We start from the raw sequence: 98,191 nt of genomic DNA, 5'->3' as shown, positions 1-98,191 counted from the left end.
CCCACACGAATTGCTTGATTCAGTTGTTAAAGAGCGGTGGGCTGAGCCTTTCGTCTCAACCGAGGCGCGCATTCTACAGCGCCCGGTGTAACTGTCAAGCGGTTATTTTAAGAAGTTTTCAAAGTTTCGCTTAAGAAACATCAACAACTTCAACCACTTGCGCTTCCGATCTCTCGTTAGCGGGAGGCGAATTCTACAGCGTTACTCGCTGCTGTCAACACCTCTTTTTGACCGCTTTCGATCGAGAAGATCGAATCGTTAACGGAGCCAGAAAAACCGCCCCACCAACTACTTCCCGAGCTTCGATAACCTGAAGCCCCGCACCTTCGAAACCTACTTAACTCATTGAAACTCAAAGAGTTTTCCGTTTCGACTGCGCCGGAAGTGGGGCGAATTATAGACGCCCATAATTTGCCGTCAAGTATTAATTTCAGCTTTTATTCCGGCTTCAGCACGATACGCGCAAAAGCCTTCTTGCCAGCCTGACAGACATGGGTAGCGCCCAGCTTATATATGTAGGCGCGATCCACCACCTCACCATCAATGCGCACGCCACCCGAACCAAGAAGATCTCGCGCGGCCGCAGCATTCTTGACCAGGCCTGCCTTATTAAGGACGGCCGCAATCGGCATATCTTCGGCCGCAGTCAATTCGATCTCAGGCAGATCATCCGGCAATTCGCCATCCTTCATGCGATTGCCCGCCGCACGATGGGCATTGGCCGCAGCCTCCTCACCATGGAAACGCGCGACAATCTCCTCAGCCAGTTTGATCTTGATGTCCCGCGGGTTTGCCCCAGCCTCAACATCCGCACGGAATGCGTTGATCTCATCCATGGAACGGAAGCTGAGCAATTCGAAGTAACGCCACATAAGCACGTCAGGAATGGAAACCAGCTTGCCGTACATAACACCCGGCGCTTCCTGGATACCCACATAGTTACCCAACGACTTGGACATCTTCTTCACACCATCCAACCCCTCCAGCAAAGGCATGGTCAGAATGCACTGGGCTTCCTGACCATAACCACGCTGAAGCTCGCGCCCCATCAGCAGGTTGAACTTCTGATCCGTACCGCCGAGTTCGACGTCAGCACGCAATGCGACCGAGTCATAGCCCTGAACCAGCGGATAGAGGAATTCATGAATGGCGATCGGCTGACTGGTTTTATAGCGCTTGTCAAAATCATCGCGCTCGAGCATACGAGCCACGGTGTATTGGGAGGTCAGGCGAATGAAATCCGCCGGCCCCATCTGATCCATCCAGGTGGAGTTGAAAGCGACTTCGGTCTTGGCCGGATCAAGGATCTTGAAGACCTGAGTCTTGTAAGTCTCGGCATTATCAAGAACCTGCTCGCGAGTCAGCGGTGGGCGCGTCGCGCTCTTGCCACTCGGATCACCGATCATCCCAGTGAAGTCACCTATCAGGAAGATGACCTGATGCCCCAGGTCCTGGAACTGACGCAGCTTATTAATAAGCACGGTATGACCCAGGTGCAGATCGGGTGCCGTCGGGTCGAAACCAGCCTTGATACGCAGCGGTTGCCCACGCTTGAGCTTTTCAATCAGCTCGGACTCGACCAACAACTCTTCTGCACCACGCTTGATCAGCGCTAGCTGCTCTTCAACCGACTTCATAACAGACCCGCAAGGCTCAGATTCAAAGGGACCCAACCATACAAGATCGCGCACCAAATACAAGGTTTGCCGGGCGCGCGGACACCAATCCACGGACAGAATGTCCGCGGGCTTGCTTCGCAGGTGATTTGGTTATATTTTATACAGTTATTTCATCTTCATCATGTCATTCATCTTTTCCAATTCATCTCTTCAAAAGTCAAATTACCTATGACCACAGAACCATCCAAAGCGCCGCCGCTTTACCCCAAGACCCACCTGCTCGCTGCAAGTGGTATTGCCGCCCTTCTTAGCCTGGCGCTCCTGGTATTTCCTTCCAGCGATGTTGAAGCCAAAAAGACGACGCTGAGTCTCGAACTGGAAAGTCCTGCTGAACAACTGACACAAGATCAAGACGCTGCCGAAGCCGTCCAAGCCACAAACGAGGCCGCGGCCTCCCCCTTCGCGCAGATCGAAAACAACGCTGAAGACACTCCCGCGTCCGCCCAAGCGGAGCCCGCAGTCGAAGAAAAGAAGGACCCGGGCCACCATGAGGTCATAGTTGCCAAAGGCGACACGCTCTCCACTCTCTTCGAAAAGGTTGGCCTGCCGTCGACCCTGGTCCACGAAGTTTTGGCCAGCGACAAGAAAGCCAAACAGTTCGCTCGGCTACAGAGGGGGCAGAAACTCGAGTTCGAACTCAGTCCTGACGGCCAACTGACCAGCTTGCACACCAAGCTGAGCGACCTGGAAAGCATCACCCTGAGCAAAAACGACAAGGGTTATGCGTTCAACCGCGTCATCACTAAACCAACCGTGCACTCAGCCTACGCCCATGGCGTCATCAACAGCTCATTGTCGCAATCGGCCGCACGCGCCGGCCTTTCCCATAGCCTGACAATGGACATGGCCAGTGTGTTTGGCTACGACATCGACTTCGCTCAGGACATTCGCCAGGGCGACGAGTTCGACGTTATTTACGAACAGAAAATGGTCAACGGAAAAAGCGTCGGCAACGGCCCTATTCTTTCTGCGCGCTTTACCAATCGCGGCAAGACCTACACGGCGGTGCGCTACACCAACAAACAGGGCAACAGCAGCTATTACACTGCCGACGGCAACAGCATGCGCAAGGCATTCATCCGCACCCCGGTTGATTTCGCCCGTATCAGTTCAAGATTCTCCGTAGGCCGCAAACATCCAATCCTGAACAAGATCCGCGCCCACAAAGGCGTCGACTACGCAGCTCCCCGCGGCACGCCAATCAAGGCCGCCGGAGACGGCAAAGTGCTGCTGGCCGGACGTCGGGGTGGTTATGGCAACACCGTGATCATCCAGCACGGCAACACTTACCGTACGCTGTATGGTCATATGCAGGGCTTCGCCAAAGGCGTGAAGACCGGCGGCAGCGTCAAGCAAGGCCAAGTGATTGGCTACATTGGCACTACCGGCCTGTCCACCGGGCCGCATTTGCATTATGAATTCCAGGTCAACGGCGTTCACGTTGATCCGCTGGGACAGAAGCTCCCCATGGCCGATCCGATCGCCAAGTCCGAGCGTTCCCGCTTCCTGGCTCAGAGCCAACCCTTGATGGCTCGCATGGACCAGGAAAAAGCCACCATGCTCGCCTCGAGCAAGCGCTAAGCCATGGCGCACTATATCGGCGTGATGTCTGGCACCAGCCTGGATGGACTGGATATCGCGCTGATCGAACTGAATCCGGCGATCCAGTTGGTCGCCACGCACTACATCCCCATGCCCGCCTCCCTGCGCACCGAAATGCTCGAGTTGTGCAGCAGCGGGCCCGATGAGATCGCTCGCTCAGCCATTGCCCAACAAAACTGGGTAAGGCTGGCTGCGCAGGGCGTCCACACGTTGCTCGACGAACAGAAGCTCAAACCTGAAGCTATCCGGGCAATCGGTAGCCATGGCCAGACCATACGGCACGAACCGGCCCGCGGCTTTACCGTGCAGATCGGCAACCCCGCACTATTGAGCGAATTGACCGGCATTGCCGTCGTCAGCGATTTTCGCAGTCGCGATGTTGCTGCTGGCGGACAAGGCGCCCCGCTGGTTCCTGCGTTTCATGAAGCATTGTTTGAAGAACGGGTCGGCAATCGCGCCGTACTGAATATCGGCGGCTTCAGCAATCTCAGCCTGATAGAACCCGAAAAGCCCGTAGCCGGTTTCGATTGCGGCCCTGGCAACGTATTGCTGGACGCCTGGATACATCAGCAACGGGGCGAGCACTTTGATCGCGATGGTCTGTGGGCTGCGAGCGGAAAAGTCGAACCGGCTCTGCTAAAGGCCCTGCTTGGCGACCCTTTCTTTGTCACTCAAGGCCCTAAAAGCACAGGACGCGAAGTGTTCAACCTGTCCTGGCTGACCCAGCACCTGTCGCACTTACCGGTCTTCGCCCCTGAAGACGTGCAGGCAACACTACTCGAACTGACTGCCCTGACCATCGTCCAATCGCTGCAAAATGCCCAGACCAACACTCAAGAGCTGCTGGTTTGCGGCGGCGGCGCGCACAACCGCACACTCATGAAGCGGCTGGCCGATTTACTGCCAAACACCCAAGTTAGCAGCACGGCCACTTACGGTGTAGACCCGGATTGGGTCGAAGCCATGGCCTTTGCCTGGTTGGCCCATTGCTGCCTTGAAGGCATTGCAGCGAATCGCCCAAGTGTCACCGGTGCACGGGGTTTGCGCATACTCGGCGCCATCTATCCCGCCTGAATCCATTTTTTCGCCGTACAGCAAAACGCCGCAGAGCCGTAAGGCGCTGCGGCGTTCTTATTTAAAGCCTCAGATCGAAAACGAAGAACCGCATCCACAGGTTGTGGTGGCGTTAGGGTTCTTGATGACGAACCGCGATCCTTCCAGTCCTTCCTGATAATCCACCTCAGCACCCGCCAGGTACTGGAAGCTCATCGGATCGACCACAAGACTGACACCTTCTCGCTCGACGATGGTGTCGTCATCGGCCACTTCCTCATCGAAAGTGAAGCCGTATTGAAAACCCGAACAACCGCCGCCCGTCACAAAAACGCGCAGCTTTAAACGATCATTCCCCTCCTCATCGACCAGGCTCTTCACCTTGTGCGCGGCACCGTGGGTGAATTGCAAAGCCGTGGGGGTGAAGGTTTCGACGCTCATGCTGAATATCTCCCGGCGCTTACGCCGCCATAATGCGTGATGACGCGCATTATCCGCTTCTCCTAGAAAATCGGTCAACTATTTGAAGGACAGCGGCAAGCTACAAGCTCTGAGCTGCAAGCGGGTCGTCCCAAGCTTGCCGCCGCAGAGTAGCCTTAGGGCAACATCCCGGCATGGGACAGACCCAGACGCTCATCCAGCCCGAACAGAATGTTCAAGTTCTGCACAGCCTGACCGGACGCGCCTTTGACCAGGTTATCGATGACCGACAACACCACTACCAGATCGCCATCCTGCGGGCGATGCACCGCGATCCGGCAAACGTTCGCGCCGCGCACGCTGCGAGTTTCAGGGTGGCTGCCGGCCGGCATCACGTCGACGAACGGTTCGTTGGCATAACGCTTCTCGAACAACGCTTGCAGGTCCACGGAACGGTCGACGACGGTTGCGTACAGCGTGGAGTGAATGCCGCGAATCATCGGCGTCAGGTGCGGCACGAAAGTCAGGCCGACATCCTTGCCTGCAGCGCGACGCAGCCCCTGGCGGATTTCCGGCAGATGACGGTGACCTTTGACTGCATACGCCTTCATGCTTTCCGACGTTTCAGAGTACAACGAGCCGACACTGGCACCCCGGCCGGCACCGCTGACACCGGACTTGCAGTCGGCGATCAGACGCGACGCATCAGCAAGCCCCGCCTCGAGCAGCGGCAGGAAACCCAGTTGCGTTGCCGTTGGATAGCAGCCCGGGACAGCGATCAACCGTGCCTGCCTGATTTTCTCGCGATTGACTTCCGGCAGGCCGTAGACCGCCTCGTCCAGCAGATCCGGCGCACCGTGTGGCTGGCCGTACCATTTGGCCCACTCTTCAGCGTCCTGCAGACGGAAATCTGCCGACAGGTCGATGACCTTGGTCCCGGCGGCCAGCAGCTCGCCTGCCAGAGCATGGGCAACACCGTGAGGCGTGGCGAAGAACACCACATCACAGGCCCCGAGGGTCTTGATGTCCGGAACGCTGAACGCCAGGCCATCGTAATGGCCACGCAGGTTCGGATACATGTCAGCGACGGCCAGTCCAGCCTCGGATCGGGAGGTAATGACCACCACCTCAGCCTGCGGATGCTGTGCCAACAGACGCAGCAGTTCGACACCGGTGTAACCCGTGCCGCCGACGATACCGACCTTGACCATATACCTGCCCTCAACGAACCCACTGGAAAGCTGTCGATGATAGGGGCCGCGCGGCCCGGCGACAACCGCCAAGGTGACGTGTGGCCGCTCTAGCCTCTACTATCGGGCTACCGTGAATCTGGGAATACACCAAAATGCTCTATCTATGGCTCAAAGCACTTCATATCGTCAGCATGGTCTGCTGGTTCGCCGGCCTGTTCTACCTGCCGCGCCTGTTCGTCTATCACGCCCAAAGCGAAGACAGCGTCAGTAAAGAACGCTTCATCGTCATGGAGCGCAAGTTGTATCGCGGCATCATGGGGCCGTCGATGATCGCCACCCTGGTATTCGGCATCTGGCTGCTCAGCCTCAACGCAGCAGCCTACTTCACTCAAGGCGGCTGGATGCACGCCAAGCTGACCCTGGTGGTGCTGCTGATCGGTTATCACCATATGTGCGGCGCACAATTGAAGCGCTTCGCCCGTGGCGAAAACACCCGCAGCCATGTCTTTTATCGCTGGTTCAATGAAGTGCCGGTTCTGATATTGCTGGCTATCGTAATTCTGGTCGTGGTTCGGCCGTTCTAACTTTCAATCAGCACCACCTATCCGGGGTACTTCCGATGTCGCTGCCCGCTCTGCTTGAACAACGTTTGCGCCTGCCCGTCGTGGCAGCGCCGATGTTTCTGATTTCCAATCCACAGTTGGTACTGGCCTGCTGCCGCAACGGAATCGTCGGCAGCTTTCCGGCACTCAATCAGCGCGAAAGCAGTGGTTTCAAAGCCTGGCTGGAAGAAATCGAAGCGGGCCTGGCAACCATGGAAAACCCGGCGCCCTATGCCGTGAACCTGATCGTCCATCACAGCAACCCGAGGCTTCAAGCCGACCTGGCCATCTGCATCGAGCATAAAGTTCCGATTGTCATCACCAGCCTGGGCGCCGTGAAAGAACTGGTGGATGCGGTTCACAGCTATGGTGGACTGGTATTCCACGATGTCACCACGCGCCGTCATGCCGAGAAAGCCGCCCAAGCCGGTGTCGACGGCTTGATCGCGGTCGCCGCCGGCGCAGGTGGCCACGCCGGCACCTGGAGCCCTTTCTCACTGGTCGCCGAGATCCGACAATTCTTCGACAAAACCCTGCTGCTTGCGGGATGCCTGAACCACGGCCATCAGATTCTGGCCGCCCAACTGCTTGGCGCGGATTTGGCCTACTTCGGCACACGCTTTATCGGCACGACCGAAAGCCATGCGCCTGACGCTTATAAAGAGATGTTGCTCACATCCAGAGCCGCAGACATCGTGCATACTCCTGCGGTGTCCGGGGTGCCGGCCAGCTTCATGCGCCAGAGCCTGGAAAACGCCGGTTTCGACCTGGCCGCCCTGCAGGGCAAGGGTGAGGTGGATTTCGGTTCAAAACTCAAGCCGCTGAACGATGAAGCCAAGGCCTGGAAAACCGTATGGTCCGCAGGCCAGGGTGTGGGTGAAATCCATGATCTGCCAAGTGTCGATCAGCTAGTGGCACGCCTGGATGAAGAATACCGGCAGGCGCAGGCCCGCGCGACACAACTGGGCGGCCAATGGCCCCGCTGAAATCAACCGGATCAAAACCATTGCTTAACCTTATGAGACAAGGATGCCTGGCATGAGCGAAACCCGTTTCAATATCGTATTCGATGGAGCCCTGCTGCCGGGTGTCGATACCACCACAGCCAAGCTTAACCTGGCTGAACTGTTCAAAAGCGATGTCAGTGCCATTGAGCGGTTGTTCAGCGGGCGCAAGGTAGCGCTTAAAAGCAACCTGTCCCAGGCCGAAGCGCAGAAGTACCTGGAGGCTCTCAACAAGAGCGGGATCGATGCTCGAATCGAAGCCGAGCCTTCCCTCGAACTGAACCTGGACGAGGTACAGCATTCGCCGCTGCCGTCGAACGGACGCCACCCGGACTCAATCATCGACCCGGTATCGCCCTACGCGCCACCCCGAGCCGAGGTGGGTGAAGCAATGGCCGAGTACAGCACGCTCAAGCCCTTCAGCTTCGAAGGGCGCATTGGACGACTACGCTTCCTGGGCTGGACCATGGTCTTGACTCTGGTCATGCTGTTTGTGGTGGGCACAGCCTTTTCATTGGGCTTGACCTGGTTCCTCGCCTCCAGCTCCACGGCGGCAATGATCGTCGGCGGCCTGCTGGGACTGATCATCGCACTGGGCTTTGCTTATGTAAGCATCCAGTTCAGCGTCCAGCGCCTGCACGACCTGGGTTGGTCCGGGTGGTTGTGGTTGCTCAACCTGGTACCGTTCGTGGGCAGTGTCTTCCCCTTCGTACTCATGGCCTTGCCCGGCAACACCGGCGCCAATCGCTATGGCCCCCCGCCGCCGCCCAACAGCACCGCGGTCAAGGTACTTTCGTCGCTGTGGATTGTCATGATCGTGGTGGCTTTCCTTGCCGCAATGGCCGGGGCATTCAGCGGCATCACAGAGGAATACGACAGCAGTTCCTTGAGCAGCTATGAGAGCAGCGAGCTCATTGATGAAGACACAGCAGAACCAGCCGTCGAAGCAGCCGAGCCTGCTGCGCCTTCTGTAGACTATGAAGAGGAACAATAAGCGCGCTTCGTGCCGGTGACAGCTCAGTCCACTGGCGACGGGCCGTTGCGATGGAGAACTGCATGACCCGTTACGCTCTGATCACTGGCGCCTCCAGTGGCATTGGCCTGGCAATGGCCGAAGCACTCGCCCGCCGCGGTCGCGACCTGATATTGGTGGCTCGACAGCGTGATCGGCTGGAAAGTATTGCAATCGAACTGACTCAGCGTTTTGGCGTGGAGGTGTTGTTCCGGGCTTGTGACCTGGGAGAACCGCTGAGGCTTTCAGGCTTTCTGCTTGAACTGGAAGAAGGCGAGCGACAGATCGACTTGCTGGTCAATTGTGCCGGTATCGGCACCAGCGGGCCGTTCCTGGGCCAGGACTGGATGACCGAGCAGGATCTGATCGAAGTCAACATTCTCGCCCTGACGAGGCTCTGTCACTCGGTGGGCAACAGCATGGCGCTGCAGGGCGGTGGCCAGATCCTGAACGTTGCATCGATCGCCGCGTTCCAGCCTGGCCCTTGGATGAGCACCTATCACGCCAGCAAGGCTTATGTGCTGCATTTCTCCGAAGCCCTGCGGGTCGAGCTGAAAAAAAGTGCAATAAAGGTATCGGTGCTTTGCCCCGGCCCGACACGAACCAGCTTTTTCGCCAGGGCGCAGCTCAATGAACAGAAACTCAACGACAGCCAAACCCTGATGAGCCCGGAGGAAGTCGCGCTGTATGCCGTGCGCGCACTGGAAAAAAACCGCGCGATCATCATTCCTGGACGCCGCAATCGCTGGCTGGCGGCGTTGCCGCGACTGGGCCCGCGATGGCTGGTTCGCACGATTGCCGGCATGACCAACAAGGCCTGCTGCCCCCGCTGAATGCCTTTTCCCGTGAAAAACCGGGCTCGCCAATCGCGCCTTAAGTACACTCAAGCTCGACTAACCCAATGGAGAAACAGCTGTGGATACTCTGTTTACCAAGATCATCAACCGGGAGATTCCGGCCAAGATCATTTACGAAGATGATCAAGTTCTGGCGTTCCACGACATCGCCCCGCAAGCACCTGTGCATTTCCTGGTCATCCCAAAGAAACCGATTCGCACGCTCAATGATCTGACCGAAGAAGACAAAGGCTTGGCCGGGCATATCCTGTTCACTGCCCAGCGCCTGGCGCTTGAACTGGGTTGCGAAGAAGGTTTTCGTGTGGTGATGAACTGCAATGAACTTGGGGGACAGACCGTCTATCACATTCATATGCATGTGCTTGGGCAGCGCCAGATGAATTGGCCGCCGGGTTGATACCCTGACCCAACGCAAATCCTGAGCGGCCGATTGAGTTAAACTGGCCGCCGTGATTTTTCCCGGAGGTAAGCATGACTACCCAACGTCACTACTCACCGATTGACCGCCTACTGCTGCAAGCTGATACCGCGATGCGTACGCTGCTGCCCTTCAGTGGTCAGCCCTACCGTCCATCGCCGGCTATCGTGCAGCCGGACGCGCAAATGAGTGATGAGCAAACCCGCCATGTCGCTGGGCTGATGCGCATCAACCACACCGGTGAAGTCTGCGCCCAGGCGCTGTATCAGGGCCAGGCGCTGACGGCGAAGCTGCCCCAAGTACGTGAGGCGATGGAGCATGCCGCCGAGGAAGAAATCGACCATCTGGTCTGGTGTGAACAACGCATTCACCAACTGGGCAGCCATACCAGCGTCCTGAACCCGTTGTTTTACGGGATGTCATTTGGAATCGGCGCAGTGGCCGGGCTGATCAGCGACAAAGTCAGCCTCGGCTTTGTGGCGGCCACTGAACATCAGGTGTGCAAACACCTGAATGAGCACCTGGAGCAATTGCCGGCCGAGGACGAAAAGTCCCGGGCGATTCTGAAGCAGATGCGCGAGGATGAAGAGCACCACGCCGAAAGTGCGCTTGAGGCCGGCGGGTTTCGTTTTCCAGCGCCGGTGAAGTTTGGCATGAGCCTGTTGGCCAAGGTCATGACCAAGAGCACCTATCGAATCTGATCGTGCAAGGGTGGCGAGGGGCTATTCCCATACCATAGCGTTGCATGCCTGAGCGTGCATTCACGTTCTACAGACACTAAAAAAGGCGGCTCCCCTGGGGAGCCGCCTTTTTTGTAGCTGAAACCTTCAGCGCGGCATGTTGCGCGCGTAGAAAATTTCCAGCATCTCGTGTTTGACACGGTCTTCCACCTGATCCCGCTGTTCAGCAGAGAGGTTGCTGGTGGCGTCCCCGAACAGGTAGTTATCAAGCTCGAAGTTCTTGAGCAGCATTTTGGTGTGGAACAGGTTTTCCTGGTACACGTTCACGTCGGTCATCTGGTACGCGTCGCGAGTGTCTTCGGAGAGATAGTTCTGAATCGAGTTGATCTCGTGATCAATAAAGTGCTTATGGCCTTCAACGTCGCGAGTAAACCCACGCACGCGGTAGTCCACCGTCACGATGTCCGAGTCGAACTGATGAATCAGGAAATTGAGTGCCTTGAGCGGTGAAATGACGCCACAGGTCGACACGTCAATGTCCACACGGAACGTCGCAATACCATCCACCGGGTGTATTTCCGGGTAGGTATGTACCGTAATGTGGCTCTTGTCGAGGTGGGCCAGGATGATTTCCGGCAATGGGCCCGGGGACTCTTCGATCTGACTGTCGGTCGGTGTCACCGGTTCTTCCGAGATCAGAATGGTCACGCTGGCGCCTTGGGGTTCATAGTCCTGACTGGCGATGTTCAGGATGTTGGCACCAATGATATCGACAACTTCCGTGAGGATCTGCGTGAGGCGCTTGGCGTTGTACTCTTTATTGATGTACTCGACGTAGGCCTGCTGGTCCTGCGGGGTTTCCGCATAGCAGATGTCATAGATGTTGAAGCTCAAGGTCTTTGTCAGGTTATTGAACCCATGGAGCTTGAGTTTGCTTTTCACCGTTTGAAAACTCTCTATGTATTGCGGCCTGGCCGCGTGATCAAGCATGCCCGTCAGATGCGAACGACGCACCTGCGTAGGACGGTTAACACCTCTTCGCGATGGCGATTTTGGTTGTCTGTCCAGACAAGGGACCGGTCGGTGGACCGATCACTGCCCTGAAAAAAGTGGCGCATTATGCAGAGGTCGGCTTCTGATCGCCAGAGCTTGCACTGCTTTTATGATGGTTGGATGTCGATTCAACCCAATTCGATGATTTCATAATCGTGGGTGATTTCAACTCCGGCGGCGCCGAGCATGATGGAAGCCGAGCAATATTTCTCGGCTGACAGCTCAATGGCGCGCTTGACCTGGGCTTCCTTCAAGGCACGTCCCTTCACCACGAAATGCATGTGAATCTTGGTGAACACTTTCGGGTCTTCGGTGGCGCGTTCCGCTTCCAGGAAGGCTTCGCAACTTTCGACGGCCTGGCGCGATTTTTTAAGAATGCTGACCACGTCGAAGTTACTGCAGCCGCCCACGCCCAGCAGGAGCATTTCCATCGGCCTTACACCCAGGTTCCGACCTCCGGCTTCTGGCGGGCCATCCATGACGACCACATGACCGCTACCTGACTCACCGAGGAACATGGCTTCGCCAGCCCATTGGATGCGTGCCTTCATCGCCAAGACTCCACTGTCTGAAAAAAGGGTCGCCAGCTTAGCACAGCCCCCCGCCACGGCGGCTTCTGCCTTAGGACGCATGACAAATACACGTAGGTAAATTCTCAAATCAATTAGGGGCGCCTCTGTTAAGCTGGCGCCAATTAGCTGGCGTATGGCCAGCTATCGCGATTGCCATTCGCGCCCCACAAAAAATCCAAATCAATACATCGCGCAGTCTTTCGGGATACAACCATGGTTGCCATTACTCCCACACCCAAGATCAAGAATCTCGACAAACTCTTGATGCATTGTCAGCGTCGCCGCTACCCGGCCAAGCACAACATCATCTGCGCTGGCGATCGCTCCGACACCCTGTCTTTCATCATCAAAGGGTCGGTCACGATCCTGATCGAGGATGATGACGGTCGCGAAATGATCATCGCCTATCTCAACGCCGGGGACTTCTTCGGCGAACTTGGATTGTTTGAACAGGCAGGCAAAGAACAGGAACGTAGCGCCTGGGTACGGGCCAAGGTCGAATGTGAGGTCGCGGAGATCAGCTATAGCAAGTTCCGGGAACTGTCGGTGCAGGATCCCGACATTCTTTACGTCCTCAGCGGACAAATCGCACAGCGCCTGCGCAACACGACCCGCAAGGTGGGCGACCTCGCCTTCTTCGACGTGACCGGTCGCGTCGCCCGCTGCTTGCTGGAACTGTGCAAGCAACCCGATGCCATGACCCACCCGGACGGCATGCAGATCAAGGTGACCCGCCAGGAAATCGGCCGGATTGTTGGTTGCTCGCGGGAGATGGTCGGTCGTGTGCTCAAGGATCTGGAAGAGCGCAACCTGGTCAGCGTCAAAGGCAAGACCATGGTGGTGTTTGGGACGCGTTAGGCGAGCAGCCTGGTCAGCAGTTCCCGGTACAGTACCTCAAGCCGCTGCAACGCGTGCGGCGCTGGGAATTTTTCATGCAAGGCAATATGACTCTCGGCGCGCACTCGCTGCGCCAGGCCACAGGCCTCATTGAAACGATTGACCGCGGCAACCATCGATTCGCGTTCGTTCTCCAGCAACAGGGCTCCATGCACCAGACCCACCGGGCGTTGACCACCCTTGCTCTGACGCCAGCGCTGAGCGGTGCCGACCATTTTCCGGCCGTCGAGATTGACGTTGAATCGACCGTCGCAGAACGCGCCCTCGACTTCACCTAACGAAGCCACCCCACCCAGTTCATCCAACAACTGGCAGATCGGATCACACAACCGGCGATAACCGGTTTCGATGCGGCCATGGTCGCCTTCACTACGCGGCGGTGCGTAAACCAGGGCGATATTGACGGTGGCGGCAGACTGCGGCACCGGCTCACCGCCGGTTTCGCGCAGCAGCACTGGCCAGCCGTGGGCCGCCGAGATCTGGCAGGCGTGTTCGAACCCCGGTAAACGACTCAAACGACGAGGCATGACCAGCGCGCGATCGTTGGGCTGCCAGAACAACACGCCGAACTCAGCGTCGCCTGCACAGATGCTGGCCAGCAAATCCTGTTCGGCTTGCAGACCGGCTTCGACGGTCAGGGAAATCACGGGCGACATTGAATCAATCCAGTGTCGAACCGCTTATCGGAACGCCGCGTTCAGGGAAGAACAGACGTTGCAACTCGGTACCCGGATTTTCCGCGCGCATGAACGCTTCGCCCACCAGGAACGAATACACATCGCTGACTTCCATCAGCTCGACATCGGCCCGGTTCAGGATCCCGCTCTCGGTGATCACCAAGCGATCACGCGGGATACGCGGCAACAAATCCAGAGTCGTTTCCAGGCTGACTTCAAAAGTATGCAGGTTGCGGTTGTTCACGCCGACCAGCGGAGTATCGAGGGTCTTCAAGGCCCGCTCCAACTCCTCGCCATCGTGGACCTCCACCAGGACATCCAGGCCCACGCCTTTGGCGACCGCCGCCAGCTCGGCCATTTTCACATCGTCCAGGGCGGAAACGATCAACAACACGCAGTCTGCGCCCAGCGCGCGGGCTTCAACGATTTGGTAAGGATCGATCATGAAATCCTTGCGAATCACCGGTAGCTTGCACGCCGCCCGCGCCTGCTTGAGGTATTCATCGGCGCCCTGGAAAAAATCGATATCGGTCAGCACCGAGAGGCAAGTCGCACCGCCCTTCTCATAGCTCTTGGCGATATCGGCGGGGACAAAGTGTTCACGAATCACGCCTTTGCTGGGGGACGCCTTTTTAATTTCGGCAATCACCGCTGGCTGCTTTTGCTTGGCCTGATCGATCAGCGCCTTGGCAAAGCCACGCGGCGCATCCGCTGCCCGCGCCAAGGTTTCCAGCTCTGCCAGACTGACCCGAGCACTACGTTCGGCCACCTCTTGAGCCTTGCGAGCCAGAATGTTTTCCAGAACCGTTGGCACACTCATCCTTCGTTCTCCACTTTGAATACGGCGGTAAATGCACCCAACTCTTCGAGTTTTTCCCTGGCAAGGCCGGTGTGCAACGCATCATGGGCCAGTTCCACGCCCTGCTTGAGGCTGCTGGCGTGATCCGCCGCATACAACGCGGCGCCCGCATTGAGTACGATCATCTCGGCGGCCTTCTGGCCATTTTCGGTCTTGCGGCGCCCCAAGGCATCGCGAATCAGTTCCAGCGACTGGGCCGGCCCATCCACCGCCAGTCCATGCAGGCTCTGGCTCTTCATGCCCAGGTCTTCAGGTTCGACCCAATACTCGCTGATCTGATCATTTTTTAATTCCGCCACGTACGTCGGTGCAGCCAGGCTGAATTCGTCCAGGCCATCCTTCGAATGGACCACCAGCACATGCTTGCTACCCAGACGCTGCAAGACCTCGGCCAGAGGCCGGCACAATGCCTGGCTGAACACACCTACCACTTGATGCTTCACGCCGGCCGGATTCGTAAGCGGGCCGAGCATGTTGAACATCGTCCGCAGGCCCAGATCACGACGCGGCGCGGCAGCGTACTTCATGGCACGGTGGTGGGTCTGGGCGAACATGAAACCGATACCCACGTTATCGATGCAACGCGCCACCTGTACTGGCGTCAGGTTCAGGTAGATCCCCGCCGCCTCCAGCAGGTCGGCGCTGCCGCTCTTGCCGGAGACCGCACGATTGCCATGCTTGGCGACGGTGCAACCGGCCGCGGCGACGACAAAGGCCGAGGCAGTGGAAACGTTGAAGATATTGGCGCCGTCCCCGCCGGTGCCTACCACATCCACCACGCCATCCAGGGTCTTGAGTTCGACCTGGTCCGCCAGCTCGCGCATGACCGAAACGGCACCGACGATCTCATCGATGCTCTCGCTCTTCATGCGCATGGCCATCATGAACGCGCCGATCTGCGCATCCGAACATTGGCCGGTCATGATTTCGCGCATCACATCACGCATCTCGTCGGTGCTCAGGTCGAGATGGCCGACGATACGGCTCAGGGCTGTCTTGATATCCATGAAAAGTCCTTAGCGCGTGCCGCCGGTTTGTTTGAGGAAGTTGGCGAACAGCTCGTGACCCTGTTCGGTGAGAATAGACTCGGGGTGAAATTGCACGCCCTCGATATTCAACGTTTTGTGACGAAGCCCCATGATTTCATCCACAGAGCCGTCCTCGAGCTGAGTCCAGGCGGTCAGCTCCAGACAATCTGGCAGGGTTTGGCGCTTGACGATCAGGGAGTGGTAGCGGGTGACAGTCAGCGGAAGATTCAGACCTTCGAATACGCCCTTGTTCTCGTGAAATACCGGGCTAGTCTTACCGTGCATGACTTGCCGGGCGCGCACCACCTCGCCGCCAAAGGCCTGGCCGATCGACTGGTGCCCCAGGCAGACACCCAGGATCGGCAGCTTGCCGGCGAAATACTTGATGGCTTCGATGGAAATGCCCGCTTCGGTCGGCGTGCAAGGGCCGGGAGAGACCACGATGCGCTCGGGCTTGAGGGCTTCGATTTCGGCGATGGTCAGTTCGTCGTTGCGCACGACCTTGACCTCGGAGCCCAGCTCGCCAAGGTACTGCACAACGTTGTAGGTAAAAGAGTCGTAGTTATCGATCATCAGCAACATGGCGTAAGCAACCTATTGAATTCACTGACTTGAAATACAGCCTTCGGAGAGTGACCCGCGCGGTGCTGCGCTTGGCGAGGCGTGTGATGGGCCAGCGAAGCGACGTTCAAGCGGGTAAAGAAGGCAAATCGGTACAGGTCCGGCCAGGCCGGCAGAGAACGTTCAGGCGCGCCAACGCCAACGGGCGTGTGCCTTGATCAGTTGATCCGGAAATTTGCTGATAATCGACACGGGGAAAGTCTCGTTCATACGTTCCGGCACAGTAGCTTAGCTGGGCGGAGCACGCAATATGACGATCCCCGAAGGGCTTGGAAACAATCGCGATGTACCTGATGGATGGCAAAACGCCGGAAGTTTTTGGTACTGTCGTTTCGTTTTCTAACAACAATAAGATAAAAACGGACTTTCTCATGCTAAGAAAAACGTTGTTCGTACCAATGGCCGGCTGTCTGCTGGCGATGGCCTGCGCCCAAGCGAGCGCCGCGCCCAATCCCTACTCCAGCTTCATCGTGTTTGGCGACAGCCTCAACGATGCCGGCCAGTTTGCCGACCCGGACGGTCCGTCAGGGGCCACGCAACGCTTTACCAACCGCACAGGCCCGCTCTATCTCGACGGAAGCGGCGAATCCTATTCCCTCAATTCCACCCAACTGCTGGGCGGACGGTTGGGCTTTTCCGCCGATGAAACCGCGGCATCCACCTCGGCGGTTCGTGCTAGCGAAGGCCAGGCCGATGGCAACAACTGGGCCGTGGGCGGGTATCGTACCGACCAGATCCTCGAGTCGATTACCGGCGTTTCCGACACGGGTGAGCGCAGCCGTGACGGATACCTGCTGTCCAACGGCCTGCGTGCCGACCCGAACGCGCTGTACTACCTTTCCGGGGGCGGTAACGACTTCCTCCAGGGCTTGGTACTGACCCCCGCCCAGGCGAGCGCCGCCGCGGACCGCCTGGCCGACAGTGTCCAGGTACTGCAAACCGCCGGTGCCCGTTATGTGATGGTCTGGCTGCTGCCCGATCTGGGCCTCACCCCTGCGCTCAATGGCACGCCTTTGCAAGACGCCGTTTCGCAGCTCAGCAACCAGTTCAACCAGCAACTGGTCACGCGGCTGCAAGGCATTGATGCCGAAATCATTCCACTGAACGTTCCGCTATTGCTGCAGGAAAGTTTCGCCGATCCAGCACGATTCGGCCTCGCCACTGGCGAGAACCTCACCGCCACCTGCTTCAGCGGCAACGGCTGTACGGAAAACCCCACCTATGGCATCAACAGTGCGACGCCAGACCCCACCAAGCTGATCTATAACGACTCGGTCCACCCCACCGAGTCTGGCCAGCAACTGATCGCCGATTACGCCTTTTCCCTACTTGCGGCGCCATGGGAGCTGACATTGCTGCCGGAAATGGCTCACTCGACCCTGCGCGCCCATCAGGATGAGTTGCGCAGCCAGTGGCAATCGGATTGGGAGGACTGGCAGGCCGTCGGCCAATGGCGGGCAATTGTCGCCGGCGGCGGCCAGCATCTGGACATGGACAGTCAAAGCAGTGGCGCCAGCGCCGACGGCAGCGGCTACAGCCTGAATGTCGGGGGCAGCTATCGTCTCAACGAGGCTTGGCGCGTGGGTGTAGCCGCCGGTTTCTACCGCCAGGACATGGAGGCAGGCAGCAACGATTCGGACTACAAGCTCAACAGCTACCTGGCTACCGCTTTCGCCCAGTTCCAGCAAAACCGCTGGTGGGCCGATGCGGCGTTGACCGGCGGCAAGCTCGACTACGACAACCTGGAGAGAAAATTCGACCTGGGCGTCAACGAGGCGCAGGAAAAGGGCGACACCGACGGTCATCTGTGGGCATTCAGCACGCGGTTGGGCTACGACATCGCCCAACCGGGCAGCCAGTGGCACCTGTCACCGTTTATCAGCGCCGATTATGCGAAGGTGGAAGTCGACGGCTATTCAGAAAAGAGTAGCCGCTCCACCGCCCTGACCTTCAATGATCAGACCCGCGACTCGAAACGCCTGGGTATTGGCTTGCAAGGCAAATACAACTTCACCCGTCAGACCCAGGTGTATGGCGAATATGCCCACGAACGCGAGTACGAAGACGACACCCAAAAAGTGAACATCGCCCTCAACAGTCTGCCGGCCAATGATTTCACGCTTGAAGGCTATACGCCGCAGAGTCATTTGAATCGCCTGAGCCTGGGGGTCAGCCACAAGTTGACCAACGATCTGGCCCTGCGCGGCGGTTATACGCTGCGCAAGGACGATGACTTTACTCAGCAGGGGGTGAGTGTCGGGGTCAGTCTGGATTTCTAAAGAAGACGGCTTGCTTCTGTAGGAGCTGCCGGAGGCTGCGATCTTTTGATCTTTTGATCTTTCGCTTGAGACTCAAGTGTCTGGGGAAAGATCGCAGCCTCGTTGCACTCGACAGCTCCTACACAGCTCCTACACAGCTCCGGAACGGTTCAGTCGCTTGGGGTCTGCTCGGCCAGCGCTACGGCACGGAACATTGCCCGGCGCTTGTTCAGGGTTTCTTCCCACTCCAGCACCGGCACCGAGTCGGCCACGATCCCGCCGCCGGCCTGCACGTGCAGCTCACCGTCCTTGATGACGGCGGTGCGGATGGCAATGGCAGTGTCCATGTTGCCGTTCCAGGCAAAGTAGCCCACGGCCCCGCCATATACCCCACGCTTGACCGGTTCCAGTTCGTCGATGATTTCCATGGCGCGGATTTTCGGTGCGCCAGACAACGTTCCTGCCGGCAGGATGGCCCGCAGGGCATCCATCGCCGTCAGCCCGGCCTTCAACTGGCCCGTGACGTTGGAGACAATGTGCATCACGTTGGAATAACGCTCGATGACCATCTTTTCGGTGAGCTTCACCGAACCGACTTCCGAGACGCGCCCGGTGTCATTGCGGCCCAGGTCGATCAGCATCAGGTGCTCAGCGATTTCCTTGTCATCCGACAGCAGGTCCTCTTCCAGCGCCCGGTCGGCTTCCTCCGTGGCGCCACGGGGACGAGTGCCAGCGATAGGTCGCACAGTGATCAGGTTGTCTTCGACCCGCACCAGCACTTCGGGTGAACTGCCCACAACGTGGAAGTCACCGAAGTTGAAGAAGTACATGTAAGGCGTCGGATTGAAACAGCGCAGCGCCCGGTACAGATCGATGGGCGCAGCCTTGAAGTCAATGGACATGCGTTGCGACGGCACCACTTGCATGCAGTCGCCGGCCAGGATGTATTCCTTGATGGTATCGACGGCCCTTTCGTAATCGTCCTGCGTGAAGCTGGAACGGAACACCGGGTCGGCCGCCGACTGTTTGCTGAAATCCAGGCCAGGACGCGGCGTGATCGGCTGCCGGAGTTTTTCCAGCAACGCCTGAAGACTTTTCTGACCTTGCTCGTAGGCGTCTTCCCGGGACGGATCGGCCAGGACAATGGCGTGCATCTTGCCAGCGAGGTTATCGAAGACGACCACTGCGTCAGAGACCATCAGCAGAATGTCCGGCACGCCCAGCGGGTCCGGGTTCGGGCAGGTGCCCAGACGCTTTTCCACGTAGCGTACGCAGTCATAGCCGAAGTAGCCCACCAGACCACCGTTGAATCGCGGCAGCCCGGGGATGGTGGGCACGTTGTAGCGGGCCTTGAAGGTTTCAACGAAGGCCAGCGGGTCTTCGACCTCCAGGCTTTCGATCTCGACGCCGTCATGGGTCACGCTGACACGATGGTCATGGACCCGCAGCACCGTGCGGCACGGCAGGCCGATGATGGAATAACGCCCCCACTTCTCACCGCCCTGCACCGATTCGAGCAGGTAGGAGTTGGGCTCATCGGCCAGCTTGAGGTAGATCGACAGCGGTGTGTCGAAGTCGGCCAGGGTTTCGCAGGCAAGCGGAATACGGTTGTAGCCGGCAGCGGCTAGACGCAGGAATTCTTCACGGATCATGGTGTGCCTCGTGGCAGGAGGAGCTGACAGTCAGGTATGCAAACGCGCCGGATAACCGGCCAGGATCAGGTCAGGCGCGCCAACGCCAGCGGGCCAGGGCCTTCATGACTTTCATCCAGAGTTTGCGAGTGACCACCACGATGGCGTTTCCAGAAGAGGATTGAACAGCGTCGGGCAACGTTATCTCAGCGGCCGGGTCCAGGCAACCGGGAATTAACAGACGCAAATCGTCAATCACCAGCGTGGGAAACTCTTCGGCGATCGGCCGGCCATGGTTGTAGCCGTAGCTCAGCGCCACACATTTGACCCCGGCCGCTTTCGCCGCCAACACATCGCTGCGCGAGTCGCCGACGAACAGCGATTGAGAGGCCGGGATGTTGGCCATTTTCATCACGAAAAACAGCGCGGCCGGGTCAGGTTTTTTCTGTGGCAGGGTATCGCCACCGATGATCCAGCGAAAATAACGACCGATTTTCATCTGATCCAGCAGGGGCGCGACAAAGCGCTCCGGCTTGTTGGTGATCAGGGCCATCTCCACACCTTGCTTGTGCAGCCACTTGAGGGTGGAACGCACACCGGGGTAGACAACGGTCAGCTCGTGATTACCTTCATAGGCTTCGTTGAACAACTCCAGCGCCCGCTCGGCCTCGGCGTCATCGACGCCCTGGGCATCGATGTGGTTGGCCAAGGCCCGCCGCACCAGCATGGGCGCGCCGTTGCCGACCCATTGGCGCACGGCGTCAATTCCGGCGGCCGGACGACCGAGCTTGAGCAGCATGTTGTCCACGGCCGCCGCCAGGTCCGGCACCGAGTCGACCAGAGTGCCGTCGAGGTCGAACATCACCAGACGCGGCAAACTGCCGGGAAACAGCTGCTCGAACCCGCTCATGGACGGGCCAGGGCCAGTTCGGCGCGCATCTTTTCAATGACCTCTTTGTAGTCCGGCGCATTGAAAATGGCCGAGCCTGCGACAAAGGTGTCGGCACCGGCCTCGGCGATTTCGCGGATGTTGTTGACGTTCACGCCACCGTCGATCTCCAGGCGGATATCACGGCCCGATGCCTTGATCAGTGCGCGGGCTTCACGCAGCTTGTCGAGCGTGCCAGGAATGAACTTCTGCCCGCCGAAGCCGGGGTTGACGCTCATCAGCAGGATCATGTCGACCTTGTCCATCACGTACTTGAGCACGTCCAAAGGCGTCGCCGGGTTGAACACCAGGCCGGCCTTGCATCCGCCTTCGCGGATCAACTGCAGGGAGCGGTCGATGTGCTGGGTGGCTTCGGGGTGGAAGGTGATGTAGGTGGCACCGGCCTCGATGAAGTCGCCGACGATGCGATCCACCGGGCTGACCATCAGGTGCGCGTCGATCGGCGCCGTGACGCCGTACTTGCGCAGCGCTGCGCAGACCATCGGGCCGATGGTCAGGTTGGGGACGTAATGGTTGTCCATGACATCGAAGTGCACGATGTCGGCGCCGGCGGCCAGAACGTTGTCCACTTCCTCGCCCAGGCGGGCAAAGTCGGCGGAGAGAATCGACGGAGCAATAGCGAAGGGCTGCATGACGCACCTGTTTTGAGCGAAATCACGATGGCGCGCATTGTATACCTCAAGATTTGGCGCGCCCACCGTGGCAGACGATCAATACGCCGCGCGGTAGATCTTCTCGATATCGCTGGCGCTCAGTTTGCGTGGATTGTTGCGCATCAGTCGCTCGATTCCGGCCGCCTCCACCGCCATGGACGGGATCACCTCGTCCGTCACCCCCAGGCTGCTCAGGCCCTGGGGGATTTCCACGGCAGCACACAGCGCAACCATGGCCTCCACGGCTTCGTCCGCGGCTTCAAGGTCGCTCAGATGCGCGGTCTTAATGCCCATGGCTTCGGCGATGTCGCGCATGCGTTCGACGCAAGCCATCTTGTTCCACGCCATGACATACGGCAGCAACAAGGCATTAGCCACACCATGGGACACGTGAAAACGCCCGCCCAGCGGATACGCCAGCGCATGCACCGCCCCGACCCCGGCATTGCCGAACGCCATGCCGGCCATCAGGCTTGCCGTGGCCATGTCTTCGCGAGCCTGCAAATGAGCGGGGTTGGCGTAGGCCTTGGGCAAGGCGCGGGTGATCAGTTTTATTGCGCCGATAGCCAAGGCATCGGTGATCGGCGAGGCATTGAGCGACAGGTAGGACTCGATGGCATGCACCAGTGCATCGACGCCACTGGCGGCGGTCACGCTCCGGGGGCAGGTGAGGGTCATCTGCGGGCTGACCAGCGCTACGTCCGGCAGCAGATAATCGCTGACGATACCTTTCTTAAGCTGCGCGGCCTTGTCGGAGAGGATGGCCACGTTGGTGACTTCCGAGCCGGTCCCGGCCGTGGTGGGAATGGCGATCATGGGCGCGCCTTTGCGCGGGACCTGATCGACTCCGAACATATCCTGCAGCTCGCCGTGGTAACCGGCGTAGACCCCCACGCATTTGGCGATGTCGATGGCACTGCCGCCGCCCAGGCCGATCAAGCCATCATGGCCGCCGTCGCGGTAGGCCTGCATGCAATCTTCGACGATGGCTATTTCCGGATCGGGCATGACCCGGTCGAAAACCTCGTAGTCGCGCCCACCCAAATGCTGCAACGCCAGCTCCACGGTGCCGGACTTGACCAGCGCAGCGTCGGTGACGATCAATGGGTTGTCGACATCCAGCCGCGTCAGCTCGGCCGCCAGTTGCTCAATGGCAGCGGCACCGGTGATCAGTTTGTGGGCGATCTTGAATGAGGAAAGACTCATGTGCGCGGCCTCTTGTTCGAGTATGGGCTGGCACAAGGATAGCTCGGTATTTAAGGTTGTCTTGCATTCAGCCCATGAATACCCCGCAAACCTGTGGGAGCGGGCTTGCTCGCGAATGCGGTCAAACATTCAACCTATTTGCTGAATGACACACCGCTTTCGCGAGCAAGCCCGCTCCCACATTGGTTTTGCGTTGGCCCTCAGACTTGGGTGGTGCGCAGTTTCTCGCTACGCCCACGCAACCACTCCAGAGTCAGCAACAGGATCACCGAAAAGGCGATCAGCAGCGTCGCGGCGGCGGCGATGGTGGGACTGAGGTTCTCGCGGATACCGCTGAACATCTGCCTTGGCAACGTTGCCTGCTCGGGACCGGCCAGGAACAGCGTCACCACCACCTCATCGAATGACGTCGCGAAGGCGAACAGTGCGCCGGAGATCACGCCCGGGGCGATCAACGGCAGGGTCACTCGACGAAACGCCGTCAAGGGTGAAGCTCCAAGGCTGGCGGCGGCCCGAACCAGGTTGTAGTTAAAGCCCTGCAGAGTCGCCGACACCGTGATGATGACGAACGGCACGCCCAGCACGGCATGGACCACGATCAGCGAGAAGAAACTGTTGCCCATCCCCAGCGGCGCGAAAAACAGGTAGCTGGCCACCCCGATGATCACCACCGGCACCACCATCGGCGAGATCACCAGGGCCATCACCAGCGCCTTGCCCGGAAAGTCGCCACGGGTCAGGCCAATAGCCGCCAGGGTGCCGAAGACCATCGCCAGTACCGTCGCCGCCGGGGCGACGATGACGCTGTTCCTCAGCGCCCGCATCCACTCCGCCGAGGCGAAGAAATCGTGGTACCACTGCAACGAAAAGCCTTGCAACGGGTACACCAGGAAGCTGCCGGAGTTGAACGACAATGGAATGATCACCAGCACCGGCAGGATCAGGAACAACAGGATCAGCCCGCAGAATATGCGCAAGCTGTAGAACCACACCCGCTCGACGGGGGACATGTAAGGACTCAGCATTTCGATCTCCCCTCAGCTCAGGCGCAGGCGACTGGCGCCCACCAACCAGTTGTAAATCAGATAAAGCACGACGGTTGCCAGCAACAACAACCCGCCAAGCGCCGTGGCCATACCCCAGTTGATGCTGGTGTTGGTGTAGAACGCGACGAAGTAGCTGACCATCTGATCGCTCGGGCTGCCCAGCAGTGCCGGCGTGATGTAGTAGCCGATGGCGAGGATGAACACCAACAGGCAACCGGCGCCGACACCGGCATAGGTCTGCGGGAAATACACGCGCCAGAAACTGGCGAATGGATGGCAACCCAGGGAAATCGCCGCACGCATGTAAGTCGGAGAGATGCCTTTCATCACGCTGTAAATCGGCAGGATCATGAACGGCAGCAGGATATGGACCATGGAGATGTAGACACCGGCGCGGTTGAACACCAACTCCAGCGGCTTATCGATAATACCCATGGCCATCAGGCCACTGTTGATCAGCCCGCCCGATTGCAGCAGCACGATCCACGCCGCCACCCGCACCAGGATCGACGTCCAGAACGGCAACAGCACCAGAATCATCAGCAGGTTGCTTTGGCGCGATGGCAGGTTCGCCAGCAGGTAGGCCAACGGATAGGCCAGCACCAGGCAGATCGCGGTGATCACCAGACCCATCCAGAACGTACGGGCAAAAATATCCAGGTAGATCGCCTGGTCGGGGGTGGCCGGGGCCAGTTCACCCAGATCATCGATGCGATGATCGACGGCCGCCAGCAGGTAATACGGGGTGACATCACTGGTGTTGCGGCGGATCACCTGCCAATACGCCGGATCGCCCCAGCGTTCGTCAAGGTTCTCCATCGCCTCTTTATAGGAGACCGGCTCAGTGGCGAACGGCAGCGCACGGGCGGTCTTGGTCAGCAGGCTGCGATAGCCGGCCAGTTCCATGTTCAGGCGCTTGGACAAATCGCCCAAGGTCTGATTCTTGCGGGCTTCGGCGAGGTCTTCGCTGGCGGCCTTGTACACCGGCTCGCCGGGCAACCCACGTCCGTCCCAGGCAGCGACCGCGGCGACGGTGCGCGGCATGCCGTTGACCACTTCCGGGTTGCTGACGCTTTTGAACAGCAGCGCCACGATCGGCACCAGGAACACCAGCAACAGAAACAGTACCAGCGGCGCGATCAAGGCCTGGGCCTTCCAGCGGTTGACCCGCTCGGCGCGCTTGAGCCGCTGCTTCAGGGTGGGGCTGGTGCCCGCGTTCAGTGGAACGGCGATGGCCATGGCGAACTCCGCAAATCTTTTTGATCGTTACAGAAGCGGCGTGCCGCTTCTGTTTAAGGTGAAACGCAAATCCTGTAGGAGCTGGCGCAGCCTGCGATCCTTTGAGGCCTCATGAACACTGAAGATCAAAAGATCGCAGCCTTCGGCAGCTCCTACTTGGCCGCCCAGGAGTTGAAGCGCTGTTCCAGTTGCTCACCGTTGTCAGCCCAGAAGCTGACGTCGATCTGTACCTGGTTGGCGATGTTTTCCGGGGTGGTCGGCATGTCTTTCAAGACATCCTTGGACAACAGCGGTACAGCCTGGGTATTGGCCGGGCCGTAGGCGATGTTTTCCGAGTAGGTCTTTTGCTGCTGCGGTGCCACCGAGAAAGCGATGAATTTCTTCGCAGCTTCGGCGCGGGTCTTGTCCAGACCACGTGGAATTGCCCACGCGTCGAAGTCGTAGATGCCGCCGTTCCACACCACTTTCAGGTTGCTTTCCTTCTGCACCGCAGCGATCCGACCGTTGTAGGCCGAGCTCATGACCACGTCACCGGAAGCCAGGTACTGCGGCGGCTGGGCGCCAGCCTCCCACCACTGGATGTTCGGCTTGAGTTCGTCGAGCTTCTTGAAGGCACGATCCTGGCCATCTTTGCCGGCCAGCACTTTGTAGACGTCTTTCGGCGCAACGCCGTCGGCCATCAAGGCAAATTCCAGGGTGTACTTGGCGCCTTTGCGCAGGCCACGCTTGCCTGGGAATTGCTTGGTGTCCCAGAAATCCGCCCAACTGGTCGGCGCGGTTTTCAGTTTGTCGGCGTTGTAGGCCAGCACGGTCGACCACACGAAGAAGCCCACGCCGCAAGGCTGGATGGCGCCCTTGACGTAGTCTTCGGCCTTGCCGAACAGAGCCGGGTCCAGTTGCTCGAACATGTCTTCGTCACAACCACGGGACAGCTCCGGAGACTCGACTTCCACCAGGTCCCACGAAACGCTCTTGGTGTCGACCATGGCCTTGACCTTGGCCATTTCACCGTTGTATTCGCCAGCGATGATCTTGCCGTTACCGGCCGCTTCCCACGGTGCGTAAAAGGCTTTGGCCTGAGCCGCCTTGTTCGCCCCACCAAAAGACACCACAGTCAGGTCCGGGCCCGCCGCCATCGCGCTTGCCGCACCCATCATGCCCAGGGTCAGGGCTGTGAACTTCAGGGATCTCAACATTTATTGTTCTCTCCACGTGCAGGGTTGGTGTTGGTACAGCAGGGGGCGATCAATTCGCCTCTAGAAGGGGATCGAGCGCACGCACATGCTCGACTTGCCAGCCAAGCGGAACCACGTCCCCAACAGCGAGCCCGGGATCGAGTTCGGCAATCGGTTGTTTCACGAAGAAGTCGTTCTTGCCACAGACCTCCAGGCGAACCCGGACGTGGTCGCCCAGATAGATGAATTCCGCCACCCTCCCTGAGAAGCGGTTGACACATTGTTCGCTTGCGCCGTTGAGGCTCACCCGTTCCGGGCGGATCGACAGGGTCACCGGCTCGCCGGGTTTGCCGACGTTCACCGCCAGGGCCTCGACCTTTTCACCACGCCCCAGCTCTACCAGGCAACGATCACCGGTGTGGCTGTGCAAGCGGCCGTTGAGGCGATTGTTCTCGCCGATGAAGTTGGCGACGAAGGTGTTCTTTGGCTCTTCATAGAGAGTGCGTGGCGGGGCAATCTGCTGGATTTCGCCCTGATGGAACACCGCTACGCGGTCGGACATGGTCAAGGCCTCGCCCTGGTCGTGAGTCACATAGACCACGGTGACACCGAGGCGCTGATGCAGATGCTTGATCTCCATCTGCATGTGCTCACGCAGTTGTTTGTCCAGGGCGCCAAGGGGTTCGTCCATCAGCACCAGTTGCGGTTCGAACACCAATGCCCGGGCCAGGGCGACGCGCTGTTGCTGGCCGCCGGACAACTGCGCCGGGTAGCGTTGGGCAAACGTGTCCAGCTGGACCATGCTCAAGACGCGCTTGACCCGATCACTCACGTCGCTTTTGTTCAAACCGCGCACGGTCAGCGGGAATGCCAGGTTCTCGGCAACGGTCATGTGCGGGAACAAAGCATAGTTCTGGAACACCATGCCGATGTCACGCTTGTGGGGCGGCACGTTGTTGATGGAGCGTCCGGCCAGTTGAATCTCCCCAGCGGTGGGGGTTTCAAAACCGGCGAGCATCATCAGGCTGGTGGTTTTGCCGGAACCGGACGGCCCGAGCAGCGTCAGGAATTCACCTTTGCGAATGTCCAGGTTGAGGTCCTTGACGATCAGGTTCTCGCCGTCGTAGCTCTTTTGCACACCACGAAAGCTGACCAGCACATCACTGGCCCCCGCGCTTGAATCGACCTGGCTCATACCCGCACCTTTTGTATTGATGACTGCTTGTGAATCAAGCCTAGTGGAGCCTGGGGGCCGCGCAAATCGGGACGCAGGAGAGAATGGCCTCAGCCGGATGGAAGAGTCGGTGTAGGGATTTCCCTACAAGGATGGCGGGATTGGGTAAGAGCAGCGGCAAGTTATGAGCTGCAAGCCGCAAGCAGGGGTAAAAGCGGTGTTGGGGCGTGTCGTAAATGGATATGCCGGCGCACTGCCCCTGTGGGAGCGAGCCTGCTCGCGATGGCAGTGTGTCAGTCAACTACGATGCTGAATGGTCCAACTCTATCGCGAGCAGGCTCGCTCCCACAGGGGATTGTGGTGGGCTTAGAGCAATTTGTGCTCCATCGCGTACTTCACCAGTTCCGCCAAGGAAGTGATGTTGAGTTTCTGCATCAGTCGTGCTTTGTGAGTGCTGATGGTTTTGCTGCTCAGGGCCAATTGCTGGGCGATGTCATTGACGTTGGCCCCTTGGGCCAGGCGCTCGAAGACCGAAAATTCACGTTCGGACAGCAGCGAGTGCAACGGTCGGCTGTCGGTCAGGCCTACTTCGAAAACCATGCGGTCGGCCAGTTCCGGGTCGATGTAACGTCCGCCGGCCGCGACCTTGCGAATCGCCATGAGCAGCAATGCCGGGTCGCTGTCCTTGGTCGCGTAACCCGCGGCACCGACCTTCAGCGCCCGCGCCGCCATTTGCGCCTCGTCGTGCATCGACAACACCAGGATGGCCGGCGGATTGTTCAACGCACGGATCCGCGGGATCGCCTCCAGGCCATTGACGCCCGGCATGGAGATATCCAGCAGCACCACCTCGCAGGGCACATGCCGCAAGGTCTCCAGCAATTGCTCGCCATTGCTCGCCTCCCCCACGACCACCAGATCCTTGGCCAGGCCAATCAACTGTTTAATACCTTCACGGACGATGGTGTGGTCTTCGGCTACCAGTACACGGATCACGTTTTTCTCCAGATTCAGAATCTCATCGCGAGCCTGCTCGCGATAGCCTCAGGCAAGCCTAGCGAAAGCCATCAGGCCTCGGTCAACGGTACCCGCACCGCCAGGGTCGTACCCTCCCCCGGTTCACTTTCCAACGATAACTGCCCGCCCATGATCAATACCCGCTCCCGCATGCCGACCAGACCAAAGGAGGTCGGTCGCCCCGTGGCGGGAACGAATCCTACACCGTCGTCACTCACCGTCAGACAGAGTTGGTCGTCTTCCTGCACCAGCGTCAGTTCTACAGTATGCGCCTGAGCATGGCGCATCACATTGGTCAGCGCTTCCTGAAGAATTCGAAACAGACCGATGGCCTTGGCGTCACTCAAGGGCGGCAGATTGTCCGGCACCTGCACCAGACAGGGGATCTGTGTGCGCGCCTCGAAACGCCGCGCCTGCCATTCAATGGCGGAGGCGATGCCGGCATCAAGGATCGGAGGTCGCAGCGCCGTCGCCACATCCCGCACCAACTGGAACAGTTGGGCAATCAGGCGCTTCATACTGTTGAGCCGTTCTTGCAGACCCGGGTCGAGTTGCGCATAGGCCAGTTCGCACATGGACGTTTCCAGCTTCAAGACGGTCAACATCTGACCCAACTCGTCGTGGACCTCCCGAGCTATACGCGCCTTTTCCTCTTCCCGCACGCTCTCCAGGTGCGCCGACAATTCGCGCAGTTGTTCCCGGGAGCTGGCCAGTTCAAGTTCGATACGCTTGCTTTCGGTGATGTCCCAGACGATGCCGTCCCAAACGTAGGCGCCATCCTCGAGACGACGGGTAATGGCCTTGATCTCGGCCCAGCGTTCCCGGCCCTCGCGGGTCAGGATGCGGCCCTGCCACGACCAGTCACTATCGCTGTCCAGCGCCTGATCCTGAGTGCGGTGGTAGCTGGCCTTGTCCTGTGGGTGGACGAGGCTGCGCAGGCCGGTGTCACTGCGGGCCAGGGTCGCGGGTGAATAGCCCACGAGGCTTTCGCTGCCTTCACTGATGTAGGCAAAGTCGATCTGCCCGGTCACCGGGGCGCGCTCCAGGCGAAAGACCAGGCCCGGGACGTTGGCGGCGATTCCCTGCAAGCGCGCCTCGCTTTCGCGCAGCGCCGCCAGAGCACGACGGCGCTCGGTGACGTCGTTTATGTAGACCACCAGGTATTCGGCATCGCGAAAACGCAGGAAGCTCAAGGAAACATCGGCCGGAAGAATACTTCCATCGGCCCGCACGCATTCGGTTTCGAAACTCTGTGGCCCCTCTTCGCTGGCCCGGGCGCGTTTCCACAGATTCAGCCAGCGATCCATGTGCAGGCCCGGTTCGAAGTCGATCAAGGGACGTTCAATAATGCCGCCTGGCGCATAGCCCAACATGATTTCGGCGGCGCGGTTGGCATAACGTACATGGCTATCCCAATTGACCCAGAGAATGCCGACAGTGCTTTGATCAATGGAAAATTGCGTCAAGCGCAGGGCTTCCTCGCTGGCGGCCCGCTGGGCGATGTCATTTCGCGCATTGCGCAGGCGCCGCTCCAGCGCCCTTTGCTCGCGGCGCTGCCAGAACACGATGGCCACGCAGCTCAAGAACAGGGCCAGTAGCAACAGAGTCAGGTTTTGCCAGAAACCCGGAGTGTCGGTCAGCCGCGGATATTTGGGCTTGAGCCAGCGACTGTGCAGCTGCTCAAGTTCCTTGGCCGGGATCGCCTGCAAACCGCTCTCGATGATGTCGGCCAACTCCGGCCAATCCCGGCGAGTGGCGACGCGCAACAGTTGCGGCAGGCCGATATCGCCTACAACCACCAGCCCGGCGAATTCAGGCTCGACCATCAGTCGCCCCAGCTGCGCCTCATCGACCACCGCGTACCCGGCCTGTTGGCTCAACAGCAGTTGCAGGGCCTGGCGTTCCAACGGCACGCCTTGAAGATTCAAGGTCGGGTAATTGCTGCGCAAATAATCGGCCGTGGTACTGGGCATGCGCACCGCCACCCGCACTTGAGCATCGAGCTTTTCCAGTTCGACTCCTTCGGCGCCCTTCTTCTGGCCCACGATCAATTGCGGCACGCGCATGTAGGGGTCGGAAAACCGCCAGAGTCGCAACCCGGCCGGGGTCTGGGTCAGCCCTGGGGCAACATCCACCTCCCCGGAGCGCAACGCGGCTTCCAGTTGCGCCACGTCCTGGAAATTGCGCCAGGTCAGTTCGACATTCAACGCCTTGCCCAACCATTGCATCAGCTCGACATTGGTGCCGGACAGGCGCTGCAAGCGCCGGTCATATTGCGCGTACGGCGCCTGCAACACGAGGCCGACGCGCAGTTGCGGATGCTGGAGCAGCCATTGTCGCTGGCCCGCGTCCAGTTGCACCCCAGTTAACGACGGTGCGGGCGCGGCCCACGCCATCAAGGGAAGCCATAAACAGCCGATAACCCACAGGCAGCAAAAACGCATCATTGAAGTCTCATGCACTGACAAATACTGACCAACCCATTAGGCTGCCGGAAATACTTCTGGTCATGGAATATCCGATGCCCTTTGTTTATCGCCTGGCACTGCCAGCATTGTGCCTGTCGCTGATGCTGCCGAGTGCCTTTTCTGTACAGGCTGAAGAACCGGCGCCCGCAGCGGCGGATCAAGCCACCGAGGAAAAACCGGTCGAACGTCCGCCTTTGCTCGAACGCAGCGAAGAAGAAGCGACAGCACTTGAACGGGAGATCCCGGCCCAGGAGCAACAACAGCTGCAAACCGGCAGCGACACCTTCCTGGCACTCTGGAAACCAGCCAACACCAGCGAACCCAAGGGCACGGTCATCATAGTCCCCGGCGCTGGCGAAACTGCTGACTGGCCTCAAGTGATTGGCCCGATGCGCAAAAAGTTACCGGATATCGAGTGGAGCAGCCTGAGTATCACCCTGCCGGACCTGCAAAGCGACGTCATCGCACCGCGCGTGGTAGAAACACCGCCCGAGACCAAACCGGCCGACGTGGCTGGCGCGGCACCGGATGCCACGACCGCAGCGCCGATTGAACAGGTGGCGGGCGGCGAGGCCGACGCGGTGGATCCGGTCGTTGCCCAAACCAGCGAGGATCACCTCCTGGCCGATGCCGACCGTATCTATACCCGCATCGATGCAGCGCTGGCCTACGCCGAACAGCAGGGCGCCCGCAGCATCGTTCTGCTGGGTCACGGCACCGGCGCCTATTGGGCGGCACGTTACCTGAATGAAAAACAGCCCTCGCAGATCGAGCGTTTCGTGATGGTCGCCGCCCAGACCCCGCTCGCAGTCAAGCCCGCTCTGGCCGAACTGACCCCCACCTTGAAACTGGCCACCGCCGACCTCTTCTACATGGACAAACCGCAGGATCGCAATGCAGCGCTGGAGCGCCTGCAGGCGAGCAAACGGCTTAAAAGTTCGAGCTTCAGTCAGGTGTCGCTCAAAGCAGTGCCCAACCCATCAGCGCAGCAGGAACAGCTGTTTCGTCGGATTCGGGGTTGGCTCAACCCGCAGAAGCCGGGGGAGTGAGGCTTAGACAAGCCCTAACCCAGCCAGCGTTGTGATCCCTTCTAGCGAAAATCCCGGCGCTCGCGGATCAACCGATAGGCGTTGTGCAACTCCCGGGTTTTGTCGGTGGCGTCACGCACTTGCAAAGGCGTCGCCCCGCTGCCGGCAATCTTGTCCGGGTGGTGACGGCTGAGCAGGCGGCGGTAAGCCCGCTTGATCTGCGACGGCTCGCTGGTGGCCGACACCCCCAGCAAGCGCAACGCCTCCTGATAGGTCGCGCCGCTGTTGGGCAACGACGGTTTGTGTGGCTCGTAATCCACCGCCAGTGCCTGGACCTGTTGCGGCGTCCACCCCAGCCATTTGCCCCACTGGGCGAGCAACTCACGCTCGCTTGTGCCCGCGCGACCGTCCGCCCAAACCATCCGCCAACAGGCCCGCAGCACGCCTTCAGCTGCATGGGGCTGGGTCGCAAGGCGACGCAAATAACCGCGCAGATGATCGTTTCCGGATTTGCCCCGGTTGAATGCGGCAACGGCCCGGCGTTGTGCCGGTTCGCTCAGGTCCAGCGCACGCATCTCCTGACGAGCCTGCTGGATGTGCCCATCGACCACTCGTCCGTCGCTCTTGGCCAGCCGGCCAAGCAATACAAACAGCAACTCATCGTTGCGTAATGCCGGACGACCACCCAAACGCTCGCGCACTTGCGCCCAGCCTTGCAGATTAAGTCGCCGATCCAGCGCCTGTCCTAATAACGCTCCCAGCATGGCCCCCGGAATGCTGGCTATGGCAAAGCCCGCCCCGGCTCCAATCAGAGTCCCTGGCCACCACATATCAACGGCTCGCTTCTATCAAGGTTTCAACCTGCGCCAAACGTTCATGAGTCCCCACATCCACCCAGTGTCCCTTCAGGTGCTCGCCGCTGACCTGACCCTCGGCCATGGCCTTGCGTAGCAGCGGTGCGAGTTTGAACGCGCCGTCCAGGCAGCCCTCGAACAACCGTGGATGCAAGACGGCAATGCCGCTGTAGGTCAGTTTGTCGGCAGCCGCCCCGCCATCATGAATCTGCCCGTCGGCCAGAATGAAATCGCCGCCCGGATGATGTTCGGGATTATCCACCAGCACCAGGTGCGCCAAGCCGTCAAGAGGTCGGCGCAAGGCGCTGAAATCGTAATCGGTCCAGATGTCGCCGTTGACCACCAGAAACGCTTCCTCGCCCAGTAACGGCAGGGCGCGGAAAATGCCACCGCCGGTTTCCAGCGGCTCACCTTCGGGCGAGAAATGAATGCTCACGCCAAAACGTGAACCGTCCCCTAGATAATCTTCGATTTGCTGACCGAGCCAGGCGTGATTGATCACAATGTCCTTGAACCCGGCCCGAACCAAGGCACGCAGATGGTATTCGATCAAGGGAACGCCGCCGGCACGAACCAGCGGCTTGGGCGTGGTGAGGGTCAAGGGCCGCATGCGCTCCCCTTTACCCGCCGCCAGGATCATCGCTTTCATGCCGTCGCTCCGGCCGACTGACGCAGGCTGGAGAGCAACTGATCCAGTTCCGCCAGTTCAGGGCGACGGGCAATGACCGCTTCTATATAGGCAAAGAAGCGCGGCACATCACCCAGGTAGCGCGGCTTGCCGTCGCGGTGACAAATACGCGCGAAAATCCCGATGACCTTGAGATGGCGCTGCACGCCCATCAGGTCGCTGGCCCGCAGGAAATCCTCGAAGTCCGGCTGGACCGGGATGCCGAGCGCACCGGCCTGCTGCCAGTAATCCTCGAGCCAGCCACGCACGCGCTCCTCGGGCCAACTGAGAAAGGCATCCTTGAACAGACACGTGACGTCATAAGTCACCGGGCCATAAACCGCATCCTGAAAGTCCAGTACGCCGGGGTTCGGTTCGCTGAGCATCAGGTTGCGCGGCATGTAGTCGCGATGGACCAGCACTTTCGGCTGAGCCAGCGCGCTGTTGATCAGCAGGTCGCTGGCCTGTTGCCAGAGCGCTTGTTGAGCAGCATCCAATTCGATACCCAGCTCATGCTTGACGTACCACTCAGGAAACAGCTCCAGCTCCCGGCGCAGCAAAGCGACGTCGTAGCTGGGCAGTGGCGCGACCATCGGCAGTTGTTGGAAAGCCAACAGGGCCTGCAGGGCGTCACGGAATAATGCGTCGGCATTGTCGCCGTTGATCACGTCCAGATACGTCTGATTGCCCAGGTCATTGAGCAAGAGAAAACCGCGCTCGAGGTCTTCGGCATAAATTTTCGGCACGTTGATGCCGGATTTCGTCAACAAAAAAGCAATGTCCACGAAGGGTTTGCAGTTTTCCTGGGGCGGTGGCGCATCCATCACGATCAAACTGCGGCCCTCGCCTTCCCAGCGGAAATAACGACGGAAACTCGCGTCGCTGCTGGCCGCGGTCAACGTAGCCGGGGGTACGGCGCCCCAGCCCTGCTGAACAAAAAGGATCGGCAGCTGCTCATCGAGCCAAACTTTCAGGTGTTGCAGGCGTACATCTTGGTCAGGCATTGCAAGGGTCTCCGACGGCGCTAGCCGTCAAGCGGGTCATGCTTTATTATCCAGCATCTTTTTCAGACCATCGAGAGGCGTGCGGCCCACACCGCGGGCAGATGGCACGCAGGAAGCCCGGACTAATAAGATGGCATTGAAATCCCCCGCGTTTCGTAAAAAATTTCCGTTGCTGGTCACCGGCAGTCTGCTGGCCCTGCAACCCTTGGCCTCTTCATTCGTCGTTGCGGCGCAGCAGTATGACTGCTCCGTCTCCGCTTCGGGTGCCTGGGACTGTTCGCCCAAGACGCCGGCTGCTGCATTGCCGCCACGTCCGGTGCATGACGGCAGTGCGGTTTCCGCCAGCGGCGAGGCTCCGGCCGACAGCGGCTCGGGCGAAGAAGCCGGCGACAAGCCCGTGCTCGTCACCGAAGCCAAAGGCCGCGGCCTGAAGTCTCGCAGTGCGGACTACAGTCACCTGGACTGGGTTCCACGGGAGAACCTCACCCCTGCCCAATTGGCCGAAACCGGTCCTTATTGCGCCGGTGCCTATATCGAGCCCGTTCGTCCTGGCATGAATGACAAGACGGACAAAAGCGACGCTCCGACCTTCCTCGGCGCCAAGGCGTCGCGCTACCAGCAGGAAGAACAGGTGGCAACGCTGGCCGGCGACGTGGTCATGCGTCAAGGCAGCATGCAGGTCGAGGCTGACGAGGCCAACCTGTACCAGGCTGAAAACCGCGGCGAGCTGAGCGGCAACGTGCGCGTTCGCGACAACGGTGCGCTGATCGTCGGCGACCACGCCGATGTGCAGTTGGACACTGGCGAAGCCAAGGTCGACAACGCCGAATACGTGATGCACAAGTCGCGCATCCGCGGTAACGCGCTGTACGCCAAGCGTGCTGAAAACGCGATCATCCGCCTAAAGGATGGTACGTACACCACGTGTGAGCCAGGCAGCAACGCCTGGACACTCAAAGGCAACAACATCACCCTGAACCCGGCTACCGGCTTCGGCACCGCCACCAACGTGACGCTGCGGGTCAAGGACTTCCCGGTCCTGTATACCCCGTACATCTATTTCCCGATCGATGACCGTCGCCAGTCCGGCTTCCTGCCGCCGACCATCGGCACCGGCAGCGATACCGGCTTTTTGCTGGTCACTCCGTATTACTTCAACCTGGCACCCAACTACGATGCCACGTTGTACCCGCGCTACATGAGCAAGCGCGGTCTGTTGATGGAAGGCGAATTCCGCTACCTGACCAAATCCAGCGAAGGTCAGTTCGGTGCGGCGTACCTCAACGATGAAGACGATGAACGCAGCGGGCAGTCCGACTACGACAAGACCCGCTACATGTACAACTGGCAGCATAAAGGCGGGCTCGATTCGCGTGTGCTGACAGAAGTCGACTACACCAAGATCAGCGATCCTTATTACTTCCAGGATCTGGCAAGCGATCAGATTGGTGTCGAGTCCAATGATTACGTAAACCAGCAGGGTGCAGTCAGCTATCGGGGTGACAACTACGTTGCGCGACTGAATGCCCAGGCTTACCAGATGGCGACGATTTCGAAGATTACGCCGTATAACCGCCTGCCGCAGATCACCTTTAATGGCACCCTTCCCCAACAGCCGTATGGTCTGGATTTCGCCTACAAGACGGAACTGGTGCGGTTTGATCGGGATTTGCGGACCGGTAACTATACCGATGAGGACGGGAACACCGAGCCGTGGCTGGACAACAACGTTCGCGGCCTGGCACGGGCTAACGGCAATCGCCTGAACCTGGCACCGGTCATGAGCCTGCCGATGGAAGCTTCTTACGGCTTTATCAAGCCTTCGCTTAAATACCAGTACACCCAATACGATCTGGACCTGGATGGCAGGGGCAAGTCGCAGATCGCCGCACAATCGGCCGAGGCTGACCGCCTGCGGGGCACTTACAGTGGCAGCCAGAGCCGCGGCGTTCCAATCGCCAGCATCGACAGCGGCCTGTACTTCGACCGGGACACCCAGTGGTTTGGCAGCAACTACCGTCAAACGCTGGAACCGCGACTGTTCTACCTCTATGTTCCTGAGAAAGATCAGAGCGACATCCCGGTTTTCGACACCGGCGAATCCACTTTCAGCTACTCCTCGCTGTTCCGGGACAACCGCTTCTCCGGCTCCGACCGTGTCGGCGACGAGAACAAACTCTCCCTGGGCGTGACCAGCCGCTGGATCCAGGAAAACGGTTTCGAGCGCCAGCGCGTCAGCGTCGGCCAGGCCTTTTACTTCAAGGACCGCGAAGTCCAACTGCCAGGCATCGACTTCAACACGCGTGAAGATGCCAAGTCGGACGTATCGCCATACGCACTGGAATACGAATTCCGCTGGAACCGCGATTGGCGCACCACGGCCACCTACAACTGGGACCCGGACACCCGCAGCCCCCGCTCGGGCAGCGCGATGTTCCACTACCAACCTGAAGACAACCCGAACAAGGTCGTCAACGCCGGTTACCGCTACCGCAACGACCAGGTGCGCTACGACCAGACTACTGGCCAATGGTCCGTGGGTGGTGGCGACTATGGCACTCCGGGCACTCCGGGCTACGTAAAGGACTACTACAAGATCCAGCAGCACGACTTCTCGGTCATCTGGCCAGTCGTGCCGCAGTGGAATCTCATCAGCCGCTGGCAGTATGACTACAACCGCAACCGTACCCTGGAAGCCTTCGGTGGTTTCGAATACGACAACTGCTGCTGGAAACTGCGCCTGATCAACCGTTACTGGGTCGACTATGAAGAGTTCAGTCAAGCCGCCCCGGAAAACGAGAAGGGCGACCACGGCATCTTCCTCCAAATTGTCCTGAAGGGACTCGGCGGCCTCACCGGCGCCAAGGTAGAGAGCTTCCTCGACAAAGGCATCCAAGGTTATCGTGAACGTGAAGACCAAGCTTTCTGATTGTCTGCGCCCGCTGATGCTGGGCGCGCTGTTCCTGGGTACTGCGGCCAACGCCGCGGTACAGCCCATCGACAAAGTGGTGGCTATCGTCGACAACGACGTGGTCATGCAGAGCCAGCTGGACCAGCGCGTCCATGAAGTGCAGCAGACCATCGCCAAGCGCGGTGGTGGCCTGCCGCCTCCGGGCGTATTGGATCAACAAGTGCTCGAACGCCTGATCGTCGAAAACCTGCAATTGCAGATTGGCGAACGCTCGGGCATCCGCATCACTGATGAAGAATTGAACCAGGCCGTCGGCACCATTGCCCAGCGCAACAACATGACCGTCGACCAGTTCCGCGCTGCCCTGGCTCGCGACGGCCTCTCTTACGAGGACGCTCGCGATCAGATCCGCCGCGAGATGATCATCAGCCGTGTGCGCCAGCGTCGTGTAGCCGAGCGCATCCAGGTGTCCGAGCAGGAAGTGAAAAACTTTCTCGCCTCCGATCTGGGCAAGATGCAGCTTTCCGAGGAACTGCACCTGGCGAACATCCTGGTTCCTACCCCGGAAAGCGCCAACTCCGAAGCCATCCAGAATGCTTACCGTCAGGCGATGGACATCTACCAGCAACTCAAGCAAGGCGCCGACTTCGGTCAGATGGCCATTGCCAGGTCTGGCAGTGACAACGCCCTGGAAGGTGGTGACATGGGCTGGCGCAAGGCCGCCCAATTGCCCCCGCCGTTCGATCGCGAACTGAGCAGCATGGCCGTGGGTGACATCACCCAACCAGCCCGCACGCCCGGCGGCTTTATCATTCTCAAGCTGTTGGAAAAGCGCGGTGGCGGCGCTCAGGTGCGTGACGAAGTGCATGTTCGTCATATCCTGATCAAGCCAAGCGAGATCCGCAGCGAAGCCGAGACCAAGCGTCTGGCGGAAAAGCTTTATGAGCGCATCGAGGCGGGTGAAGATTTCGCCGAGCTGGCGAAGAGCTTCTCGGAAGACCCAGGTTCTGCCCTCAACGGCGGCGACCTGAACTGGGTTGACCCGAACGCACTGGTACCCGAGTTCCGCCAGGTGATGGCCGAAACGCCACAAGGCCAACTGTCCAAGCCGTTCAAGAGCCCGTACGGCTGGCACGTACTGGAAGTCCTTGGCCGCCGCGCCACCGACAGCACCACCCAGGCTCGCGAACAACAGGCGATGACCGTGCTGCGCAACCGCAAGTACGACGAAGAGCTGCAAACCTGGCTGCGTCAGATCCGCGACGAAGCCTACGTCGAAATCAAACTCCCTGGTGCAGACCAGGCAGCGCAGTGAAACCCAAGCGTTTCGCGCTGACACCCGGCGAGCCTGCCGGCATCGGTCCCGACCTGTGCCTGCTGCTCGCCTCGCAACCCCAGCCACATCCCTTGATAGCCATCACCAGCCGCGACCTGCTCCTTGAGCGGGCTGCGCAGCTGGGGGTGGTCGTCGACCTGCTGCCAGTGATACCGGGGGCCTGGCCGGATGTCCCGGCACCCGCCAATAGCCTGTATGTCTGGGATACGCCACTGGGCGCCCCGGTGGTTACCGGGCAACTGGACAAGACCAACGCGGCATTCGTCCTGCAAACCCTGACCCGCGCTGGCCAGGGCTGCCTGGACGGGAGTTTCGCCGGCATGATCACCGCTCCGGTGCACAAGGGCGTGATCAACGAATCCGGGATTGCCTTTTCCGGGCATACCGAATTCCTGGCGGACCTGACCCACACCACGCAGGTGGTCATGATGCTCGCCACCCGTGGCCTGCGCGTGGCATTGGTGACCACGCACCTGCCTTTGCGGGACGTTGCCGACGCCATCACCCCACAACGCCTGGAGCGGGTCACGCGGATATTGCACGCCGACCTGCAGGAAAAGTTCGGCATCGCCCGGCCCCGTATCCTGGTGTGCGGGCTCAACCCCCATGCCGGTGAAGGCGGACATCTGGGCCATGAAGAAATCGACACCATAGAACCCACCTTGGAGCGCTTGCGCAGCGAGGGCATGGACCTGCGTGGCCCGCTGCCTGCCGACACTCTGTTTACCCCCAAATATCTGGAGCACTGCGACGCGGTGCTGGCGATGTACCACGATCAGGGCCTGCCCGTACTGAAGTACAAAGGCTTTGGCGCGGCAGTCAACGTAACCCTGGGCCTGCCGATCATCCGCACATCGGTGGACCATGGCACCGCCCTGGACCTGGCCGGCAGTGGCAGGATCGATACCGGTAGCCTGCAAGTCGCCTTGGAAACCGCCTACCAGATGGCCGAGACCCATTTATGACCGAGCAATACCAACACCGCGCGCGCAAGCGCTTCGGCCAGAACTTCCTGCATGACGCTGGCGTAATCGATCGCATCCTGCGCTCCATCAATGCCAAACCCGATGATCGCCTGCTGGAGATTGGCCCGGGCCAGGGCGCCCTGACCGAAGGCCTGCTCGGCAGCGGTGCGCAACTGGACGTGGTGGAACTGGACAAGGACCTGATTCCGATCCTCAACCAGCAGTTCGCTGGCATGAGCAACTTCAACCTGCACCAGGGCGACGCGCTGAAGTTCGACTTCAATAGCCTGGAGGCTGCGCCCAATAGTCTGCGGGTGGTGGGGAATCTGCCGTACAACATCTCCACGCCACTGATCTTTCATTTGCTGAGCAACGCTGGCCTGATCCGCGACATGCACTTCATGTTGCAAAAAGAGGTGGTCGAACGGCTGGCTGCCGGCCCTGGCGGCGGTGACTGGGGTCGCCTGTCGATCATGGTTCAGTACCATTGCCGGGTCGAACATCTGTTCAATGTAGGCCCTGGGGCATTCAACCCGCCACCGAAAGTCGACTCGGCCATCGTCCGCCTGGTACCCCATGCCGTCCTGCCGCACCCGGCCAAGGATCATCGCCTGCTGGAGCGCGTCGTACGCGAAGCTTTCAATCAGCGTCGCAAAACCCTGCGCAACACCCTGAAATTATTGCTCAGCAGCGCCGAAATCGAAGCCGCCGGCGTTGACGGCAGCCTGCGTCCCGAGCAATTGGACCTGGCGGCGTTCGTGCGCCTGGCCGACAAGCTCAGCGAACAGGCAGCGCCCAAAGCCGACGCCATCTGACAAGCTCATCGCTATCGGGTAGGACGTCTGGTCTACTACCCGACACATGGCCTAGACTGATCTTCTCAGCTACGCCCGCGTCCCGCTTCGCTTTTAAGGCCTTTTTGCATGTCCGATCTTCGTTATCAGGTCGACGTCAGCGTCGCCACCCGCTTTCTGGCAGAACAGTCGCAACCCGAGCACAACCGTTTCGCCTTCGCCTATACCATTACCGTGAGCAACAACGGCTCATTGCCAGCCCGGCTGCTATCACGCCACTGGGTCATCACCGACGGTGATGGTCATGTTGAACATGTGCGGGGCGAGGGGGTGGTCGGTCAGCAACCGCTGATCGACGCTGGAAAAAGCCATAGCTACAGCAGTGGGACGGTGATGACGACCAAGGTCGGCACCATGCAGGGCACGTACCAGATGCTGGCGGAGGACGGCACGCGTTTCGACGCGATCATCAAGCCGTTTCGCCTGGCGGTACCCGGAGCCTTGCACTGATGGCGACGTATGCGGTCGGCGATCTGCAAGGTTGCCTGGACCCGCTCAAATGCCTGCTGGAACGGGTCGCCTTCGACCCACACAAAGACACGCTGTGGCTGGTGGGCGATCTGGTCAATCGGGGCCCACAATCGCTTGAGACCTTGCGCTTTCTCTACAACATCCGCGATTCGCTGGTCTGCGTGCTCGGCAATCACGACCTGCACCTGCTGGCCGCCTGGCAGAACATCGAGCGCCTGAAAAAATCCGATACCTTGAGCGAGATCCTCGATGCTCCCGATTGCGTCGAGCTGCTGGAATGGCTGCGCCTGCAAAAGCTGATGCACTACGACGAGCAGCGTAACCTGGCGCTGGTGCACGCCGGCATCCCCCCTCAGTGGTCCTTGCGCAAGGCGCTCAAGTGCGCCGGCGAAGTCGAACAAGCGCTGCGCGACGACAACCTGTTCGGCCCCTACCTGGATGGCATGTACGGCAATGAACCGGTCAAATGGGACAACGATCTCACCGGCACCGCCCGTCTGCGAGTCATCACCAATTATTTCACCCGCATGCGCTTCTGCACCCGCGACGGTAAGCTGGACCTCAAGGGCAAGGAAGGCATCGAGACCGCGCCACCTGGTTACGCCCCCTGGTTCAAACACAAAGAGCGCAAGACCCGTAATCTGAAGATCATTTTCGGGCACTGGGCGGCACTGGAAGGCCAATCCGACGAACCTGGGGTTTTCGCCCTCGACACCGGATGCGTATGGGGTAGCGCGATGACCCTGATGAACGTCGACTCGGGCGAGCAACTGCGTTGCGAGTGTGACGAACAGGGTCACGCCAAATCCCTTCATCATCCGACCATTGCATCAGTAACGGCCGCTACCATCGTTTGATCGGTGCCGCGCGTCAGGCTACAGGAGTCCCTAATGACCGCTTTTAAACGCATCCCCCCAGAGCAGGCCCAGGCCCTGCGTGAAACAGGCGCGGTTGTCGTCGACGTTCGAGATCCGGCCACATTCGCTGCCCTGCACATCAGCGGCTCGACCCATCTGGATAACCACTCTCTCTCCGATTTCATCCGCAATGCGGACCTCGATGCCCCCGTGGTGGTGGTCTGTTATCACGGCAACTCCAGCCAGAGCGCGGCCGCTTACCTGGTCAGCCAAGGCTTCTCCGATGTCTATAGCCTGGATGGCGGTTTTGAGCGGTGGCGCACGATTTATCCTGAAGAAACAGCCCCAGGTAACCCGGAATAATTTTTATGACGCCCAAGCCCACGTGAACCGCGGGTTTGGGTGATGGCGGACGAACGGTCTGCCACAACTAATTACGCATTCAACCTTTACCTCTCCGATTCCGAACTATCCTTAGCCTCAGGCCATCCAAAACAGGGGAGAGCCGGTACACCGGCGCGCGGGTTCATCGGGAGACAGCTTTCAGGAGACGGCATTTCTGAAAGCATTCTGGGGGGTAAACGGCAGCTGGGTTCCCAGCGGCCGACCAGCATCGACTGATTGATCCGACACCGGCTCCACGTATCGAGCGAGGTGACGTCATGAGCATTTTTAGCCACTTCCAGCAACGTTTCGAGTCCACGCGGCAGGAGGAATACTCGCTGCAGGAATACCTCGATCTCTGCAAGCAGGACCGCAGCGCCTACGCATCGGCTGCGGAACGCCTGTTGCTGGCAATCGGAGAACCGGAACTGCTGGATACCTCGGCCAATTCGAGGCTTTCGCGGATCTTTTCCAACAAGGTGATTCGCCGCTATCCGACCTTCCAGGACTTCCATGGCATGGAAGAGTGCATCGACCAGATCGTGTCCTATTTCCGCCACGCCGCTCAGGGTCTGGAAGAAAAGAAACAGATCCTGTACCTGCTGGGTCCCGTCGGCGGCGGTAAATCGTCCCTGGCCGAGAAGCTCAAGGAACTGATCGAAAAGGTGCCCTTCTACGCCATCAAGGGTTCTCCAGTGTTCGAATCCCCCCTGGGGCTGTTCAACGCTACCGAAGATGGCGCGATTCTGGAGGAAGACTTCGGTATTCCGCGCCGCTACCTCAATACCATCATGTCGCCATGGGCCACCAAGCGTCTGGCCGAGTTCGGCGGTGACATCAGCCAGTTCCGGGTGGTCAAGCTCTACCCTTCGATCCTCAACCAGATCGCGGTGGCCAAGACCGAACCGGGGGATGAAAACAACCAGGACATTTCCGCCCTCGTGGGTAAGGTCGATATCCGCAAGCTGGAGGAGTTTCCTCAAAACGACGCCGACGCCTACAGCTATTCGGGTGCGCTGTGCCGGGCCAACCAAGGCCTGATGGAATTCGTCGAAATGTTCAAGGCGCCCATCAAAGTGCTGCACCCCCTGCTGACCGCAACTCAGGAAGGCAACTACAACAGCACTGAAGGGCTGGGGGCGATTCCGTTCAGCGGCATTCTGCTGGCGCACTCCAACGAATCGGAATGGCACACCTTCCGCAACAACAAGAACAACGAAGCCTTCATCGACCGGATCTACATCGTCAAGGTGCCCTACTGCCTGCGAGTCACCGACGAGGTCAAGATCTACGACAAGCTGCTGTTCAACAGCTCCTTGTCCAAGGCCCACTGCGCCCCCGACACACTGAAGATGCTTGCCCAATTCACTGTGCTGTCGCGCCTGAAGGAGCCGGAAAACTCCAACATCTATTCGAAGATGCGCGTCTATGACGGTGAGAACCTCAAGGACACTGATCCGAAGGCCAAGTCGATCCAGGAATACCGCGACAACGCGGGGGTCGATGAAGGGATGAATGGTCTGTCCACACGTTTTGCCTTCAAGATCCTGTCCAAGGTTTTCAACTTCGATCCACACGAAATCGCAGCCAACCCGGTTCACCTGCTGTATGTATTGGAACAGCAGATCGAGCAGGAACAGTTCCAGGCGGAAACCCGCGAGCGTTACCTGCGTTTCCTGAAGGAGTATCTGGCTCCGCGTTATATCGAGTTCATCGGCAAGGAAATCCAGACCGCGTACCTGGAGTCCTACAGCGAATATGGGCAGAACATCTTCGATCGCTACGTGCTTTACGCGGACTTCTGGATCCAGGATCAGGAATACCGCGATCCGGAAACCGGCGAAATCCTCAACCGCGTGGCGCTGAACGAGGAACTGGAAAAAATCGAGAAACCGGCCGGGATCAGCAATCCCAAGGATTTCCGCAACGAAATCGTCAACTTTGTCTTGCGGGCCCGGGCCAACAACAACGGCAAGAACCCAACCTGGCTCAGCTACGAAAAGCTGCGGGTGGTCATCGAGAAGAAAATGTTCTCCAACACCGAAGACCTGTTGCCGGTCATCAGCTTCAACGCCAAGGCCAGCAAGGAGGACCAGCAAAAACACAACGACTTCGTCACACGCATGGTCGAACGTGGCTACACCGACAAACAGGTACGCCTGCTCTCCGAGTGGTACCTGCGGGTCCGGAAATCGCAGTGAGGCAGTAGCAAGCTACAAGCTACAAGCTGCAAGAAAAAAAGCGCGTAAGCCTGATATCCGGGTCAGCGCGCCGACTTGCAGCTTGTAGCTCACAACTTGAAGCTGCCCAGAGGGCCACCCATGAGCTATGTGATCGACCGACGCCTTAATGGCAAGAACAAAAGCACGGTGAACCGCCAGCGATTTCTGCGGCGTTACCGTGACCACATCAAGAAGGCCGTCGAAGAGGCGGTCAGCCGCCGTTCCATTACCGACATGGAACATGGCGAGCAAATCAGTATCCCCGGACGCGACATCGACGAGCCGGTGCTTCACCACGGGCGTGGCGGCAAACAGACTGTCGTGCACCCCGGCAACAAGGAATTCACCAGCGGCGAACACATTCCGCGCCCACAAGGCGGAGGTGGCGGGAGAGGTCCGGGCAAGGCCGGTAACTCCGGCGAGGGCATGGACGAATTCGTGTTCCAGATTACCCAGGAGGAATTCCTGGAGTTCATGTTCGAGGACCTCGAGCTGCCGAATCTGGTCAAGCGCAATCTAACCGGCACCGATACGTTCAAGACGGTGCGCGCCGGCATCAGCAATGAAGGCAATCCTTCGCGTATCAACATTATCCGTACGCTTCGCTCAGCCCATGCCCGGCGCATCGCGCTGTCAGGCAGCAGCCGGGCAAAATTGCGCGAGACAAAGGAGGAACTCGCCCGCCTGAAGCGCGAAGAACCCGACAATTTTGGCGATATTCAGGAGCTGGAAGCGGAGATCGAAAAACTTAGCGCGCGGATTCACCGTGTGCCATTTCTCGATACCTTCGACCTCAAGTACAACCTGCTGGTGAAACAACCCAACCCCAGTTCCAAGGCCGTGATGTTCTGCCTGATGGACGTGTCAGGGTCCATGACCCAGGCCACCAAGGATATTGCCAAGCGGTTCTTCATCCTGTTGTACCTGTTCCTCAAACGGAACTACGACAAGATCGATGTGGTGTTCATCCGCCACCACACCAGCGCCAGGGAAGTGGACGAAGAGGAGTTCTTCTATTCCCGGGAAACCGGCGGCACGATTGTCTCCAGTGCCCTGAAGTTGATGCAGGAAATCATGGCCGAACGCTATCCGGCCAATGAATGGAACATCTACGCCGCCCAGGCGTCCGACGGCGACAACTGGAACGATGATTCACCCATTTGCCGCGACATCCTGATCAATCAGATCATGCCGTTCGTCCAGTACTACACCTATGTGGAAATCACTCCACGGGAACATCAGGCCTTGTGGTACGAATATGAACGCATTGCCGAAGCGTTTTCCGACACATTTGCCCAACAGCAACTGGTTTCGGCCGGGGATATATACCCGGTCTTCCGTGAACTCTTCCAGCGCAGGTTAGTGACATGACCGCCAAAAAAGAGCAGAAGCGTCAACCCATCTCCACCGGTTCCGAATGGACGTTCGAGCTGATCCAGGCCTACGACCGGGAAATCAGCCGTATCGCGGACCGTTATGCCCTGGACACTTACCCGAACCAGATCGAGGTGATCACCGCCGAACAGATGATGGACGCCTACGCCTCGGTCGGCATGCCACTGGGCTATCACCACTGGTCCTACGGCAAGCACTTCCTCAGTACCGAGAAATCCTACAGCCGCGGCCAGATGGGGTTGGCCTATGAGATCGTGATCAACTCCGACCCTTGCATCGCCTACCTGATGGAAGAAAATACCATCTGCATGCAGGCCTTGGTGGTGGCCCATGCGTGCTACGGCCACAACAGCTTCTTCAAGGGTAATTACCTGTTTCGCACCTGGACCGATGCCAGCTCGATCATCGATTACCTGGTATTTGCCAAGCAATACATCATGCAATGCGAGGAGCGTCACGGCATCGATGCCGTGGAGGACCTGCTGGACTCCTGCCATGCGCTGATGAACTACGGCGTGGACCGCTACAAACGACCGTATCCGATTTCCGCCGAAGAAGAACGCCGGCGTCAAAAGGATCGCGAAGAACATCTGCAAAAGCAGATCAACGATCTGTGGCGCACCATTCCCAAAGGTGCCGACAAGTACAGCGAGAAAGACAACGCGCGCTTCCCTGCCGAGCCTCAGGAAAACATCCTCTATTTCATTGAAAAACACGCGCCGCTGCTGGAGCCGTGGCAGCGGGAGATCGTGCGCATCGTGCGCAAGATCGCCCAATACTTTTATCCACAGCGCCAGACCCAGGTCATGAACGAAGGCTGGGCCACGTTCTGGCATTACACGCTGATGAACGACCTGTACGACGAAGGCCTGGTCACCGACGGCTTTATGATGGAGTTCCTCACGTCCCACACCAGCGTGGTGTTCCAGCCCGGTTTCGACAGCCCGTATTACAGCGGCATCAACCCTTATGCGCTGGGCTTTGCCATGTACCGCGATATCCGGCGCATGTGCGAAAACCCCACCGAGGAGGATCGGCGCTGGTTCCCGGACATCGCCGGCTCGGATTGGTTGTCCGCCATTAAATTCGCTATGAGCAGCTTCAAGGACGAGAGCTTCATCCTCCAGTACCTCTCGCCCAAGGTCATCCGCGACCTGAAACTGTTCAGCATCCTCGATGATGACCAGAAAGATGACCTGCTGGTGCCTGCCATCCACGATGAAAGCGGTTATCGCGTCATCCGCGAGACGCTGGCGGCGCAATACAACCTGGGCAACCGCGAACCCAACGTTCAGATCTACAGTATCGATCGCCGGGGCGATCGCTCGCTGACGCTGCGCCATCAGGCACACGATCGCAAACCGCTGGGCGATTCAACCGATGAAGTCCTCAAGCACCTGCACCGCCTTTGGGGGTTCGACATTCATCTCGAAACCTTGCAGGGCGACCAAGTGATGAAAACCCATCACGTGCCACCCAGAACCGAACAAACCGAAGGAGATTATGGCCGGCTGGACCTGGCCGTCATTCATCTTTGAACCCGTTTTCACCTCCGAACGCCTGGCGCAAAGGTTATCCTGTCAGACCAACGGAGGTTTTTTATGCAGATCTATAAAGTCGGCGGCGCCGTTCGCGATCGCCTGCTGGGCATTCCTGTCACCGACATCGATCGGGTCGTGGTGGGGGCTACTGCCGAGGACATGCTCGCCAAGGGCTTTCGCCCAGTGGGAGCTGATTTTCCGGTATTCCTTGATCCCAAGACCGGGGAGGAATACGCCCTAGCCCGCACCGAACGCAAAAGTGGCCGCGGTTATGGCGGCTTCGTGTTCCATGCCAGCCCTGAAGTCACCCTCGAAGAAGACCTGATCCGCAGGGACCTGACGATCAACGCCATGGCCGAAGATGACCATGGCAATCTTACCGACCCGTACCACGGCCAACGCGATCTCAAAGCCCGCCTGCTGCGTCATGTTTCCCCCGCGTTCGCCGAAGATCCCCTCAGGGTCCTGCGGGTTGCCCGCTTTGCCGCGCGCTATGCTGCGCTGGGTTTCAAAGTGGCTGACGAAACCCTGGAACTGATGCGCCAGCTCAGCGACTCTGGCGAATTGCAAGCCTTGACCGCCGAGCGCAGTTGGAAAGAAATTTCCCGCGCCCTCATGGAAAAACAACCACAGGTGTTTTTCCAGGTCCTGCGCGATTGCACAGCCCTCAAAGTCTTGATGCCCGAGGTGGATGCGCTGTTCGGCGTGCCGCAACCCGAGGCCCATCATCCGGAAATCGACACCGGCGTCCACACTCTGAGCGTGCTGGAGCAGGCAGCCCTGCATGAACAGCCACTGACGGTCCGTTGGGCGTGCCTGCTGCATGATCTGGGCAAAGGGCTGACGCCCGCGCACGAATGGCCGCGACACATCGCCCATGAGCACAAGGGGCTGAAGCTGATCAAAGCGGTCAATGAACGTTTCAAGGCGCCTCGCGACTGCCAGGAACTGGCGTTACTCGTCGGTCAATACCACACCCATGGTCATCGCGCCCTTGAGTTGAAGGCTTCTACCTTGCTTGAGCTGTTGCACAGCTTTGACGTGTATCGCCGCCCCCAGCGCTTCGAGGAGTTCATCGCGGCCTGTGAGATGGATGCGCGCGGTCGTAAGGGCCTGGAGAGTCGAAGTTATCCACAGGCGGATTACCTGCGGGGAGCGGCAACGGCCGCACGCGGAGTAGCGGTGCAGCCCTTGCTGGAAAAAGGCTTCAAGGGTCCTGAACTGGGCGAGGCGATCAAGCGTGAACGCCTCAAGGCGTTGAAGGCATACAAGGAAGCGACGAACTGACAGAGCTTGTGTCGGCTTGCATCTGGGGAGCATAGGCCGCCGCCATCGCGAGCGGGCTCGCTCCCACAGGATATCGCGGACCGCTCAGAGGCAATGTGGAAGCGAGCCAGCTCGCGCGATGACGTCAGAGGCCTGACAGCAGCTCAAAAGGCGTGAGCGGTACACCCCGCCACTCAAAAGCCACCGGCGCCAGCACCTGATCAATCTGCGCCTCATCCCACAAAGTCGCGAAGCTTTTTCCCACGCCAGGATGAATCCGGTCGGGCGCAATCAACGACAACGGCCAAAGGACAAAGGCGTTCTTGAGGATTTCGGCGCGGGGCAGGATCAAGCCGTCGAAATTGCCGACCTGCTCGCCATACAACAACACGTCGATATCCAGCGGGAGCCCTTTGCGGTCCGGCGCATAACGACCATTGTCTGCCTCGATGAACTTGAGGCGACGGTCCAGCTCCATCAGCGGCAGATCCGTGTAGGCAGCTACGACGAAATTGAAAAAAGGCCCGCTCTTGATGCCCACCGGCTGGCTCTCGAACACCGCCGAACAGCGTATGTCCACCAGGAACCCGGCAAGGGCTTCAAGACCTGCGCACAAGTGGGCTTCGCGCTCGATATTGCTGCCGAGCCCGAGAAAAACCTGAGTCAGCGACATCCGCGCTCGATCTCCACGCCCACGCCCCTGGCGGCCGGCACAGCGCCGGGCTTGGTCAGTTTCAGACGCAGCCAGGTAATCTTGAACTCGTCCATCAACGCTTGGGCCAGTCGTTCGGCAAAGGTCTCAACCAACTGGTACTGGGCTTGCTCGGCAAATGCCTGGATGCGCGACGATACGCTGGCGTAATCGAGCGCCAGGGTCAGGTCATCGTCGGCGGCGGCCGGACGGTTATCCCAGGCGAAACTCAGATCCAGCCGCAGACACTGGCGGATGCCGCGCTCCCAGTCGTAGGCACCAATGACCGTGTCGACTTCCAGGCCTTCGATAAACACTCTGTCCAAGCACTCTTCTCCGCAGCACGACAAGGGCGCAATGCGCCGTTAGAATCAGGGCGTCCTCGCCCGGAATAGTTAGCATGTTTTGGTTACTGGCGACTTTCGCCTACCTGCTCGGCTCGCTGTCCTTCGCCATTTTGCTCAGCCGCCTGACCGGTCGCCCGGATCCGCGAATGAGTGGCTCGGGCAATGCCGGCGCCACCAACATGCTGCGCCTGGCCGGACGCAAACTTGCCATCCTGACCTTGCTTGGCGACCTCTGCAAAGGCCTTGTCCCGGTTCTGCTCGCCAATCTTGCAGGACTTTCGTTGCAGCAACAGGCCTGGATCGGTGTCTGCGCCGTCATCGGTCACTTGTTCCCGCTGTACTTTCGCTTTCGCGGCGGCAAGGGCGTCGCCACCGCCGCCGGCATGTTGCTGGGTCTGTATCCACCCGCCGCCCTGCTGGCCGTCGCTGCCTGGCTGCTGACGTTCTACCTGACCCGCACCAGCTCCCTGGCCGCCCTGATCGCCACGCCGCTGATCCTGCCATTGCTGGCCTGGCAGGAACCGACGGCCTTGCTGCCGGTGACCGCACTCGTTGCACTGATCGTCTGGCGCCACCGGGGCAATCTACGCGACCTGTTTGCCGGGCGCGAACGGCATTTTTAAACCGCACGCCCTACAGCGGTGACAACTGCTCCATGGGCCAGCGCGCCTGCACGCTGATTGCCAGGCTTTCGTGCTGGCCAGCTTGCAAACGTTGGCATCCGGCGAAGGCAATCATCGCCCCGTTATCTGTACAGAACTCCGGCCTGGCGTAGTAAACGTCGCCGTTCATGCTGCCAAGCATGCTCTCCAGTGACACGCGCAAAGCCTTATTCGCACTGACTCCGCCAGCGATCACCAAACGCTTGAGTCCGGCCTGTTTCAGGGCGCGCTTGCACTTGATGGTCAAAGTCTCCACCACCGCTTGCTGGAACGCCAGCGAGATGTCGCAACGGGCTTGCTCGCCGTCGTCTCCGGCGCTGACGCATTGCTGCCAGGTGTTCAGGGCGAAGGTTTTCAGGCCGCTGAAGCTGAAATCCAGGCCGGGGCGGTCACACATCGGCCGCGGAAAGACGAACCGCCCTTCAATCCCTTGGGCCGCCAACCGCGCGATTTCCGGTCCGCCCGGGTAATTGAGGCCCATCATCTTCGCAGTCTTGTCGAAAGCTTCACCGGCAGCGTCGTCCAGGGTTTCTCCCAACAGTTCGTATTGGCCGATGCCATCGACCCGGACCAACTGGGTATGACCGCCCGAGACCAACAAAGCGACGAACGGAAACTCCGGTGGTTGCGGCTCCAGCATCGGCGCCAGCAAATGACCTTCCATGTGATGCACACCCAAGGCCGGGATACCCCAGGCGAAGGCGAGCGCCTGGGCACAGGAAGCACCCACCAGCAGCGCGCCCACCAGGCCCGGCCCGGCGGTGTAGGCAATGGCGTCGATCTCGGTCGGCACACAGCCGGCCTCAGCCAGGACCTGGCGAATCAAAGGCAGCATGCGCTTGACGTGATCGCGGGACGCAAGCTCGGGTACCACGCCGCCATAGGCGCGGTGCAGGTCGATCTGGCTGAACAGTGCATCGGCCAACAGGCCGCGTTCACTGTCGTATAATGCGACACCTGTTTCGTCGCAGGAGGTTTCTAATCCCAGTACTAGCATGGGTTTGCGCCTTGTAGAGGCTGAATTCGAAGGCGCGCATAATAGTCGTCACGTTGTGCCCCGACCAGCGGTTTTCGATCAGAGGCTTTGCATTCCGAGCGATGAGGGGTTAACATCCGCAACCCTTAAAAACCGACGTCTTCAAGTGCTCTTTTGCCGCGAGGATGTTGACCCCGGTAATGAATGAAGGTAGCTCTGGATGCCAGCCGTCAAAGTAAAAGAGAACGAACCCTTCGACGTAGCTCTGCGTCGTTTCAAGCGCTCCTGCGAAAAAGCCGGTGTTCTGGCTGAAGTTCGTAGCCGCGAATTCTACGAGAAGCCGACTTCCGAGCGTAAGCGCAAAGCAGCAGCCGCTGTTAAGCGTCACGCCAAGAAAGTTCAGCGCGAACAGCGCCGCGCCGTACGTCTGTACTAATACACAGACGTCCGTAGCAAGCTTCTGCCAAGCCCGGCCCTCAAGCCGGGCTTATGGCATTTGCGGAAAACGCTTGATGCTTCACCGTCAAAGTCGCACATGCGACCGAGACAACCTGCTTTACCACGTCAGACCTGGCTCTTTTGCCAGCGGTGCACGTCTCTTCTGACGAGCCTTCCAAGGCTACTGACGAGCACACCCCTGATTCCTCTAACGACGATCAGCCCAAGGCACCTGCTTGCGTGCCCACCTGATGATCCGAGGCCTGAACGGCCGTTACCGGACTCAGCGCAACATATTCAAACAGTCGAATACTGATTAGTGATTAACGTCAGTGGACTATCGGCAGATACACTTCCCGACAGCGATGATGCAGACGACCCGGTCGAGCCACCGTTTTACGTGCCTCAAGACCAAGAGTCGGTTACGCCTGCTGATTTCGGGTCCATATTTCGCGCAGTGATGATGAGAACGCCATGGCCGGGCTGATTCCCCAGAGCTTTATTGACGACCTCCTGAACCGCACCGACATCGTCGATGTGGTCAGCTCTCGCCTGCAAATGAAAAAAGCCGGCAAGAACTACACGGCCTGCTGCCCGTTCCACAAGGAAAAGACCCCCTCCTTCAGCGTCAGCCCCGACAAACAGTTTTATTACTGCTTCGGCTGTGGCGCTGGCGGCAATGCCCTCGGTTTCATCATGGACCACGACAACCTGGATTTCCCCCAGGCTGTCGAAGAACTGGCCAAAGCCGCGGGCATGGAAATTCCCCGCGAGGAAAGTGGCCGAGCGCACAAACCGCGCCAACCAACCGACTCGCCGCTCTACCCCCTGCTGACCGCGGCGGCCGATTTTTATCGTCAGGCCCTCAAAAGCCATCCCGCCCGCAAGGCAGCAGTGGATTATCTCAAGGGTCGCGGCCTGACCGGCGAGATCGCCCGGGACTTCGGCCTCGGCTTTGCTCCGCCCGGCTGGGACAATCTGTACAAGCACTTAAGCAGCGACACCTTGCAGCAGCGCGCGATGATCGACGCCGGCCTGCTGATCGAGAATGCCGAAACCGGCAAGCGCTATGATCGCTTTCGCGACCGGGTAATGTTCCCGATCCGTGACACGCGCGGACGGATCATCGCGTTTGGCGGCAGGGTCCTGGGCGACGACAAGCCCAAGTATCTGAACTCCCCGGAGACCCCGGTATTCCATAAAGGACAGGAACTCTACGGGCTATACGAAGCGCGCAAGAACAACCGCAACCTCGACGAAATCATCGTCGTCGAAGGCTACATGGACGTGATCGCCCTGGCCCAGCAAGGTTTGCGCAATGCCGTTGCAACCCTGGGCACCGCCACCAGCGAAGAGCACATGAAGCGCCTGTTTCGCGTCGTGCCCAGCGTGCTGTTCTGCTTCGACGGCGATCAAGCCGGCCGCAATGCCGCCTGGCGAGCACTGGAAGCGACGTTGCCATGCCTGCAGGATGGCCGGCGAGCGCGCTTTCTGTTTTTACCCGAGGGCGAGGATCCGGATACCCTGGTGCGCTCCGAAGGCACCGATGCGTTCCGCGCGCGGATCAACCAGCACGCGCAACCGCTGGCCGATTATTTTTTCCAGCAGTTGACCGAAGAAGCCGATCCACGCTCCCTCGAAGGCAAGGCTCATATGGCCACCCTCGCGGCACCGCTGATCGACAAGGTACCCGGCGCCAACTTGCGCACACTGATGCGCCAGCGCCTGACCGAAATCACCGGCCTGAACAGCGAAGCGGTCAATCAACTGGTCCACAGCGCCCCACAGGAAGCACCGCCGGCTTACGACCCAGGTATTGATTACGACGCGATGCCGGATTTCGCCGACTATCATCAACCTCAGCAGGACTACGCGCCTGCGCAGGAATGGCCCCCCAAGAAACCGGGCAGCGGCGGCAAGAAATGGGACAAAAAACCCTGGGACAAGAACGGTAAGCGCGGCGATCGCGACCAGCCACGTGCCCCGCGCGTGCCGGCTGCCGTCGAACCACCAACACTGGCCGCCCTGCGGACTTTGCTGCACCACCCGCAACTGGCTGAAAAGGTCGAGGACGCCGGGCACTTCGCCGCCGAGGACCACAGCAATACGCAATTGCTGATCGCACTCCTTGAAGCCGTGCAGAAGAACCCCAAACTTAACTCTTTCCAGTTGATCGCCCGGTGGCACGGCACCGAACAAGGGCGCCTGTTGAAGGCCCTGGCCGAGAAGGAATGGCTGATTGATGGAGACAACCTTGAACAACAGTTTTTCGACACCATTACTAGCTTGTCCGCCCGCCAACGCGAGCGAAATCTGGAACAACTTCTGCGAAAAGCTCGCCAGAGCGAGTTGACCAGCGAAGAGAAAAACCAATTGCGCGACTTACTCAGCCGCAATGTTTGCGCATCAAACCCGACCTCAACTGGCGCGTGAGGTCACAGCTCAGGTATAATCCTCGGCTTGTTTTTTGCCCGCCAAGACCTTCAGTGGATAGGGTGTTATGTCCGGAAAAGCGCAACAGCAGTCTCGTATCAAAGAGTTGATCCTATTGGGTCGTGAGCAGGGCTACCTGACTTACGCGGAGGTCAACGACCACCTGCCGGAGGATATTTCAGATCCGGAACAGGTGGAAGACATCATCCGCATGATCAACGACATGGGGATCAACGTATTCGAGGTTGCTCCAGATAAGGATGCCCTTATGCTGGCCGACGCCGATACCGACGAGGCGGCCGCTGAAGAAGCGGCCGCAGCGTTGGCAGCGGTCGAGACCGACATTGGTCGCACCACCGATCCCGTGCGCATGTACATGCGTGAAATGGGTACGGTAGAGCTCCTCACGCGTGAAGGCGAAATCGAAATCGCCAAGCGCATTGAAGAAGGCATCCGCGAAGTGATGGGCGCAATCGCGCACTTCCCTGGCACGGTTGACCATATTCTCTCCGAGTACACCCGCGTCACCACCGAAGGTGGCCGCCTGTCCGACGTCCTGAGCGGTTACATCGACCCGGACGACGGTATCGCGCCGCCTGCAGCCGAAGTGCCGCCGCCGATCGACGCGAAAGCCGCCAAGGCCGACGACGACACCGATGACGACGACGCCGACGCCAGCGACGACGAAGAAGAAGCCGAAAGCGGTCCGGATCCGGTCATCGCTGCCCAGCGTTTCGGCGCTGTGGCCGACCAGATGGAAATCACCCGCAAGGCGCTGAAGAAGCATGGCCGCAACAACAAGCAGGCAATTGCCGAGCTGTTGGCACTGGCCGAGCTGTTCATGCCGATCAAACTGGTGCCAAAGCAATTCGAAGGCCTGGTCGAGCGTGTCCGCGGCGCCCTGGATCGTCTGCGTCAGCAAGAGCGCGCGATCATGCAACTGTGCGTGCGTGATGCCCGCATGCCACGTGCTGATTTCCTGCGTCAGTTCCCTGGTCACGAAGTCGACGAAAGCTGGACCGATGCACTGGCCAAAGGCAAAAGCAAATACGCTGAAGCCATTGCCCGCCTGCAACCGGACATCGTTCGTTGCCAGCAGAAACTGACCGCGCTGGAGGCCGAAACCGGCCTGACCGTCGCTGAGATCAAGGACATCAACCGTCGCATGTCGATCGGTGAGGCCAAGGCCCGCCGCGCGAAGAAAGAGATGGTCGAAGCGAACTTGCGTCTGGTGATCTCCATCGCCAAGAAGTACACCAACCGCGGTCTGCAATTCCTCGATCTGATCCAGGAAGGCAACATCGGCCTGATGAAAGCGGTGGACAAGTTCGAATACCGTCGCGGCTACAAGTTCTCGACTTATGCCACCTGGTGGATCCGTCAGGCGATCACTCGCTCGATCGCCGACCAGGCCCGCACCATCCGTATTCCGGTGCACATGATCGAGACCATCAACAAGCTCAACCGCATTTCCCGGCAGATGTTGCAGGAGATGGGTCGTGAACCGACCCCGGAAGAGCTGGGCGAACGCATGGAAATGCCCGAGGACAAAATCCGCAAGGTATTGAAGATCGCCAAAGAGCCGATCTCCATGGAAACCCCGATCGGTGATGACGAAGACTCCCATCTGGGTGACTTCATCGAAGACTCCACCATGCAGTCGCCGATCGATGTCGCCACCGTTGAGAGCCTCAAGGAAGCGACTCGCGAAGTACTCTCCGGTCTCACTGCCCGTGAAGCCAAGGTACTGCGCATGCGTTTCGGCATCGACATGAATACCGACCACACCCTTGAGGAAGTCGGTAAGCAGTTTGACGTAACCCGCGAGCGGATTCGTCAGATCGAGGCCAAAGCCTTGCGCAAATTGCGCCACCCGACGCGAAGCGAGCACCTGCGCTCCTTCCTCGACGAGTGACGTTAAAAACCCCCGGCCCTGCCGGGGGTTTTGTTATGTGCAGATAAAATGCCCCCGTTGCGCCCCCCCGCCCCATTGCCCGTCTACACTCGAAACATCCTCCCCAAGCCATGACGAGACCGTGATGCCCAGACTGACGGCCGTGATTTTGCTGTCATTGATGACCTGGACCGCAACGGCTGGCGCGCTGACGCTCACCGAAGAAGAGCGCCGCTGGCTCAAGGACCACCCCGACCTGCGCCTGGGTGTCGACGCCTCCTGGCCACCGTTCGAGTTTCGCGACGATCAGGGGCGATATCAGGGCCTGGCCGCCGACTACGTGGATGTTATCCGCGAGCGGCTGGCTGTCACGCTCACGCCTATCGAGCCCGTCAGTTGGACGATGGTGCTGGAGCAGGTCGCACAGGGCAAAATCGATCTTTTACCCGGCATCATGTCCACGCCCGAACGTCAGAACTACCTTGCCTTCACCCGCCCCTATCTGGACTTTCCCATCGTCATCCTGGCCCATCATGGCGGTGCAGAACCTCATAATCTTGAGGATTTGTACGGGCTGAAAATCGCCGTGGTGGAAAACTATGCGCCCCACGAACTGTTGCGCAACCACCATCCAGACCTGAATCTGGTGGCGCTGCCCAATGTCAGCTCAGCCTTGCAAGCCTTGGCCACCGATAAAGTGGATGCGGTGGTGGGCGACCTGGCTTCCAGTGTCTGGAGCCTGCGCCAACTCAAGCTTGACGGGCTCTATGTCAGCGGAGAAACACCCTATCGCTATCAACTGGCCATGGGCGTCCCCCGGGAGAACAAGATACTGGTGGGCATCCTGGACAAGGTGATAGCGGACATGACCCCGGCCCAAATCAGCGAAATACAGGAGAAATGGGTCGGCAATGTTCGAGATTACCGAAGGTTCTGGTCAGACCTGCTGGTTTACGGCTTGCCTGCACTGCTCCTCTTGAGCGGCATACTCGCGGCGGTGATCCGCATCAATCGCCGCCTCAGCTCAGAGATCGCGCGGCGAGTCGATCTGGAACAAGAACTGCGCAGCAGCGAATACCACTATCGCGGGCTGGTGGAGAGCCTTTCAGCAATTGCCTGGGAGGCAAGGGTCAGTGACTTCACCTACAGCTACGTGTCCCCTCACGCTGAAGAACTGCTCGGCTATCCCCTCTCCCACTGGTTGATTCCAGGGTTCTGGCGCAACATTATTCATCCCGCCGATCTGATCCGCGCCCAGACCTATTGCGACCATGAAGTGCTGGCGGGCCGCGACCATTGCATCGATTACCGCGTGATCACTGCTGACGGCCGCTGCCTGTGGGTGCGCGATATTGTCAGCCTGATCCAACACGGGCACGAACCGGTGATGCGCGGGTTGATGATCGACATCAGCGAAGCCAAACGTACCGAGGAAGCACTGCGCCTTTCCGAGCAAAAATTCGCCTCGGTATTCCGCCAGTGCCCGGACATCCTGGTGATCGCGCGCCTGCTGGACGGTTGCCTGCTGGAGGTCAACAAGGCCTTCGAGGAGCAGATTGGCCTGGGCGCCGCGGAGGTGGTGGGCCGGACCGCGACCGAACTGAACATCTGGGGCATCCAGGACGTCGGCCCGAGCCTGCTGCAACGATTACAGGCCGGCAGCATCCGCAATCTGGAGATGCCTTTTCGCCGCAGCAATGGCCAGGTGTTCACCGGGCTGATCTCGGCCGAACCCTTTGACCTCGACACCACCCCAGCGCTGGTCGTGGTCGTCCGTGACATCAGCCAGCTCAAGGAAACCCAGCAGCAGCTGCAGACCTCCGAAGAGAAGTTCGCCAAGGCTTTTCATGCCTCGCCCGACGGCCTGCTACTGTCCCGGCAAAGCGACGGCCTGCTGATTGAGGTCAACGAAGGCTTCAGTCGCATTACCGGCTTCAACAGCGCCTTGTCGGTGGACCGCTCCACCCTGGACCTGGGCATCTGGGTCAACCTCAATGAGCGCAAACAGATGCTCGACCTATTGCAACGAGACGGTTATGTCAGGGACTTCAGGTGTCATATCCGCCGTAACGATGGACAGATACGGCTCTGCGAAGTGTCCAGCCGTCCTCTGCCCATCGGCGACGAAGACTGCATGCTGACCATCGCCCGGGACATCACCGAACGCCACCTCATGCAGGAAAAACTGCAACAGGCCGCCACCGTGTTCGAGAGCACCGCCGAAGGCGTGCTGATCACCGATACGCAACAGCACATCAGCGCGGTAAACCGCGCCTTCAGCGAAATCACCGGCTATAGCGAAACCGAAGCCTTGGGTCACACTCCGCGGCTGTTGGCTTCCGGCCTGCACGACAGCGCGTTCTATGCCGCGATGTGGCACCAGTTGACGGCCGAGGGACACTGGCAGGGGGAGATATCCAACCGGCGTAAAAACGGCGAGCTGTATCCCAGTTGGCTGACCATCAGCGCGGTGCGTAACCGGGATCGGGAAATCACCCATTTCGTTGCGGTCTTTGCCGATATTTCCAGCCTCAAGCACGCCCAGGCCCGACTCGATTACCAGGCGCACCACGACCCGCTCACCGGCCTGCCAAATCGCACATTATTCGAAAGCCGATTATTGATGGCGCTCAACAGCCAGCAGGAAGATGGCGGTCAGGGTGCGGTGCTGTTCCTGGACCTGGACCGCTTCAAGCACATCAATGACAGCCTGGGGCACCCGGTAGGGGATCTGCTGCTCAAGGGTATCGCCGTGCGCCTGCGTGAGCAGTTGCGCGATATCGATACCGTGGCGCGCTTGGGTGGCGACGAATTCATCATCCTGCTGCCAGGCCTGCAACAACCCAGCGATGCCGAACACATTGCCCAAAAACTCTTGAATTGCTTTGCGGCACCGTTCCAGGCCGGCGAACATGAATTTTTCATCAGCGCCAGCATCGGCACCAGTCTGTACCCCCAGGATGGCTGCGACGTTGCCACGCTGGTCAAAAATGCCGATGCGGCGATGTACCGCTCCAAAGCCAAGGGTCGCAACCGGGTTGAAAGCTACACCCGCGACCTCACCGCCCAGGCCAGTGAGCGGGTGGCACTGGAACACGAGTTGCGACGCGCCATCGAGCGCAACGAATTATCGTTGTCCTTCCAACCCAAATTCAGCCTTGCCGACAATCGCCTGGTGGGTGCCGAGGCGCTGATTCGCTGGACTCATCCCACGTTTGGCGACGTACCGCCGGAACATTTCATCCCGCTGGCTGAAGAAAACGGCATGATCCTGCAGATTGGCGACTGGGTACTGGAACGTGCCTGTCGGCAACTGTCCGAATGGAACGCCGCCTACGAAAGCCTCGGCCCGCTGTCAGTCAACCTGGCCGGAGCCCAATTGCGCCAACCCAACCTGCTGGGGCGTATCGAGCAACTGCTGCGTGAGCACCATCTCAAGCCCGGCTTATTACAACTGGAAATTACCGAAAACTTCATCATGAGCCAGGCCGAAGAAGCCCTCGCAGTGCTGCACCAGCTGAAAAAACTCGGCGTGCAACTGGCGATAGACGACTTTGGCACCGGCTACTCATCTCTGAGCTACCTCAAGCGATTGCCGCTGGACTTCCTCAAGATCGACCAGTCCTTCGTCCGTGGCCTACCCGATGACCCGCACGACGTGGCCATCGTGCGGGCAATTATCGCCCTGGGCCGCAGTATGCAATTCACCATCATCGCCGAAGGCGTCGAGACCCTGGCCCAACAACAATTTCTGGCTGAAGAAGGGTGCGAACAGATCCAGGGCTACATCGTCAGCCTGCCCCTGTGCGCCGAAGAGTTCGCCGCAACGTTTCTTCGTATGACCGTATCGGATTTTTCGGATAGCACAGCCGAGAAACCGTCGCTATAATCCGCGGCCTACTGAGGGCCTATAGCTCAGTTGGTTAGAGCAGAGGACTCATAATCCTTTGGTCCACGGTTCGAGTCCGTGTGGGCCCACCATACAAAAAGCCGCGCATTGCGCGGCTTTTGCGTTTCTGGCTGTCCATCACAGATACAGTCCTAGGGTTAAGTCATGAACATAACCGTTTGCCTACCCCTTATCGTAAGGGGAAACGGTGTCATGGCTTTCATGGGCTCGTTCATCCGGTAATTATTGATCACTCCACGTAGCCGCCATTTCACTTTTATTAAATTCTTTGGAACCCTTCTTCCGGCACGGTCACTCAGGGGTAAGGATGTCGCCGCTCATAGCGTCCAGGTTGAGATGTGTCGGAGCGGGGGAGTGATTGGCCGGGGGGCGCGTAGGCCACCGGAGTCATTTGCATTCTTCTATCTGCCGATCACTCAGAGGAAAATGCCATGGATACGATTAATGTAGGTGCAAGCGGCTCGCTCAGTCGTGTACCTGATGGGATACAGCAGGAAGCAGCGCAACAGGCCTCTCATTCTCCTAACCTCGGCTCTATCGGGTTAGCGATGAGCATGCGCCTTGAAAAACATTTCGAGGCTCACCTCGAAACAGACGCTGACTCCGGCCAACCCGCCCCCCCGGCCTCAAGCGCCCGCAACGCGGAGCTGAACGCCATTCGTGATGACCGGGCTCAACGGTTAGAGGCGGGGAGCTATAACGTCCACGACATGGAGAAGGCGGAAAAAAACGCAGCCAGAGCCGACAGACTATTTGCGTCAATAAAGTCCGGGATGGGGGGGACGCCCTTTGCGGCGCTTACCGAGGCAGGTAATTTCAAGCCGTCCATCCTTCAGGTAGCGGGCAAGCATGCCAATACCGTACGCGAAGCGGCTATAGAGAACGCTATGGCGTGCTTGTATGCCGGTATGGCGGATGCTGCCGGCAACAAGACAATTGCAGGCTTTAAGCCGGGTTATTACCTTAAACCTGATAGCAAGACACTACACCCGGCGCTTCAAGCATCAGTGGCGCAAAAACTGCTGGCCTTGGACAAAGGTCCATTGCGCAATGCCTTCGACGAAGCCAATAAATGGCTTACCGGGTTTGCCGTACGTAATACGGCAATGTACGCGTCAACGCTGGCCATGACGGCTGCAGGCAAAGAGAACCTGGATGCAATCCTGCAACCCGCCCTACGACCGGTCACGGCTATCATCGTGGGCATGGCAATTGAGCATTACAACGTAAGCCGCGATCGCACGAACCATTTAGCTGACCCTGCAATGCTCTATGGCCGTCGAGATGCTGTACCGGAGGGGCAGGCTCACAAGCCTATTGATCAAGACACCGAGTGGCTGGATGACTTCAAGACTTTAAAGGATCTCGATGCCACTGCCCTGGTTAAGATGGTCTCCGCACGGCTTGGTGAAGGCGCGGCTACGGCTCTGAATGCGGTCATCAGCGGCGATGCCTTGAAAGAGATAGTAGACCCGGTCAGTGTGGTAGGAAACGGTCTCCTGATTGGCGGTTTTTCTGCAATGGGCGCGGGTACAGCCGCCACAGCTAACTTGGCCAAGTCCAAGGAACTGGGAAAAATGGCGGCTACCGCAGCCTCGGAGGGTGTAAAAAACGTATTGGGCACCGTGGCGTTCGGGTTGTGGGCAGCTGGCGCCTCGCTAGGTGGGTCGTTGCCGAAAAAAGCCACCGCTGCAGTCGATGCCCATGTACCAAAAGCAGTAGAAGGGGGCGCAGATGCAGCTGGCAGGGTGGCGGTCAAGGGCGGTGAACTTGCACTCAAGACATCGCTAGCCAGCGCCAGATTTGTCAAAGAAACAGCTGTTTCAGGGGCCGACCACACCAAAAGTGCAGTTCAAGCGGCAGGGGATGGGGTCATCAGCGCCGCCAGCGCCATCGGCACCACCTCCCAATTGGCCTGGGACAAAAGCATTGGAGCTCTGAGGCAACGCGCGGTGGGCAGCTCTCAAGGCCAAGCCGTTGATGGTCAGAACATACCCATGCAGCCGCTCGCGGCTACGCAGGCCCCAGCGTCGTCCTCAGCACCCGCGCGTCCCCCAGCTCAGGATGATAGCGATATCGTGTAGCGGCCTTCTGCGTCGCTCACTGTAATCTTAGCGTTATGAGGTGGTTCCAAGGACTCGCGCACAGGCAACCATGCCGACCGGCAGCTCATCCTTTTCGATGGCGATGACCTTCTGTCGAGTAAGCGAGATTGGCCTGGGTCAGACAGTCATGGGCTGGATAGGTCTCGGGATCCCCGGGCTGCCGCTATCCTACAGCCCGCTTCTGCAAGACACATGACCACAGTTGCCATGCACAGAACCGTCCCCTGAGGCTGATTAAGCACAACTCTCAGGGCGCGAAACTACCGCTCTGTAGTACAGTTGCGCCCGCCAGGGCCCGGCCACTGCCAGTGATAAAGGCCGGTGCTGCCCTCGAACGACTCGACGGTGCCATATTGCGGGTTTTCGGATCGGGAACGGTCGGCGGCATCGAAACGTCCGAAGACGAGAAATCGGATGTAAAACCAGGCATAAACTGATCGCGGGACGCTCAAGAGGGCGGCTCCGCCGATAATAAGAAATATAGGAGAAACAGATGGAATTCCTGCAAACGCTGTTCGGGTATGTCGACAGCCTCACGTGGGGGTGGTCGCTCATACCCATTCTCGTGGTCTTCGGCGTGTTCATCACGATTATGTCGGGTTTCGTCCAGTTCGAATTCTTCGGCCGGATGTTCCGCGTGCTCTCAGGTAAGAACCAGAATAGCGACCCCAACAACCTCAGTGCGCGACAGGCGCTGCTGGTATCTGTGGGCGGTCGTGTGGGCGGCGGAAACATTGCCGGTGTAGCCGTCGCGATTACGCTCGGTGGGCCCGGCGCGGTTTTCTGGATGTGGTGTATCGCGCTCGTCGGCATGGCGACCAGTCTCGTCGAATGTACGCTTGCCCAGGTTTATAAGCGCACTGACGGGGAGCACTCCTTCCGTGGCGGCCCAGCCGACTACATCCGGCACGGCCTCGGTTCGAACTACAACTGGCTTGCGATCGTTTATGCAGTCTGCCTGCTGGCGGCCTTCGGCCTTGGCTTCAACGCCTTTCAAGGCAACACTGTGGCCGGCGCGATGCAGGATTCGTTCGGGATCAGCCGCTTTGTGACCGGAGCGCTCCTGGTGCTTGTCACCGGGTTTGTGATCTTTGGTGGAATCAAGCGCATTGCCAAGGCGGCCGATGTCGTGGTTCCCGTCATGGCGTTGGGTTACCTGGCGCTTGCCCTGATCGTCATCGTGATGAACATCGGTGAAATTCCGGCGCTCTTCGTACGCATCGTCTCCAGTGCCTTCGGCTATGAAGAAGCCATTGCCGGCGGCATGGGAGCGGCGATTGCACAAGGCTTGCGCCGCGGCCTGTTCTCAAACGAGGCGGGGCTTGGTTCCGCACCGAACGTCGCAGCGACTGCGCTGGTACATCACCCGGTCAGCCAGGGCATCACCCAATCGTTCTCAGTCTTCATCGACACGATCGTGATTTGCTCGTGCACGGCTTTCATCATCCTGCTGGGTGACGTCTATGTTGCCGGTGCCACAGGTATTGACGGTGTCGTGCTGACACAGCAGTCACTGGCCAACCATTTTGGTGAGTGGTCGCGCTACGCGTTGAGCCTGGCGATCCTGCTCTTCGCTTTCTCGTCCATCATTTACAACGTGTATCTGGGTGAGAACGCACTTGCGGCAATCACCAAATCGAAACCAGCCCTGCTGGTGCTGCGCGTGTTTATTCTGGGCTTGATTTTCCTCGGCGCCGCGGCCCCGAACGCCACCTCGGTGTTCTTCTTCTCAGACCCGATGATGGGCATTCTGGCACTTGTGAACCTGATTGCGATTCTGATGCTGTTCCCTACTGCAATACGGGTGATCAACGACTTCCGCGCGCAGTTGAAAGCCGGTGTGGCAAGGCCGGTATTTGATCCGGCAAAATTCCCCGATCTCGATCTCGACCGCAAGGCATGGGATATCAATCGCTGGAAATGACCCTGGCCCGGTCGCAGCCTGGATTGGGCTGCGGCCACATCTGAAACGAGTTGATACCCGCATCGTCAACTCTGCGGATACTGTCGCCATGACCAACATCATGGCGGCAGGCATTTCCCGACCGCATCCCAATGGATTAGGTGGCAAAGGCATGCGAGCCTGTAACATGCCAGCCACCGATATCCACGCCGGAGCCCACCTTGTCTGACGCCCGCCCTCCCGTCCTCGACGAAATCGACCGCCAACTGATTGCCGCCCTGCAAATCAATGCCCGGGAAAGCGTCGCCATGCTCGCCCGACAATTGGGCATCGCCCGCACAACCGTGACGTCGCGGCTGGCGCGGCTGGAAAAAACCAGGGTCATTACCGGATACGGCGTGCGTCTGGGGCAGCGGGTGATTGACGGCGGGTTGCAGGCTTATGTCGGCATCAAGGTTCAACCGCGCTCCGGCAAGGACGTGCTGCGGCGCTTGAGTGCGATGGCCCAGGTCCAGCAACTGTGTGCGGTCAGTGGCGAATTCGACTATGTGGCCTGGCTGCGCACGGATTCACCGGAGCAGCTGGATCAGTTACTGGATCAGATTGGCAGTGTGGATGGGGTGGAGAAAACCACCACTTCGATCATCCTCAGCAGCAAGATCGATCGGGGACAGCCGGTCTAGCGCGTGCGACTTAATATGCACGCGGTGCCGTCGGGCCGGCTACGTCTCCCTGACCAGCATGCCGCTATCACGCACGAGCTCGCTCCTACCGGGACTATGTTTCGTCATTAGGATCAATGGATACATCAAAATGACTACAAATCATTCATAACGACGACACATTGCGTCTTATTAACGTGTTTCACCCTCTCTAGAATGGCTGGCATCTTTCCTATACTCAGACGCGCAAGCCGCGTCGAGTCGCCCAATCAAGGTCAGCCATGAACAAGAACAATCGCCACCCAGCAGACGGCAAGAAGCCCATCACCATTTTCGGGCCGGACTTTCCTTTCGCTTTTGACGACTGGATCGAGCATCCCGCCGGCCTGGGCAGTATTCCCGCCCACAACCACGGGGCGGAAGTCGCGATTGTCGGCGCCGGGATCGCCGGCCTGGTGGCGGCCTACGAGTTGATGAAGCTGGGCCTCAAGCCGGTGGTCTACGAAGCGTCGAAGATGGGTGGGCGCCTGCGCTCACAGGCGTTCAACGGCGCCGAGGGTGTCATTGCCGAGCTGGGGGGCATGCGGTTTCCGGTGTCGTCCACGGCGTTCTATCACTACGTCGACAAACTGGGCCTGGAGACCAAACCGTTTCCCAACCCATTGACCCCGGCCTCGGGCAGTACCGTCATCGATCTGGAAGGCCAGACCTACTACGCACAAAAGTTGGCCGACCTGCCGGCATTGTTCCAGGAAGTGGCCGACGCCTGGGCGGATGCGCTGGAGGACGGTTCGCGCTTCGGCGATATCCAGCAGGCGATTCGCGACCGCGACGTGCCACGCCTCAAGGAACTGTGGAACACCCTGGTCCCCCTGTGGGACGACCGCACTTTCTACGACTTCGTCGCCACCTCCAAGGCGTTTGCCAAACTCTCGTTCCAGCACCGTGAAGTATTCGGCCAGGTTGGTTTCGGCACCGGCGGCTGGGATTCGGACTTTCCCAATTCGATGCTGGAAATCTTCCGCGTGGTGATGACCAATTGCGACGATCATCAGCACCTGGTGGTTGGCGGTGTCGAGCAGGTGCCCCATGGCATCTGGAAACATGTGCCGGAGCGCTGCGCGCATTGGCCAGAAGGTACCAGCCTCAACTCGTTGCACCTGGGCGCCCCGCGCAGCGGTGTCAAGCGCATCGCGCGCGCCGACGATGGCCGGTTCAGCGTGACCGACGTGTGGGACAACACCCGCGAATATGCTGCGGTGCTGGTCACCTGCCAAAGCTGGCTGCTGACCACTCAGATCGAATGCGAAGAGGCGCTGTTCTCGCAAAAAATGTGGATGGCCCTGGACCGCACCCGCTACATGCAATCGTCGAAGACTTTCGTGATGGTCGACCGACCGTTCTGGAAGGACAAGGATCCGGAAACCGGCCGCGACCTGATGAGCATGACCCTCACCGATCGCCTCACCCGTGGCACCTATCTGTTCGACAATGGCGATGACAAGCCAGGGGTCATTTGCCTGTCGTACTCGTGGATGAGCGATGCGCTGAAAATGCTCCCCCATCCGGTGGAAAAGCGCGTGAAGCTGGCGCTCGATGCCTTGAAGAAGATTTATCCCAAGGTGGACATCGCCGCACGGATCATCGGCGATCCGATCACCGTGTCCTGGGAAGCCGACCCGCATTTCCTCGGCGCATTCAAAGGTGCTCTGCCCGGCCACTATCGCTACAACCAGCGCATGTACGCACATTTCATGCAGGACGACATGCCGGCCGAACAGCGAGGGATCTTTATCGCCGGCGATGACGTCTCATGGACACCGGCCTGGGTTGAGGGCGCGGTACAAACCTCACTCAATGCCGTGTGGGGAATCATGAAGCACTTCGGCGGTGAAACTCACCCCGAGAACCCGGGGCCAGGTGACGTGTTCGACGAAATCGGTCCGATCGCCCTGCCCGAATAAAAGGAGTTTTTGATGCGTGTAGCCCTTTACCAATGCTCACCGCTGCCGCTGGACCCGGCCGCCAACCTGCAACGCCTGCATCAGGTGGCGCTGGAGGCCAGGGGTGCCGATGTGTTGGTGTTACCGGAAATGTTCCTGACCGGCTACAACATTGGTGTCGACGCGGTGAATGTATTGGCCGAGGTCTACAACGGCGAATGGGCGCAGCAGATCGCTCGCATCGCCAAGGCAGCCGGTCTGGCGATCGCCTATGGCTACCCGGAACGTAGCGAAGATGGGCAGATTTACAACGCGGTGCAACTGATCGACGCCCACGGCGAACGCCTGGCAAATTATCGAAAAAGTCACCTGTTTGGCGATCTGGATCACGCGATGTTCAGCGCTGGCGATAGCGAGCTGCCCATCGTCGAGCTTAACGGCTGGAAGCTCGGCTTTCTGATCTGTTATGACCTGGAGTTTCCGGAAAACGCCCGGCGCCTGGCCCTGGCCGGCGCCGAACTGATCCTGGTGCCCACCGCCAACATGCAGCCCTACGAGTTCATCGCCGATGTCACCGTGCGCGCCCGGGCCATCGAGAACCAGTGTTTTGTGGCTTACGCCAACTATTGCGGTCATGAAGGTGAATTGCAGTACTGCGGCCAAAGCAGCATCGCCGCCCCGGATGGCAGCCGCCCTGCCCTTGCCGGGCTGGACGAGGCCTTGATCGTAGGTGACCTGGATCGGCAACTGATGGAGGATTGCCGTGCGGCCTACAACTACCTGCATGACCGCCGCCCTGAGCTTTACGACGACTTGAACAAACACTGATTGAGAACGCCCCCTAATCCGCTAGCATGAGCGCTTCTCTGTTCTGGAAACGCTCATGTCGGCCGTCGATTCCTTTCGCCCCCACACTGAAACCCTGGCCAACGGCTTGCGAGTGACATTGCGCCATGTCCCCGGCCTCAAGCGCAGCGCTGCGGTGTTGCGGGTGGCGGTCGGCAGCCATGATGCGCCGCTCGCCTGGCCGGGACTGGCGCACTTGCTCGAGCATCTTTTCTTCCTCGGCACTGAGCGGTTTCCCACAGAGCAGAACCTGATGGCCTACGTGCAACGGCATGGTGGCCAGGTCAATGCCCGCACCAGCGAACGCACCACCGATTTCTTCTTCGAATTACCGCCGGCGGCCTTTGCCGGCGGTCTGGAACGACTGGGGGACATGCTCTCCCATCCGCGCCTGGATGAAGCCGACCAATTGCGCGAACGGGAAGTGCTGCACGCGGAATTCATCGCCTGGTCCCAGGACCCCACGGCCCAGCGACAAGTGGCCCTGCACGAAGGACTGTCCGCAGCTCATCCACTGCGGGGTTTCCATGCGGGCAATCGCGACAGTCTTGCGGTGCAGCAGGCCGAATTCCAAAGGGCACTGCAGGACTTTTATCGAAGGTTCTACCAGAGCGGCCAAATGACGCTGAGTCTGGCGGGCCCGCAAAGCATCGACGCCTTGAAGGCACTGGCCGAGCAGTTCAGCGGCGATGTGCCTGCGGGTGAAGCGGTCACCCGGCAGCCAGCGCCGGAGCTGATGGCATCGCACCAGGCCGGTTATCAACAGGTCAGTACAGGACGACTCGACCTGCTGTGCGCCTTCGAAGGTTTACCGGTCGCCTCGCCGCAAGCCATGGACTTTCTCTGCACCTGGCTGAACAACAGTAAACCGGGCGGCCTGCTCGCCACCTTGCGTCAGCGCGGTCTGGCTGACAGCCTCAAGGCTTCGACGCTGTACGAGTTTGCCGAGCAAGCGCTGTTGCACATCGAGTTCAAACTCGACAACGACCAAACGCCGAACGACATTCGGCCATTGCTGCACGATTGGTTGGGTTTTTTCGCTGCCCAGGACGACTGGGCGTCCTTGCGCAATGAGTTCACCGCACGGCTGCAACGTTGGCAGGAGACGGCGACGGCCTTGCAACTGGCCCGTTGGGACAATGAAGATCGCGATGTTCGACTGTCGGAAAACGATCTGTCACGGCTCAGGGAAATCCTCAAGCAATTGCACGCGGCGCAGAGCGTCACCGGGCAATGGCAACTGCCCGCGCCCAACCCGTTCCTGCAAATGGCCAGCGAAGCCCCCCGTACCGGTTTGATACGCGGCCAGACCAGCGCCCATCGCGGTCTGCGCACCTTCGCCCAGGACCGCTCCCGCGGCCGACGGGAACGCTCCCCCATGCAGTTCAGCCAAGGGCTGGCGGACAACACCCCGCAAGGCGCGGTGTATCTGCGCTGGCGACTGACGACGCTGCCCCCGCTCGACCTCTCGACCAAACTTGATCGGCATCTGCAGGATCTGCGTGAAGATGCGCGTCAGGCCGGCGTGGAAGTCACCTTTGAGTCCTGCGCCAACCAGTGGCTGCTGAAGCTGGTTGGCTTGCAGGCACCGATGCCCTTGGTGCTTGAGCACATTCTGACGAAGCTGGAACAACCGCTGCCGCCGACGCCAGCGAGGAACGAAACGCCGCTGATGCCGATTCGGCACCTGTTGAAGGAGCTACCGAATCATTGCCAGCAAAACGCCCAATCATCAGCCTTGGCGCTGACCGAGAGCGCCCCTAACGTGTGGACGACGGCGCAGTGGGACGGATTGGCCATGGGCCTGTCGGCCGCCACTCAGGGAGCAATCGGCCCGGCGCTGGCCCGGGTGCCCGGCATTGCCGCCCAGCAAGCCCAACCGACCTCCCCTTGCGGGCAGCCGATCTGGCACACCCTTCAGACCCACGGCGACGAACAGGCCGTGTTGTTGTTTTGTCCCACGCCTACCCGAACCCTGCCCGACGAAGCCGCATGGCGGTTGCTGGCACAGCTGTGTCAAACACCGTTTTACCAGCGCCTGCGGGTCGAGTTGCAGTTGGGTTATGCGGTGTTCAGCGGTGTGAAGCAGATCGATGGGCAAACCGCTTTGTTGTTTGGTGTCCAATCACCCAACACCTCGGCGGCCCAGTTGATCGCCCATATCGACCAGTTCCTGAGCGGCCTGCCGGACCTGCTCCGGCAGCTCGACGATTCGACGCTAGCCAGTCAGCAGCAGGCCCTCGCCGCCCAGTTCCAGAGCGCCACCCTGCCCTGCGCCCAAGCGGCCGAACTGCTCTGGCAGGGCAAACTCGCTGGCCACCCGTCGGATTATCTTGAGCAATTGTCCGATGCCATCATGCGTGTGGATCGAAAACAGCTGATGGACGCCGTGCGGCATCTGCTTAGCGCTGAAAGTGCACGCTACTGCCTGACTAATGGAGCCTGCCCTGGAGAGCCCTGGAACGCGGTGCCGTGATCATTACCGTCTGTGCAATGAGCTTTCTCAGAGAATTGCGGCCAACGAATATGTCAGATTTAGTAACATAGCCGCCTAAGCATCTGAACATCTCCCTTCGGAGGTGGACTATATGTATAGGTCTCAACCGACCCATCCTGATGACAACATCCCACCTAAAGGAGTATTTCCATGTCTTGGTCCAAACCCGCATATATCGACCTGCGTATCGGTTTCGAAGTCACCATGTACTTCGCCAGCCGTTGATTGCTGCAGGCGGTTGAACGCGCAGCACAACGCCTCGGTCAGCCGGGGCGTTTTTTATTTCGGTTTGCAAATGGAGCGGCCATGTTTGTCCAGATTCTAGGTTCCGCCGCCGGCGGCGGTTTCCCTCAGTGGAATTGCAACTGCGCCAATTGCGCAGGTTTTCGCAACGGCAGCCTGCGAGCCCAGGCACGCACCCAGTCGTCCATCGCCATTTCCGATGATGGCGTGAACTGGGTGCTGTGCAATGCCTCCCCGGACATTCGCGCCCAGCTCCAAGGGTTCGCCCCGATGCAACCGGGTCGGGCACTGCGGGACACCGGTATCGGCGCCATTATTCTGATGGACAGCCAGATCGACCACACCACCGGCCTGCTCAGCCTGCGCGAAGGCTGCCCGCATCAAGTCTGGTGCACCGACATGGTTCATGAAGACCTGAGCACGGGTTTTCCGCTGTTCAACATGCTGACCCACTGGAACGGCGGGCTGAGCTGGAACCGCATCGAACTCGACCAGCCGTTCACCATCCCGGCCTGCCCGAACCTGCGCTTCACTCCCCTGCCGCTGCGCAGCGCCGCGCCGCCCTATTCACCGCATCGCTTCGATCCGCATCCGGGCGACAACATCGGCCTGATCGTCGAAGACCTGCGCACCGGCGGCAAACTGTTCTACGCCCCGGGCCTGGGCAAGGTCGACGGGCCGTTGCTGGAGATCATGGCCGCCAGCGATTGCCTGCTGGTGGACGGCACGATGTGGGACGACGATGAAATGCAGCGTCGGGGCGTCGGCACCCGCACCGGTCGGGAAATGGGCCACCTGGCACAGAACGGGCCTGGCGGGATGATCGAAGTGCTGGAGCAACTGCCCAATCAGCGCAAGGTCCTTATTCATATCAACAATACCAACCCGATTCTCGACGAAGACTCGCCCGAGCGAGCTGAGCTTGTACGTCGAAAGATCGAAGTGGCTTACGACGGAATGAGTATTGAGTTGTAGGACGGGCGCGACGATTGTGGGAGTGGGTGCGCTGTGTCAGCCAATCGCTGCTGGCTGATGAGACGCCATCGCGAGCAGGCTCGCTCCCACAGTAGTTTGAGTCGTACCGGATATTTCATGCGCTACAGATCGAGTGTGGGAGCGAGCCTGCTCGCGATGGGACCAACCCTGACGCCACAGAATCCACGGGAATTACCCGGAGAACCGAAATGACTGACACCCCCCTGTCCCCCGCCGAGTTCGAAGCGGCCCTGCGTGCCAAGGGCGCGTATTACCACATTCATCACCCGTATCACGTGGCGATGTATGAAGGCCGCGCCACTCGCGAGCAGATCCAGGGCTGGGTCGCGAACCGTTTTTACTACCAGGTGAACATCCCGCTCAAGGATGCCGCGATCCTGGCCAACTGCCCGGACCGGGAGATCCGCCGCGAGTGGATCCAGCGCCTGCTCGACCATGATGGCGCGCCCGGCGAAGACGGCGGCATCGAAGCCTGGTTGCGGCTGGGTCAGGCGGTTGGCCTGGATCCCGATCAACTACGCTCCCAGGAACTGGTGCTGCCAGGCGTGCGCTTCGCGGTGGATGCCTACGTCAACTTCGCCCGCCGCGCCTCTTGGCAGGAAGCCGCCAGCAGCTCCCTGACCGAAATGTTCGCACCGCAGATCCATCAGTCGCGCCTGGACAGCTGGCCGCAGCATTACCCCTGGATCGACCCCGCCGGCTACGAATACTTCCGCACCCGCCTGGGCCAGGCCCGGCGAGACGTGGAGCATGGCCTGGCGATTACCTTGCAGCATTACACCACCCGCGAAGGCCAGGAGCGCATGCTGGAGATTCTCCAGTTCAAACTGGACATCCTCTGGAGCATGCTCGATGCCATGAGCATGGCCTACGAATTGAACCGCCCGCCCTATCACAGCGTGACCGGGCAACGGGTGTGGCACAAAGGAATTACCTTATGAGTTTCGACCGCAGCAAGACCCCACGCTGGCGCCCCGGCTATCGTTTCCAGTACGAGCCGGCACAGAAGGGCCACGTGCTGCTCTATCCTGAAGGCATGATCAAGCTCAACGACAGCGCTTCGCTGATTGGCGGCCTGATCGACGGTGAACGGGATGTGGCCGCCATCATTGGCGAGTTGGCCAAACAGTTCCCCGACGTGCCGGAACTCGGTGACGACATCGAGCAATTCATGGAGGTCGCCCGTGCAGAGCATTGGATCGAACTTGTCTGACGCCACAAGCCTGCCACCCAAGCCTGAAGTCGGCCTGCCGCTGTGGCTGCTGGCCGAGCTGACCTACCGTTGCCCGTTGCAATGCCCGTACTGCTCCAATCCGCTGGACTTCGCCGAGCAGGGCAAGGAGCTGAGTACTGAGCAGTGGTTCAAGGTGTTTCGCGAGGCTCGTGAGATGGGCGCCGCTCAATTGGGCTTTTCCGGCGGCGAGCCGCTGGTGCGCCAGGACCTGGCCGAACTGATCGCCGAGGCGCGCAGCCTGGGTTTCTACACCAACCTGATCACCTCCGGCATCGGTTTGACCGAACAGAAAATCAGCGATTTCAAAAAGGCCGGCCTCGACCACATCCAGATCAGTTTCCAGGCCAGCGACGAACAGGTGAACAACCTGCTGGCCGGTTCAAAGAAAGCCTTCGCGCAAAAACTGGAAATGGCCCGGGCGGTCAAGGCCCACGGCTATCCGATGGTGCTGAACTTCGTCACCCATCGGCACAACATCGACAAGATCGACCGCATTATCGAGCTGTGCATCGCCCTGGAAGCCGACTTCGTCGAGCTCGCCACCTGCCAGTTCTACGGCTGGGCGCAGCTCAACCGCGTCGGCCTGTTGCCAACCCGGGAGCAACTGGTGCGCGCCGAGCGTGTCACCAACGAGTATCGCGCCAAGCTGGAAGCGCAAGGCAATCCGTGCAAGCTGATCTTTGTCACCCCGGACTATTACGAAGAACGCCCCAAGGGCTGCATGAACGGCTGGGGCAGCATTTTCCTGACCGTCACCCCGGACGGCACCGCATTACCCTGCCACGGCGCCCGCCAACTGCCGGTGCAATTTCCCAACGTGCGCGACCACAGCATGCAGCACATCTGGTACGACTCGTTCGGCTTCAATCGTTTCCGCGGCTATGATTGGATGCCCGAGCCATGCCGCTCGTGTGATGAAAAAGAAAAGGACTTCGGCGGCTGTCGCTGCCAGGCCTTCATGCTCACGGGCGACGCGAGCAATGCCGACCCGGTGTGCAGCAAATCCGCACATCACGGTGTGATTCTTCAGGCTCGGGAAGATGCCGAGCATGCCACGCAAACCATTGAGCAACTGGCCTTTCGCAATGAACGAAACTCACGCCTCATCGTTAAAGGCTGATTCTTTCAGCGCCACCCAGGCCGTTGCGGCAGGTATCGACTTCGCTGAACTGCAGGCCGGGCCCCTTGGACTGTTCTGGAATGAATACCGTCCCGAAGACGGTGCCTGCCGGATCTGGCACTGGCAGGAGGCCAAGGCACGATGCCTGACCCCGGACGGGTTCAGTGCGCGTAGCCGGGTTTATGAATACGGCGGCGGATCGTTCTGCCTGAGCGACGACGGTGTGCTGTTCGTCAATGAAGCCGACCAACAGGTGTACTACCAATCGCTGGCCGGCGAACAGCCCGTGGCGCTGACCTCAGGGGAGTGTCGATATGGTGATCTTCACTTCGCTTGCGGCCAGGTGCTGGCGGTGGAGGAGCAGGCCAATCAGCATCGCCTGATCGCGATCGGCCTGGCAGATCGTCAGCGCCATCTGCTGGCCGAAGGTGCGGACTTCTACGCTGCGCCGACCTTGAGTCCGGATGGTCGACGGCTGGCCTGGATTGAGTGGAGCCGCCCCCATCAACCGTGGACGTCAACGAGACTGATGCTGGCCGAGCGCAACGCGGGTGCCTGGGGCGAACCGCGTTGCGTAGCGGGCAGCGCTAACGAGGAGTCCATTCAGCAACCGCGTTTTGATGATTGCAGTCGCCTCTATTGCCTGAATGATCGTGACGGTTATTGGCAACCCTGGATTGAATCCGCCGACGGCCTGGAGCCGCTGCCCGCCGCCGAAGCCGATCACGCCCCTGCGCCCTGGCAACTGGGCGGCTGTACGTGGCTGCCGCTGGGCGAACGAGATTACCTGGCGAGCTGGACCGAGGCGGGGTTCGGACGACTGGGCCTCTGCCGCAGCGACGGCGTATACGAGGATTTCACCGGCCCCTATTCGCGTTTCCGCAGCCTGGCACTCGATGAGCGGTTCATTTATGCCATCGCCGCTTCGCCAGTCAGCCCGTCGGCGGTGATTGCCATTGACCGGCAAAGCCATGCAGTGGTGACGCTTGCCGGTGGCGTCGCACCGCTGCCCGCCGAACACATCAGTCGCCCCCGAACCCTGCGCTATCCCTCGGCTTCCAGCCTAGCCCACGGGTTCTTTTACCCGGCCATGAACGCCGAAGAAAAGCCGCCGCTGGTGGTGTTCATCCATGGCGGACCGACCTCGGCGTGTTATCCCATCTTTGATCCGCGCATCCAGTACTGGACCCAGCGCGGCTTTGCCGTCGCCGACCTCAATTATCGCGGCAGCAGCGGTTACGGCCGAGCCTATCGACAGGCGCTGTATTTGAACTGGGGCGTGGTGGATGTCGAGGATGCCTGTGCCGTGGTTGCATACCTGGAGGAGCAAGGCCTGATCAATGGCCGTTGCGCGTTCATTCGTGGCGGCAGTGCCGGGGGCTATACCACTCTTTGCGCCCTGGCGTTCCATGACGTGTTCCGTGCCGGCGCCAGTCTCTATGGCGTCAGCGACCCCATCGCCCTTAGCCGCGCCACGCACAAATTCGAAGGCGATTATCTGGACTGGCTGATCGGCGACCCGCAACAGGACGCCGCACGCTACCGGGACCGCACACCACTGCTGCACGCTGATCAGATCCGCGCCCCAGTGATATTTTTCCAGGGTGAACTGGATGCCGTGGTCGTGCCACAGCAGACACGCGATATGGTCGAGGCACTGGAGGACAACGGTATCGCGGTAGAAGCACATTACTACGCCGATGAGCGCCATGGCTTTCGCAAGGCGATCAACCAGGCTCATGCGCTGGAGCATGAATGGTTGTTCTATCGCAGGGTGATGGATGGGCCCCTATAGGGCAAATGCAAAACCAAATGTGGGAGCGAGCCTGCTCGCGATAGCGGTGGATCAGTCCATGGAGATGTTGACTGGATCTACCGCTATCGCGAGCAGGCTCGCTCCCACAGGTTATCTACAGCTATGAATTCTCAACGCTTGGCGATGATGTACACCGCGTGCACGATGCCCGGGATGTAACCCAACAGAGTCAGCAGAATATTCAGCCAGAACGCCCCGGCGAAACCGACTTGCAGAAACACACCCAACGGCGGCAGCAGAATGGCGATGATGATTCGAATGATATCCATGGATGACTCCTGAGGGGCGATGGCCACATTGCCATATAGCTCATGGACACCCGACCGCTCGTCAGGGTTCAGTGAGAAGCCATCCAGAAGGGATAAAGCGCGGAAAAATAAAAACGCGGACAAAAGAAAACCCCGCCGAAGCGGGGCTTTGCAGACTGTTTCCCTGACATCCATTTCGCTCCGCCATCCTGGCAGAATCCTACGTGTCCGTGTTGTTGCTTTGCGCATCCTGCGCGACGTCCATGTGAAGTAGATTAGCCCTGGATCCAATTGGCCGATAGAGGGAAAACGCCAGCACGCGATGTAAGCATTTGCTTACATCGCGGTGAATTTCAGAATTGCCCAGCGTCCAGCAGGAACAGCGACTCGCTACCCGCCTTCACTGAAGCACTCAACGAATGAATACGCGGCAGCAAGCGGGCGAAGTAGAACCGCGCCGTACCCAATTTGCTCGCATAGAAATCATCCTGCGCTTCTTTGCCCAAGGCGGCCTTGGCCATCAGTGCCCACATATAGGCATAGGCGGTGTAGCCGAACGCCTGGAGGTATTCCACTGAAGCCGCGCCGATTTCGTTCGGGTTGCTTTTGGCCCGGTCCAGCAGCCATTCGGTCAGTTCATCCAGCGTACCGACAGCGTCGTTCAACGGCTTGGTGAACTCGGCCAGATCACTGCTCGCGGTAGCCGTGAAGTGGCGGATTTCGTCAGCGAACAGCTTGTAGAACACCCCGCCACTGCCGACGATCTTGCGCCCTACCAAATCCAGCGCCTGGATACCGTTGGTGCCTTCGTAGATCTGGGTGATGCGCACGTCACGCACCAGTTGCTCCTGACCCCATTCGCGAATGTAACCGTGACCGCCGAAAATCTGCTGGCCATGGACAGTGGTTTCCAGTCCCAGATCCGTCAGGAACGCCTTCGCCACCGGGGTCAGCAAGGCCACCAGATCTTCGGCGCGCTTGCGGGTGGCCGGGTCTTCGCTGAACTTGGCGGTGTCCAGTTGCATCGCCACGTATGTGGAAAATGCCCGGCCACCTTCGTTCGAGGCTTTCATGGTCAGCAACATCCGGCGCACGTCCGGGTGGACGATGATCGGGTCAGCGACTTTGTCTTTGTTCTGCGCACCGGTTGGCGAACGACTTTGCAGGCGGTCACGCGCGTATTCGATGGCGTTCTGGTAGGAACGTTCACCGGTGGCCAGGCCTTGGATACCCACACCCAAACGCTCGTAGTTCATCATGGTGAACATCGCCGCCAGGCCTTTGTTCGGCTCGCCCACCAGATAACCCACGGCGTCGTCAAAGTTCATCACACAGGTGGCGGACGCCTGGATGCCCATCTTGTGTTCGATCGACCCGCAATTGGCCGCGTTACGCGCACCCAGACTGCCGTCGGCATTGACCATGAACTTGGGCACCAGGAACAGCGAGATGCCTTTCGGGCCTGCCGGTGCGTCCGGCAACTTTGCCAGCACCAGGTGGATGATGTTTTCGGTGAGGTCGTGTTCGCCACCCGTAATAAAGATCTTGGTGCCGCTGACCTTGTAGGAACCATCGGCCTGAGGTTCGGCCTTGGTGCGAATGATGCCCAGGTCTGTACCAGCATGCGGCTCGGTCAGGCACATGGAACCGGCCCAGACACCGGCGTACATGTTCGGCAGGTAGGCTGCTTTGAGCTCTTCACTGGCGTGGGCATTGATCGACAGGCAAGCCCCGGCGGTCAGCATGGGATACAGGCCGAAGGACAGGCTGGCGGAGTTGACCATTTCTTCGACCTGAGCCGAAACAGCCTTGGGCATGCCCATGCCGCCGTAGGTCGGATCACCACCGACGCCGACCCAGCCGCCTTCGGCGTAAGTCTTATAGGCCTGTGGGAAACCGGCGGGCGTGGTGACGGCACCGTCAGCCCAGTGGCAACCTTCTTCGTCCGCCGCACGGCTGAGGGGGGCGACGCTTTTGCTGGTGACTTTGCCGGCTTCCTCGAGAATCGCCTCGACGGTTTCAGCATCTACGGTCTCGGCCAGCGCCGGCAGTTGAGCCCAGAGTTTCGCGACCTCGAACACTTCATTGAGGACGAAGCGCATATCGCGCAGGGGCGCTTTGTAGTCAGCCATGGCAAACCTCGCAGGATCTAAACAATTGGTTCGTAAGAAAACGGTTTTTGCAGTGGTCCGAGTGTACCCCAACAACTTTTGCGACACATAGGGTCAGCCAGTGACTGTTTTGTTATTTTTAGTCATTACGGAAAAGATCGCAGGCTTCGCCAGCTCCTACAGAAGAGCGCGTACTCCCTGTAGGAGCTGGCGAAGCCTGCGATCCTTGTCCCCTCATATCAGAGGGCAAACAACTCCGCTGGCAGCTTCATCAAGCAATCGCTCCCCGCCTCAACCGCGGCCCGATGAGCGGCGGTCCTGGGCAGCAGGCGCTTGAAGTAAAACTCACAGGTCGCCAGTTTGCCCCGACAGAAATCCGCGTCACCTTCGCCCGCGTCAAGTTGCGCCTGGGCCACCAACGCCATGCGCAACCACAGATAGGCCAGGATGATGTAGCCGCTGTACATCAGATAGTCCACGGAGGCGGCACCCACTTCATCCGGATTCTTCATGGCCGCCATGCCAACCCGGGTGGTCAGTTCGCCCCATTGCTGGTTGAGCCCGTTGAGTTGCGCGACGTAATCCTTGAGCTGCGAATGTTCAGCGTTGGCGGCGCAGAACTTATGGACGATTTTGGTGAACCCTCGCAGCAACTTGCCCTGGCTGCCCAACACTTTGCGCCCCAGCAAATCGAGCGCCTGGATACCATTGGTGCCTTCGTAGATCGGCGCAATGCGACAGTCTCGCACCAGTTGCTCCATGCCCCATTCGCGTATGAAGCCATGACCGCCAAACACTTGCATGCCGTGGTTGGTCACCTCCAACCCCGTGTCGGTCATGAAGGCCTTGCAGATCGGGGTGAGGAACGCCAGCAGGTCTTCGGCCTCCTGGCGGGCGGTTTCGTCGCTGCTCAGGTGGGCGATGTCCAACAGTTGCGCAGTGAAGTAAGTCAGTGCCCGGTTGCCTTCGTTGAAGGCTTTCATGGTCAGCAACATCCGGCGCACATCGGGGTGGACGATGATCGGATCGGCGGCTTTTTCCGGCGCCTTGGGACCGGTCAGCGAGCGCATCTGCAAACGGTCGTTGGCATATTTGATTGCGCCCTGGAAGCTCGCTTCCCCGAGGCACAGGCCCTGCATGCCGGTGCCCAGCCGGGCATGGTTCATCATGGTGAACATGCAGTTCAGCCCCTTGTTCGGCTCGCCGATCAAGAATCCCTTGGCCCCGTCGAAATTAAGCACGCAGGTGGCGGAAGCCTTGATGCCCATTTTGTGTTCGATCGACCCGCAGGAAACGCCATTGCGCGGTCCCGCTTCGCCATTGGCGTCAGGCAGGAACTTGGGCACGATGAACAGCGAGATGCCCTTGGTCCCGGCAGGTGCATCCGGCAGTTTGGCGAGCACCAGATGAATGATGTTGTCGCTCATGTCGTGTTCGCCGGCGGAAATGAAAATCTTGCTGCCGGTAATCGCGTAGCTGCCGTCGGCCTGAGGCAAGGCGCGGGTTTTGATGATGCCCAGGTCCGTGCCGCAATGAGCTTCGGTGAGGCACATCGTGCCGGTCCATTGACCGGCCGTGAGCTTGGTGAGGTAGGCCTGTTTCTGTTCTTCGGTGCCGTGGGCATGAATGGCCGACATGGCACCGTGGGTCAGGCCTGGGTACATGCCCCAGGACGTGTTGCTGGAGCCGACCATTTCGCTGATGACCAGGCCCAGGGAACTGGGCAATCCTTGGCCGCCGTAAGCCGGGTCCGCCGCCAGCCCGTGCCAGCCGCCCTCCACGTACTGTGCAAACGCCTGCTTGAAGCCGGTAGGCGTGGTGACCACGCCATTGTCGAAATGGCAGCCTTCTTCGTCACCGGAGCGATTGAGCGGCGCCAGCACGTTCTCACAGAACCTGGCGCCCTCTTCGAGAATGGCGCTGACCATGTCCGGGCTGGCATCGCCGGCTCCCAGTTCAGCATAGCGGCCATGGAAATCGAAGACGTGATCGATCAGAAAGCGCATGTCGCGCAGCGGGGCTTTGTACTCGGGCATGGTGGTCTTCTCCGGTAACAGGTCGTTCAAACCTACTGCCGGCCACCGAGGCTCACAATCACAGTCCAGACGCTGAATGCGCCGTCATCACTCAACCCGCGGCAGCTTCCATGCGTACCGCACCGCGACGGTTCTGCCCATAGGCCATCACACAGTTACGCCCGGCCCCCTTGGCGTTGTAGAGCGCCTGGTCGGCGGACTTGAGCACTTCTTCGGGGGTGCGCTGTTCGATGCGTTCGGCCACGCCGATGCTGACCGTCACCGATACACTGGATGCCCCGGCACCGGCACGACGCTGGCGACCTTGTTGATCATCCTGGGGACGACTGTCGGGATTGCGTAGTTGGATGCTGTAGTTCGCGATGGATTCGCGAATGACCTCCAGATGAGGCATGCACTCCTCGATGGTCTTGCCTGCAAATACCAGCGCAAATTCCTCTCCACCGTAGCGATAAGCCCTACCGCCGCCGCTGATTTTCGACAGTTTGCTGGCGACCAGCCGCAGCACCTGATCACCCACGTCATGGCCGTGGGTGTCGTTGAATTTCTTGAAATGGTCCACGTCGCTCATCGCCAAAACATAATTGCGACCCAGGCGCTGCATGCGCTCATTCAGCGCCCGACGCCCCGGCAGGCCGGTCAGTTCGTCACGGAACGCCATCTGATAAGCCTCGTGGGCGACCGCCGCCGCGATCATCAGCATCACCTGGCTGCACATGATGTTCAGGGTAAATGGCAGGATGAAGGTCTTGGGCAACATCCAGAACACCCCGAGCAAACCCACCAATTGCGCGGCATGCAACGGTCGCGGATGGCGCCAGTATTGCCAGGCCAGCAACACAAAGGCTGCGATGAACACCGGGTAGGACAACTGGATCAGGCTCATCCAGGCACCGTGCAACGCCGGCCAGCGGATCTCGGAAAGCCACAACAGCAGAGCCTGGGGATAACTTTGTTCCAGGGCCAGCGCCACGCTGCCAAAGATCAGCAGCACCGCGAACCGCGCCACCATGTCCTGGAACAAATGAGTCCGCTCCTGCCACGCGGCGAACAGGCCAAACAACAGCGGCAACAACAGGCAGACGAGGTGAAACACCACCGCTGCGTCTTCGCGCACCTTGCCGTTGTCGCGGTAGAAGTCGGTCTGGGTGTCCAGCAGGAAGTAGGCGATGTACACCGTGATCATCAGAAACAGCTCACGCTGACGTCGGTAAACGGCGCAATACGCACCTCCTAGCAACAACACCAATGTAGGAAGGACGTTGAACAGGGAGGTGAAAAAGACATTGAGATCCTTGACGTAGGCAGCCGCAAGCCCCGCCAGCAACAGCACCAATGACGGTAGGAAATGACTGAGACGTACAGCGGAAGAACGCGGCAAGGGTAAAGCTCCGACCCGGCTGATCAAAGATGGCATTGTGCCTGCTACTGGAGCATTAAGGCACGCGAGATGTGACAGATATCACACTGCCATCCTTGTAACGGCAGGAAGGAGTGATTTCTTAGGGTTCAGTTTGATGAATGTTTTCCCATGGCTGCGCAGATTCTCTGTGGGAGCGAGCCTGCTCGCGATAGCTATAGGTCAGTTGATACTAATGTGTCTGACCCACCGCTATCGCGAGCAGGCTCGCTCCCACAGGAGGACGGAGGCGGACATAAAAAAAGCCGCTGCTCCCGAAGAAACAGCGGCCTGTGAAGAATCGCTTAAGGCTTAGTAGCCCAGTGCGAAGTCTTCTTCTTTCATGTCCATCAGGTTGTTGGCGCCCGACAACATGGTTGCCACGTGAGTGCGGGTACGTGGCAGGATGCGCTGGAAGTAGAAGCGCGCGGTCTGCAGCTTGGCGGTGTAGAAAGCTTCTTCGGTGGTGCCGGCGGCGAGTTTTTCCGCCGCCAGGCGCGCCATGTCAGCCCAGAAGTAGGCCAGGCAGGCGTAACCGGAGTACATCAGGTAGTCCACCGAGGCCGCGCCAACTTCTTCGCGGTCTTTCATGGCCGCCATACCGACCTTCATGGTCAGTTCGCCCCATTCCTTGTTCAGCGCAGCCAGAGGTTCTACGAACTCTTTGACCGCGTCGTTGCCTTCGTTGCTTTGGCAGAACTTGTGAACGATCTTGGTGAAGCCCTTGAGCGCTTCGCCCTGGGTCATCAGCACTTTGCGGCCCAGCAGGTCGAGGGCCTGGATGCCGGTGGTGCCTTCGTACAGCATCGAAATGCGGCTGTCGCGAACGTTCTGCTCCATGCCCCACTCGGCGATGAAGCCGTGACCACCGTAGATCTGCACACCGTGGTTGGCCGATTCGAAGCCGACTTCAGTCATGAACGCCTTGGCGATCGGCGTCATGAACGCCAGCAGCGCATCGGCTTTTTTCTTCTCTTCTTCGTCGACGCCGTATTTGACGATGTCCACTTGCTTGGCAGTGAAGTAAACCATCGCCCGGTTACCTTCGGCGAAGGCCTTCATGGTCAACAGCATGCGACGCACGTCAGGGTGCACGATGATTGGGTCGGCGGCTTTGTCCGGCGCTTTCGGGCCGGTCAGGGAACGCATTTGCAGGCGGTCACGGGCGTACTTCAGGCCACCCTGGAAACCGATTTCGGCGTGGGCCAAGCCTTGCAGCGCGGTGCCCAGGCGTGCGGTGTTCATGAAGGTGAACATGCAGTTCAAGCCTTTGTTCGCCGGGCCGATCAGGAAACCGGTGGCCGCGTCGAAGTTCATCACGCAGGTGGCGTTGCCGTGGATGCCCATCTTGTGTTCCAGCGAACCGCAGCTCACCGCATTGCGCTGACCGATGGAACCGTCTGCGTTAGGCAGGAACTTGGGAACGATGAACAGCGAGATACCTTTGGTACCGGCCGGGGCGTCCGGCAGACGTGCCAGAACGATGTGGACGATGTTGTCGGCCATGTCGTGTTCGCCGGCCGAAATGAAGATCTTGGTGCCGCTGACCTTGTACGAACCGTCGGCCTGTGGCTCGGCCTTGGTGCGCAGCATGCCCAGGTCAGTGCCGCAGTGCGGCTCGGTCAGGCACATGGTGCCGGTCCATTCGCCGGAAACCAGCTTGGTCAGGTACGCCTCTTGCTGCTCGGGCGTACCGTGCTCGGAAATAGTGTTCATCGCACCGTGGGACAGGCCTGGGTACATGCCCCACGACCAGTTGGCTTCGCCGACCATCTCGCTGACCGCCAGGCCCAGGGACTCCGGCAGGCCTTGACCACCATGCTCCACGTCGTGGGCCAGGCTTGGCCAGCCGCCTTCGACGAATTGCTTGTAGGCTTCCTTGAAGCCGCTCGGGGTCTTCACACCGGATTCGCTCCAGGTGCAGCCCTCAATGTCGCCCACACGGTTCAGCGGTGCCAGCACCTGCTCACAAAACTTGGCACCTTCTTCAAGAATGGCGTCAACCATGTCTGGAGTTGCGTCCTGGCAAGCCGGAAGGCTCTGATAGTGCGCTTCATAGCCAAGCAGTTCGTCACGAACGAAGCGAATATCACGCAAGGGGGCCTTGTAGTCAGGCATAGCGATAAACCTCTGCTGATGTAACCGGGAATGAACGACCGCATGGATTTGTTGTGACGGTCAAACAGTTGTTTGAAACATACGTTTACGCCTAAATCTTGTCAAGCGCCGATCTTTTACCGTTCGTCATCGTCCCTGAAAAAATCCAGGCACAGCCATTCACCGCAGCGAAACACTCACAACGTCCGTAGGAAAAGATTAGTTGAGCCAGAAGGAGTTAGAGACGAAAACGCCGCGAATAATCGCGGCGTTTTGACAAACCTGAGGTGGGGAATCAGGCGAAAGTGTCGATCAACGTACCGAGCATTTCATCGGATGCCTTGGCCACGTTCACGCCCAGTTCGACCTGAAATTTGCCTTGGGACATTTCAACCATGTTGCTGGCCAGGTCCGATTGCTGGCTGCGATCCACCGACCGCAACCGATCAGCTTGCAGTTCGGACGACTGGCTGGTGACCGAACGCTCGATGGTATTGTTGGCGATCTGGCTCGAAGCCTGATCGACACGGTTCTGCCCTGTCTGAATCGTGCTCAGACCGGCATAGAACGCGGTATTTCCTGAGATTTCCATGGCAGAACTCGTCTTCTTGAAGGGTAGACAGCGGTCATTGAAACAGAAGCCTGGGTAAAAGGCCCGACAAAAACACTAATGGCACAGTGCCTCGCCATAGTGAAAACCTTAGTAGTCCAGCAAATCCAGGTGCAGATGCGCAGCCACGGCTTCGGCAGTGACACCCTTGATTTTCGGCACTCGCCCCAAGCATGGCGCCGGCAGGCGTTCGGCCAGGGTCGCCAGATTTTCTTCCAGGCGCGATGTCTTGGGGTCAATGATATTCGCGACCCAACCGGCCAGTTGCAGGCCGTCCCGGGCGATGGCCTCGGCGGTCAGCAGGGCGTGACTGATGCAGCCCAGACGCACGCCCACCACCAGGATCACCGGCAGCCCCAGCGCCATGGCCAGGTCCGAGAGGTTGTCCTGATCGGCCAACGGAACACGCCAGCCGCCTGCGCCTTCGATCAGCGTGAAATCGGCCTCCAGGGCCAACACTTCACGCATCGGTCCCAGCAACGATTGCACGGTCAGGGCCACGCCGGCTTCCCGCGCGGCCAGGTGAGGCGCGATGGCCGGTTCGAACGCCAGCGGATTGACCTGGGCATACTCAAGCGGCACCGAGCATTCGGCCAACAGCGCCAAGGCATCGGCGTTGCGCAGGCCCTTGGGCGTTACTTCGCAACCGGAGGCCACGGGCTTGCCCGCGGCGGTGCTCATGCCAGCCTGTCGCGCAGCATGCAGCAGGCCAGCCGCGACGGTGGTCTTACCCACGTCAGTGTCGGTACCAGTGATGAAATAAGCCTGGCTCATAGCGGTTTCTCCAGCACGGCGTAAACCACCCGGTAGGTCGCGGGCAAACCCTGTACCTGACGAAACTGTTCGTAAGCGTCAACCAGCGCGAGGATCCGCGCCCTGCCCGTCAACCCACCGGGCCGGCCGGGGTTCAGATTGTGGGCGCCGAGGGCTTTCAATTCATGGGTCAGACCGCGCACGTCCGGGTAATACATCACATGGGGACGGTTTTCCAGGCTGACAACGTTCAGCCCGCTGGCTGCACATAGCTGTTGATACGTTTCGAACCCGCGAAAACGGTTGACGTGCACCAGGCCATCCACCTGACGCCAGCTGTCGCGCAATTCGTACAACGTGCCGACGCAAAGGCTTGTGAAGGCAAACACGCCACCGGGCTTCAAAACCCGATGGACTTCGTTCAACACCGTGGCAAAATCCGCGCACCACTGCACCGCCAGGCTGGAGAACACCAGATCGCAGTTGGAGGCCTGCAAGGGCAGGCGCTCGGCATCACCGGCTATAAAGTGCGCAGCCCCGCCCTGAGGGCGAGCATGGTTGAGCATACCTTCGGCGATATCCAGCGCCAACCCGGTCGCCTCGCCGAAGCGCGTACCCAGCGCCCGCGTGAAATAGCCGGTGCCACACCCCAGGTCCATCCAGCGCTCAGGCACGATCGAGGCGGGCAACCGGTCCAGCAACTGCTGGCCTACGTCGCGCTGCAGCTCGGCCACGCTGTCGTAACTGGTCGCAGCCCGGGAAAACGAGGCTGCCACCTGGCGCTTATCCGGCAAGGCACCGGGCAATTTGGCAACAGACAAATCAGTCATCATCGGACTCATGCAAAAAAGCCTGAATCGCCCCCGCCACACCGTGGGGGTCTTCCAGAGGGAATCCGTGGCCGGTCTGTTCGATCAGACCGATTTCAACATCTGGCAGCAACACCAGCAATTCAGCCGCTGCCTCAGCCGGTACCAGGGCGTCGAGCCCGGCAAACAAGTGAAGCTGCGGGCCACCGAAGCCCTGCAAGGCGGCGCGGGTATCCAGTTGCGCCAGCAGCTCGAGCCCAGCCATCAACACATCGGGCGAAGTGACAGGCGCACCCGCCAGCAACAATCGCGACAGGCCGCGCGGATCGCTGCAGCCTTGGGCGCACAACAGACTGAAGCGCTTGAGGGTCTGACGCGGGTCGGCGGCGCACCCGGCGAGAAACCCATCAAAGGTTTCACCGGCCATCGCGCTCGGCCATTGATCATGGGCAACGAAAGAGGGGTTGCTCGCCAGGGTCAACAAGCCGCAACAGCGCTCGCCCCGACGCGCTGCCAGCTCGCTGGCCAGCATGCCGCCCAGCGACCAACCACCCAACCAGGCATCCTGGGGCAATGTGGCGTCCAGCTCCTCGAGCCATTCATTGAGGTCGCTTGAGGCCAGGGCCGGCAACGGCTCGATCTCGACCCGCAGATGTTCATCGAGCCCTTGCAGCGCAGCCGCCAGAGGCTCCAGCGGGGAAACGCCCAAGCCCCAACCAGGCAGCAATATCAGTCGATCACGCATGGCTTGGCTCCGGTCCCAGTTGTGCAAAACACTCGGCCAATGCCTCCAACAACAATTGCACCTGAGCCTCACTGTGAGCCGCGGTCAAGGTCACACGCAGACGGGCGCTGCCGGCTGGCACGGTGGGTGGGCGGATCGCAGTAACCATCAGCCCCCGCTCACGCAGCATCTGCGACAAGCGCATCGCCCGCCCCGCATCGCCGATCAGGATCGGCTGGATCGGCGTGAAACTGTCCATCAATTGCAGGCCGATCTGCTCGGCACCGTGGCGAAACTGGCGGATCAGCACCTGCAAATGTTCACGCCGCCAATGCTCGCTGCGCAGCAGCTCAAGGCTCTTGAGCGTAGCGCAGGCCAGGGCCGGCGGTTGACTGGTGGTGTAGATGTAGGGACGAGCGAACTGGATCAGGCTTTCGATCAGGTCTTCACTGCCGGCGACAAACGCGCCGGCAGTGCCGAAAGCTTTGCCCAGGGTGCCGACCAATACCGGCACGTCATCCTGGCTCAGGCCAAAATGTTCGACGATCCCGCCACCATTGGCCCCTAACGGGCCGAAACCGTGGGCATCATCGACCATCAGCCAGGCGCCCTTGGCCCTGGCTTCACGGGCCAGGGCCGGCAGATCGGCGATGTCGCCGTCCATGCTGAACACACCATCGGTGACCACCAACGTATTGCCGGTGGCTTTCTCCAGACGGTTGGCCAGGCTCTGGGCATCGTTGTGCAGGTAACGGTTGAAGCGCGCGCCGGACAACAACCCGGCGTCGAGCAACGAAGCGTGGTTGAGCCGGTCCTCCAGCACCGTATCGCCCTGCCCCACCAGTGCGGTGACAGCGCCAAGGTTGGCCATATAGCCGGTGGTGAACAGCAGTGCCCGCGGGCGGCCGGTCAAGTCAGCCAGGGCTTCTTCCAGGGCGTGATGTGGACCGCTGTGGCCGATCACCAGATGGGAAGCCCCGCCTCCGACGCCCCATCGCGCCGCTCCGGCGCGCCAGGCTTCGATCACTTGCGGATGATTGGCCAGGCCCAGGTAATCATTGTTGCAGAACGCCAGCAGCGGCTGGCCGTCCACCACCACCTCTGGCCCCTGCGGGCTTTCGAGCAGGGGGCGTTGGCGATAGAGGTTTTCGGCACGACGGGCAGCCAGGCGTGCGGCGAGATCGAAGGGCATGCAGGCCTCGGGGTGAATCGTTAATCAAGACTGGATGAGATCCATTGTGGGAGCGGGCTTGCTCGCGAAGGCGGTGTGTCAGCCAACGTTACTTTGCCTGACACTCCGCCTTCGCGAGCAAGCCCGCTCCCACAGGGTTCTGCATTTCAAACAAAAATCGATGGAGTATTCAAACAGCCGCGTTGTAGAACTGCTCGCTGCTCTTCTGCTCCACCAGCGCCTGTTCAATAGCCGCCTGATGCACTTCGTCGGCATGTTCTTCCCGGGCTTCGGGCTGGATACCCAGGCGAGCGAACAGTTGCATGTCCTTGTCGGCTTGCGGGTTGGCAGTGGTCAGGAGTTTGTCGCCATAAAAAATCGAGTTGGCACCGGCGAAAAATGCCAGGGCCTGCATCTGTTCGTTCATCGCTTCGCGGCCGGCGGACAGGCGCACATGGGACTTGGGCATCAGGATCCGCGCCACGGCGAGCATGCGGATGAAATCGAACGGATCGACGTCTTCGGCGTTTTCCAGCGGCGTGCCGGCGACTTTTACCAGCATGTTGATCGGCACCGATTCCGGGTGCTCCGGCAGGTTCGCCAGTTGGATCAGCAGGTTGGCGCGATCGTCCAGGGACTCGCCCATGCCCAGGATGCCACCGGAGCAGATCTTCATCCCCGAATCTCGCACGTAAGCCAGGGTTTGCAGGCGCTCGCTGTAGGTACGAGTGGTGATGATGCTGCCGTAGAACTCCGGCGAGGTGTCGAGGTTGTGGTTGTAGTAGTCCAGGCCGGCCTGGGCCAGGGCCTGGGTCTGGTCCTGATCGAGGCGGCCCAGGGTCATGCAGGTCTCCAGGCCCATGGCCTTCACGCCTTTGACCATTTCCAGTACGTAAGGCATGTCCTTGGCCGACGGATGCTTCCACGCCGCGCCCATGCAGAAACGGGTCGAGCCAATGGCCTTGGCACGGGCGGCCTCTTCGAGGACTTTCTGCACTTCCAGCAACTTTTCTTTTTCCAGCCCGGTGTTGTAGTGGCCGGACTGCGGACAATATTTGCAATCTTCCGGGCAGGCGCCGGTCTTGATCGACAGCAGCGTGGACACCTGAACGCGATTGGCGTCGAAATGCGCGCGGTGCACGGTCTGCGCCTGGAACAACAGGTCATTGAAGGGCTGGACGAAGAGAGCTTTGACTTCGGCCAAAGACCAGTCATGACGCAGGTTGGCAGTGGTGCTGGCGCTCATGGGCATTTCCTTGATTATGCTTGGCTGGCACCTGGGGACATGGAATACCCACAGGCGCGACACGGATGTTCGGCATATTTAAGGAAGAGTCATGCGCTGTCAACCACGATACGATGGACTGGTTTACATCTGGTTAAAAAACAAACAATCTTGCCTATTGTGTGGCGAAACCACCGACACGCCCCATCCCATTTGCACCCCCTGCGAGAGCGAACTGCCCTGGCTGGGTGACCAGTGCAGTATCTGCGCCTTGCCATTGCCCATGGCCGGGCTACGTTGCGGTCAGTGCGCCAGGCAGCCGCCGGCCTTCGAGCGGGTCCTGGCGCCATGGGCCTACGACTTTCCTATCGATAGCCTGATCGCACGTTTCAAACATCAGGCCAAATGGCCGCTGGGGCGATTGATGGGCGAACTGCTGGCGCAGTCCCTGCAACATCAATTCAATGAAGGGTTGGAGCCACCGGACGCACTGGTGCCGGTGCCGCTTGCCAATCGGCGCTTGCGTCAGCGCGGCTTCAATCAGGCCTCGATGCTTGCCCGCTGGCTCAGCGCGACATTGAAGATCCCTTGCGAAGAGCAACTGCTGCGGCGCGTCCAGGACACCCCCGCCCAGCAGGCACTCGATGCCAGGGCTCGGCGCCAAAACCTGCGCCAAGCCTTTGCCGTCACACCCCACGCCGTGCTTGGCAACCGGCATCTGGCGTTGGTCGACGATGTGCTCACTACCGGCGCCACGGCCCAGGCACTGGCTCGCCTGCTACTGGATGCCGGTGCTGCCCGGGTTGATGTGTATTGCCTGGCCCGCACGCCGAAACCCGGTGAGCCGGCTTGACGCGCCGCTTGCGAGGCGCCAACGTCCAACTCCATGATTCCTTTGCGCAGTTGTCCATCATGTCATTGCCCCCGCTCCTGACCCAGCACATCGTCCGGCGCCCACAACGCATCGCCTTGTTGCAGCACATCGCCGAACAAGGCTCGATCACCCGCGCCGCCAAAAGCGCCGGCCTGAGCTACAAGGCGGCGTGGGATGCCATCGACGAATTGAACAACCTGGCGGACCAACCGCTGGTGGAGCGTAGCGTTGGAGGAAAAGGCGGTGGCGGTGCGAAACTGTCCGAGGAAGGGCTGCGTGTGCTGCGCCTGTATCAGCGCCTGCAAGCCTTGCAGGCGCAGTTGCTGGAGGCGAGCGAAGATGCCGGGGATCTGGGCCTGCTCAGTCGCTTGATGCTGCGCACCAGCGCGCGCAATCAGTTGCACGGCAAAGTCCTGAACATCGAGACTCAGGGTCATAACGACCGAATTTACCTGGAACTCGCTCGGGGCCTGGTCATCCAGGCGCAGATCACCCATGACAGCACGGTACGCCTGGAACTGGGTATCGGCACCGCCGTAGTTGCCCTGATCAAGGCCGGATGGCTGGAATTGCACCCTGTCGATCCGCCGGAAAAAGCAGGCAACAACCCTGGGAAAAACGCTCTGCGCGGCGTCATTGAACACGTTGCCGCCGCCCAAGACGGCCCCAGCGAAGTGCGCATCGGCCTGCCCAACGGCCAAACGCTGTGTGCCTTGGCCGATCCGCTTCATCTGCACGCGCGAAAGCTGGCTGCCGGCTCACCGGTGCAAGTGGAGTTTTCGGCGACAAATGTGCTGCTCGGCACACCGTTGTAGCGCGCTGCAACAAAAGCGTCATCGACCGGCTTTAAGGTGGCTGCCAAAACCAGCAGGGAGCCTCAGATGAGCCTTTTAGAAGAAAACCAATCCACCGACCTGGAAAAGATCGTCGGCCTGAGCCGTCGAGGTTTCATTAGCGCAGGTGCCCTGTGCGGCGCGGCGATGTTTCTGGGCGGCAACCTGCTGAGTCGCAGCGTACTGGCCGCCGCCGTCAGCGAAGGCAACAGCAAGCTGCTGGGCTTCGAAAGCATTGCCGCCGCCACGGCCGACACCCTCACTCTGCCGCCGGGCTACAAGTCCTCGGTGCTGATCAGTTGGGGTCACCCCCTGCAGAAAAATGCACCGGCGTTCGATCCAAGTGGCAATGGCACCGCCCGCGCCCAGGAAGTGCAGTTTGGCGACAACAACGACGGCATGAGCCTGTTCCCGTTTCCCGGCGACGACAACCGCGCGCTGATGGCGATCAACAACGAATACACCAACTACCAATACCTCTTCCCCCATGGCGGCCAGCCGAAGTCGGCCGAAGACGTGCGCAAGGCCCAAGCCTGTGAAGGTGTGTCGGTGATTGAAATACGGCGTCAGGGCGGACAATGGCAGTTCGTCCAGGACTCGCGCTACAACCGCAGGATTCATGGCAATACCCCCATTGACCTCAGCGGCCCCGCCGCCGGCCATGACTTGATGAAAACCAGCGCCGACAAGAGCGGCAAAAAAGTGCTGGGTACTTTCCAGAACTGCGCCAACGGCATGACGCCGTGGGGCACCTACCTGACCTGCGAAGAAAATTTCACCGACTGTTTTGGCAGCAGCAAGGCGGACTTGCAGTTCGATACGGCGCAGAAGCGTTACGGCGCCACCGTCGCCAGCAGCGAAATCGACTGGCACCTGCACGACCCGCGTTTCGACCTGGCGAAAAACCCCAACGAACTCAATCGCCATGGCTGGGTGGTGGAGATCGACCCGTTCGACCCTAAATCCACCCCGATCAAGCGCACGGCCCTGGGTCGCTTCAAGCACGAGAACGCCGCCCTGACACAAACCAGCGACGGTCACGCCGTCGTGTACATGGGCGATGACGAGCGCGGCGAGTTCATTTACAAATTCGTCAGCCGGGACAAGATCGACCACAAAAACCCCAAGGCCAACCGCAACCTGCTGGATCACGGCACCTTGTACGTGGCGCGCTTCGACGCTGGTGACGCTAACCCGGACCATCCCAAAGGCATGGGGCAGTGGATTGAGTTGACCCATGGCAAGAACGGTCTTGATGCCAGTAATGGTTTCGCCGACCAGGCCGAAGTGCTGATCCACGCGCGTCTGGCCGCCACCACTGTCGGCGCCACCCGCATGGACCGTCCGGAGTGGATAGTCGTCAGCCCCAAAGACGGCCAGGTCTATTGCACCCTGACCAACAACTCCAAGCGCGGCGAAGCCGGTCAGCCGGTGGACGGGCCCAATCCCCGAGCCAAGAACGTCTACGGGCAGATCCTGCGCTGGCGCACCGACCGCGACGATCACGCTTCCAGCACTTTCGCCTGGGATTTGTTTGTGGTCGCCGGCAACCCGGTAATACACGCCAACACGCCAAAGGCCGGCTCGTCCAATATCAACCCGCAGAACATGTTCAATAGCCCCGATGGCCTGGGTTTCGACAAGGCTGGGCGGCTGTGGATTCAGACCGACGGTGATTTCAGCAATACCGGGGACTTCGCCGGCATGGGCAACAACCAGATGCTCTGCGCTGACCCCGACAGTGGTGAAATCCGTCGATTCCTGGTCGGACCGGTGGGTTGTGAAGTAACCGGGATCAGCTTCTCGCCGGACTACAAAACCCTGTTCATCGGCATCCAGCATCCCAGCGGCGGCTCGACGTTCCCTGAGCATCTGCCCAACGGTAAGCCGCGCTCGTCGGTGATGGTGATTACCCGTGAGGACGGTGGGGTCATCGGCGCCTGATCGGGCCTTATCGCGAGCAGGCTCGCCCCCACATTGATTCCAGTGCACCTACAATCTACGGTGCGCCACAAAATCCAGTGGGAGCGAGCCTGCTCGCGATGGCATCAGTACAGCCGTCACCTATCTCCCTCCGTCTGCGCTACCATGCTGGGCCGGACGCGGCAGCCCTGCCGCTGCGCAGGAGTCAGCATGTCCCATCCGTTTGAAACCCTCACACCCGATCTGGTGCTCGATGCCGTTGAAAGCATGGGCTTGCTCAGCGACGCCCGTGTGCTGGCCCTCAACAGCTATGAAAACCGTGTCTATCAGGTGGGTATCGAAGACGCCGAGCCGCTGATCGCCAAGTTCTATCGCCCTCAGCGCTGGACCAACGAAGCGATTCTGGAAGAGCACCGCTTCACCTTCGAACTGGCCGAATGCGACGTGCCGGTGGTAGCGCCGCTGATTCACAACGGCGTCAGTCTGCACGAACACGCCGGGTTTCGTTTCACCCTGTTTCCCCGTCGCGGCGGCCGCGCGCCTGAGCCGGGCAACCTCGACCAACTCTATCGCCTGGGGCAATTGCTCGGGCGCCTGCACGCGGTTGGGTCGACCCGTCCGTTCGAACATCGTGAAGCGTTGGGGGTAAAAAATTTCGGCCATGATTCGCTGGCCACCGTGCTGCAAAGCGGTTTCGTGCCCCGCAGTCTGCTGCCGGCCTACGAGTCGGTGGCCAGGGATCTGCTCAAGCGGGTCGAAGAGGTCTATGCCGCCACGCCCCATAAGAACATCCGTATGCACGGCGATTGCCACCCCGGCAACATGATGTGCCGCGACGAGGTTTTTCATATCGTCGACCTGGACGACTGCCGCATGGGCCCGGCGGTACAGGACTTGTGGATGATGCTCGCCGGTGACCGCCAGGAATGTCTGGGGCAGTTGTCGGAATTGATGGACGGTTACCGCGAGTTTCATGACTTTGACCCGCGTGAACTGGCCTTGATCGAGCCACTGCGCGCCCTGCGCCTGATGCACTACAGCGCCTGGCTGGCGCGCCGTTGGGACGATCCGGCGTTCCCGCGCAGCTTCCCTTGGTTCGGCAGCGAACGCTACTGGGGCGACCAGGTGTTGGCGCTGCGCGAGCAACTGGCGGCGCTCAATGAGGAGCCGTTGAAGTTGTTTTGATTGGGCTGGGTTCCAACAACCACTGAAACCCTGTGGGAGCGAGCCTGCTCGCGATAGCTGTGGAGCAGTCGCCATTTATGTTGACTGACACATTGCTATCGCGAGCAGGCTCGCTCCCACATGAGGACATGGGTGGAACTACTTCCTAACAAGGTTCACAGCACAATCTGACAAATCTCCTTACAATCACTCTTTTGTTAGCTGCCTAAGCAAGGATTCTGCATGCAAGCCGCCAACCCGCGTCGCGGGTATATCCTGGGCCTGAGTGCCTACATCATCTGGGGTCTGTTCCCGATCTATTTCAAAGCCATCGCCAACGTGCCGTCCGTGGAAATCATCATCCACCGGGTGCTGTGGTCGGCGCTGTTCGGCGCGGCGTTGCTGATGGTCTGGAAACACCCGGGCTGGTGGCGCGAACTGCGGGACAATCCACAACGGCTGGCAATCCTGGCCCTGAGCGGTACGTTGATCGCGGCCAACTGGCTGACCTATGTCTGGGCGGTGAACAACGGGCGCATGCTCGAAGCGAGCCTGGGGTACTACATCAACCCGTTGGTGAACGTATTGCTCGGCATGTTGATCCTGGGTGAACGGTTGCGGCGCATGCAGTGGCTGGCAGTGGGATTGGCCGCGGTCGGTGTGGCGCAGCAGGTCTGGCAAGTGGGCAGCCTGCCGTGGGTGTCGCTGATGCTGGCGCTGACCTTCGGCTTTTATGGGCTGATCCGCAAGCAGGCCCCGGTCAAGGCTTTACCCGGACTGGTAGTGGAAACCTGGATGCTGGTGCCGATCGCCGTTGCCTGGTTGTTGTTCAACCCGGCGGCGACCAGTGCCCAAGCCGTTTTCTGGACCACTTCCGAAGCCTGGTGGCTGGTGGCGGCAGGGCCCGTGACACTGGTGCCACTGGTGTGTTTCAACGCCGCTGCACGGCACTTGCCGTACACCACGCTGGGTTTTTTGCAGTACATCGCCCCGACGCTGGTGCTACTGCTGGCGGTGTTGCTGTTCGACGAACACCTGTCGTCCAGCACGTTAGTGGCGTTCCTGTTCATCTGGGCCGGGCTTGCGGTGTACAGCATCGATGCCGTGGTGAGCATGCGCCGACGTAATTGATCAAAAATCGAACAACCCTGCGCAGGCCACAGACGACGTGGTCTGCGTCGATCCGCCCCAAGGTTATCCACAGCCTGATCCCCGCCGTTTGTGCACAAGCCATTGAAAACTGGTGATTTTTTAATCACTCATCATCAAGCCCCGGCCCGTATGGGCTGGCGGCGTGTCTCTACAGGTTATCCACAGGCAGGCGCAGTTTTTCCTTGGATAACCCGTATCAGCTTTCGTCGCTGAGTTTCAGCTCCACCATCAGCTCATCGGCCAGGGTTTCCAAACGTTCCTGCAAAGTGTCCAGGGACAAGGTCACCGGCACCCCGAGGATCGCTTCGGCATGAAACAGCAACTCGCTGCTCATCGGCGCCGGTCGCACGTCCGTGACCAGTCGCTCGACGTTGACACCCTGCTCACTCAGCAAGCGCGTGATGTCGCGCACGATGCCAGGGCGATCATTGCCCACCAGCTCCATCGCAATAGGCTTCCACGTGCAGGACTCTTCGACGATACCCTCGGCGATCAGCACGCGGATGTTGTGGGCCGATAGCCCTTGTAGAGCTTCGATCAGTTCATCATGGGACTCGGCCGGAACACTCAGGCGCAGGATGCCGGCAAATTGTCCCGCCAGACGGGACATGCGGCTTTCCAGCCAGTTACCGCCGTGCTCGGCGATGCAAAGGGCGATTTGCTCGACCCGCCCAGGCTTGTCAGGGGCGAAAACAGTGATGACGAGATGGTCCATGGCGCGAGCCCTCTGGTTGTGGAAAGAAGAGTATAGGCAGGTGGTCACGGACAGGTTGGTGGCCTAAAGATATATACCTCGCCCCTGGGGGGAGCAAAGCTTGCTCGCGATAAAAACAACTCGGTCCTTCTGAAACCACGGCGCCTGTATGCGAGCAAGCTTTGCTCCCACGGGACTGACGCGCCAACATTATCGTGTACAACTTTAAATATTTAACTGGAACAATCTGCCATTTTTTTGAGAACATTCCATGCCTCGTTGTGACCGTAGCACTTTAGTGGGTCGCGGAACGACGCAATTAGTCTAATTTTCACAACCGCAATTGATCATGTAGTATGCCGCAGCGCGCACTACATAACGTTGTAACGATGTCTGCCCTGGCGCAGTCGCATCCCTGAAAAGCCCCGTCAGCAAGGCTAAAAACCCAGCCGCCAGCGATGGCATGTACTGGTTCCGGGGTTTGTGGTTTAAATGTCCCGAGGCTTCATTGTCAAAATCGAAGAGCTGAAAAGCGAAATAGCTGAGCAGAGTGAGGCAAGCAATGACTGAACACGTTCAAGTCGGTGGCCTTAAGGTCGCCAAAGTCCTGTTCGACTTCGTGAATAACGAAGCCATTCCCGGAACCGGCCTCACCGCCGATGCGTTCTGGGCCGGTGCCGACAAAGTCATCCACGACCTGGCCCCGAAGAACAAAGCCCTACTCGCCAAACGCGACGATTTCCAGGCGCAGATCGATGCCTGGCACCAGGCCCGTGCCGGCCAGGCCCACGACGCCGTGGCTTACAAAGCCTTCCTGCAAGACATCGGTTATCTGCTGCCAGAAGCGGCGGATTTCCAGGCCACGACCCAAAATGTCGATGACGAAATCGCCCGCATGGCCGGCCCGCAGCTGGTCGTCCCGGTGATGAACGCCCGCTTCGCCCTCAATGCCTCGAACGCCCGCTGGGGTTCGCTGTACGACGCGCTGTACGGCACCGATGCCATCAGCGAAGCCGACGGCGCGGAAAAAGGCAAAGGCTACAACAAGGTTCGCGGCGACAAGGTCATCGCCTTTGCCCGTGCCTTCCTCGACGAAGCGGCGCCATTGGCGGCCGGCTCTCATGTTGATTCCACCGCTTACAAGATCGTCGATGGCAAACTGGTGGTTGCCCTCAAGGGCGGCAGCAACAGCGGCCTGCGTGACGACGCGCAACTGATCGGTTTCCAGGGCGACGCTTCGGCACCGACCACCGTGCTGTTGAAGCACAACGGCCTGCACTTCGAAATCCAGATCGACGCCAGCACCCCCGTCGGACAGACCGATGCCGCCGGCGTCAAAGACATCCTGATGGAAGCCGCGCTGACCACCATCATGGACTGCGAAGACTCGGTCGCCGCCGTCGATGCCGATGACAAAGTGGTGATCTACCGTAACTGGCTCGGCCTGATGAAGGGCGATCTGTCGGAACAGGTCTCCAAAGGCGGTCAGACGTTTACCCGCACCATGAACCCCGATCGTGCGTACACGACGGTCGACGGTTCGGGCCTGACCCTGCATGGCCGCTCGCTCCTGTTCGTGCGCAACGTCGGTCATCTGATGACCATCGACGCGATCCTGGACAAGGACGGTCATGAAGTACCGGAAGGCATCCTGGACGGACTGATCACCAGTCTGGCAGCCATCCACAGCCTCAACGGCAACACTTCGCGGCGCAACAGCCGTACCGGCTCGGTGTACATCGTCAAGCCGAAGATGCACGGGCCGGAAGAAGCGGCGTTCACCAACGAACTGTTCGGTCGCGTCGAGGACGTGCTGAACCTGCCGCGCAACACCCTCAAGGTCGGGATCATGGACGAGGAGCGCCGGACCACGGTCAACCTCAAAGCCTGCATCAAGGCCGCCAGTGAGCGCGTGGTGTTCATCAACACCGGCTTCCTGGACCGCACCGGCGACGAAATCCACACCTCCATGGAAGCCGGCCCGATGGTGCGCAAGGCTGATATGAAAGCCGAGAAGTGGATCGCCGCGTATGAAAACTGGAACGTCGATATCGGCCTGAGCACCGGCCTGCAGGGTCGCGCTCAGATCGGCAAGGGCATGTGGGCCATGCCGGACCTGATGGCGGCGATGCTGGAGCAGAAAATCGCTCATCCCATGGCGGGTGCCAACACGGCATGGGTTCCGTCGCCGACCGCTGCCGCCCTGCACGCGCTGCATTATCACAAAGTCGACGTGTTCGCCCGTCAGGCGCAACTGGCCCAACGTGCCCGCGCGTCGGTGGACGACATCCTGACCATCCCGTTGGCCGTGAACCCGAACTGGACGCCAGAGCAGATCAGGAACGAACTGGACAACAATGCCCAGGGCATCCTCGGTTACGTGGTGCGCTGGATCGACCAGGGCGTAGGTTGCTCCAAGGTGCCGGACATCAACGATATTGGCCTGATGGAAGACCGTGCGACGCTGCGTATTTCCAGCCAGCACATCGCCAACTGGCTGCGCCATGGCATCGTCAGCCAGGATCAGGTGATGGAAAGCCTCAAGCGCATGGCACCGGTGGTGGACCGCCAGAACGCCAGCGACCCGCTGTACCGGCCACTGGCGCCGGACTTCGACAGCAACATCGCCTTCCAGGCGGCGGTGGAGTTGGTGATCGAAGGCACCCGGCAGCCTAACGGCTATACCGAGCCGGTGCTGCACCGTCGTCGTCGCGAGTTCAAGGCAGCCAATGGGTTGTGATTGAGGGGTAAAAACGCAGCACAAGAAAAAGCCCTGGTCGAAAGATCAGGGCTTTTATTTTCGGAGCCAGATCAAAAGATCGCAGCCTCCGGCAGCTCCTACAAGGGACCGTGC

Annotated in this window: 82 protein-coding genes and 1 tRNA gene; 46 read left to right on the top strand and 37 right to left on the bottom strand. The window is 59.7% G+C overall.

The genetic code is table 11. The features are described from left to right. Nucleotides 1-437: 437 nt before the first annotated feature. Nucleotides 438-1,637, bottom strand: a complete 1,200-nt coding sequence (gene tyrS, locus BMY45_RS21040) for a tyrosine--tRNA ligase (protein WP_076383442.1) — start codon at nt 1,635-1,637, stop codon at nt 438-440. Between the two features lie 210 nt (nt 1,638-1,847). On the opposite strand from tyrS, the gene BMY45_RS21035 reads away from it, so the two are divergent. Both BMY45_RS21035 and BMY45_RS21030 read left to right on the top strand, forming a co-directional pair. Further along, entirely contained in the window at nt 1,848-3,260 is a 1,413-nt protein-coding gene (locus BMY45_RS21035) for a peptidoglycan DD-metalloendopeptidase family protein (protein WP_092400995.1), read from the top strand. A 3-nt stretch (nt 3,261-3,263) separates the two neighbouring features. Then, the gene (locus BMY45_RS21030) at nt 3,264-4,355 is read left to right on the top strand and encodes an anhydro-N-acetylmuramic acid kinase (protein WP_092400992.1); all 1,092 of its coding nucleotides are present in this window, start codon (nt 3,264-3,266) and stop codon (nt 4,353-4,355) included. A 69-nt stretch (nt 4,356-4,424) separates the two neighbouring features. On the opposite strand, the gene erpA is transcribed toward BMY45_RS21030, so the two are convergent. Beyond that, the gene (gene erpA / locus BMY45_RS21025; protein WP_003206114.1) at nt 4,425-4,775 is read right to left on the bottom strand and encodes an iron-sulfur cluster insertion protein ErpA; all 351 of its coding nucleotides are present in this window, start codon (nt 4,773-4,775) and stop codon (nt 4,425-4,427) included. Between the two features lie 155 nt (nt 4,776-4,930). After that, a complete protein-coding gene (gene argC / locus BMY45_RS21020) occupies nt 4,931-5,965 on the bottom strand; it encodes an N-acetyl-gamma-glutamyl-phosphate reductase (RefSeq protein ID WP_047228042.1) in 1,035 nt (344 codons plus the stop codon). A 134-nt stretch (nt 5,966-6,099) separates the two neighbouring features. Here argC and hemJ point away from each other — a divergent pair, with 134 nt between their 5' ends. The 6 genes from hemJ to coq7 all read left to right on the top strand — a co-directional run bounded on the left by hemJ (nt 6,100) and on the right by coq7 (nt 10,541). Beyond that, the gene (hemJ, locus tag BMY45_RS21015) at nt 6,100-6,531 is read left to right on the top strand and encodes a protoporphyrinogen oxidase HemJ (RefSeq protein ID WP_092400989.1); all 432 of its coding nucleotides are present in this window, start codon (nt 6,100-6,102) and stop codon (nt 6,529-6,531) included. Nucleotides 6,532-6,566: 35 nt separating this feature from the next. Continuing rightward, on the top strand, nt 6,567-7,535 hold the full coding sequence (locus BMY45_RS21010; RefSeq protein WP_092400986.1) for an NAD(P)H-dependent flavin oxidoreductase: 969 nt from the start codon (nt 6,567-6,569) through the stop codon (nt 7,533-7,535). A gap of 52 nt (nt 7,536-7,587) precedes the next feature. After that, nucleotides 7,588-8,547, top strand: a complete 960-nt coding sequence (locus BMY45_RS21005; protein ID WP_092400983.1) for a DUF805 domain-containing protein — start codon at nt 7,588-7,590, stop codon at nt 8,545-8,547. 62 nt (nt 8,548-8,609) lie between these two features. Next, complete coding sequence (locus BMY45_RS21000) at nt 8,610-9,398, top strand: SDR family NAD(P)-dependent oxidoreductase (RefSeq protein ID WP_092400980.1); 789 nt, start codon at nt 8,610-8,612, stop codon at nt 9,396-9,398. A gap of 82 nt (nt 9,399-9,480) precedes the next feature. Continuing rightward, nucleotides 9,481-9,819: a histidine triad nucleotide-binding protein gene (locus tag BMY45_RS20995; protein WP_003316306.1), complete on the top strand. Its 339-nt coding sequence runs from the start codon at nt 9,481-9,483 to the stop codon at nt 9,817-9,819. A 74-nt stretch (nt 9,820-9,893) separates the two neighbouring features. Then, nucleotides 9,894-10,541 carry a 2-polyprenyl-3-methyl-6-methoxy-1,4-benzoquinone monooxygenase gene (gene coq7, locus BMY45_RS20990; protein ID WP_092400977.1) on the top strand — a complete coding sequence of 216 codons (648 nt, stop codon included), beginning with the start codon at nt 9,894-9,896 and terminating at the stop codon, nt 10,539-10,541. A 126-nt stretch (nt 10,542-10,667) separates the two neighbouring features. Here the strand turns inward: coq7 and speD are convergent, their stop codons facing one another. Further along, entirely contained in the window at nt 10,668-11,462 is a 795-nt protein-coding gene (gene speD / locus BMY45_RS20985) for an adenosylmethionine decarboxylase (protein WP_047228048.1), read from the bottom strand. Nucleotides 11,463-11,701: 239 nt separating this feature from the next. Beyond that, nucleotides 11,702-12,124, bottom strand: coding sequence for an OsmC family protein (locus BMY45_RS20980; protein WP_003206127.1), 423 nt, complete (start codon nt 12,122-12,124; stop codon nt 11,702-11,704). 234 nt (nt 12,125-12,358) lie between these two features. Between BMY45_RS20980 and crp the strand changes: the two genes are divergently transcribed. Beyond that, on the top strand, nt 12,359-13,003 hold the full coding sequence (gene crp, locus BMY45_RS20975) for a cAMP-activated global transcriptional regulator CRP (protein ID WP_047228049.1): 645 nt from the start codon (nt 12,359-12,361) through the stop codon (nt 13,001-13,003). Here crp and BMY45_RS20970 read toward each other — a convergent pair. The 4 genes from BMY45_RS20970 to BMY45_RS20955 are packed head-to-tail and all read right to left on the bottom strand — an operon-like array spanning nt 13,000 to nt 16,188. Continuing rightward, nucleotides 13,000-13,698: a lipoate--protein ligase family protein gene (locus BMY45_RS20970; RefSeq protein WP_092400974.1), complete on the bottom strand. Its 699-nt coding sequence runs from the start codon at nt 13,696-13,698 to the stop codon at nt 13,000-13,002. The genes crp and BMY45_RS20970 overlap by 4 nt on opposite strands. A 4-nt stretch (nt 13,699-13,702) precedes the next feature. Next, entirely contained in the window at nt 13,703-14,539 is an 837-nt protein-coding gene (gene trpC / locus BMY45_RS20965; protein ID WP_092400970.1) for an indole-3-glycerol phosphate synthase TrpC, read from the bottom strand. Next, the gene (trpD, locus tag BMY45_RS20960) at nt 14,536-15,585 is read right to left on the bottom strand and encodes an anthranilate phosphoribosyltransferase (RefSeq protein ID WP_092400967.1); all 1,050 of its coding nucleotides are present in this window, start codon (nt 15,583-15,585) and stop codon (nt 14,536-14,538) included. The genes trpC and trpD overlap by 4 nt, the downstream gene beginning before the upstream one ends. Before the next feature lie 9 nt (nt 15,586-15,594). Next, the gene (locus BMY45_RS20955) at nt 15,595-16,188 is read right to left on the bottom strand and encodes an aminodeoxychorismate/anthranilate synthase component II (RefSeq protein WP_092400964.1); all 594 of its coding nucleotides are present in this window, start codon (nt 16,186-16,188) and stop codon (nt 15,595-15,597) included. Between the two features lie 410 nt (nt 16,189-16,598). Here BMY45_RS20955 and estP point away from each other — a divergent pair, with 410 nt between their 5' ends. Then, the gene (gene estP / locus BMY45_RS20950) at nt 16,599-18,506 is read left to right on the top strand and encodes an esterase EstP (RefSeq protein WP_092401010.1); all 1,908 of its coding nucleotides are present in this window, start codon (nt 16,599-16,601) and stop codon (nt 18,504-18,506) included. 149 nt (nt 18,507-18,655) lie between these two features. On the opposite strand, the gene trpE is transcribed toward estP, so the two are convergent. The 10 genes from trpE to BMY45_RS20900 form a co-directional block, all read right to left on the bottom strand. Further along, nucleotides 18,656-20,137 (bottom strand): anthranilate synthase component I, encoded by a 1,482-nt coding sequence (gene trpE / locus BMY45_RS20945; RefSeq protein WP_092400961.1) that lies wholly within the window; start codon nt 20,135-20,137, stop codon nt 18,656-18,658. Nucleotides 20,138-20,207: 70 nt separating this feature from the next. Then, nucleotides 20,208-21,026: a phosphoglycolate phosphatase gene (locus tag BMY45_RS20940; RefSeq protein WP_092400958.1), complete on the bottom strand. Its 819-nt coding sequence runs from the start codon at nt 21,024-21,026 to the stop codon at nt 20,208-20,210. Further along, nucleotides 21,023-21,697 carry a ribulose-phosphate 3-epimerase gene (gene rpe, locus BMY45_RS20935; RefSeq protein WP_092400955.1) on the bottom strand — a complete coding sequence of 225 codons (675 nt, stop codon included), beginning with the start codon at nt 21,695-21,697 and terminating at the stop codon, nt 21,023-21,025. Before rpe ends, BMY45_RS20940 begins: the two co-directional genes overlap by 4 nt. Before the next feature lie 78 nt (nt 21,698-21,775). Then, nucleotides 21,776-22,924, bottom strand: a complete 1,149-nt coding sequence (locus BMY45_RS20930) for an iron-containing alcohol dehydrogenase (protein ID WP_092400952.1) — start codon at nt 22,922-22,924, stop codon at nt 21,776-21,778. 200 nt (nt 22,925-23,124) lie between these two features. Beyond that, on the bottom strand, nt 23,125-23,949 hold the full coding sequence (locus BMY45_RS20925) for an ABC transporter permease (RefSeq protein ID WP_092400949.1): 825 nt from the start codon (nt 23,947-23,949) through the stop codon (nt 23,125-23,127). A gap of 12 nt (nt 23,950-23,961) precedes the next feature. After that, entirely contained in the window at nt 23,962-25,209 is a 1,248-nt protein-coding gene (locus tag BMY45_RS20920; RefSeq protein ID WP_092400947.1) for an ABC transporter permease, read from the bottom strand. 152 nt (nt 25,210-25,361) lie between these two features. Beyond that, nucleotides 25,362-26,405: an ABC transporter substrate-binding protein gene (locus BMY45_RS20915; protein WP_092400944.1), complete on the bottom strand. Its 1,044-nt coding sequence runs from the start codon at nt 26,403-26,405 to the stop codon at nt 25,362-25,364. 49 nt (nt 26,406-26,454) lie between these two features. Further along, the gene (locus BMY45_RS20910; protein ID WP_092400941.1) at nt 26,455-27,579 is read right to left on the bottom strand and encodes an ABC transporter ATP-binding protein; all 1,125 of its coding nucleotides are present in this window, start codon (nt 27,577-27,579) and stop codon (nt 26,455-26,457) included. A gap of 345 nt (nt 27,580-27,924) precedes the next feature. Beyond that, nucleotides 27,925-28,554 carry a response regulator gene (locus tag BMY45_RS20905; protein WP_076383435.1) on the bottom strand — a complete coding sequence of 210 codons (630 nt, stop codon included), beginning with the start codon at nt 28,552-28,554 and terminating at the stop codon, nt 27,925-27,927. A gap of 71 nt (nt 28,555-28,625) precedes the next feature. Next, nucleotides 28,626-31,022 (bottom strand): PAS domain-containing sensor histidine kinase, encoded by a 2,397-nt coding sequence (locus BMY45_RS20900; protein WP_092400938.1) that lies wholly within the window; start codon nt 31,020-31,022, stop codon nt 28,626-28,628. A gap of 74 nt (nt 31,023-31,096) precedes the next feature. Here BMY45_RS20900 and BMY45_RS20895 point away from each other — a divergent pair, with 74 nt between their 5' ends. Continuing rightward, nucleotides 31,097-32,092 carry an alpha/beta hydrolase family protein gene (locus tag BMY45_RS20895; RefSeq protein ID WP_092400935.1) on the top strand — a complete coding sequence of 332 codons (996 nt, stop codon included), beginning with the start codon at nt 31,097-31,099 and terminating at the stop codon, nt 32,090-32,092. Between the two features lie 41 nt (nt 32,093-32,133). Here BMY45_RS20895 and BMY45_RS20890 read toward each other — a convergent pair whose 3' ends face one another. From BMY45_RS20890 to BMY45_RS20880, 3 genes are read right to left on the bottom strand one after another with little or no spacing between them, the layout of a single operon-like run. Next, complete coding sequence (locus tag BMY45_RS20890) at nt 32,134-32,901, bottom strand: TerB family tellurite resistance protein (protein ID WP_092400932.1); 768 nt, start codon at nt 32,899-32,901, stop codon at nt 32,134-32,136. Nucleotide 32,902: 1 nt separating this feature from the next. Continuing rightward, nucleotides 32,903-33,574 (bottom strand): N-acetylmuramate alpha-1-phosphate uridylyltransferase MurU, encoded by a 672-nt coding sequence (murU, locus tag BMY45_RS20885; protein WP_092400929.1) that lies wholly within the window; start codon nt 33,572-33,574, stop codon nt 32,903-32,905. After that, nucleotides 33,571-34,596 (bottom strand): aminoglycoside phosphotransferase family protein, encoded by a 1,026-nt coding sequence (locus BMY45_RS20880; protein ID WP_092400926.1) that lies wholly within the window; start codon nt 34,594-34,596, stop codon nt 33,571-33,573. The genes murU and BMY45_RS20880 overlap by 4 nt, the downstream gene beginning before the upstream one ends. A gap of 130 nt (nt 34,597-34,726) precedes the next feature. On the opposite strand from BMY45_RS20880, the gene BMY45_RS20875 reads away from it, so the two are divergent. The 11 genes from BMY45_RS20875 to BMY45_RS20825 all read left to right on the top strand — a co-directional run bounded on the left by BMY45_RS20875 (nt 34,727) and on the right by BMY45_RS20825 (nt 48,819). Further along, a complete protein-coding gene (locus BMY45_RS20875) occupies nt 34,727-37,525 on the top strand; it encodes an LPS-assembly protein LptD (protein ID WP_092400923.1) in 2,799 nt (932 codons plus the stop codon). Then, entirely contained in the window at nt 37,506-38,822 is a 1,317-nt protein-coding gene (gene surA, locus BMY45_RS20870) for a peptidylprolyl isomerase SurA (protein WP_143071679.1), read from the top strand. Before BMY45_RS20875 ends, surA begins: the two co-directional genes overlap by 20 nt. Beyond that, on the top strand, nt 38,819-39,808 hold the full coding sequence (pdxA, locus tag BMY45_RS20865; RefSeq protein ID WP_092400920.1) for a 4-hydroxythreonine-4-phosphate dehydrogenase PdxA: 990 nt from the start codon (nt 38,819-38,821) through the stop codon (nt 39,806-39,808). The genes surA and pdxA overlap by 4 nt, the downstream gene beginning before the upstream one ends. Next, nucleotides 39,805-40,623 (top strand): 16S rRNA (adenine(1518)-N(6)/adenine(1519)-N(6))-dimethyltransferase RsmA, encoded by an 819-nt coding sequence (gene rsmA / locus BMY45_RS20860; protein WP_092400917.1) that lies wholly within the window; start codon nt 39,805-39,807, stop codon nt 40,621-40,623. Before pdxA ends, rsmA begins: the two co-directional genes overlap by 4 nt. Nucleotides 40,624-40,731: 108 nt before the next feature. Continuing rightward, a complete protein-coding gene (gene apaG / locus BMY45_RS20855; protein WP_047228072.1) occupies nt 40,732-41,112 on the top strand; it encodes a Co2+/Mg2+ efflux protein ApaG in 381 nt (126 codons plus the stop codon). Continuing rightward, the gene (locus tag BMY45_RS20850; protein WP_092400914.1) at nt 41,112-41,990 is read left to right on the top strand and encodes a symmetrical bis(5'-nucleosyl)-tetraphosphatase; all 879 of its coding nucleotides are present in this window, start codon (nt 41,112-41,114) and stop codon (nt 41,988-41,990) included. Before apaG ends, BMY45_RS20850 begins: the two co-directional genes overlap by 1 nt. 33 nt (nt 41,991-42,023) lie before the next feature. Next, nucleotides 42,024-42,353, top strand: coding sequence for a thiosulfate sulfurtransferase GlpE (glpE, locus tag BMY45_RS20845; RefSeq protein ID WP_092400911.1), 330 nt, complete (start codon nt 42,024-42,026; stop codon nt 42,351-42,353). A 299-nt stretch (nt 42,354-42,652) separates the two neighbouring features. Then, entirely contained in the window at nt 42,653-44,575 is a 1,923-nt protein-coding gene (locus tag BMY45_RS20840; protein WP_047228075.1) for a PrkA family serine protein kinase, read from the top strand. Nucleotides 44,576-44,695: 120 nt separating this feature from the next. Beyond that, nucleotides 44,696-45,967 carry a YeaH/YhbH family protein gene (locus BMY45_RS20835; RefSeq protein ID WP_047228076.1) on the top strand — a complete coding sequence of 424 codons (1,272 nt, stop codon included), beginning with the start codon at nt 44,696-44,698 and terminating at the stop codon, nt 45,965-45,967. Beyond that, a complete protein-coding gene (locus BMY45_RS20830) occupies nt 45,964-47,529 on the top strand; it encodes a SpoVR family protein (protein ID WP_092400907.1) in 1,566 nt (521 codons plus the stop codon). Before BMY45_RS20835 ends, BMY45_RS20830 begins: the two co-directional genes overlap by 4 nt. Before the next feature lie 63 nt (nt 47,530-47,592). Continuing rightward, a complete protein-coding gene (locus tag BMY45_RS20825) occupies nt 47,593-48,819 on the top strand; it encodes a multifunctional CCA addition/repair protein (RefSeq protein WP_092400904.1) in 1,227 nt (408 codons plus the stop codon). A 124-nt stretch (nt 48,820-48,943) separates the two neighbouring features. Here BMY45_RS20825 and folK read toward each other — a convergent pair whose 3' ends face one another. Both folK and folB read right to left on the bottom strand, forming a co-directional pair. Continuing rightward, a complete protein-coding gene (gene folK / locus BMY45_RS20820; protein WP_092400902.1) occupies nt 48,944-49,471 on the bottom strand; it encodes a 2-amino-4-hydroxy-6-hydroxymethyldihydropteridine diphosphokinase in 528 nt (175 codons plus the stop codon). Next, entirely contained in the window at nt 49,462-49,815 is a 354-nt protein-coding gene (folB, locus tag BMY45_RS20815) for a dihydroneopterin aldolase (protein WP_092400899.1), read from the bottom strand. Before folB ends, folK begins: the two co-directional genes overlap by 10 nt. Nucleotides 49,816-49,889: 74 nt before the next feature. Between folB and plsY the strand changes: the two genes are divergently transcribed. Continuing rightward, complete coding sequence (plsY, locus tag BMY45_RS20810; protein WP_092400896.1) at nt 49,890-50,459, top strand: glycerol-3-phosphate 1-O-acyltransferase PlsY; 570 nt, start codon at nt 49,890-49,892, stop codon at nt 50,457-50,459. A gap of 10 nt (nt 50,460-50,469) precedes the next feature. On the opposite strand, the gene tsaD is transcribed toward plsY, so the two are convergent. Further along, nucleotides 50,470-51,495: a tRNA (adenosine(37)-N6)-threonylcarbamoyltransferase complex transferase subunit TsaD gene (tsaD, locus tag BMY45_RS20805; RefSeq protein ID WP_092400893.1), complete on the bottom strand. Its 1,026-nt coding sequence runs from the start codon at nt 51,493-51,495 to the stop codon at nt 50,470-50,472. Nucleotides 51,496-51,694: 199 nt separating this feature from the next. On the opposite strand from tsaD, the gene rpsU reads away from it, so the two are divergent. The 17 genes from rpsU (at nt 51,695) to BMY45_RS20720 (ending at nt 75,493) form a co-directional block, all read left to right on the top strand. After that, nucleotides 51,695-51,910 carry a 30S ribosomal protein S21 gene (rpsU, locus tag BMY45_RS20800; RefSeq protein WP_002551877.1) on the top strand — a complete coding sequence of 72 codons (216 nt, stop codon included), beginning with the start codon at nt 51,695-51,697 and terminating at the stop codon, nt 51,908-51,910. Between the two features lie 476 nt (nt 51,911-52,386). After that, nucleotides 52,387-54,345 carry a DNA primase gene (gene dnaG / locus BMY45_RS20795; RefSeq protein ID WP_092400890.1) on the top strand — a complete coding sequence of 653 codons (1,959 nt, stop codon included), beginning with the start codon at nt 52,387-52,389 and terminating at the stop codon, nt 54,343-54,345. Nucleotides 54,346-54,412: 67 nt separating this feature from the next. Further along, nucleotides 54,413-56,260, top strand: coding sequence for an RNA polymerase sigma factor RpoD (rpoD, locus tag BMY45_RS20790; protein WP_092400887.1), 1,848 nt, complete (start codon nt 54,413-54,415; stop codon nt 56,258-56,260). A 124-nt stretch (nt 56,261-56,384) separates the two neighbouring features. Then, a complete protein-coding gene (locus BMY45_RS20785; protein ID WP_092400884.1) occupies nt 56,385-60,128 on the top strand; it encodes a bifunctional diguanylate cyclase/phosphodiesterase in 3,744 nt (1,247 codons plus the stop codon). Between the two features lie 15 nt (nt 60,129-60,143). Then, nucleotides 60,144-60,220, top strand: a tRNA-Ile gene (locus tag BMY45_RS20780). A 360-nt stretch (nt 60,221-60,580) separates the two neighbouring features. Further along, a complete protein-coding gene (locus BMY45_RS20775) occupies nt 60,581-62,233 on the top strand; it encodes a RopAA-2 (RefSeq protein WP_092400882.1) in 1,653 nt (550 codons plus the stop codon). Nucleotides 62,234-62,747: 514 nt separating this feature from the next. Beyond that, the gene (locus tag BMY45_RS20770) at nt 62,748-64,178 is read left to right on the top strand and encodes an alanine/glycine:cation symporter family protein (protein WP_092400879.1); all 1,431 of its coding nucleotides are present in this window, start codon (nt 62,748-62,750) and stop codon (nt 64,176-64,178) included. 200 nt (nt 64,179-64,378) lie between these two features. Continuing rightward, the gene (locus BMY45_RS20765; protein ID WP_092400876.1) at nt 64,379-64,840 is read left to right on the top strand and encodes an Lrp/AsnC family transcriptional regulator; all 462 of its coding nucleotides are present in this window, start codon (nt 64,379-64,381) and stop codon (nt 64,838-64,840) included. A gap of 260 nt (nt 64,841-65,100) precedes the next feature. Further along, nucleotides 65,101-66,783 (top strand): flavin monoamine oxidase family protein, encoded by a 1,683-nt coding sequence (locus tag BMY45_RS20760; RefSeq protein ID WP_076383427.1) that lies wholly within the window; start codon nt 65,101-65,103, stop codon nt 66,781-66,783. 12 nt (nt 66,784-66,795) lie between these two features. Then, nucleotides 66,796-67,590 carry a carbon-nitrogen hydrolase family protein gene (locus tag BMY45_RS20755; protein ID WP_092400873.1) on the top strand — a complete coding sequence of 265 codons (795 nt, stop codon included), beginning with the start codon at nt 66,796-66,798 and terminating at the stop codon, nt 67,588-67,590. A 55-nt stretch (nt 67,591-67,645) separates the two neighbouring features. After that, a complete protein-coding gene (gene pqqF / locus BMY45_RS20750) occupies nt 67,646-70,084 on the top strand; it encodes a pyrroloquinoline quinone biosynthesis protein PqqF (RefSeq protein WP_092400870.1) in 2,439 nt (812 codons plus the stop codon). 171 nt (nt 70,085-70,255) lie between these two features. Beyond that, nucleotides 70,256-70,330, top strand: coding sequence for a pyrroloquinoline quinone precursor peptide PqqA (pqqA, locus tag BMY45_RS20745; RefSeq protein ID WP_003177660.1), 75 nt, complete (start codon nt 70,256-70,258; stop codon nt 70,328-70,330). A gap of 81 nt (nt 70,331-70,411) precedes the next feature. Further along, nucleotides 70,412-71,323 (top strand): pyrroloquinoline quinone biosynthesis protein PqqB, encoded by a 912-nt coding sequence (pqqB, locus tag BMY45_RS20740; protein WP_092400867.1) that lies wholly within the window; start codon nt 70,412-70,414, stop codon nt 71,321-71,323. Between the two features lie 209 nt (nt 71,324-71,532). Continuing rightward, nucleotides 71,533-72,285, top strand: a complete 753-nt coding sequence (pqqC, locus tag BMY45_RS20735) for a pyrroloquinoline-quinone synthase PqqC (RefSeq protein WP_047228105.1) — start codon at nt 71,533-71,535, stop codon at nt 72,283-72,285. Next, nucleotides 72,282-72,557 (top strand): pyrroloquinoline quinone biosynthesis peptide chaperone PqqD, encoded by a 276-nt coding sequence (gene pqqD, locus BMY45_RS20730; protein ID WP_047228106.1) that lies wholly within the window; start codon nt 72,282-72,284, stop codon nt 72,555-72,557. The genes pqqC and pqqD overlap by 4 nt, the downstream gene beginning before the upstream one ends. A gap of 10 nt (nt 72,558-72,567) precedes the next feature. Beyond that, nucleotides 72,568-73,698 (top strand): pyrroloquinoline quinone biosynthesis protein PqqE, encoded by a 1,131-nt coding sequence (gene pqqE / locus BMY45_RS20725; protein ID WP_177193376.1) that lies wholly within the window; start codon nt 72,568-72,570, stop codon nt 73,696-73,698. Continuing rightward, a complete protein-coding gene (locus tag BMY45_RS20720) occupies nt 73,664-75,493 on the top strand; it encodes a S9 family peptidase (protein WP_092400861.1) in 1,830 nt (609 codons plus the stop codon). The genes pqqE and BMY45_RS20720 overlap by 35 nt, the downstream gene beginning before the upstream one ends. Before the next feature lie 131 nt (nt 75,494-75,624). On the opposite strand, the gene BMY45_RS20715 is transcribed toward BMY45_RS20720, so the two are convergent. The 11 genes from BMY45_RS20715 to bioB all read right to left on the bottom strand — a co-directional run bounded on the left by BMY45_RS20715 (nt 75,625) and on the right by bioB (nt 88,718). Then, the gene (locus BMY45_RS20715; protein WP_092400858.1) at nt 75,625-75,783 is read right to left on the bottom strand and encodes a YqaE/Pmp3 family membrane protein; all 159 of its coding nucleotides are present in this window, start codon (nt 75,781-75,783) and stop codon (nt 75,625-75,627) included. A gap of 332 nt (nt 75,784-76,115) precedes the next feature. Next, nucleotides 76,116-77,894 (bottom strand): acyl-CoA dehydrogenase C-terminal domain-containing protein, encoded by a 1,779-nt coding sequence (locus tag BMY45_RS20710; protein ID WP_076383422.1) that lies wholly within the window; start codon nt 77,892-77,894, stop codon nt 76,116-76,118. Between the two features lie 218 nt (nt 77,895-78,112). Beyond that, complete coding sequence (locus tag BMY45_RS20705; protein ID WP_092400855.1) at nt 78,113-79,909, bottom strand: acyl-CoA dehydrogenase C-terminal domain-containing protein; 1,797 nt, start codon at nt 79,907-79,909, stop codon at nt 78,113-78,115. A gap of 91 nt (nt 79,910-80,000) precedes the next feature. After that, on the bottom strand, nt 80,001-81,290 hold the full coding sequence (locus BMY45_RS20700; RefSeq protein ID WP_092400853.1) for a GGDEF domain-containing protein: 1,290 nt from the start codon (nt 81,288-81,290) through the stop codon (nt 80,001-80,003). 330 nt (nt 81,291-81,620) lie between these two features. Then, a complete protein-coding gene (locus tag BMY45_RS20690) occupies nt 81,621-83,426 on the bottom strand; it encodes a phenylacyl-CoA dehydrogenase (protein WP_047228111.1) in 1,806 nt (601 codons plus the stop codon). 274 nt (nt 83,427-83,700) lie between these two features. After that, the gene (locus BMY45_RS20685) at nt 83,701-83,997 is read right to left on the bottom strand and encodes a pyrroloquinoline quinone biosynthesis protein PqqE (protein WP_092400848.1); all 297 of its coding nucleotides are present in this window, start codon (nt 83,995-83,997) and stop codon (nt 83,701-83,703) included. Between the two features lie 108 nt (nt 83,998-84,105). Beyond that, nucleotides 84,106-84,789, bottom strand: a complete 684-nt coding sequence (gene bioD / locus BMY45_RS20680) for a dethiobiotin synthase (RefSeq protein WP_092400845.1) — start codon at nt 84,787-84,789, stop codon at nt 84,106-84,108. Next, on the bottom strand, nt 84,786-85,598 hold the full coding sequence (bioC, locus tag BMY45_RS20675) for a malonyl-ACP O-methyltransferase BioC (protein WP_092400842.1): 813 nt from the start codon (nt 85,596-85,598) through the stop codon (nt 84,786-84,788). The genes bioD and bioC overlap by 4 nt, the downstream gene beginning before the upstream one ends. Beyond that, entirely contained in the window at nt 85,591-86,322 is a 732-nt protein-coding gene (locus BMY45_RS20670) for an alpha/beta fold hydrolase (protein WP_092400839.1), read from the bottom strand. The genes bioC and BMY45_RS20670 overlap by 8 nt, the downstream gene beginning before the upstream one ends. Next, entirely contained in the window at nt 86,315-87,493 is a 1,179-nt protein-coding gene (gene bioF, locus BMY45_RS20665) for an 8-amino-7-oxononanoate synthase (protein ID WP_092400835.1), read from the bottom strand. Before bioF ends, BMY45_RS20670 begins: the two co-directional genes overlap by 8 nt. A gap of 169 nt (nt 87,494-87,662) precedes the next feature. Continuing rightward, the gene (gene bioB / locus BMY45_RS20660) at nt 87,663-88,718 is read right to left on the bottom strand and encodes a biotin synthase BioB (protein ID WP_092400832.1); all 1,056 of its coding nucleotides are present in this window, start codon (nt 88,716-88,718) and stop codon (nt 87,663-87,665) included. A 91-nt stretch (nt 88,719-88,809) separates the two neighbouring features. Between bioB and BMY45_RS20655 the strand changes: the two genes are divergently transcribed. The 5 genes from BMY45_RS20655 to rarD all read left to right on the top strand — a co-directional run bounded on the left by BMY45_RS20655 (nt 88,810) and on the right by rarD (nt 94,622). Continuing rightward, on the top strand, nt 88,810-89,550 hold the full coding sequence (locus BMY45_RS20655) for a ComF family protein (RefSeq protein ID WP_092400829.1): 741 nt from the start codon (nt 88,810-88,812) through the stop codon (nt 89,548-89,550). A 59-nt stretch (nt 89,551-89,609) separates the two neighbouring features. Further along, on the top strand, nt 89,610-90,386 hold the full coding sequence (locus tag BMY45_RS20650) for a TOBE domain-containing protein (protein WP_092401004.1): 777 nt from the start codon (nt 89,610-89,612) through the stop codon (nt 90,384-90,386). 66 nt (nt 90,387-90,452) lie between these two features. Next, on the top strand, nt 90,453-92,348 hold the full coding sequence (locus BMY45_RS20645; RefSeq protein ID WP_092400826.1) for a PhoX family protein: 1,896 nt from the start codon (nt 90,453-90,455) through the stop codon (nt 92,346-92,348). 189 nt (nt 92,349-92,537) lie between these two features. After that, a complete protein-coding gene (locus BMY45_RS20640; RefSeq protein ID WP_092400823.1) occupies nt 92,538-93,512 on the top strand; it encodes a serine/threonine protein kinase in 975 nt (324 codons plus the stop codon). 222 nt (nt 93,513-93,734) lie between these two features. Next, nucleotides 93,735-94,622 (top strand): EamA family transporter RarD, encoded by an 888-nt coding sequence (gene rarD / locus BMY45_RS20635; RefSeq protein WP_092400820.1) that lies wholly within the window; start codon nt 93,735-93,737, stop codon nt 94,620-94,622. Nucleotides 94,623-94,839: 217 nt separating this feature from the next. Here rarD and BMY45_RS20630 read toward each other — a convergent pair whose 3' ends face one another. Continuing rightward, the gene (locus tag BMY45_RS20630; RefSeq protein WP_092400817.1) at nt 94,840-95,358 is read right to left on the bottom strand and encodes a glycine cleavage system transcriptional repressor; all 519 of its coding nucleotides are present in this window, start codon (nt 95,356-95,358) and stop codon (nt 94,840-94,842) included. Nucleotides 95,359-95,899: 541 nt separating this feature from the next. Here BMY45_RS20630 and BMY45_RS20625 point away from each other — a divergent pair. Then, the gene (locus tag BMY45_RS20625; protein ID WP_092400814.1) at nt 95,900-98,077 is read left to right on the top strand and encodes a malate synthase G; all 2,178 of its coding nucleotides are present in this window, start codon (nt 95,900-95,902) and stop codon (nt 98,075-98,077) included. The last annotated feature ends 114 nt before the right edge of the window (nt 98,078-98,191 follow it).

The sequence above is a fragment of the Pseudomonas sp. NFACC39-1 genome, assembly GCF_900110355.1.
Lineage (GTDB): Bacteria > Pseudomonadota > Gammaproteobacteria > Pseudomonadales > Pseudomonadaceae > Aquipseudomonas > Aquipseudomonas tehranensis.
This window is presented reverse-complemented; position numbering and strand designations above follow the sequence as displayed.

Bases quoted from the DNA above. Each gene is read 5' to 3' on its own strand.
- tyrS (WP_076383442.1), bottom strand. From the start codon at position 1,637: ATGAAGTCGGTTGAAGAGCAGCTAGCGCTGATCAAGCGTGGTGCAGAA.
- BMY45_RS21035 (WP_092400995.1), top strand. From the start codon at position 1,848: ATGACCACAGAACCATCCAAAGCGCCGCCGCTTTACCCCAAGACCCAC.
- BMY45_RS21030 (WP_092400992.1), top strand. From the start codon at position 3,264: ATGGCGCACTATATCGGCGTGATGTCTGGCACCAGCCTGGATGGACTG.
- erpA (WP_003206114.1), bottom strand. From the start codon at position 4,775: ATGAGCGTCGAAACCTTCACCCCCACGGCTTTGCAATTCACCCACGGT.
- argC (WP_047228042.1), bottom strand. From the start codon at position 5,965: ATGGTCAAGGTCGGTATCGTCGGCGGCACGGGTTACACCGGTGTCGAA.
- hemJ (WP_092400989.1), top strand. From the start codon at position 6,100: ATGCTCTATCTATGGCTCAAAGCACTTCATATCGTCAGCATGGTCTGC.
- BMY45_RS21010 (WP_092400986.1), top strand. From the start codon at position 6,567: ATGTCGCTGCCCGCTCTGCTTGAACAACGTTTGCGCCTGCCCGTCGTG.
- BMY45_RS21005 (WP_092400983.1), top strand. From the start codon at position 7,588: ATGAGCGAAACCCGTTTCAATATCGTATTCGATGGAGCCCTGCTGCCG.
- BMY45_RS21000 (WP_092400980.1), top strand. From the start codon at position 8,610: ATGACCCGTTACGCTCTGATCACTGGCGCCTCCAGTGGCATTGGCCTG.
- coq7 (WP_092400977.1), top strand. From the start codon at position 9,894: ATGACTACCCAACGTCACTACTCACCGATTGACCGCCTACTGCTGCAA.
- BMY45_RS20980 (WP_003206127.1), bottom strand. From the start codon at position 12,124: ATGAAGGCACGCATCCAATGGGCTGGCGAAGCCATGTTCCTCGGTGAG.
- crp (WP_047228049.1), top strand. From the start codon at position 12,359: ATGGTTGCCATTACTCCCACACCCAAGATCAAGAATCTCGACAAACTC.
- BMY45_RS20970 (WP_092400974.1), bottom strand. From the start codon at position 13,698: ATGTCGCCCGTGATTTCCCTGACCGTCGAAGCCGGTCTGCAAGCCGAA.
- trpC (WP_092400970.1), bottom strand. From the start codon at position 14,539: ATGAGTGTGCCAACGGTTCTGGAAAACATTCTGGCTCGCAAGGCTCAA.
- trpD (WP_092400967.1), bottom strand. From the start codon at position 15,585: ATGGATATCAAGACAGCCCTGAGCCGTATCGTCGGCCATCTCGACCTG.
- BMY45_RS20955 (WP_092400964.1), bottom strand. From the start codon at position 16,188: ATGTTGCTGATGATCGATAACTACGACTCTTTTACCTACAACGTTGTG.
- estP (WP_092401010.1), top strand. From the start codon at position 16,599: ATGCTAAGAAAAACGTTGTTCGTACCAATGGCCGGCTGTCTGCTGGCG.
- trpE (WP_092400961.1), bottom strand. From the start codon at position 20,137: ATGATCCGTGAAGAATTCCTGCGTCTAGCCGCTGCCGGCTACAACCGT.
- BMY45_RS20940 (WP_092400958.1), bottom strand. From the start codon at position 21,026: ATGAGCGGGTTCGAGCAGCTGTTTCCCGGCAGTTTGCCGCGTCTGGTG.
- rpe (WP_092400955.1), bottom strand. From the start codon at position 21,697: ATGCAGCCCTTCGCTATTGCTCCGTCGATTCTCTCCGCCGACTTTGCC.
- BMY45_RS20930 (WP_092400952.1), bottom strand. From the start codon at position 22,924: ATGAGTCTTTCCTCATTCAAGATCGCCCACAAACTGATCACCGGTGCC.
- BMY45_RS20925 (WP_092400949.1), bottom strand. From the start codon at position 23,949: ATGCTGAGTCCTTACATGTCCCCCGTCGAGCGGGTGTGGTTCTACAGC.
- BMY45_RS20920 (WP_092400947.1), bottom strand. From the start codon at position 25,209: ATGGCCATCGCCGTTCCACTGAACGCGGGCACCAGCCCCACCCTGAAG.
- BMY45_RS20915 (WP_092400944.1), bottom strand. From the start codon at position 26,405: ATGTTGAGATCCCTGAAGTTCACAGCCCTGACCCTGGGCATGATGGGT.
- BMY45_RS20910 (WP_092400941.1), bottom strand. From the start codon at position 27,579: ATGAGCCAGGTCGATTCAAGCGCGGGGGCCAGTGATGTGCTGGTCAGC.
- BMY45_RS20900 (WP_092400938.1), bottom strand. From the start codon at position 31,022: ATGATGCGTTTTTGCTGCCTGTGGGTTATCGGCTGTTTATGGCTTCCC.
- BMY45_RS20895 (WP_092400935.1), top strand. From the start codon at position 31,097: ATGCCCTTTGTTTATCGCCTGGCACTGCCAGCATTGTGCCTGTCGCTG.
- BMY45_RS20890 (WP_092400932.1), bottom strand. From the start codon at position 32,901: ATGTGGTGGCCAGGGACTCTGATTGGAGCCGGGGCGGGCTTTGCCATA.
- murU (WP_092400929.1), bottom strand. From the start codon at position 33,574: ATGAAAGCGATGATCCTGGCGGCGGGTAAAGGGGAGCGCATGCGGCCC.
- BMY45_RS20880 (WP_092400926.1), bottom strand. From the start codon at position 34,596: ATGCCTGACCAAGATGTACGCCTGCAACACCTGAAAGTTTGGCTCGAT.
- BMY45_RS20875 (WP_092400923.1), top strand. From the start codon at position 34,727: ATGGCATTGAAATCCCCCGCGTTTCGTAAAAAATTTCCGTTGCTGGTC.
- rsmA (WP_092400917.1), top strand. From the start codon at position 39,805: ATGACCGAGCAATACCAACACCGCGCGCGCAAGCGCTTCGGCCAGAAC.
- apaG (WP_047228072.1), top strand. From the start codon at position 40,732: ATGTCCGATCTTCGTTATCAGGTCGACGTCAGCGTCGCCACCCGCTTT.
- BMY45_RS20850 (WP_092400914.1), top strand. From the start codon at position 41,112: ATGGCGACGTATGCGGTCGGCGATCTGCAAGGTTGCCTGGACCCGCTC.
- glpE (WP_092400911.1), top strand. From the start codon at position 42,024: ATGACCGCTTTTAAACGCATCCCCCCAGAGCAGGCCCAGGCCCTGCGT.
- BMY45_RS20840 (WP_047228075.1), top strand. From the start codon at position 42,653: ATGAGCATTTTTAGCCACTTCCAGCAACGTTTCGAGTCCACGCGGCAG.
- BMY45_RS20835 (WP_047228076.1), top strand. From the start codon at position 44,696: ATGAGCTATGTGATCGACCGACGCCTTAATGGCAAGAACAAAAGCACG.
- BMY45_RS20830 (WP_092400907.1), top strand. From the start codon at position 45,964: ATGACCGCCAAAAAAGAGCAGAAGCGTCAACCCATCTCCACCGGTTCC.
- BMY45_RS20825 (WP_092400904.1), top strand. From the start codon at position 47,593: ATGCAGATCTATAAAGTCGGCGGCGCCGTTCGCGATCGCCTGCTGGGC.
- folK (WP_092400902.1), bottom strand. From the start codon at position 49,471: ATGTCGCTGACTCAGGTTTTTCTCGGGCTCGGCAGCAATATCGAGCGC.
- plsY (WP_092400896.1), top strand. From the start codon at position 49,890: ATGTTTTGGTTACTGGCGACTTTCGCCTACCTGCTCGGCTCGCTGTCC.
- tsaD (WP_092400893.1), bottom strand. From the start codon at position 51,495: ATGCTAGTACTGGGATTAGAAACCTCCTGCGACGAAACAGGTGTCGCA.
- rpsU (WP_002551877.1), top strand. From the start codon at position 51,695: ATGCCAGCCGTCAAAGTAAAAGAGAACGAACCCTTCGACGTAGCTCTG.
- dnaG (WP_092400890.1), top strand. From the start codon at position 52,387: ATGGCCGGGCTGATTCCCCAGAGCTTTATTGACGACCTCCTGAACCGC.
- rpoD (WP_092400887.1), top strand. From the start codon at position 54,413: ATGTCCGGAAAAGCGCAACAGCAGTCTCGTATCAAAGAGTTGATCCTA.
- BMY45_RS20785 (WP_092400884.1), top strand. From the start codon at position 56,385: ATGCCCAGACTGACGGCCGTGATTTTGCTGTCATTGATGACCTGGACC.
- BMY45_RS20775 (WP_092400882.1), top strand. From the start codon at position 60,581: ATGGATACGATTAATGTAGGTGCAAGCGGCTCGCTCAGTCGTGTACCT.
- BMY45_RS20770 (WP_092400879.1), top strand. From the start codon at position 62,748: ATGGAATTCCTGCAAACGCTGTTCGGGTATGTCGACAGCCTCACGTGG.
- BMY45_RS20760 (WP_076383427.1), top strand. From the start codon at position 65,101: ATGAACAAGAACAATCGCCACCCAGCAGACGGCAAGAAGCCCATCACC.
- BMY45_RS20755 (WP_092400873.1), top strand. From the start codon at position 66,796: ATGCGTGTAGCCCTTTACCAATGCTCACCGCTGCCGCTGGACCCGGCC.
- pqqF (WP_092400870.1), top strand. From the start codon at position 67,646: ATGTCGGCCGTCGATTCCTTTCGCCCCCACACTGAAACCCTGGCCAAC.
- pqqB (WP_092400867.1), top strand. From the start codon at position 70,412: ATGTTTGTCCAGATTCTAGGTTCCGCCGCCGGCGGCGGTTTCCCTCAG.
- pqqC (WP_047228105.1), top strand. From the start codon at position 71,533: ATGACTGACACCCCCCTGTCCCCCGCCGAGTTCGAAGCGGCCCTGCGT.
- pqqD (WP_047228106.1), top strand. From the start codon at position 72,282: ATGAGTTTCGACCGCAGCAAGACCCCACGCTGGCGCCCCGGCTATCGT.
- BMY45_RS20720 (WP_092400861.1), top strand. From the start codon at position 73,664: ATGAACGAAACTCACGCCTCATCGTTAAAGGCTGATTCTTTCAGCGCC.
- BMY45_RS20715 (WP_092400858.1), bottom strand. From the start codon at position 75,783: ATGGATATCATTCGAATCATCATCGCCATTCTGCTGCCGCCGTTGGGT.
- BMY45_RS20710 (WP_076383422.1), bottom strand. From the start codon at position 77,894: ATGGCTGACTACAAAGCGCCCCTGCGCGATATGCGCTTCGTCCTCAAT.
- BMY45_RS20705 (WP_092400855.1), bottom strand. From the start codon at position 79,909: ATGCCCGAGTACAAAGCCCCGCTGCGCGACATGCGCTTTCTGATCGAT.
- BMY45_RS20690 (WP_047228111.1), bottom strand. From the start codon at position 83,426: ATGCCTGACTACAAGGCCCCCTTGCGTGATATTCGCTTCGTTCGTGAC.
- BMY45_RS20685 (WP_092400848.1), bottom strand. From the start codon at position 83,997: ATGGAAATCTCAGGAAATACCGCGTTCTATGCCGGTCTGAGCACGATT.
- bioD (WP_092400845.1), bottom strand. From the start codon at position 84,789: ATGAGCCAGGCTTATTTCATCACTGGTACCGACACTGACGTGGGTAAG.
- bioC (WP_092400842.1), bottom strand. From the start codon at position 85,598: ATGACTGATTTGTCTGTTGCCAAATTGCCCGGTGCCTTGCCGGATAAG.
- BMY45_RS20670 (WP_092400839.1), bottom strand. From the start codon at position 86,322: ATGCGTGATCGACTGATATTGCTGCCTGGTTGGGGCTTGGGCGTTTCC.
- bioF (WP_092400835.1), bottom strand. From the start codon at position 87,493: ATGCCCTTCGATCTCGCCGCACGCCTGGCTGCCCGTCGTGCCGAAAAC.
- bioB (WP_092400832.1), bottom strand. From the start codon at position 88,718: ATGAGCGCCAGCACCACTGCCAACCTGCGTCATGACTGGTCTTTGGCC.
- BMY45_RS20655 (WP_092400829.1), top strand. From the start codon at position 88,810: ATGCGCTGTCAACCACGATACGATGGACTGGTTTACATCTGGTTAAAA.
- BMY45_RS20650 (WP_092401004.1), top strand. From the start codon at position 89,610: ATGTCATTGCCCCCGCTCCTGACCCAGCACATCGTCCGGCGCCCACAA.
- BMY45_RS20645 (WP_092400826.1), top strand. From the start codon at position 90,453: ATGAGCCTTTTAGAAGAAAACCAATCCACCGACCTGGAAAAGATCGTC.
- BMY45_RS20640 (WP_092400823.1), top strand. From the start codon at position 92,538: ATGTCCCATCCGTTTGAAACCCTCACACCCGATCTGGTGCTCGATGCC.
- rarD (WP_092400820.1), top strand. From the start codon at position 93,735: ATGCAAGCCGCCAACCCGCGTCGCGGGTATATCCTGGGCCTGAGTGCC.
- BMY45_RS20630 (WP_092400817.1), bottom strand. From the start codon at position 95,358: ATGGACCATCTCGTCATCACTGTTTTCGCCCCTGACAAGCCTGGGCGG.
- BMY45_RS20625 (WP_092400814.1), top strand. From the start codon at position 95,900: ATGACTGAACACGTTCAAGTCGGTGGCCTTAAGGTCGCCAAAGTCCTG.